This is a genomic window from Micromonospora sp. NPDC047730 (assembly GCF_043204765.1).
In the GTDB taxonomy this organism is placed as follows: domain Bacteria; phylum Actinomycetota; class Actinomycetes; order Mycobacteriales; family Micromonosporaceae; genus Micromonospora.
Map to the genome: position 1 here is coordinate 1 of NZ_JBIDCU010000013.1, position 115343 is coordinate 115343.

Genomic DNA, 115343 nt, shown 5'->3' on the forward strand with positions numbered 1-115343 from the left:
TTGTGGTTCTGGGTGGCGGGCTTGGTGTCGGTGGTGGGGGCGGCGTGGGCGGCGGTGACGGGGCCGGCGATGGCGCCGCCGGTGAAGGCGAGGCCGGCAGCGGTCAGGGCGGCCTTACGGATCAGATCGGTACGCATGATGGTGTGCACCTTTCGATCGGGGGTGCGCGGCACACCCGGAAGGGGGGTGGGTGCGCCACGGGTAAGGAAAGGTCAAGCCAGAAGAGGGGGTGCGCGCCCTGGTGTTCGGGGGGCGCGGTCCCGGGGGGATGTAACGACGTGGGTCCGGCCGGCATTCCGGCCGTCGCCCCGAACCGTCGAACCGTCGAAGCGGCTCGGGGTCACGCGCTCACGGTGGGTACAACGCCCCGGCCCCCCGGCCCATGCCCGGCGGGGTGGTGGCCCCCGCCACCGCAGTCCACCACCAACCGGACACGACACCCCGCGCCGGACCCGCGGCCCTCCACTGAACCGGACACACACCCCAAGCGTGCCCTCTGTCGACCAGTCGGGCATTCCTGGTTCAGGGCATCTGTGGGTCCGGTGTCAGGTTTGGTCCCTGTGCCGGCACAGCGGGTCACACCCGCCTCGACAGGTCCGGAGGGTCGGGTGCCGTGGGCCCTGTCGAGCTGCCCCGTCTGTAGGACCGCTCGTCACATCAGCGCCGCGGCCCCGGCCTGATCGACGTTGGTGGGCTCGGTCGCCTGCGACTGCCCTGTTGTGTGCCCCATCTGTGGGGGCCAGCTCGACAGGGGTCGAGAAGCGGTACCGCGACCTCGATCGGCGGCGACGTCGTCCGGCGCTCCGTCCCCCGCTCTCTGCGAGGCGCGGTACGCCCATCCGGTGTTCAGCGCCGCCAGGTCGGCGGGTGCCGGCTCCTGCTTACCGCCCGGGGGGGTGCGCGGCATTCCCGGTGACCGGGTCGGCGATGCCTGCGGCCAGGCGGGACAGCGCGGTCGCCCGGGCCGGGTCGCGCGGCGGGGTCGGCTCCGTTCGGCGCGCGGTGGGGTCAGTCCCGGGTGGCCGCGTGGCGGCGCAGCAGCGCGATCGCCTCGTCGACGAGGCCACGCTCGGTGAGCAGCGTGAGCAGCAGCGGCAGGGGTCGCCAGTCGTCGGCCTCGACCGCCTGCCGCAGCAGCGCGATCGCCTCGTCGTGCCGGCCCCGGGCGGCCAGCAGCGCGGCCAGCTCGTCGCGCGCCCTCGGGTCGCCCTGGTCGGCGGCGATCCGCCAGTACCGTTCCGCCTCGTCGGCGCGCCCCTCCTCGGCGAGCAGCGCGGCGAGCCGGGCGGCAGCGTGCCAGTCGCCGTGCTCGGCGCGGGCCCGCAGTTCCTCCGTCCGCCCCCGGTCGGCCAGCAGGTCGACCAGGACGCTGCCCGCTCCGCTCGCGCCGGCCCGGTCGAGGTCGCGCAGGTAGCCGGTCGGGTCGGGCACCGCCGCCAGACCGGAGGACTCCTCGCCGAAGAATCGGCTGCCGCCGAACTCCCGCCGGAGCTGGTCGTCGAGGTCGTCGGCGAGCTCGACCATGGCCCGTACGGCCAGCAGCAGGTGGGTGGGCACGAAGTCCTGACCGAAGACGGGCACGGACGCCCATACCGTGTCCCCGGTGCAGTAGACGCGGCCGACGACGAGACCGTTGGTCAGGTCGGAGAGTCGCCGGTACAGCGACTCCGTCGGCTGGACCCCGGTGAGCAGCGGCGAGAACACGTCGACCAGCGGCGGGTCGTCCTGCGCCCGTACGAAGATCATGGCGGAACCGACGCGGATGCCGACGTCGCCGTCGGCGTCGACCCGCAACTGGTCGGCGGTGACGCCCAGGATGCCGGCCAGCACCACCTTGACCCGCTGGGTCAGCTTCCCCCCGTGGTCGGGTTCCCCGACGGGCTCCGGGGCGTGTCCGGCCGCTCGGGCGGCCACGGGTCGCGCGGCGAGCGCGGCGGCCAGCCTGGTGCGGGTCGGCACGGGAACGGCCGTGGCCGTGGCGGCCGGCCGGGCCGACAACGCGGAGACGAACCTGCCCAGCAGGCTCTCACGCGGCGTCATCGTGCTCGCCGTCCGGTCCGCCGCGCGTGTCGTCGGACGGCTGCTCCGTCACCCGGACCTGGTCGAACATCTTGGCGATCACGAGCGGCGCCGCCACCCCGAAGGTGAAGCTGGCGAAGGCGGTGGTGGCCAGGCCACCCGCCCCGGCCGCGGCGGCGAGCCCGGTGCCGGCCACGGTCCGGAGCAGCACCGCGAACACGACGATCGGGGCGTCCCGCCTGTCCCGCCACGGCCACTGCCATCGCCCCCCGGACTCGGTGGTCGGGCGCATCATCCCGGACAGGTTGAGCGCCTCGGCCACCGCGCTGCCGACCAGCCCCCACATCGCGGCCATCCATAGAGACACATCCCTACCGTACTGACCGCCGCACGCGGCGGTCGCACCAGCCCTCGACTCTCCCGGCGACCACGGTGACGCCACCGTCGACGGTAGAGCCTCCGGGCAAAGCGCGCCCGCCGCCCGCAGCCCCGGCCCCCTGCACGACCCCGGGCGGCGTGCCGATGCCGGGGCCGATCAGACGCAGGTCGTCGGCGCCGACCCGGGGCTGATCGTCCCCGGTCGGCGGCTCGGCCGCTGACGCGTACCTTTGATGACGCCCGGTCGGGAAACTCCGACCGGGCGTCGTCGCCTCGCCGTGGGCGACGGCTCGTATCCTTTCGGCGAACCTCTGGTGGGCTTTCGAGAATGAAAGGACACGGCGTGAGTAACCAGGCCGAGACGTTGGAGTTCCAGGCCGAGGCGCGTCAGCTGCTCCAGCTGATGGTCCACTCGATCTACTCGAACAAGGACGTCTTCCTGCGCGAACTGATCTCGAACGCCTCGGACGCGCTGGACAAGCTGCGCCTGGCGTCGATGGTCGACAAGGACCTGGAGGTCGACACCTCCGACCTGCACATCGAGATCGAGGTCGACAAGGCGGCGCGCACGCTGACCGTCCGGGACAACGGCATCGGCATGTCCCGTGACGAGGTGGTCCAGGTGATCGGCACGATCGCCAAGTCGGGCACGGCGGAGCTGCTGCGCAAGCTGCGCGAGTCCGCCGACGCCGGGGCGCGGCAGGAGCTGATCGGCCAGTTCGGGGTCGGCTTCTACGCGGCGTTCATGGTCGCCGACCGGGTGGAGTTGGTGACCCGGCGGGCGGGGGAGACCGGCGGCACCCGCTGGGAGTCGGCCGGCGAGGGCACCTACTCCGTCGAGGCGGTCGACGAGGTGCCGCAGGGCACCGCGGTGACCCTGCACCTCAAGGCGGCGGACGCCGAGGACAACCTGCACGACTACACCGCCGAGTGGACGATCCGGGAGATCGTCAAGCGGTACTCCGACTTCATCGCCTGGCCGATCCGGATGACCGTCGAGCGCCCGGGCGAGGGCGACGCGACCACGACCGAGACCCAGACGCTCAACTCGATGAAGGCGCTCTGGGCCCGGCCCCGCGACGAGGTCGACGAGGCCGAGTACAAGGAGTTCTACAAGCACGTCAGCCACGACTGGGCCGACCCGCTGGACATCGTGCACATGAAGGGCGAGGGCACCTTCGAGTACGAGGCGCTGCTGTTCATCCCCTCCCACGCCCCGCTGGACCTGTTCGCCCCGCAGGGTCGCCGCGGCGTGCAGCTCTACGTCAAGCGCGTCTTCATCATGGACGACTGCGAAGCGCTCATGCCGAACTACCTGCGCTTCGTCAAGGGCGTGGTGGACGCGCACGACCTGTCGCTGAACATCTCCCGGGAGATCCTCCAGCAGGACCGGCAGATCCAGGTGGTCCGCCGCCGGCTGGTCAAGAAGATCCTGTCCACCGTCAAGGACATGAAGGCCAACCACGCCGAGCGCTACCGGACCTTCTGGACCGAGTTCGGCGCCGCGGTCAAGGAGGGCCTGATCGACGACACGGAGAACCGGGACACCCTCCTGGAGATCCTCTCGGTCGCCTCGACCCACGACCCGGCCGAGCCGACCGACCTCGCCGGCTACGTCAGCCGGATGAAGGACGGGCAGGCCGACATCTACTACGCCACCGGCGAGTCCCGCTCGATGATCGAGAACTCGCCGCACATGGAGGCGTTCCGCGCCAAGGGCTACGAGGTCTTGCTGCTCACCGACCCGGTCGACGAGGTGTGGGTCGAGCGCGTCGGCCAGTACGACGGCCGGACCCTGCGCTCGATCGCCAAGGGCCAGGTCGACCTGGACACCGAGGAGGAGAAGAAGGAGGCCGAGGCCGAGCGCGAGCAGCAGCGCAAGGACTTCGCCGACCTGCTCACCTGGATGGGTGCCACCCTCGCCGACTCCGTCAAGGAGGTCCGCCTCTCCTCCCGGCTGACCACCTCGCCCGCCTGCGTCGTCGGTGACGCCCACGACATCACCCCGACGCTGGAGAAGATGTACCGGGCGATGGGGCACGAGGTGCCGGCGGTCAAGCGGATCCTGGAGCTGAACCCGGGGCACCCGCTCGTCACCGGCCTGCGCAAGGCCCACGAGGAGGGCGGCACCGAGGAGTCGCTGAAGGAGACCGCCGAGCTGCTGTACGGCATGGCGCTGCTCGCCGAGGGCGGGGAGCTGGCCGACCCGTCCCGGTTCACCCGCATCCTCGCCGACCGCCTCGCCCGTACCCTCTGACCGTCGCGTCCCGGCCGGTGGGGTCGCTCCCACCGGCCGGGCGTAGAAACCGCGCGGGCTGGGTATCACCGCCGGCCATGAGCACGAGTACCGCGGCGGCCGTCGGCACGGTCGCGGTCGTCGCCCACCGCAGGAAGACCCTCGGCGGCGGCCTCGACGCGCTACGCGCGGAGCTGGCCGGCGCCGGGGTCGAGAACCTGATCTGGTGCGAGGTGCCGAAGAGCCGCAAGGCGCCGAAGAAGGTCCGTAAGGCGCTGAAGAAGGGCGCCGAGTTGGTCTTCGTGTGGGGCGGCGACGGCATGGTGCAGCGCTGCGCCGACGCCCTCGCCGGCTCGGGCGCCGCCCTGGCGATCCTGCCCGCGGGCACCGCCAACCTCTTCGCCGCCAACCTCGGCATCCCCGAGGACCTCTCCGAGGCCGTCCGGATCGGCCTGCGCGGCCCGCGCCGTGCCCTGGACCTCGGCAGACTCAACGGCGAACACTTCGCCGTGATGGCCGGCGCCGGCTTCGACGGCGACCTCATCCGCGACGCCGACCGCACGCTCAAGGGCAGGTTCGGCCGCCTCGCGTACATGTGGACGGGGCTGCGGCACGTCCGGGGCGAACTGGTCCGCACCCGGATCACCGTCGACGGCGCCGAGTGGTTCGACGGCGAGGCGAGCTGCGTGCTGTTCGGCAACGTCGGCACCATCACCGGCGGCATCCCCGCCTTCGACGACGCCCGCCCCGACGACGGCTGCCTGGAGGTTGGCGTGTCCACCGCCGACGGCGCGGTGGACTGGGCGCGCACCCTCGGCCGGATGGCCGCCGGCCGCTCGGCGGAGTCGCCGTTCGTACGCATCACGCGGGGCCGCAGGGTCAGGGTCCGCCTCGCGGCGCCGCGCAGGTACGAACTTGACGGCGGCGCCCGCAAGGAGGTCACCAAGCTCAAGGTGCGGGTCGTCCCCGGTGCGCTGACGGTCTGCTGCCCCGAACCCGTCTCCTGACCGGCGCCCTCAGGGAGGTGCTGGCGGAGGTGTAACGCCCACGCGACCTGCGACGCTGCCGACTTTCGTCATTCTGAATGAAAGTAGTGTCAGCGGCGACGAAAGGTCTGGACACGCTGACGGCAAGTCAGTAGTGTCGGGACACATCAATATGTTTCATCGAGATGAACCGGCGGCGCGGTGACTCTCGACCGTGGTCCCAGGCGGCGCAACACGCCCGGCGGCCACGGGTAAGGCCAGGGATGGCACCCCGGGTCGGCGCTCCAAGACAGCGCCCCGGTGCGGAAACGCGCCGTGGCTTGACCGATGCCCATCCCTTCTCACTCACATCCCGTCACCCCGACGCGGCACCTGTCTGACCCGCGCGCGCACCCGGCTCGCCGCTGGTATCAGGCAGACCCCGTTCACCCAGCACGACCGTGACAGCTGGTCACGGCCGAGGACCTCGTGCGGCCAAGGAGGGGCCGCAGAGGCTGCCGATACGAAGAAGCCGTCGATCTGATGAAGGGTTCGTACGGGCATGTGACGACGCTCGACCTGGATCCGCGGACAGGTGTGCCCCTGCCGCCCCCGGGCAGCTCCCGAAGCCTCGGGACGCGGCAGCGCTGACTACTCATGACATCGGCCGGCCGATGCACGCTGCGCCGGTGTCCCTCTCGGACCGTGAAAGAGGAATCATGAACGGGTACTCACCGCCCGGTCGGCTCTCCGTGGGCCGGCTCCGGCATTCGATTGCGGCAGCCGCCACGGCGGTCCTGCTGCTGGTGACCGCCGGACTGGTGGCGGCTCCGGCGAACGCGCGCCCGGTCGACGCGGACCGCGCACGGACAGCCGACGCGAGCGGGCCGCCCCGGCAGCTTCAGGCCCAGGTGCTGACCTGGACCGCCGGCGACAACTTCCTCTCGTACCTCTCCGCGCCCACCACCGCCGTCGCCGGGCCGGCGACGCTCGTGTTCGAGAACAGCGCCGCGACCGGCAACACCACCGGCATGCAGCACACCCTGACCTTCGACACCACCAACCCGGCGTACAACAGCGACGTCGACGTGAACATCCTGGCCGACCCGACGGACGCCAACGGGGGCCGGTGGACCGTCGACGTGGTGCTCTCGCCCGGCACGTACCGCTACTTCTGCGCCATCCCGGGCCACGGCGGGATGGCCGGCCTCCTGGTCGTCACCGGTGGCGGCGCGGACACCACGCCGCCGACCGCGTCGGCCGCGGTGTCGGGCGAGCGGAACGACACCGGTGCCTACCTGGGGTCGGCGACGGTGACGCTGTCCGCGACCGACGAGGGCTCCGGCGTCGACCGGGTCGAGTACTCCCTGGACGGCGGCCCCTACGGCACCTACTCGGCGCCGGTCACGGTCAACCAGCCGGGGCAGCACACGGTGACCTACCGGGCCACCGACAAGGCGGGCAACACCTCGACCCCGCAGTCGGTGTCGTTCACGGTGGTGGAGCCGCCCAAGCCGGACACCACCCCGCCGACCGCGACGGCCGCGGTCACCGGGCAGCGCGACGACAACGGCGCCTACGTCGGCAGCGCCACGGTGACGTTGTCGGCCACGGACACCGAGTCGGGTGTCGACCGGGTCGAGTACTCCCTCGACGGCGGCGCGTACGCCACCTACTCGGCGCCGGTGACGGTCAACCAGCCGGGGCAGCACACGGTGACCTACCGGGCGACGGACAAGGCGGGGAACACCTCGACCCCGCAGTCGGTGTCGTTCACGGTGGTGGAGCCGCCCAAGCCGGACACCACCCCGCCGACCGCGACGGCCGCGGTCACCGGGGAGCGCGACGACAACGGCGCGTACGTGGACTCGGCGACGGTGACGCTGTCGGCCACCGACACGGAATCGGGCGTAGACCGGATCGAGTACTCCCTCGACGGGCAGCCGTACGCCACCTACACCGCGCCGGTCGCGGTGACCCAGCCCGGCCAGCACACACTGAGCTACCGGGCGACGGACAAGGCGGGCAACACCTCGCCCGCGCAGTCGGTGTCGTTCACCGTGGTGCGACCGCCGGAGCCGGACACCACCCCGCCGACCGCGACGGCCGCGGTCACCGGGCAGCGCGACGACAACGGCGCGTACGTCGGCAGCGCCACCGTGACGCTGTCCGCCACGGACACCGAGTCGGGCGTCGACCGGATCGAGTACTCCCTGGACGGCGGCGCCTACGCCGGCTACTCCGCGCCGGTGACGGTCAACCAGGTCGGCCAGCACACGGTCAGCTACCGGGCGACGGACAAGGCGGGGAACACCTCGGCCGCGCAGTCGGTGTCGTTCACCGTGGTGCAGCCGCCCGCCCCGGACACCACGCCACCGACGGCGACCGCCACGGTCAGCGGCCAGCGGGACAGCGCCGGGGCGTACGTCGGCGCCGCCACGGTCACCATCTCGGCCACCGACGCCGGCACCGGCGTGGACCGGATCGAGTACTCCCTCGACGGGCAGCCCTACGCCGCCTACTCGGCGCCGGTCACCGTCAACCAGGTCGGCCAGCACACGGTCAGCTACCGGGCCACCGACAAGGCGGGCAACACCTCGACCCCGCAGTCGGTGTCGTTCACCGTGGTCGACCCGCCGGAGCCGGACACCACCCCGCCGACCGTCACGGCGGCGCTTTCCGGCCAGCTCGACGACCACGGGGCCTACCTCGGCAGCGCCACCGTCATTCTCACCGCCGCCGACGCCGGCTCCGGCGTGGACCGGATCGAGTACTCCCTCGACGGGCAGCCGTACGCCCGCTACTCGGCGCCGGTCACCGTGAACCAGGCAGGCGGGCACACGGTCAGCTACCGGGCCACCGACAAGGCCGGCAACACCTCGGGCACCGCGTCGGTCACCTTCACCGTGGTCGCCAGCGGCCCCAGCGCCTGCCCGGTGCCGGACACCCGGCCGACGGTGTGGCTCGGCACGGTGGACAGCGGCGTGCCGAACCGGGTGGTCGCCGACGGCTGCACGATCAACAACGCCATCCACGACGAGAAGGCGTGGCCCAACCACGGCCAGTTCGTCAAGCACGTCACGGACGTCGCGGAGCACCTGCACCACCTCGGCCTGATCGACCACAAGGAACACGGTCGCCTGGTGAGCGCCGCCGCCCGCTCCGGCGTCGGCAAGCCGGACGGGAAGAACGGCTACCAGCCGCTGCTGGACGCCTCGGCGGCGTCGTTCGCCCGGTGGGAGCACGTCGGCGCGGGCGGCTTCACCCGCAACGCCGACGGCTCGATCACCAGCCGGGCGGTCCCCGGCCTCGGCATGCTCTGGCTCCCCACCGCCGAGTACGGAGACTTCTCGCTGAAGCTGCAGTGGCGCGACGACGCCCCCGGCACCGGCCGCGCCAACAGCGGGGTCTTCGTCCGCTTCCCCGACGTGCACGACCACGCCCAGGAGTCCCGCCCCGAGTGGGTGGCCATCAAGTACGGCCACGAGCTGCAGATCTACGACCGGCCCGACGGCGACCAGTACAAGAGCGGATCGGTGTACGGCTTCGACCGGGTCGACCTGGCCGGCGCGCAGGTGGCCCCGAAGGGCACCTGGAACGACTACGAGATCCGGGTGGTGGGCCAGCACTACTCCGTCTTCCGCAACGGCGAACTGATCAACGAGTACGTGAACACCCCGGACGCGGTGTTCAGCCCGCCCCGGGCCGACGACCCGGGCGGCGCCGGCCGCCAGCACGCCCGCGGATACATCGGATTGCAGAACCACGGCACCGCCGACGTCGTGAGCTTCCGCAACGTGCGGATCGCGCCGCTCTCCGCGTGCTGCCCCGGCGGCGCGCCCTCCTCTGCCAACCCGAGCAGCTGCTGCTGACGATCGAAGGGGAACAACCATGGCGAAGAACAGGATCGACCGTCGGGCGCTACTGCGCGGCCTCGCCGGCTCCACCGTCGCGGTCGGCGCGGCGAGCCTCGCCGGAGCGCTGCCCGTCACGGCGTCCGGCGGCGCCTCGAACGGCCACCTGGTGCCGCGCGGGCACCTGGGCATCCAGCTCTACAGCGTCCGGGACAAGGTCACGCAGTTCGGCTTCGCGGCCGTCTTCGAGGAGCTGTCCCGCATCGGCTACCGGGAGGTGGAGTTCGCCGGCTACACCCAGGGCAACGTAGGCCCGATCACGCCGGCGCAGATCCGCCGGCTGCTCGACGACAACGGGCTGAAGGCGGCCGGCAGCCACCGCGGGCTCGGTGACTTCCGGAACAACCTGGAGTGGGAACTGGACGTCGCCGAAACCCTCGGCATGCCGGCCCTCGGCACCGCGCAGGCGCCCACCGGCAACCGCACCATCGCCGGGTACCAGGCCGCCGCCGCCGAGTTCAACGCGTGGGGCGCCGCCGCCGCGGCCCGGGGGATCAAGCTCTACCAGCACAACCACACCATCGAGTTCAGCTTCGCCGTCGACCGGCCCGACGTGCGGCTGTACGACCTGTTCCTGGAGCTGACCGATCCCCGGTACGTGTTCCTGGAGATGGACATCCTGTGGGCGTACGGGGGCGCCCGCAAGTACCCGGGGTTCCGGCCGGTCGACTACGTCAACGCGCATCCGCACCGGTTCCCGCTGTTCCACGTCAAGGACGGCGTCCCGCTGCCCGACCCGCAGCAGGGCAACTCCTACCTGGACGTCGAGTTCGGCGCGGGGGTCATCCCGTTCGCCGAGTTCTTCACCGAGCTCGACGGGGGCGGCCGGTTCACCTACCTGTGGGAGCAGGACACCGGGCCGAACGCCCAGCCCAACCCGCCGGGCTCCCTCGGCGCCGCCGAGCGCAGCTACCAGCGCATCGTCGACCTGCGGGGTGACCGGTGAGCGCCTGGCGTCTCGTCGAGGACCCCCCGCCGCCGGGGGACGGCGGCGCGCCCGAGGACGACCGTGCCGGCAAGCGCCGCGGACCGAGCACCCGCCGGCTGCTGGTGGTGGCGGCCACCGTGCTGCTGACCCTGGTCGGCGCCGGCGGCCTGGCCGCCGCCCGCTCCGGGGCGTTCTTCGCCGAACGGCCGGAAGGCTGCGCCAGGCCGGACCGCAGCATGCAGCTGTACGCGGTGGAGCTGCCCAAGGACGGCACCCAGATCCGGCTCGGCTACGGCCTCACCCCGCAGACGGCCTCCTACCCGGGCCCAACGATCGAGATGACCGAGGGGGAGTGCGTCGCCATCACCCTGCACAACCTGGTGTCGGCGGCCACCCTGACGCAGCTGCGTACCGACCCGGCGCACCCACTGGGCGTCTCGCTGCACGTGCACGGGGTCAAGTACACCCAGCTCTCCGACGGCACCGTGCAGAGCGGCTCCTTCGTCCCGCCCGGCGAGTCGCGCACGTACACCTGGTTCGCCCAGCAGCGGAACAGGAAGACCGGTTCGCCGGGCACGGCCGGCTACTGGTGGTACCACGACCATGTGGTGGGCGGTCCGCACGGCACCCAGGGCCTCGGCGCGGGGCTCTTCGGCGGGCTGGTGGTCCGGCGCCCCGGCGACCCGAAGCCGGATCGCACCTACACCGTGGTCTTCGGCGATCGGCAGAGCATCAACCTGCGCCGCGGCGCGGCCGCCGACACCTGCGACGCGCAGAACCCGCAGCCGGGGCCGACCTGCCTGGTCGCCCGCAAGGGGGAGAAGGTCGAGTTCGTCGTCGTCGGCATCGGTAACGACATGCACACCTTCCACCTGCACGGCCACTCCTGGGCGGACACCCGGACCGGCCTGGTGGACAACGGACAGCCGTTCGCCGACGGCGTCCCGATCATCGACAACAAGCCGCTCGGCCCCGGCGACTCGTTCGGGTTCCAGGTGGCGGCCGGTGACTCGGTCGGACCGGGGCACTGGATGCTGCACTGCCACATGCAGTTCCACTCCGACGGCGGCATGTCGACCATGCTGCACGTCCTGGACGAGGACGGGGCGATGCCTCCGGGCCACGGCCACCACTCCCACCCGGCGAACGCCACCGGCACCACCGCCGACGCCGGGCAGCACCAGCACAACTGACCGCCCGCGCCGCCGGCGAGGGGCGCCGGCCGCCGGTCCGTCCGGAGCTGAACGGACCGGCGGTCACCCCGGACCGCGTCACCGCCGTGGGCCCGCCGGCATCTCCTGACCGCACCGTCTCCTGCTCGACCCGCTCGGACAACGCACCTCCGCCACACCTCACCCGTGAAGGAGTCGAAATGGCCCAACAACGCCGTTTCCGGCTGTCCCGATGGGGCGGACGTCGGCCCGTCGACGTCACAGCCTCCCCACCACCGGTCACCCGCCGGGCCCTCCGACGCACGAGCGCCCTCGCCGCGAGCGCTGTGCTGACGCTCGGCCTGCTGGCCCTGCCCGCGCACGCCGCCGCCCCGGCGCCCGTGCAGGCGGCACCCGCCGAGGCCGCTGCCGCGGTGAAGCTGCTGGTCTTCCACGGTCCGGTGGACCAGCAGGACGACCCGGTCACCAAGGCTGTCGACGCGATCCGGAACCTGGGCGCGGAGCACGGCTTCGCCGTCGACGCGTCCGCCGACCCGGGGGTGTTCACCTTCGGCAACCTGGACCGGTACCGGAGCGTGGTGTTCCTGTCCGCCAACGGGGTCACCCTCGACGACGCCCAGGAGGCCGCGTTCCAGGCGTACATCAAGGGCGGTGGCGGTTTCCTCGGCGTGCACGACGCGGCCCGCGCCCAACCCACCTCCGCCTGGTTCACCGGCCTGATCGGCACCCGCCCGGCCGCCGGCCTGCCGAACGCCGAGAAGCCCGTCTCCGCCTCGGCGAGCGCGGAGAACCCGCCGAACGAGACCGCCGCGAAGGCGATCGACGGGTCGACCGGGACCAAGTGGCTGACGTTCAACCCGACCGGCTGGCTGGCGGTGAAGCTGGCGAAGCCGGTGGTGGTGAGCCGCTACGCGCTGACCTCCGCCAACGACTTCCCCGGCCGGGACCCGAAGAACTGGACCCTGCAGGGCTCCGAGGACGGCACCACCTGGACGGACCTGGACACCCGCAGCAACGAGACGTTCCCGCAGCGGTTCCAGACCCGGCAGTTCAGCTTCACCAACAGCAAGGCCTACCAGCACTACCGGCTCAACGTCACCGCCAACAGCGGGGAACCGCTGATCCAACTCGCCGAGCTGTGGCTGATCGGTCCCGACGCCGGCCCGCCGCCGGACAGCACGGTGCAGCAGGCCGTGGTCGACCTCACCGACCGGCAGCACCCGGCCAACCAGGGCCTGCCGCTGACCTGGAAGCGGTCCGACCAGTGGATCAACTGGGACCCGAGCCCGACCGGCCGGGTGCACACCGTCGCGCAGGTCGAGGAGGGCACCTACAACCCGGGCCTGAGCGGCAACGGCGCCTTCCACCCGATCTCCTGGTGCCAGGACTACGACGGCGGCCGGTCCTTCTACACCGGCATGGGGCGCACCGAGGCCAGCTACACCACCGACAAGCAGTTCCGCAGCCACCTGCTCGGCGCGATCAGGTGGACCGCCGGGCTGGTCCGCGGCGACTGCCAGGCGACCGTCGCCTCGAACTACCGGATCGAGCGGCTGACCGCCACCAACCAGCCGGGCCAGCTCGACCAGATCGGCGAGCCGCACGGCCTGACCGTCGCGCCCGACGGCACGGTGTTCTACATCGGCAAGGCGGCCTGCCCGTCCGGGCCGATCGTCAGCTGGGACGACCCCAAGGTCGGCCTCGGCTGCGGGACCATCCACCAGTGGGACCCGAAGACCAAGCAGGTCAAGCTCCTCACCACCCTCGCCGTGATGGGCAACCGGGGCAGCGGCAGCGAGCTGGTGAAGAACGAGGAGGGCCTGGTCGGCATCACCCTCGACCCGAAGTTCGCGCAGAACCGCTGGATCTACGTCTACTGGATGCCGCACGAGTCGATCGACCGCGACCGGCGCATCGGTAAGCGGACGGTCTCCCGCTTCACCTACGACGCCGCGAAGCAGACCATCGACCAGGGCACCCGCAAGGACCTGCTGAGCTGGGACACCCAGATCCACAGCTGCTGCCACGCCGGTGGGGGGATGACCTTCGACGAGTCCGGCAACCTCTACATCGGCAGCGGTGACAGCAACTCCTCCGGCGGCTCCAGCGGCTACTCCGGCAACAACTGGACGCAGGAGTACAAGGGCGTCTCGTTCCAGGACGCCCGGCGTACCTCCGGCAACACCAACGACCTCAACGGCAAGATCCTGCGGATCCACCCGGAGCCGGACGGCACCTACACGATCCCCGACGGCAACCTGTTCACCGGCAAGGAGGAGGGCGGCGGCAAGACCCGTCCGGAGATCTACGTGATGGGTGTCCGCAACATCGCGCGGATCGCCTGGGACCCGGTCAACGACTGGCTGACCGCCGCGTGGGTCGGCCCGGACGCCGGTGGCCCCAGCCCGGAGCTCGGACCGGCGAAGTACGAGACGGCGACGATCATCACCTCCGCCGGCAACCAGGGCTGGCCGTACTGCATGGGCAACCGGCAGCCCTACCGGGACCGCAGCAACACCGACGCCAACGTGCTCGCCGGCTGGTACGACTGCGACAACCTGAAGAACACCTCGCCGCGCAACACCGGGCTGGTCGACATCCCACCCGCGCGGGACAACATGATCTGGTACTCGCCGCAGGGCGGTGGCCCGGTCTACCCGAAGCGCACCGACGGCAGCGGCCTGCCGACCTACCAGGCCGGTGAGGAGACGTTCACCCAGCCGTACCTCAAGGGCGGCGGCCAGGCCATCATGGACGGCCCCACCTACCAGCGGGAGAAGGTCAACGTCGACAGCGGCGTGGCCTGGCCGGCGTACTGGGACAACAAGTGGTTCATCGGTGACCAGTCCAACGCCAACAACCGCGTCGCGGTGACCGTCGACCCGGCGAACGTGCCGAAGCAGGGGCCCCCGGCCTTCGCCGAGGACCTGCGCAGCATCATCCGCTCGGGCAGCGGCGGCACCCAGCTCCAGTCCTGGATGGACGCCAAGTTCGGCCCGGACGGCGCGCTCTACCTGTTGGACTACGCCGGCGGGTTCTTCAGCCTGCACCCGAACCAGAAGCTGATCCGGATCGCCTACCAGGGCGGCCCGGCCACGCCGAACCCGAACCACGCCACCGCGCGGGCGGTCGCGCAGAGCAACCCGAAGACCATCGCCTTCTCCAGCGCGAAGGCCGGCGGCGTGGCCTGGGAGTGGAACTTCGGTGACGGCAGCGCGCCGTCGCGCGAGGCCAACCCCACCCACACGTACGCGAAGTTCGGCACCTACCAGGCGACGGTGAAGGTGACCTACGCCGACGGCGAGGTGGCCACCGGAACGATCGAGGTGGTCGTCGGCTGCGCCGCACCGGACACCCGCAGGACGGTACGGCTCCTCGACGCCGACACCGGCGTGACCAACCACCAGGTCGGCGGCAACTGCACCGTCAACGACCTGATCGACGACGAGCGCGTGTGGACCGACCACGGCCAGTTCGTGAGCCACGTCGCCGGTGTGGTGGGCGACCTGCGTAAGGACGGCGTCCTCGACAGCCGCGAGGCGTCCGCGCTGCAGAAGGCCGCCGCCCAGTCGCCGATCGGCAAGGTCCCCGGCTACCAGCCGATCTTCGACGGCTCGGCGGGCTCGCTCGCCGACTGGCGGCAGGCGCCCGGCGGGTCGTTCACGCTCCAGCCGGACGGCTCGATCCGCAGCTCGGGCGGGCTCGGCATGCTCTGGTACGCGAAGCAGGAGTTTGCGGACTTCTCCCTGCGGCTGCAGTTCCGGGACGTCTCCACCGGCAACACGTACGCCAACAGCGGTGCGTTCGTCCGGTTCCCCGACCCCCGGACGCCCCTGGAGCAGCGACCGGACGGCAGTTGCGGGACGGTCGGGTCGGCCCGTAGTTCCCAGGCCTGGGTGGCCATCTACTGCGGTCACGAGATCCAGATCTACGACGGTCCCACCGGCGAGCCGCAGAAGACCGGGTCGATCTACAACTTCGACCCGATCGGGCTGGACCAGGCCGGGGTGACTCCGAAGGGCCAGTGGAACGACTACGAGATCCGGGTGGTCGGGCAGCACTACACGATCACCCGTAACGGCGTCGTGATCAACGAGTTCGACAACACGCCGGGCAAGGCCTCGTCCCGCCAGGGCGACCCGCCGACGGACCTGCGCCAGTTCCTGAGCGGATTCGTCGGGTTGCAGAACCACGGCAACAGCGACCTGATCGAGATCCGCAACGTCAGGGTGCGGGAGCTGTAAGCAGCCAGGCGCCGGGTGCGGAGGTGATCCTCCGTACCCGGCGCACTGCCGGCCGCGCCCCCGCGACGACGATCGTGCGGCCCGGCCGGGGCAGACGGACTCTTCCACCGGCGCGGGGGCCGGCGTCAGGCCCGGTGCTCCGCGTGCGCCACGGCCATCCGGCGGGTGGCCGCGACGAGTCGGCGCGTGATCCACAGCGGAGAGGTGACGGCGTTTCCCATCACCACCGAGTGGGCTCCGGCCGCGAAGGCCCGGTCGATCTGGGCCGGACTCCGGTAGCGACCCTCGGCGATCACGGGCACCTCCACGAGCGCGGCGAGCCGTGCGACGAGGACCAGGTCGGGGCCGTCGGCGGGTGGGCTGGACGGCGTGTAGCCGGAGAGCGTCGTGGCCACCGCGTCCGCACCGTCGCGGACGGCGGTCACCCCCTCCGCCACCGTGGAGACGTCCGCGAGGACCAGCGCGTCGGTCCGCTCCCGTACCGCGCGGACCGTGTCGGCGAAGGTCCGCCCGTCCGGACGGGGACGGTCGGTGGCGTCCACGGCGACGATGTGTGCCCCGGCCCTGGCGACGTCGACCGCGTGCGACGCCGTCGGGGTGATGAACACCCCGTCGACGCCGTGCTTGTGCAACCCGATGACCGGCACGTCGACGGCGGCGCGGATCGCCGTGATGTCGGCGGTGCCGTTGGCCCGGACCGCCACCGCGCCGCCCCGTACCACCGACGCGGCCACCCGGGCCTGGACGTACGGGTCGCGCATCGGGTCGTCGGGTTCGTCGGGCAGCGGCTGGCAGGAGATCACGAGGCCACCGGCCAGGTCGTCGAACACACTCACGGAATCGTCCTCTCGTCGTCGGCCACGGGCGGCGTCGGGCCGGTGTCGCCGGCCAGTCGGGCGGCGCCCACCACGACCGCGTCGGCGTGCAGCGCCGCGGGGAGCAGGGGCACGTCCGCCCAGGCCGCGGGCAGTTCGGCGGCGAAGGCGGCGCGGGCGCCGGGGAGCAGGGCGCCGGCCGCCCCGCCCGCCACCACCACCGCCTGCGGATCGAGGACGGCGACCAGCCCCGCGAGCGCCCGGCCGAGGGCGGTGCCGGCGAGGTCCACCACCTCCCGGGCGGCCGGGTCGCCCGCCGTGGCACGCTCGGCCACGTCCCGTCCGCTGATCCGCAGGCCGGTCTCCAGGGCGTACGCGGCGGACAGCCCGCTGCCCGAGGCGATGCCCTCCAGGTGTCCGTACCGGCCGCACCCGCAGCGCAGCCGCTCGGCGCCGGGGGCCGGCAGGTGCCCCACCTCGCCGGCGGCGCCCCGGGCGCCGGTCGCCAGGCGGCCACACCGGATCATGGCTCCGCCGAGGCCGGTGCCGACCGCGACCAGCAGCAGGTGCGGGCGGTCCCGTCCCGCTCCCACCCAGCTCTCGCCCAGTGCGGCGGCGTTGACGTCGTTGGTGACCCGGACCGGTCGACCCAGCCGCTCGGCCAGCTCGTCGGCGACCCTGGTGCCCGCCCAGCCGGGCAGGCTGTCGGTGGCGTACCGGATGGTGCCGGTGGCCGGGTCGACCGTGCCGGCGGTGCCCACGCCGACCGGGCCGGCGCCGGCCGCGTCGAGCAGCCCGCGGGCGAGCCCGGCGGCGGTGTCCAGCACGGCCGCCGGGCCCGACGCGGCGGGGGTGGGTGCCAGGCGACGCCCGAGCACCTGCCCGTCGGGTCCGACCAGCGCCGCCGCCGTCTTGGTGCCGCCGATGTCGAGGCCCACCAGGGGAGCAGGCCTCGTCACCCCTTGAGTCCGGTGTGCGCCAGGCCCTCGACGAACTGCTTCTGCGCGATGACGAAGACCACCAGGACCGGCAGCGCGGTCATCGACGCCGCGGCGAGCTGGACGTTCCACATCGGGCCGCCGTAGGCGTCGACGAACTGGGTGAGCGCCTGGGGCAGGGTGAACTTCTCGGGCGAGGAGAGGAACACGATCGGTTCCAGGTAGAGGTTCCAGCTGTGCAGGAACGTGAAGATGGCGACCGCGCCCAGCGCGGGCCGGGACAGCGGCAGCGCGATCTTCCAGAAGGTCGCGAAGCGCCCCAGCCCGTCGACCCGCGCCGCCTCCTCCAGCTCGCCGGGGAGACTGATGAAGAACTGCCGCATGATGAACGTCGCCAGCACGCTGGGCGCGCCGAGGATCGGCACCAGGATCAGCGGCCAGTGGGTGTCGACCAGGTCCAGCTTGAAGAACATCTGGAACAGCGGCACGATCGTCACCTCGCTCGGGATGAGCAGGCCCGCGAGCACCACCAGGAACAGCACGTTCTGGCCGCGGAACCGGATCCGGGCGAAGGCGTACCCGGACAGCGCGGACACGGCCAGCGTGCCGACGGTCACCACCAGCGCGATGTAGAGGCTGTTCAGGTACTGCCGGCCGAACGGCTGCAACTCGAACACCCGCTGGTACGCGTCCAGCTTCGGGCTCGCCGGCAGCAGCTGCGGCGGGAAGGCGAAGATGTCGGCGACCGGCTTCAGCGAGGAGGTGACCATCCACCAGGTCGGGAAGACGAACGGGATCGCCAGGACCAGCAACACCCCGTAGAGCACCAGCTTGGTCCGGGGCGACAGGTCACGATTCATGGAAGACCCATCTCTTGCGCATCTGCCACTGCAGCACGGTGAGCGCGAGCACGATGGCGAACAGCACGATCGACAGCGTGGCGCCGTAGCCGAAGTGGTGGAACTGGAACGCCTGCTGGTAGAGGTAGTAGACGAGCACGGTGGTCGAGGTGCCGGGCCCACCCTGGGTGAGCACCGCGATCTGCGCGAAGACCTGCAACGAGCCGACCACCGTGATGATCGAGGTGAGCAGGATCGTGGGACTGATCAGCGGCACGGTGATCCGCCAGAACTGGCGCATCCGGCTGGCTCCGTCGACCTCGGCGGCCTCGTACATCTCCGCCGGCACGCCCTGCAGGGCGGCCAGGAAGAGCACCATGTTCAGGCCGACGTTCTTGAACACCTGCACCACGACGACCGAGAGCATCGCGGTGCCCTCGCCGCGCAGCCAGTTCGGCCCGTCCACGCCGACGGTGTCGAGCAGACCGTTCACGCCGCCGTTGTCCTGCAGCAGGAACCCCCACACGATGGTCCAGGCGACCAGCGAGACCACCACCGGCGAGAAGAACAGGGTGCGGAACACGATCGTGCCGCGCAGCTTCTGGTTGAGCAGGACGGCCAGCAGCAGCGCCAGGCCGAGGTTGAACACGACCAGGCCGACGGAGAACAGCCCGGTGGCCCGCAGCACCGCGCCGAGGTTGGGATCGTCGGCGAGCGCCGAGTAGTTCTCGGCGCCGACGAACTCGAACGTGCCGGCCAGCACGTTCCACTCGTGCAGGCTGTACCAGACCACCAGGATCAGCGGCAGGATCACGAAGGCGAGGCTGCCGAACAGTTGCGGCGCGATGAACAGGTAACCGGTGAGATGGTCGCGGCGGCGGCTGGTCCAGTACCGCCGCGACCCGGCCCGGGGGGGGGGGGGGGGGGCCCGGCCCCCCCCCCCCCCGGCCCGGGTGGGCGGGGCCTCGACCCCGCCCACCCGCGTGTCCGTCTGGGACATGGTCCGGCTGCCCTACTTCGCCAGCAGCGGCTGGATCTTGGCGCAGAGCGCGCCGAGGACGGCGGTGACGTCCGCGTCCGGCTTCCACAGCGGGTCGAGCCCGGCGCGGACCTGCTGGCTCAGCTCGGCCTGCCCGACGTGACTGGGCTTGATGACGCCGTTGGTGATGCCGTCGATGACGACCTTCTGCAACTGCTCGGGCTTCAGCGTCGGGTTCGTCTTGGCCAGCGTCTCCGCGGTGAGCTGCGACTGGCGCGGCGGCGGGAAGAACTGGGCGAGCTTGGCCGAGTTGGTGGGGTTGGTCAGGAATGCCAGGAAATCGGCGGCGGCCTGGGCGTTCCGGCTCTTCTTCAGCACTCCGACGCCGGCCTGGCCCATCACCGAGTAGCTGCCCTTCGGCCCGGCCGGCAGCGGGACCAGGTCCCAGCCGAAGCCGTCGGGCTTCAGCAGCGAGGCGCGGGAGATCTGGGTGACCGTCATGGCCGCGTCACCGGCGAAGAAGTCGGCGGTCGTGCCCGGGCCGGGCAGCGCCTTACCGGTGAAGATCGCCTTGTGCAGGGTGGTCATCGCCTCGACCATCTCCGGGGCGGCGAAGCCGCAGGACTTGCCGTCCGCGCTCCACGCCTGGGCGCCCCAACCCGTCCAGAAGGTCGACAGGTTGTCCCAGCCCTTGTAGTCGAAGTCGCGGATCACGAGGCCGGCCTTGCCGGTCGCGCCCGCGGTGGCGCCGGCGACGGCGAGCGCGGTGTCCCAGTTCCACTGCCCGGCCGCGATCAGTTCGGCCGGCGTCTTCTGGCCGGCCTTCCTGAGCAGGTCGGTGTTGACGAAGACCCCGAACGGCGAGGTGGAGAACGGGTACGCGTACAGCTTGCCGCCGTTCTGCCAGAGCTTGAGGGTGGCCGGGGAGATGTCGTCGTACTGGTAGCCCTCGGCCTTCTTGAGGGTCTCGTCGAGCGGCAGCAGCGCGCCCGAGGCGACGAAGTCGGGGGCGGAACTCTCGAGCACCCAGGCCAGGTCGGGCGCGTTCCCGCCGGCGATCTGGGTGGTCAGCGTCGTGGTGTAGGTCTCGAACGGCAGCGGGTCGAACGTGATGGCCGCGACCTCCGGATGGGTCTTGCGGTACTCGTCGGCGATCTCGTTGAACAGCTTGAGGTGCGCCTCGTTGGCCGACCAGATGGTCATCCGCAGACTGGCCGGACCCTTGTCCCCGGCGTCGTCACCGCCACCGCAGGCGGAGAGCGCGAGCACGCCGGCCAGTGCCGCGGCGACACCGCGCACACCCTTTCCCAATCTCATGATCTTCTCCTCATCGGGGGTGTTCAGTAGCCCGCGATCTGAGGCCAGCGCATCTCCACGCCGGCCGCCGAGAGGCGGTCCTGGAAGTCGGCCAGCAGGCGGGGGGTGCCGCGGACCGCGCGCGGGGACTCGCCCCGCGCCAGGCAGAAGTCGGCGAGCAGGCCGGCGACCTCGCCGATGTTCCACTCGACCGGGTGCAGCCGGTAGCTGCCGTTGGTGACGTGCGTCGTGCCGATGTTCTTGCCGGCCGGGAGCAGGTTCTCGACGCGCTGCGGGATCAGCGCGCCCAGCGGGATCTCGAAGGGGCAGGAGCCGACGTCGATGTAGTTGTCGCCGCCGGTCGACGGGTGCAGGTCGATGCGGTACATCCCCACGCCGACCGAGTCCGGGTAGCTGACGGCGCCGTGGTCGCCGCGGACGGCCAGCGACAGGTCCTGCTCGACCACCGTGTACTCGGCCCGGATGCGGCGCGACTCCCGGATGTAGGGCGCCTGCGCCAGGCCGTCCCGGCTGCCGGTCACGTCGCCGCGTAGGCGCAGGCCGGGGAAGCCGGTCCCGCCGTCCGTCCGGGGCGCCTCGGTCTGCAGCCAGTACAGGACCGAGTACGACAGCTCGCGGGCCTTGCTCAGGTGCCAGGACGCGTTCGGCACGTCGATGACCGGGCCCTCGAAGTAGTCGATCATCGGCCAGTTCACCAGCGTGATGTCGCTGCCGTACGCGCCGTCGGTGAAGTTGCGCCGGGCGGCGATGCGCCGGAACGTCCAGAGGTTGCCGTCGCCGGGGTTGACCCGCTGGTCGGCGTTGACGGTCAGCGGGTCGTCGTCCGGGTTGGGGGTGAAGCTGCGTTCGACGATCTCCAGGGTGCGGGGGTGTGGCGACCGCCAGGACAGCAGCCGGTCACCCCAGAAGTCGGGCTTGTAGTCGCGCCAGAAGTCGTATCCGGCGGGACGGTCGATGGTGTGGTCGCCGTCGACGTGGTCGAGGGCGAAGCAGACGGAGACGGCCTGCATGTTCATCGGCTGCGCCTCGGCCGGCGCGCTGGGCTCGCCGGTGTCCGCCTGCGACTCGAAGCCCGTGACGTACTCGGTGCCGGACAGCGGCAGCAGCTCGCCGGTCTCGGTGGCGTCGAGGACGTACGGGGCGGTGATGTCGATCCGGTCGTCGCGGTCGCGGTGCGCCACGGTCACCGCGACCACCCGGTCCCCGTCGGTCTCGGCGGCGACCGGCCGGTACGGCTGGAGCACGGTCAGCCGGCCGGCGCCACGGTACGGCGCCAGCATCTGCTCGATGACGGCGACGGCCACCCGGGGCTCGTGGCAGAGCCGGCTGACCCAGCCGGCCCCGGGGTTGAGGTCCGTCCAGCCCCGGGACCGTTCGGTGAGCGGGTAGTGCCGGCGGTAGTAGTCGCGGATCCCGGTGCGCAGGGCCCGGTAACTCGCGGTGGCCCCGAACTGTTCGATCCAGGAGTGCTCGTCCGGCGGGACGGCCTGGCTGGTGAGCTGCCCGCCGAGCCAGTCGAACTCCTCGGTCAGGATGACCGACCGGCCGGCCCGGGCCGCGGCGAGCGCCGCCGCCACCCCACCCAGCCCGCCCCCGACGACGAGGACGTCCGCACGCATCTGTACCACTTGCTTCCTTCCGGTTTCACGGTCACCGCGAAGCCGCGGCGACCGCCGATCAGGGGGCGCCGAGGGTGTCGCCCTCGACGAGTTCGCAGGGGAGCAGTCGCTGCTGCACGCCGTCGGCGCTGCCGTCGATGACGCCGGTCAGCACCTCGACGGACTGCCGGCCCATCTCCTCGCGCGGGATCCGGAACCCGGTGAACGCGACATCGGTGGGCACCGGGACCGTCGGGTCGCCGAGGGTCAGGATCGACAGGTCACCGGGCACGGCCAGGCCGCGTCGCCGGGTGGCCAGCTCCAGCGCCACGGCGGTGGCGAAGTCCTCCACGAAGGCGACGGTGATCCGGTCGGCGAGCAGGTTGTCGAGGATCGCCTCGGCGTCCTGGGCGGCGGCCGTCAGGTGGCGGGCGCTCTCCGCGGCCGTCGCGGACGCGACGAACCCGCGCCGCCGGTCCTCGGAGGACTCCGCGGTGGTGCCCATGCTCAGGTAGGCCAGGCGCCGGTGTCCGCAGGCGAGGGCCAGGCCCACCAGCTCGCCCACCGCCCTGGCGTAGTCGGCGCCGACGTACGGCACCGGGCCGCCGGCGTCGTCGCGGCGGCCGACAGCGACGTACGGGAAACCGTCGCGGTTGAGTCGGCTCAGCTCCGCGCCGTCGATCTCCCGCCCGAGCAGGATGCAGCCGTCGGCCAGCCGCAGCCGGTTGTCCTGGTGGAAGATGCGCCGGCGGCCGTCGACGACCGGGGCGCTGGTGAAGAGCAGCAGGTCGCAGCCGGCGCGCTCCGCGTAGTCCTCGATGCCGAGCAGGAAGGGGTGGAAGAAGTCGCGACTGCCGCTGGGGAAGGCGGGCTCGTAGGTGAAGACGCCGATGATCCGGTTGAACCGCGCGGCGAGTCGGCGGGCCACGGGATCGGCGGCGTACCCGGTCTCGGCGATGACCCGCAGCACGCGGTCGCGGGTCTCGGGCGCGATGCGGACATCGGCGTCGGCCCGGTTGTTGAGCACCAGCGACACGGTCGCCTGGCTGACGCCGGCCAGCCGGGCGATGTCACGCTGTGTGACGCGTCGGGGGGTAGCGGGCACAACGATGTCCTTCCGGTGCGGCTAATGCGTATTAGCGCTCGGCGTTGGGAGGAGCCTGGCGGCTGACCGGGTGTGTGTCAAGGGGTGGACGTGGATATTTCAGGGAGATGAACGCCCAGGGCTAATGCGCATTAGCCCGCGAGGGGGCCACCGGCGGCCGCAGCGGGGCGTGCGACGCCCGCCGCGCGACGGGGGTGTGCCGGGGGAGCGTGGCGGCCCCCTTGACAAGGCTGGCCCGGGTCGAGCAGCATTCGGGAAGCGTCAATGCTAATACGTATTAGTCGCGGTCGGGCTACCCGCCCCGCGGCTGCGGTCAGCTGACCGCCTCACCCAGCGTGACCTCGCGTCGCCCCGTGGCGCGATGCGTCACGTCCACGGTCACCACCCGTACGGGGCCGTCCCCCTGATCTCCGCGTCGACGGCCCCCGCACCGGCTCCCCGCCCGGGCCGGCCGGGGAGCGCCCCCACCACCCCCGAAAAAGAGCAGGAGCAGCCATGACGAAAGCACCCGTCCGAGTGTCCAGCCGCGCCGCCGTGGCGGCAGCCGGCGTGGGCCTCCTGGTCGCCGTGGCCGGTGCCGCTCCGGTCGCCGCCGACCCGGCACCGGACTTCCCCCGCTTCACCTACGCGGGCACCGCGTTCGACAAGAGCGCCCTCACCTACAACCCGACGAACGAGTTCATCTTCCCGAGCGTCATCCGGGCCGCCGACTACTTCTCCGAGCCGCTGGGCACCTACTACCTGTACTACGCGCCCCACGAGCGGCCCGGCGGGATCGCCCTGGCGTATTCCGACTCGATCGACGGCCCGTGGACCGAGTACCAGGCCAACCCGTTGATCAGCAACACCTGGCTGCCCCACTACGCCACGGTCAGCCACATCTCCTCGCCGCACGCGATCTGGGTCGAGGGCGAGCGGAAGTTGTTCCTCTACTTCCACGGCGAGAACTCGATCACCCGGTACGCCACCTCGGATGACGGCATCCACTTCAGCTACGGCGGGACGGCGGTCAGCCGGGACCACAGCACCGGTGGGGAGACCTCCTACGCCCGCGTGTTCGAGCAGGCGGTGCCGCGGCTGGGCAGCCGGTACCTGATGCTCTTCATGGACAATCCCACGGCCGCGCTGCCGGGCCCGACCGGGCCGGTGTCCCGACGCATCCGCTGGGCCGTCTCGCCGGACGCGCGGACGTGGACCATCCAGCCCGACCCGATCGTGACCCCGCAGGGCATCGAGGGCCCGAACGCCTCGGGGCCGTTCTTCCTGCGCTGGAACGGCCGCAACCTGGTGATCTTCCACGCCGCCGACGGCAACATGCACGCCGTGGACGTCGGCGAGAACTTCGACCGGGAGGTCCACCTCGGCGTCGTGCACGACTCGATGAACACCGCGCCGGACCTGGGGCGGTCGGCCGCGCCGACGTTCTACTTCGACGGCCGCACGGCGCACATGTACTACGAGGCCGGCGGGCGGCTCACCGCGACGATCGGCCACGCCGTCGCCACCCTGGACCAGCCGGTGCCCGCCCGGGAGGTGAACTGCGTGGTGGACCGGCCGGTGCTGTGGCCGCCGAACCACGAACTGGTCGACGTCACCGTGACGGCGGATCTGCGTGACGGCGTCCTCGGCCCGAACGCGCTCACCCTGACGGCGGTGACCGGCGGCGACGTCGCGGACGTCAGCGGCTTCACCCTCGGCAGCCCGGACACCAGCGGCCGGCTGCGGGCGGAACGCGACGGCGCCGGCGGGGACCGCGTCTACACCCTGACGTACGCGGGCCACGACGAGATCGGCCGCCCGGTCGGCTGCGCGGTGACCGTCACCGTGCCCCACGACCGGCGCGGCAGTTGACCGGCGGGCGCCGGCCGTACCGCTCTGGGTACGGCCGGCGCCCGCCCGGTGGCGGGGCGGCCGGGCGTTACGCCCCCGCCGCGGCCGGCTCGACCGGCTGCGTCCGCACCGGCGGTGACCCTCGCCGCGACAGCACGCCCGGCCACCAGGTGCGGCGGCCGATCTCCAGCGCCAGGGCCGGCACGAGCAGGCTGCGCACGAGGAACGTGTCCAGCAGCACGCCGACGCCGACGATGACGGCCGACTGCACCGACGGCACCAGCGGCAGCACGCTGAGCGCGCCGAAGGTGGCCGCCAGCACCACGCCCGCGCTGGTGATGACGCCGCCGGTGACCGTCAGCGCGTGCAGCACGCCCCGGCGGTGCCCGAGCCGTGCCGTCTCCTCCCTGGCCCGGGTGGCCAGGAAGATCGTGTAGTCCACGCCGAGGGCGACCAGGAACAGGAACGTCTGCAGCGGGATCCCCACGAACAGCTTGGGATAGCCCATGGCGTCGAGGATCAGCCCGGCCGCGCCCATCGCGGCGACGTAGGACAGCACCACGCTCGCCAGCAGCAGCAGCGGCGCGACCAGGGCCCGCAGCAGCAGCACCAGGACGGCGAACACCACCGCCAGGATCAGCGGGCCGACGACCCGGTTGTCGCGGCCGACGGTGCGTTCCTCGTCGAGCAGGTACGCGGTGTCCCCGCCGACCAGCGCCTGCGCGTCGGGCACCGCGTGCACGGCGGTGCGGAGCCGGTCGACGGTGTCCAGCGCGGCGTCGCTGTCCGGCGTGTCCGCGAGGACGGCCGCGACGCGTACCCACCGGCCGTCGGGGGAGAGCTGCGGCTCGCCGACCTCGGCCACCCCGGGCACCGCACGGGCGGCGGCCACCACCTGGTCGGCCGTGCCGGCGGCGGCCAGGATCTCGGCGGGGGCCACGGTGCCGCTCGGGTAGTGCGCGGCGATCATCCGCTGGCCCGTGATCGAGCCGACCTCGGTGGTGAACGACTGGTCAGCCGGCATGCCGATGCTGAGGTTGCCGATGCCGAAGCTGAGGGCGACCAGCGCCGCCGCCGTGCCCAGCCACACCACGCGCGGGCGGCGACCGACGGCGCCGGCGACGCGGCGCCACAGCCCGTGCCCGGACGCCTCGTCGTGGACGACCGCGTCGGGGGTGTGGCGGGGCACGAACGGCCAGAACAGCCAGCGCCCGAAGATGACCAGCACGGCCGGCAGGAGCGTGGTCATGGCCAGGAACGCCGCGGCGATGCCGACCGCGCCGACCGGTCCCAGGCCCCGGGTGGCCGGCAGCTGCGCGGCGAGCAGGCACAGCAGGCCGACCGCGACGGTCGCCGCCGAGGCGCAGATGGCGCCGAACGACCTCCGCAGCGCCACGGCCATCGCCGCGTGCCGGTCGGCGTGCCGGCGCAGCTCCTCCCGGTACCGGGCGATGAGCAGCAGGGCGTAGTCCACGCCGACACCGAAGACCAGCACGGTGAGGATGCTCTGGCTCTGGAAGTCGACCGCCAGGCCGCCGTACTCGGCCAGCAGGTAGACGACCGCGCTGGCGAGCTGGTTGGCCAGCGCGACCGTGAGGAGCGGGATCAGCCACAGGACCGGGCTGCGGTACGTGAGGAGCAGCAGCAGCGCGACGGTGCCCGCGGTCGCCAGCAGCAGGGCGGTGTCCATCCCGGCGAACGCGTCGAAGACGTCCTCGGTGGCGCCGGCCTCGCCGGTGAGCGCGGTGCGCAGCCCGTCGGGGGCGTCGGCGGCCAGCCGGTCCCTGATGTCGGCCACCGCGTCGGCCCGCTGCTCGTCGTCGCCGGCGACCGGGAAGGACACCAGCACCGCCTTGCCGTCCTCGCTCGGGACCGGGGGCGACACCTGGCCGCCGTCGGCGTACGCGGCGTACGCGGCCCGGTCGCCGTCGACCTTCGCGCGGTCGGCGTCGGTGAGCCCGCTCTCCCGCACGTAGACGGCGACCGCGAGGGGCGCCTGGGAGTCGGGGAACGCCGCCTCCGCCCGCTGCACCGCGCGGCTGGCCTCCACCGAGGCGGGCAGCGCCCCGAGGGTGTCGTTGTTCTGCACCTCGGTCAGCTTGATCGCCAGCGGCCCGGCCACCGCGACGAGGACGAGCCAGAAGACGAGCATCGCGTACTTGGTGCGTCGGCCGGACGGTAGGCCGGCCAGTCGTTGCCGCCGGGACATGTCGGGTCTCTCCTGCCTGGTTGTGGTCACACCTCGATCCTTCGGCCGGAGAGGGGCGGGGGCAGGGGTGACAGGTCCCGAACGTGGGTGGTGCTAGCACCACCGATTCCGGTGGGACCGGTGCCGGAGAATGGGCGCCGTGGACAGCTCCGTACGCGCGTTCGTCAGGCAGTCGGTCCGGCCCGGCGCGCTCGCCGCCGTGCAGGGCCTGGCCGTGGCCCTGCTCAGCCTGACCACCAACGTGGCGCTGTTCGTGCTGTCGGTGGTCTCGCTCGCGCTCATCCCGGCCCTCGGCATCGGGTTCGCGCTGTTCCCCGCGGTCACCGTGCTGGTGCGGTGGTCGACCGGGCTGCAACGCCGGGTGGCCGGGTGGCACGGGATGCCGATCGCCTCGCCGTACCCGCCGGCGCCCGAGGGCGCCCGGCTCGGCACCTGGCGGCGGTTCCGCTGGGTGGTCGGTGACCCGGCGACCTGGCGGGACCTGGCCTGGCTGATGCCGGGCATGGTGACCGGCGGGGCGTGCCTGCTGGCGTTCGTCCTGCCGGTGTACGGGCTGGAGGGCGTCCTGCTGCTGCCCTTGGTCCTGTTCCTCACCGTCGGCTGGTACGGCTACGGCGTGTTCTGGCCGATGGACAACCTCGTGCAGGCGGTGCTGTCCGTACCCCAGGGATGGTTGTTCCTGTTCGCCGGCCTGGTGGTCGCGCCGTGGCTGGTGTGGCTGCACTTCCGCTTCGCCGGGTTCTTCCTGGCCCCGACCCGGGCGCAGGAGTTGGCGTTGCGGGTCCGGCAGCTCTCCGCCACCCGGGCCGACACGGTCGACACCCAGGCCGCGGAGCTGCGCCGGATCGAGCGCGACCTGCACGACGGGGCGCAGGCCCGGCTCGTCGCGCTGCGCATGAGCATCGGCCTGGCCGAGAAGCTGATGGCCGACGACCCGGCCGCGGCGCAGCGGCTGCTCACCGAGGCGCAGGAGACCAGCGGCCGTGCCCTGGTCGAGCTGCGCGACCTGGTCCGCGGCATCTACCCGCCGGTGCTGGCCGAACGCGGACTCGACGGCGCCGTGCGGGCGCTCGCGCTGGCCGTGCCGCTGCCCGTGGAGCTCGACGTCGCGCTGCCCGGCAGCCCGCCGGCCGCGGTCGAGTCGGCGGCCTACTTCGCGGTGGCCGAGGCGCTGGCCAACGTCACCAAGCACAGCGGCGCGGCGCGGGCGTGGATCCGGCTGGCGTACCGTGACGGTCGGTTGACCATGGTGGTCGGCGACGACGGCCGGGGCGGCGCGACGCCGGACTCCGGGACCGGCCTGTCGGGCGTGCAACGCCGTCTGGCAGCCTTCGATGGCACGATGACCGTGACGAGTCCGCCCGGCGGACCGACTGTCGTGACCATGGAGCTGCCGTGCGAGTTGTCATCGCGGAGGATCTCGCCCTCCTCCGGGACGGGCTGACGCGCATCCTCGACGCGTTCGGCTGCCAGGTGGTCGAGGCCGTCGCCGACGGGCCGTCCGTGCTGCCGGCCCTGGTCCGGCACCACCCGGACGTCGCGGTCGTCGACGTGCGACTGCCGCCGACCTTCACCGACGAGGGGCTCCAGGCGGCGTTGCAGGCCCGGATCCGGCTGCCGGGCCTGCCGATCCTCGTGCTCTCCCAGCACGTCGAGCAGTTGTACGCCCGCGAGCTGCTCTCCGACCGTGGCGGGGGAGTGGGCTACCTGCTCAAGGACCGTGTGTCCAATGTCGACCAGTTCGTCGACGCGGTGCGCCGGGTGGCCGGCGGTGGCATGGTGATGGACCCGGAGGTCGTCTCCCAGCTCCTCGCCCGCAACGCGACGGCAGAGCCGCTGCGGGAACTCACCGCGCGGGAGCGGGAGGTGCTGGGCCTGATGGCCGAGGGTCGGTCGAACGCGGCGATCGCCGGGCGGCTGTTCGTCACCGAGAAGGCGGTCAGCAAGCACATCAACAACATCTTCAGCAAGCTGGGGCTGCCGCCGTCGGACGACGACAACCGCCGGGTGCTGGCGGTCCTCGCGTACCTGCACGGGTGAGGGTTGGGTTAGGTTCGGCTCGTGATCGACAATGGCGCGGCGGTCGAGTGGGTGATCGCGCACGGTGACGAGTCCGACGGGCATCGACTGGCGACGGTGCTGACCGGGGTGTGGCCGACGCCGTTGGACGTGGCGGACGCGTTGTTCGCCGACCAGTCTCCCGAGGGCGGTTTCCCGGCACCCTGGTCGGCCGGCTCCCCCTCCGTGGCGGCGACGTGCGAACGGATCGCCCGGATAATCGAGTTGGACCTGCGGTGCAACTCCCAGGTGGACCGTTGCGCCGACTGGCTCGCCGCGCTGGTCGCGCCGGACGGCACGGTGCGCTCCGCCGTGGACGCCGGGTACCTGCCGTCGCAGGACCCGCTCTACCTGCCCGCCTACGTCGGCTGGTGCCTGGCGGTCCTGGACCGGCCCGAGGCGGCCGGGCGGGCCGCCCGGGCGGTGCGCGAGGCCGTGGAAGCCTCAAGCACCTGGCCGTCGTGCCTCACCACCACCTGGCTCGCCGCCGCCCTGCTGTGGGCGGTGGGACTGCGCGAGGAGGCGGACCAGGGACTGGACATCCTGGCGCGGCGGCTGCTCGACGCGCCGCCGGCCGACGTCGCCCGCGCCGGATGCGCACTGCGGACGGCGTTGCTGCCCCCGGACCATCCCGTGTTCCGCGCCGTGGTCCGGCGGCTCACCGCCACCCAGCGCCCGGACGGCTCGTGGCCGGTCGACGGTCCTCTCGCCGAGCAGGTGTCGGTCGCCATCACCGCGATAGGCGCCGTCGCCGGCCTGGTCTGACATCCTCCCCGTTGGAAGGGGGCTTACGTCGGCGCCAACTTGTTCTATAGTCCTACTGTCGTAAGACAATAGGGGAGGCGCGGCGGGTGATCGAGTTCGTGTTGGACGGCCGGTCGAAGGTGAACACCTACATGCAGCTCGTGCAGCAGGTGAAACAGGCCCTGCGGGTGGGGTTGCTGGTCCCCGGGGACCAGTTGCCCAAGGTCCGCGACGTCGCGCAGTCGCTGGCCATCAACCCCAACACGGTGCTGAAGGCGTACCGCGAGCTGGAGATCGAGGGCCTCGCGGAGGGGCGGCCGGGCGTCGGCACCTTCGTCAGGCGCACCCTCGCCGGAGCGTCCCTGCCCAACCAGGCCGAACTGCGGGCGGAGCTGGTGGCCTGGCTGCACCGCGCGCAGGCGGCCGAACTGACGCCCGAGGACATCACCGCCCTGGTGGAGACGACCATGCGGGCCACGCTCCCGGTCGAAGCCCCGCCGCAGAACGCCACGTCGGCAGGATGAGAGGACACGCCATGGAGGCCGTGCTGGAAACCGACCAGCTGGGCAAACGGTACGGGAGACACTGGGCGCTGCGGGACTGCTCGTTCCGCCTGCCGGCCGGGCGGATCGCCGCTCTGGTCGGGCCCAACGGGGCGGGCAAGAGCACGCTGCTGCACCTGGCGGTGGGTCTGCTGCGGCCCGACGCCGGGGCGGTGCGGCTGTTCGGCGAGCCCCCCTACGACAACCCGACGGCGTTGGCCGACATCGGCTTCGTCGCCCAGGACACGCCGCTGTACCGGGACTTCACCGCGGCCGAGCTGATCACGGCGGGCGGCAGGCTGAACCGCCGCTGGGACGCGGCGATGGCGCGTTCCCGCCTGGCGGATCTCGGCATCCCGCCGAACAAGCCGGTCGGCAAGCTCTCCGGCGGGCAGCGGGCCCAGGTCGCGCTCGCCCTCGCCCTGGCCAAGCGACCCCGGCTGCTGCTGCTCGACGAGCCGGTGGCCAGCCTCGACCCGCTCGCCCGGCGGGAGTTCCTGCAGACTCTGATGGGCAGCGTGGCCGACTCCGGCACCACCGTGCTGCTCTCCTCGCACCTGCTGGCGGACGTGGAACGGGTCTGCGACCACCTGATCGTGCTGAACGCCGCCCAGGTCCGGCTCGCCGGCGCGGTCGAGGACCTGGTCGCCGCGCACCGGCGCCTGATCGGCCCCCGGCACGGCGGCGAGCCGATCCCGGGCGTCGCCGACGTCGTGCGGGCGAGCCACACCGACCGGCAGTCGACCCTGCTGGTGCGCGCCGACGGGCCCGTCGCCGACCCGCGGTGGAGCGTGCGGGAGGTGTCCCTGGAGGACGTCATCCTGGCCTACCTCGCCGACGGCGACGCGCAGGCCAGCCACGAGGAATGGGGGGTGCCGGCATGATCTGGCTGACCTGGCGGCAACACCGCAGGGACGCGCTGTTCGCCCTGGGCGGGCTCGCGGTCCTCGGCGCGTTCATCATCATCAGTGGCCTGGCGATGCGCGACGCCTTCGACGACTACGGCCTGCCGAAGTGCGTCGCCGCGGGCGACCCGGGCCCGACGCCGGGGCTCGGCGAGACCTGCGACCGGGCCTTCAACCAGTTCCACGACCAGTTCGGCACGCTGAGCCTGGCGGGCATCCTCTTCCTCGTGCTGCCGCTGCTGGTCGGCCTGTTCTGGGGCGCCCCGCTGATCGCCCGCGAGGTCGAGCAGGGCACCCACCGGTTCGTCTGGACCCAGGGCGTCAGCCGGCAACGCTGGGCGCTGGTCAAGTTCGGGTTCGTGGGAGCCGCCGCGCTGCTCGTCTCCGTCGCCTACGGGCTGGGCATGTCCTGGTGGCTGACCCCGCTCAACCAGGGCTGGCGGCAGAGCCGGTTCGATGCGTTCTTCTTCGACATGCAGGGCGTGGTGCCGATCGGGTACACCCTCTTCGCGGTCGCGCTGGGCGTCTGCGCCGGCACCGTCTGGCCCCGGGCGCTGCCCGCCATGGCCGGCACGCTGGTCGGTTTCCTCGGCCTGCGCGTCGCCGTGGCCGCGCTGGCCAGGCCCCGCTACCTGCCCGCCCGCGAGCTGACCTACCCGGTGCAGGGCTCCACCGACAGGCTCGCCATCGGGGGACGCGACTGGATCCTCTCCAACGGCGTCCACGACGCCAACGGCAAACTCGTCGCACCCAACGCCCAGGTGATCTGCCCGCCCGGTGCCACGGGCCCCGACGGGCGGGCCTGCGGCGCCGACCTGGGCCTCGGGCCGGGCGCCTACAACTGGTGGCTCTACCAGCCCGAGAGCCGGTTCTGGCTGTTCCAGGGCATCGAGACCGGCATCTTCGTCGCGCTCGCGGCGCTGCTGCTCCTCCTGGCCGTCCGCCGTATCCGCCGCATCGCCTGACCACCCGCCGGCTGCCCTGCCCGGGCACTCGGGCGTCCGCCGGCCGCGCCTCGCCGACGCGGCCGGCGGGCCGAAACATACCTTCATTGCCAGCGTGTCAACATGTAGACAATATTCTTGGTCCTGTCTATCGTCAGCACCACTTAGCGATGTACTTCGATTTGAAAGAGGTCGTCAATGGTGCACATCAGACGATGGGCCGGGATCGCCACGGCTCTCCTGGTGACGGAACTCCTGGTCGCGGGCACCGCTGCGCACGCCGCCGCGCCCACGCCGGACCCGGCCCGGGCGAGCGTCGAGCAGGCCGTGACCGCCAAGCTGCTCGGGCAGGCCCGGGCCGCCGGCGAGGCACACGCCGAGGCAGCCGACACGCGGATCACCGTCACCCGCAAGAGCGGCAGCTGGGCCTTCGGCACTGCCGTCGCCGTCACCTCCCACGAGGAGGACATCCACCCGACCGGCGCGATCTTCATCGCTCACGCCGAGGCCGGCGGGTGGCAGGTGAGCTTCGACGGCGAGGCGGAGTTCGGCGAGTTGGCCGCCGAGTCGCCCCTGGTCGGCAAGCAGGAGAAGGAGGTATTCACCCGCACCCCGGGCACGATGTACGCGGGCGGCGACTACCGGACCGGCATGGCCCTGCCGTTCGCGGTCGGCCAGACCTGGACACTGACCAGCGGCCCGCACGGCTGGGGCGGCTACGAGACGCCGTACAGCTCGATCGACCTCGCGGGCGGCGACGAGGTGGTCCGCGCGGCCCGGGCCGGCACGGCGTACACGATGTGCCGGGGGTGGATCCGGGTGATCCACGACCGCGGCTACTCCACCGACTACTACCACCTGTGGAGCAACATCTCGGCCAACGGCACGGCGGTCGGCCAGGGCGCCTACCTGGGCTACACGGGCACCGACGTCACCTGCGGCGGGGCCGCGTACGGCCGGCACGTCCACTTCGGGCTGCGGCAGAACAGCGCGTACGTGCCCATCGCCGGCCACGGCCTCGGCAAGTGGGTGTTCGAAAACGGCGCCTCGGCCTACCAGGGTGGCGCGCGGCACGGCTCGACCTGGCGGGGCGCCGGTAGCGCGATCTACAACTACGGTGCGCTGGGCTTCAACCAGGCGGTCGTCGACGCCAACGGCGGAGGCTCGCTGACCAAGCGGTCCGGCCCCGGCACCGGCTACGCCGTGCTCGGCTCGGTGGGTGACGGCGCGACGGTCACCGTCTCCTGCTCCGCCAACGGCACCTCCCACACCGGGCGGTACGGCACCACGTCGCTGTGGAACCGGCTCAGCGACGGCACCTGGGTCTCCGACGCCTACCTGTGGACCGGCGTGAACGGCCCGATCAGCGGCTGGTGCTGACCGGCCCGGTCTGACGGCAGTAAACGGGGCCTCCGCCATGTCGGGCGGAGGCCCCTCGCGTGTGCGGGGGCGGGAGTGCGACGCACACCCGCCCCCGCGTTCAGCGGGTCACGCCGCGCGGCACGAGGCGAGCACGCCGACCACGCCGACGCCCGGCTCGCGCAGCGGCAGCCGGGTCGACGCCGCCGGGCACCGCGGCACGGTGAGGTCGTGGACGCCCCGCCCGAACGTCGCCGCGGTGAGCTGCCGGCTCGGCTCGTGGTAGCGCAGGTACATCACGGCCGCCGCCGGCAGGTCCCCGCCGAGGGAGGCCCACTCGCCGCCGTTCCACGCCGACACGAACACCCCCACGTCGGTGCCGACCAGCAACAGGCCGTCGGCGGTCGGCAGCACCGAGTTGACCGGCGCGTCGGGCAGCCCCCGGCCGATGTCCGTCCACGTGCGGCCGCCGTCGCGCGTCATCATGACGTGCGCGCGGTCGCTGCCGGAGCGGAACGCGGAGAACGTGGCGTAGGCGATGTTGGCGTCCGTGGGGTGCGCCGCCACCCGGGTCACCCACGTCCCGGGCAGTTGCGTGGGGTCGACCTGGGTCCAGGTGCCCCCGAGGTCGTCGGTCCACCACAGCCTGCCGTCGTCCGTGCCGACGTAGAGCTTGTCGCCGTCGGTGGGGGCCGCCGCGATCGTGGTGATCGTGCCCCACGGGTAGCCCGACGGGTCGTTCGGCCCGCCGCCGGTGAGGTCCGGGCTGATCGCCGTCCAGGTGCGGCCGTTGTCCGTCGACCGGTTGACGACGTTGCCCGCGTAGTACATGACGTCCGGGTCGCTCGGGTCGAACTGCAGCGGGGTGAGCCAGTTGCGCCGGTCCGAGGTCGTCTGGCCGGGGCCGATGGACTGGCGCGGCGCGGCGCCGGCGTTCTCCGAGCGGTAGCAGGAGCCGTACTGGCTGCAGCCGAAGACGATGTTCGGGTTCTCCGGATGGATGATCACCTGGAGGCCGTCGCCGCAGCCGATGGCGTTCCACGGGCCGCCCACGCCGTTGTAGCCACGGTTGCAGCCGTTGTCCTGGGCGCCGCCGACCTTCAGCGCCGGGTCGGTCTGCGCGACGTCCACCGTGTAGAACTGGGTGTACGGCTCGTACGTGGACTTGACCCAGCCGCTCACCCCGTTGGCGTCGGAGCGGTAGAAGCCGCCGTCGTTGCCGAGGTAGGCCCGGCCCGGCACCTTGGGATCCCAGCGCAGCACGTGCTGGTCGGCGTGCACGCCGCCGACGTTGCCGAAGCTCTGCCCGCCGTCGGTGGAGCGGCGCAGGTTGACCCCGGTGAGGAACACGTGGTCGGCGTCGGCCGGGTCGACGAACAGCTTGCCGAACCACCAGCTGAAGGTGGACTGGGACGCCTGGTTGGCGTTGACCGGGGTCTGCGTCCAGGTGTCGCCGCCGTCGTCGGAGCGGTAGAAGGCGCGGAACGGGCCGAGGGCGGTGCCGACGTACGCGTACAGCCGGTCCGGGTCGCTCGGGGCGAGGGCGAGACCCCAGCGGCCCTGGTCGGCGTCGGTCGGCAGCCCGGTGGTCATCCGCTCCCACGTCCGTCCGCCGTCGTCGGAGCGCCACAGGCTGGAGCCGGGCCCGCCGTAGGTGCGCTGGTGCGGCTCGCGCAGGTGGTCCCACATCGCCGCGTACACCCGGTTCGGGTTCCGCGGATCGATGAGGACTTCCGTCGCGCCGGTGGTGGCGTTCGGCGGGGCGAGGGCCTGCCGCCAGGTGTCGCCGCCGTCCTCGGAGAGGTAGACGCCCCGCTCGCCGCCCGGCACGAACAGGTTGCCGGCGGCCGCGGCGAAGATCCGGTCCTGGTTGCCCGGGTCGATGGCGAACCGGGCGATGGCGTGGCTGTTCGCCAGGCCGACGCGCTGCCACGTCCGGCCCCGGTCCCGCGACCGGTAGACGCCGTCGCCGCCGAAGGTGATCGAACCGCCGCCCGGCTGCGCCTCGCCCGTGCCGGCGAAGAGCACACCGTCGGTGGTCATCGCGACCGCGCCCATGCTCTGCATCCCACCGTCGGGCCAGGCCGGCTCGAAGGTGGCACCCGCGTCGGCGGAGCGCCAGATGCCGCCGGAGGCGGCGGCGATGAAGATCTGGTCGGCGACCTGCGGATCGACGGCGATGTCGACCACCCGGCCGCCGATGTTGCTCGGGCCGAAGAAGCGCCACTGCTTCCCGGCGAGGTCGCGGTAGGCGCTGCGGGTACGGGCGGCGAGCTGGTTCGCCTCGCCGCGGGCCTTCGCGTACTTGGCGACGGACAGGTCCGTGCTGCCGTCGCTGAGCCGCTGGGCGGTCATCCACTCGGCGGGCAGCTCCATCGGCCCGGTGGGGGTGCTGGTGGCCAGCGACTCCTCGCCGCGGGCCGACGGTGCCGAGGTCGTCAACGCGGCCGCCGTCAGCAGCGCCAGGGCTGCTGCCACCGGCAGGACGCGTCTACCTCGGACGAGGGTGGGACTCATGCGGATCTCCCGTCCATGTGCGGGTGCGACCGAGATCCGGTCGTGCGTCGCACGGTAGACAGCACGGTGACCGGCGTCACCCGGCAACTGTTGGGATTCCGGTCGTCGGGTTAGGACACCTGTCGAGCGCCGTCGCTATCCGCGCTGGAACTCCGGCAGTCCCGCGTCCTCCGAGTCCGGCCCCACCACCGCGGTCAGCGTGGTGCCGTCGGCGCAGAGCGCGCCGGCCCGCAGGTACATCCGCCGCTGCTGCGCCCGGGTCAGCACCTCGGCCTCGAAGACCTCGTCCTCGACGCGCAGCAGCTCGACGTCGGTGCGGCCCTCGTAGTGGGCGCGTACGTCCAGCGGGGTCATCCGGACGGTGGCCTCGACCGTCGTCAGGGCGCCCTGCGCCACCACCGAGGTGACGCGCGCGCCGTCGGGCAGCACCAGGCCGGTGACCCGGGCGTCGACCTCCGGCTCGGTGTCCAGCGGCACCCGGTCGCAACTGGGCAGGTTCGCCAGCATCCCGGGGCCCCGCCCCGTCGCCTGCGGGGCGTCCGTCCCGCCGCAGGCGGCGAGCAGCGGGATCGTGGCGGCGACCGCGAACACCCGGAGTCTCATCGCAGCAGGATGCCACCTCACCGCAGCACCCGCCAGCGGCGCACCATCAGCAGCAGGGCGGCGATGACGACCGCCGTGAGCGCCATCAGCGCCGTCGAGATGAGCGCGCCGTACGCGAAGCCGGAGAACTCGAAGGCCTGGTCGAAGATGTAGACGGGCAGGTAGAGCGTGGCGTTGGCGGGCCGGCCGTCGGTGAGCACGTACGCCGGGACGAAGTTCACCTGGAGGGTGAGGATCGTGTCCCGGACCGCCAGCAGCACCAGCACGGGAGCCAGCAGCGGCAGCGTGAGCCGGCGTAGCTGGCCGAGCGGGCCGCAGCCCTCCAGCGCCGCCGCCTCGTAGAGCCGGCCGTCGAGCATCCGGCGGGCGGCGAGGACGACGACGAAGCCCTCGCCGATCGGGAACGCCAGCATCAGCACGACCGCCACCCGTGCCGTGGTCGGGTCCGACAGCCAGGTGAAGCCGGGATGGCCGAACAGCCCGAGCACCTGGTTGAGCGGGCCGTAGAGCGGGTTGAGCACCCACAGGAACAGCACGGCCAGGGCGACGTCGGGGACGACCGTCGGCAGGTAGACCGCGACCCGGAACCATCGGCCGCCCGGCCGGGGGGCGGCGAGCAGCAGGCCGAGCCCCCCGGCGGCGAGCAGCCGGACCGGCACGGCCAGCGCCACGTGCGTCAGGGACGCCTGCACGCTGTCGAGCAGGAAACCGTCGGCCAGCATCCGGCGTACGTTGGCCAGGCCCACGAACTGCGGGTCCCGTGTGAGCCCGGTGTGGTCGGTGAACGCGTACCCGACGTTGAGCAGCGCGGGCAGGGCGACCAGCAGCGCGACCGCCACGGCGTACGGGGCGAGGAACGCCCAGGCCGTGAGCTGCCGGCCGGCCCGGATCGCCTTCACCGGCGCCGCCCGGTGGCGGTGTCGAAGCGGTGGATCCGGTCCGGGTCGGGGCGTAGCCGCACCGGGTCGCCCGGCCGTACGCCCGGCCGCGGCCCGGTCCGCACGACGAGGCGGGTGCCGTCGGGGCACCGGGTCAGCAGGACGGCCTCGCTGCCGAGCGCCTCCACCGCCTCGACGGTTGCCTCGACCGGGCCCTCGGTGTCGAGCGCCAGGTCCTCCGGCCGTACGCCGAGGGTCACGCCGGGCTGGCCGCCCAGCGTGCCGCCGCCGGGCACCAGGTTCATCGGCGGGCTGCCGAGGAAGCCGGCCACGAAGGTGTCGGCGGGCTCGTCGTAGACCTGCTGCGGCGGCCCGACCTGCCGGATCCGGCCGCCGTCGAGGACGACCACCCGGTCGCCGAGGGTCATCGCCTCGGCCTGGTCGTGCGTGACGTGGACGGTCGTGGTGCCGAGTTCACGGTGCAGGGCGAGCAGGTCGGCCCGGGTGGCGAAGCGCAGCGGCGCGTCCAGGCTGGCCAGCGGCTCGTCGAGCAGGTAGACGCTGGGCTCGCGCAGCAGGCCGCGGGCCAGGGCGACGCGCTGGCGCTGCCCGCCGGACATCTCGTCGGGGTGCCGGTCGAGCAGGTCGGCGATCCCCAGCCGCTCGGCGGCGGCGTGGGCCCGCCGGTCGGCCTCGGCGCGGGGGACCCGGCGTACCCGCAGGCCGAACGTCAGGTTGCCGAGCGCGGTGAGGTGCGGGTAGAGGGCGTAGTCCTGGAAGACCATCGCCACGGCCCGCCGGTGCGGCGGCACCAGGGCGACGTCCCGGCCGTCGACCACGACCCGGCCGCGGTCCGGCCGTTCCAGTCCGGCGATCAGCCGCAGGACGGTGGACTTCCCGGAGCCCGACGGCCCGACCAGGGTGATCATCTCGCCGGCCCGCACGTCCAGGTCGATCCCGTCGACGGCGGTGGTCCGCCCGTACACCTTGGTCAGCGACTCCAGCCGGATCGCCCCGCGTCCGGTCACCCGCCCGCTCCCGTCGGCAGGGCGAACAACGGCCGGCTCTGCTCCTCCAGCCGGCGCAGCCCCTCCTCGCGCCCGACCCGGCCGTAGAACACCTCCTCCAGCAGCGTGCCGGCCTCCCGTTCCACGCGGGACCAGGTGGCGGTGCGTGGGGTGGCGCGCAGGTGCGGCGCGGCGTCGAGGTAGACCCGCGACGACTTCGGCGGCGCGGCCGGGTCGAGGAACGCCGGGGAGTTGGCGACGTCGAGCCGGGACGGCACGGTGCGGCCGGACTCGGCCAGGATCCGCTGGCCGGCCGGGCCCATCGCGAACTCGATGAACCGCCAGGCGTCGTCGTGGTCGGGCAGGCCGGCGCCCATGCAGTACGCGTCGCTGTGCAGGATCGACGCGGGCACGCCGCCCGGCGCGACCGGCAGCGGCGCCACGTCCCAGGTGAAGCCGTCGATGGTGCGCAGCGTCGGCACGGCCACCCGGCTGTTGAGATACATGCCCAGGGTGCCGCGCAGGAACCGGGCCTCGCTCGACTCGCTCTGCTCCTCGGCGTCCGGCGGCACGACGTGGTGCGTGAGTTGCAGGTCGAGGAACCAGTCGACGGCCCTGCGGGTGGCCGGGTTCCGGGTGAGGGTCAGGGTGGTGGGGCGGGCCGGGTCGTCGACGATTTCGCCGCGGTTGGACCAGACGAACGGCGCGAGCCGGGGCACGGACGGCTCCACGCCCACCCCGTAGCGGCCGTCGCGGGTCAGCGCGCGGGCGGCGCCCAGGAAGTCGTCCCAGGTCCAGCCGGCCTTCGGCAGCGGCACGCCGGCGGCGGCGAACAGGTCGGCGTTGTAGTAGACGACCAGCGAGGAGAGGTTCTGCGGTAGGCAGGTCAGGGCCTTGCCGTCGAAGCGGAAGGCGTCCAGCGCCTGGGGGCTGAAGTCGCTCTCCTTGAGCACGGTGCTGCGCTCCAGGTAGGACTGCGCCGGCTCGATCGCTCCCTGCGCGGCGAACTGCCCGTAGCGGCGGTAGTTGAGCAGGAACACGTCCGGCGGCCTGCCCCCGGCGAACGAGGTGGTCAGCCGGGCCATCAGCTCGTCCTGGCCGGCGACGGGGGAGAGGTTGACGTCGACGTCGCGGTGGGCCTCCTCGAACGCGGCCACCATGCGGCGGTAGCCGGCGACCTCCTCGGCGTCGCCGAACAGCACGACGGTGATGCCCGACGCGTCGTCGGCGCGGTCCCCGCCGCCGCAGCCGGCGGCGTAGCCGGCCAGCAGGGCGGCCATGACCAGGCCGATCCACCGTCGTGCCCGGGTGTTCGTCACCTGCGTCCTCCAGATCTCAGCGCGGCCAGGGGGTCGTCGTGCAGCAGGATCCGCTGGGCCAGCAGGAACACCAGCACGCACGGGACGGTCGCGACCACGCAGCCGGCCATCAGCAGTGGCCAGTCCGTGGGGTTCAACAGCCGCAGGAACTGCAGGCCGAGCGGATAGGTGTACCGGTCGCCGCTGTGCAGGTACAACAGCGGGTCGATGAAGTTGGACCAGTGGAACGTGAAGGCCAGCACGGCCACCGCGAGGGTCGCCGGGCGCACCTGGGGCATCGCGACGCGCCGCCAGACCGTCAGCCACCCGGCGCCCTCCAGGCGGGCCGCCTGGAGCTGGGTCTCCGGTACCCCGCCGAAGCTCCAGGCGTAGAGCAGCACCAGGAACGGGCTGCCGGCGAGCACCGCCGGGGCCAGCAGCGGGACGTACGTGTCGACCACGCCGGCCAGGCGGAACAGCTCGAAGCGGGTCGCCCACACGGCGGTGGCCGGGACGAGCAGCACCGCCAGCAGGCCGAGGACCACCCGCCGACGGGCGGTCGGCGCGAGCAGCCGCAGCCCGAAACCGGTCAGCGACGCCACGGCGACGGTCAACGGCACGGCGAGCGCGACGACCAGCGCCGAGTTCGCCAGGTAGCGGAACAGCGGGATCAGCTCGGGCAGCCGGGCGTAGGCGGCCACCGTCGGCTCGGGCGGGAGGAGTTCGAGGGTACGCGGCGGGGGCAGGCCGGCAGGGCGCAGCGAGCCGACCACCATGAACCACAGCGGGGCGGCGAACAGCGCCGCGAACAGGGCCGGTACCACGAAACGCCCGATGATCCGCGGGATCGTGGCGCGACCCGACAACCGCACGTCGCCGAACCTATGGCCGGCGGGCCGTCCGGTCATCGGGCACCTGTTGGAATCGCGTGCCGCCGCCTCCTACGCCTGTCGTACGCCAACGGCGGCCGGCGGGGGCCGGGGTGCCTGCGACAGACGTAGGAGCCGGGGAAGCGCACCTGCCACACGTGTCCGATGACCGGCCGCGCGCCCATTCGTACGCTTCGATCAATCCGTTGGCCCGGCGACCTCCTGGTCCTCCCGCCGGAGCGCGGCGGACCGACGGCGGGTGCCGGAACGGGAGGAGCGCGATGCGAACCACGAGAACCTGGTGGCGGGCGGCGGTGGTGGTCGTGGCGACCGTGGCCGTCGGCCTGCCGGCGGCCACCGCGACGGCGCGGCCCGCCGCGGAGAGCCTCGGGCCGGTCGTCGAGGCCGGGGTCACCCAGCCGGTGTTCGGCTACGGCGACGCGGTCCGCGAGCGGGTCTTCGTCACCTCCGACGTCGACACCGACGCCGACGGCGCGCGCGACGTCGTCGCGATGGACATCATCCGGCCCCGGGCCGGCGACGGGCTGCGCGTGCCGGTGGTGATGGACGCCAGCCCCTACTACTCGACGGTGTGTCGGGGCAACGAGGGGGAGTGCAAGGCCGACCTCGACGGCGACGGCCTCAACGACCGCTGGCCGCTGTACTACGACAACTACTTCGTCCCGCGCGGGTACGCGGTGGTGCTGCTGGACATGATCGGCACCAACAACTCGACGGGCTGCCCGGTCACCGGCGGCCGCGCCGACAACGTCAGCGCGCCGACGGCGATCGACTGGCTCAACGGCCGCCGCCCCGGCCGGGACGCCGCCGGCCGCGCCGTCGTCGCCGACTGGCACAACGGCCGGACCGGCATGATCGGCAAGTCGTACGACGGCACGCTGGCCAACGCGGCCGCGGCCAGCGGGGTGGACGGGCTGGCCACCATCGTGCCGATCTCGGCCATCTCCAGCTGGTACGACTACTCGCGCAGCAACGGCCTGGTCACCCGGGCCAACAACTACTCGGGCAGCCTCGCCAACACCGTCACCGACCCCGACCGCAGGGCGCACTGCGCGCCGGTGCGGGACCGGCTCGGGGACGGCGTCGACGACGTCACGGGCGACTACAACGACTTCTGGGCCGAGCGGGACTACGTGCCGCACGCCGGCCAGGTGCGTGCCAGCGTCTTCGTCGTGCACGGCCTCAACGACAACAACGTCCGGCCGGACCACTTCAGCACCTGGTGGAACGCCCTGGCGGCGCACGACGTCCCCCGCAAGCTCTGGCTGACCGGCACCGGCCACGTCGACCCGTTCGACTTCCGCCGCGCCAGGTGGGTGGACACGCTGCACCGGTGGTTCGACTACTGGCTGTACGGCATCGACAACGGCATCATGGCCGAACCCGCGGTCGACGTCGAGCGCGCACCGGACGTCTGGGAGTCCCACGCCACCTGGCCGCTGCCGGGTGCCCAGCCGACCCAGGTGTTCCTGCGGCCCGGTGTCGACGGGGCGGCCGGGGGCCTGTCGGTGGGTCCGCACCCCGGCAACGCCTCGGCGACGTTCCAGGACACCCCCTCGATGAGCCAGACGAACGCCATCCGGCACCCGTCGGATCCGCTGGCGAACACGGAGAACCGGCTGGTGTTCCTGTCCGCGCCGCTGCGGGCGCCGCTGCACGTCTCCGGCTCGCCCGTGGTGAAGATCAACGCGTCGGTCGACGGCACGGACACCAGCTTCGCCGGCCTGCTCGTCGACTACGGGACGCGGCCGAGGTTCAGCACCTCCGGCGACGGCATCCGTACCCTGGCCGGGGAGGACTGCTGGGGCGGCGAGGCCACCTGGGGCGGGCACGCCGAGGAGGCCTGTTACCGGCAGACGGAGAAGACCGTGGCCAGCAACCCGCAGGAACTGGTCACCAAGGGCGTCCTCGACGGCCTCAACCTGACCTCGCTGACCGCGTCGACACCGCTGGTGCCCGGCGTCAAGACGGCGGTCGACGTGCGGCTGCTCCCCGAGGACTACGTCTTCGACGCCGGTCACCAGATCGGCGTGGTCCTGCTCGGCTCGTACTCGGGCTACAGCAGCCGGGCGAAGCAGAACCGGGCCGACATCACCGTGCACTTCGACCGCAGCCGGATCGAGCTGCCCGTCGTCGGCGGCCGGCCGGCGGCGGTGCGGGCCGGTCTGTAGGAGGCCCGGGGACGGGACGCGCGGTGCGCCGGGCGTCCCGTTCCGCCCGTCGCCACCGGGCCCGCGTCCCGGCGGGCCGCTCGGCCGCAGCCCTCCGCCCGGCCTTGGCGCGGCCTCGGCCTTCCGGCCGGTCTCAGCGGGGCCTCAGCCCTCCGGCCGGTAGTGGCCGGTGAGTCGGCCCAGCTTCAACGCCAGGTGCAGGCAGAGTCGCTCGTTGCCGTCCTTCAGGTCGGTCTCGGCGAGTTCCTCGATCCGCTGCAGCCGGTAGTACAGGGTGGTGCGGTGCAGCCGCAGCTGCTCGGCGGTGGCGTGGGCGTTGCCGGCCAGGTCCAGATAGCGTTCCAGGGTGTCCAACAGCACCGGGTTCGCCTGCTCGCGGAGCAGCCGCTCCAGCCCCGGGTGCACGTCGGCGATGTCGAGGTGCCGGTCGTCCAGCCGCGACAGCACCCGGTAGATGCCCAGGGCGGACCAGGAGACCACGCGGCCCAGGGCGGGCAGCCGGACGCCCACCCGGGCGGACTGCAGCGCCTCCGCGTACGACCCGACGGCGTCGGCCAGGCCCGAGCGTGCCTGCCCGACGCCGACGACGGTGCGCTCGACCGAGGCGAGCCCACGGATCGCCTGCTGGAGGTTGTCGTCCAGGAGTTTGGCGGCGACCTCGGGGGAGGGGCGGCCGGCCCCCCGGTCGCCGCAGAGCAGCAGCACGCCGTGGTCGTCGCGCACCACGTGCAGCGCCTCCCGGGTGCCGATCCAGCGCCGGGTGCTGACCAGCGCCTGCTCCAGCGCGAAGCGGGCCGTCTCGTCGGGCGCCTGGCCGCCGGGCGTGACGAGCTGCGCGACGAGGGCGGTCGCCGGCCCGTCCCCGACGATGAGTCCGGCCTCCCGCAGCGCCCGCACCGACCGGTCACGGGTCGTCTCGCTGTCGGACAGCAGCGTGCGCGCCGCCTCCGTCTCGCGTCGGGAGGCCAGCTCGCCGAGCAGGTTCTCCCGGTAGAGCGCCAGCGACAGCTCGCTCACCAGCCCGGTGGCCTCGATGTCCGCGCCGGTCATGGTGCCGTCCGGGTCGATGAACCACACGAAGCCCAGGAGCAGGTCGTGGTGCCGGACGGGCACGCAGACCCGGGGCAGGAGGTCGAGTTCCTTCGACGGCGGCGTGCGCACCGGCTCCCGGGCCTCCAGGATGCCGACATCGCGGAACCAGGCCATCACCTCGGGCGTGGTCTGCCGGCGCAGGATCGACGCCTTGCGGACGTCGTCCATCAACCCGGTGTGTTCGCTGTAGACGACCAGGCGCTGACGCCGGTCCTCGATCAACGCCGGACGCCCGACGTGGGCGGCGAGAGCGTCGACGATGCGCTGCAGCTCACCCTGCATGTGCTCCTCCGGTCGCCCGACCCGCGCCACCGGTGCCCCGCACGGGCGTGCGCCCTGTCCGTGGTGTCTCCGTGCCGCCTCGAATCGTTTCCTCCTCGACCGGACTCGATCATGATCTGACCAGCTCGTCAATGGATGAGCGCGGTCGGTGGTCCTTCTCGTTACAACGGCCGCTGTGCGGCGTCGCGCCGGCGGCGTCCCGTGACGCGGCCGGGGCCCGCAGGATGCCGCGACGAGCGGATCGGCGTCGGGGGTGCGTTCGACGGCGGGGCCACCCCGGCCCGCTGTGGACGGTGATCTGGCGTCCCGCGCACCCGTCTCACCGAGGCGGCCGGACGTCCACGTCGATCACCTCGTGCAGGTGGTGCCCCCGGTTCGCGGACCGGGCCGCCGTGTCCGCCGCGTCCGGCCGGCCGCCGAGCAGGACCGTCCGTCGGGGGCCTGCGCCCCGCGCGGCCGACCGGGCGCAGGTGCGGGGTGCCAGGAGTCGCGGTATCCGCGTACGAACGCCAGCGCGTCGGCCACCGACGTGGTGACAGCCTCCACCCCCTGCCCCACCAGCGCGTGCAGCGGCGCGAACGGCGGACGCGGCCGGCCGGGCGGCGCGTCGGCGATGAAGACCGCGCGCAGTCGACCCCCGGTGCGGTTCCACGCCGACACCTGGACCACCTCCCGCTGCACGTCCCCCACCAGGAACGGCCCCTCGGACGACACGGTGCAGTCCCAGTCGGCCTCGTCGATCGCGCCGACCACTGCTCGGAACAGGCCGGGAAGTCGGGCGGCGGAGTCAGGGTGCGGGTCAGGCAACAACAGGATCACCCCATCCTCGGGCAGTGCGCACGGGTCGAGGGCCGCCACCGAACCGCAGCGCACCCATGTTGTCATCGCCGGGGCACCGTGATTCGAAACATTTTTCCGATGTGACGAATCACATAGAGACAAATCCATCCCGTCCCTTGCCGACTCGGCGTCGCTATGCACGCGTTGACCGGGGCCCGTCGTGCCCTGGCGGCGCCCGGTGCCGAGACCGCCGGCGTGGCGGCGGCCGGGCCGCCGCTCGGGTCGCGCTGCCTAGTGCGCTGACCAAGAAAGTGGGCGCCGGCCGGCAGGCCGGACCGGCTGCGGCGACCCACACCCGCACGCATGGCATCCGCTACTTCCACGGCTGCTACAGCCTCGGCGACGACCAGCTCTGGGGCGTGATGCGCCGCCGCAAGGGCGGCGACTACAGCTTGGCCGCGCTCAAGTCGATTCGCGCCGCCCGCCCGGACGGCGCCCCGATCTACGTGATCCTGGACAACCTGTCGGCGAACAAGACCCCGCAGATCCGGGCGTGGGCCGCCCGCAACAAGGTCGAACTCAGCTTCACTCCCACCCAGGCGTCCTGGGCCAACCCGATCGAGGCCCAGTTCGGGCCGCTACGCGCGTTCACCCTGGCCAACTCCGACCATCCCAACCACACCGTCCTGGCCCGGGAAGTGCAGCGCTACCTGCGGTGGCGCAACGCCAACGCCCGCCACCCCGACGTCCTCGCCGCCCAACGCCGGGAACGAGCCCGCATCCGCAGCGAACGCCAACATCGCTGGGGCCGACCGCGAGCCAAGGCCGCGTGTCGCTCAGACCCGGTGAACCTTCTTGGTCAGTGCGTTAACGAAGGTTCAGGCCTCCGTCTAGGAGGATCACCTCACCGGTGAGGTAGGAGTTGCCGATCACGGCGGAGATGAGGTCCGCGACGTCCGAAGGTTGGGCCGGGCGACGCATGGGGCTGGCCGTGTTCCACAACGCGTGAGCGTCGCTCCAGTCGGCGGTCAGCGGCGTATCGACCAGTCCGGGGGCGACGGCATTGACCCGAATGTCAGGGCCGAGGGCCGCGGCCAGCAGTTTCGTGACGTGGTTGAGCGCTGCCTTGCTCGCGGCGTACGCGATCGAGCTGCCCTTCGGGCGGACGCCGGCGTGACTCGTCACGTTCACGACGCATCCGTTCGACTCCCGGAGCGCGGGTAGCGCCGCCGTACAAAGCAGCCAGGGTGCGATCAGGTTAACGTCAAGGAGACGGCGCCAGTCGGCAGCAGTCAGCCCCTGCAGGTCCGCGTGCGGAACCGGCCAACTGATACCCGCATTGTTCACCAGTACGTCGAGACGCCCATGATCAGCCAGCACCCGCGAGATCAAGCCAGCTGCGGCCGCGTCCTCGGCGAGGTCCGCCTGCTGATATGTCCCACCGAGTTCCGCAGCCAACGCGGTCCCCGCTGCACGGCTCGACCGCGAATGGATCACCACAGTCATCCCGTCCGCCGCCAGCCGTCGCGCCGTCGCCGCCCCGATTCCCGACGCCGACCCGGTCACTAACGCCACTTTCTGCATCCGACCAGCCTACTGAGCTGGTCATGAACGCTTGCCGGGTAAGCGCCACGCGGCTCTGGTGTGGGGATCCGCCCCAGCGTTGCCGCCCGGCGTGTCACAACCGGTGAACGTTTTTGGTCAGCGCACTAGTCGAGGAGCCGGCCGGCGGGGAAGGACGCCTCGGGCACGGGTGGCAGGCGCGCCGGCGAAGCCGGGTCCGGGCGTAGCCCGGGCAGCTCGGGACGCCCGGGCGGGGGGACGACGATGCCCGGGTCGGGGGATCGGTCAGGTGTGGGCTTCCCGGGCTGCGGCGTGGCGGGCGCGGTGGGTGTCGTCGGCCCGCCGTCACCTGAGGGCGCCGGGGGCGAGGCGCCCGTGGCCGGCGCGCCGGGCGGCGCCAACGTTTCCAGCAGCGCGTGTTGCAGGGAGTCGAGTTTCGCGCTCAGGCGGCGGACGGCGCTTGGGTCGTCGATCGCGGTGAGCTGCGTCCGCGCTTCCTCGGCCAGGGTCCGGGCCTCATCCAGCCGCCCTTCGGCGGCGGCGGTACGGGCGCGCTGGATGGTGTGTTCGACGAGCCGCACATCCGCCTGTTCCGGATAGAGCACCCTGGTCAGGGACCACAGGGGGCTGGTCGGCCCGGCGTGCCTGCTGCCCACTCCGAGCCCGGCGGAGATGACGGCGAGCGCGACGACGGCGGCGGCGAGGCGCAGCACCCTCCGGCCGAGCAGTGCCGACCGGGCCTTCCTCGTCGGCACGGGACCGACGGCGGGCCTGAGGGGGTGGTCGTCATCATCGGCGATGTCGACGTCGCCGCGCCAGGCGGCCAGCATCTCGGCGAGGTGGTCGCCCGCCGGTCCCGGCTCGCCGCGGCCGAGCGCGTCGAGCAGTTCGTCGTCCCGGGCGATCGTCGACAGGTCCAGCTCCTCGCCGCCGTCGCGGGTCTGCTCCCTCATGCCGCCACCTCGTCGAGTGTGTCGCCTGCCAGGGTACGAAGGCGGGCAAGGGCCCTTGACTGCGTCACCCGGACGGCGGCGGCGGACATGCCGACGACGGTGCCGACCTCCTCGGCGGAGAGACCCACCGCCACCCGGAGGACCACGATCTCCCGCTGCACGTCGGGCAGGCGGTTGAGCAGCACCGACAGCCGGCGGGCGAGGTCGGTGGCCACGGCCTGCTGCTCCGGCCCGGGCTCCGCGGCCGGCAGGTCGAGAGGCGTGTCGGCCACGGTGACGGAGGCGGCCCGTACGGCGGCGCGCTGCGCGTCGGCCACCTTGTGCCCCGCGATGGCGTAGACGAACGCCGCGAAGGGCGTGCCCTGCTCCCGGTAGCGGGGCAGCGCCCGCAGCACCGCCAGGCAGATCTCCTGGGCGACGTCGTCGGCGGTCACGTACGCGCCGCCGATCCGGCCCAGCCGCGCGCGGCAGTATCGCACCAGCCCCGGACGGATGTCGCTGAGCAGGGTCGCGACGGCTGCCCGGTCGCCGTGGGCGGCCCGGCGGAGGAACTCGGGCTCGATCGTTGTGGTCATCGCGTCGCGGAACACCTTCGTTACCAGCGGATTACGGGGCACGCTATCGAGCCCGGCCCTTTTTGCCTAGCGCACGTTCCGTGCCCACGGCCTTCCGGGTGGTAGTTGTCGCGGCCGGGTTGGTCGCGCCGATGTCTCCAGTGGGGGGCCCGGACGGCAAGCGTGGGCGTCGAGGTGACCGTGCAGGGCTGACCAGGTCCTTCGCCGGCGGGGTCGGCGTCGTGGCGGGGCCACCGCACCGGAATTGGCCGGCGCGGCCGCCGGCGTCGGGTGGCAGGGTGGAGCCACCCGAGGTGCGCGGTCCGTGCCGGCCGCCGACCGGCCCGGCGACGACCGGTGAGGAGGCCACCACCGTGACCGATCCGCTGCGCGACGGCGACGCCGACGCCGTGCTGCGCCAGGTGTACGAAGCCGCCGGCCCCTACCTGTCGTCCCTGCCGGACCGGCTGGTGCACGACCCGGGCACCGAGCCGCTGCTGCGTGAGCTGTGGCGGCCGGCCGGCGACGGGAAGCTGCCGGAGCGGGGCGAGGGCGCCGCCGCTGCGGTGCGCCGGCTGCTGCGGGTCGGTACGGCCGCCGCCACGCACTCGGCCGGGCCACGGTTTTTCCACTTCATCATCGGCGGGGCGACCCCGGCGGCGCTGGCCGGCGACTGGACTGCCGCGCTGCTGGACCAGAACGTCGCGTTCCGCGCCTCGTCCCCGTTCGCCGCCGCGACGGAGACGATCGCGCTGACCTGGCTGCGGGAGCTGTTCGGCCTGCCGGAGCGGTTCGGCGGTGCGCTGGTCGCCAGCGCCACCTTCGCCAACGTCACCGGGCTCGCCGCCGCCACCCACTGGTGGGCCGAACGGCACGGGGTGGACGTGGCGGCGCGGGGGCTGGCCGGGCTGCCGCGGATGCCGGTGCTCTCCGGCGGGTACGTGCACGCCAGCGACCGCAAGGCCCTGCAACTGCTCGGGCACGGGCGGGACTCGGTCGAGGTCCTCGCCCGCGACGGCGTGGGCCGGGTCGACCTCGCCGCGCTGGAGCGCCGGCTCGCCGAGATCGACGCCCCGGCGGTGCTGATCGCCAGCGCGGGTGAGGTGAACGCCGGTGACTTCGACCCGGTGGTGGAGCTGGCCGACGTCGCCGAGCGGCACGGCGCGTGGCTGCACGTCGACGGCGCGTTCGGCATCTTCGCCGCCCTGTCTCCGCGCACCCGTCACCTGGTGGAGGGGATCGAGCGGGCGGACTCGATCGCCGGCGACGGCCACAAGTGGCTCAACGTGCCCTACGAGAGCGGATTCGCGTTCCTGAAGGACCCGGCGCGGTTGCCGGCGGCGTTCGGCATGCCCGGCGCGGCGTACCTGCCGGGGGAGGGCAGCGCTCTGCCGTCAGCGTCCGGTGGGCCGGACTACGCGCTGCTCGGGCCGGAGTCGTCGCGCCGGGCCCGGTCGCTGCCGATCTGGGCGACCCTGGCCGCGTACGGCCGGGACGGGCACCGGGCGATGGTCGAGCGGCACCTCGACCTGGCGCAGCGGCTGGCCGGGCTGGTCGACGAGGCGCCGGAGCTTGAGCGGCTCGCCGACGTGCCGTTGAACATCGTCTGCTTCCGCGCCAACCCGCCCGGTATGCCTGGGGATGCTCTCGACGACCTCAACCGGCGGCTGGGCGCCGCGCTGCTGGCGGACGGCCGCGTCTACGCCGGCACCACCGTCTACGACGGGCGGGTGGCGCTGCGGCCGGCGATCGTCAACTGGCGCACCACCGAGGGCGACATCGACCTGCTGGTCGACGTGGTCCGCGAGCTGACGGCCAAGCTGACCGGTTGACGGGCCCGGTGGCCCGGTTCGCCGAGTTCGTGGTCGACCCGGCGCCGCTAACGGCCGCGCCCGCCGTCGTACCGCGCCGCCGAGTCGGTGAGCTCCCAGAACTCGGCGGGGAGGTGGGTGATGACGTCGTCGTAGTCGCCGGGCGGGATGGCCTCGCGGAGGGTGTCGAACACCGCCCGCATGCCGGCCTTCGCGGTCGTCCCGTCGACCTCGGCCCGTCCGCTGACCTGCTGGACGAACGCGTCGACCCCGAAGCGCTGGGCCTTGTCCCTGGGCGCGAACGCGTAGGCCCGCAACTCGTCGGGAAGCCGGGCGGAGAGGTCGCGCGCCTCGCCCCCGTCGATCCGCTCCGCCAGGGTCGTTAGCGTGGCGCGCGTGATGGCGGTGGCCTGCTCGGGCGACGTGCGCAGGCGTTTCGCCACCGAGTCGATGAACTCGCTGTTGTCCACCTTCCGGCCTCCCTCTCCGACGGGTAGCGCCGTCTACCCGGGTGCCGGCGCGGCAAACGGCCGGGCGCGGCATCCGGGGCCGGTCCGTACGTGTCAGGAGGCGGCGGACGGCGTCATGCCGGCGGGCGCGAGTGCCACCGGGGCGCCGCCGGCGAGCCGGCTGCGTTCGGCGGCGAACGCCATCCGGTGGCTGTCCAGGGACTCCTGCGGCCCCGAGCGCATCCGGGACCGGTCGCCGGTGGCCACCGCCTCCACGAAGGCCGCCATCAGCGCCATGTCGCCGCCGCCGTGGCCGGAGCCGGCGTCCGCCCCGCCGCCCCGGGTGTCGGTGGTGACGGTCTCGCCGGTGACGAAGTCGGTGACGGCGACCTGTTCGCCGTCGCCCTCCAGGTAGCCGTGGGTGCCCATGATCCGGGTGCGCCGGTGCCCGCCGGGGGTGAAGGCGCTCATGGTGAGGGTGGCGGTCGCGCCGCCGGCGAACGAGATGGTCACGCTCTGGTGGTCGGCGACGTCGTTCCCGCCGCCGTAGACGCACCGGCCGTACGGTCCGTCGTGGAGCGCGGCGTCCACTCCCGCCTCGGTCAGGTCGCGGGTCACCACCGCCAGCGGCCACTGGTGCCGGTCGGGGTCGGCAAGACAGGCGCGGTAGAAACGGGCGGCCGAGTAGGGGCAGGTCGACTCGACCCGGCAGTCGAGGCAGCGGTCGGCGGCGCCGCGCGGCCGGTTGCCGGGGTGGAAGTGGTGCAGTGCGCCGACGCTGCTGACCCGCGTCGGGGTGTCGTCGACGATGTAGCGCAGCCAGTCCAGGTCGTGGCAGCACTTGGCGAGCAGGCTGCTGGAGGAGTCCTCGGCGCGGCGCCAGTTGCCGCGGACGTAGGAGTGCGCGAAGTGCCACCAGCCGACCGGCTCCAGGTGCTCCACGCCGACGATCCGGCCCAGCGCGCCGCTGTCGACGTACCGCTTCACCGCGTCGGTGTAGCGGGTGTAGCGCAGCACGTGGCAGACGGCGAGCAGCACGCCGGTTCGCTCGGCTGCCGCGGCAACGGCCTGGCACTCGGCCTCGCCGGGTGCGATCGGCTTCTCCAGCAGGATGTGGTAGCCGAGGTCGGCGAGGCGGACGGCCGGTTCGGCGTGCTCCCGGTCCGGGGTGGCGAGGACGACGGCGTCGGCCAGTCGGGGTTGCGCGGCGAGGTCCTGCCATGATTCGAACGACGCGGACGCCGGGACGCCGTGGGCGTCGGCGAGCGCGGTGCGGTGGGCGGGCCGCGGGTCGGCGACCGCGACGACGCGGGCCCGCTCGGGGTGGCGCAGTGCGTATCCGGCGTACGTGCTGCCGCGGTTGCCGGCGCCGACGACGGCGAGGGTGACGGTCATCGGAGTCCTTCGCTATTACGGTTCTGGATCGATCTGTCCAGGTATTCACACGAACAGTAACGATGTGACCTCGGTGCATACGGGCTCTAGTATCGGCCCGGACCGTAAGTTAATGTACTGCGAACCTGACTCCCCCGGAAGGATGCGAGATGCGTGTTCGGAAGAGCCTGTCGGCCGTGGCGGTGGCGACCGTCGCCGCGCTCGCGGCTACGGGCTGTGGCGGTTCCGGCTCCGGTGACTCCGGCAAGGCGACCGTGACAATGTGGACATATCCAGCTATCTTCGACGAGGCGAAGCACCGCGCGCACTGGGACGAGACCATCAAGGCGTTCCAGGCGACCAACCCCGACATCAACGTCAAGGTTGAGATCTTCCCCTGGGCCAACCGCGACCAGGCGCTCGCCACCGCGATCGCGGGCAACAAGGGGCCGGACGTCGTCTACCTGATCCCCGACCAGCTGCCCAAGTACGCCCGCAACATCGAGCCCGTCGACAAGTACCTCGACGAGGCGACCAAGAGCGACCTGCACGCGAACGTGGTGCAGTCGGTGACCATCGACGGCAAGATGATGGGCGCCCCGATCCTCACCAGCGCCTCCACCCCGATCTGCAACAAGAAGGTCTTCGCGGCCGTCGGCGAGACGAACTACCCGACGAGCTGGAACGACCTGCTCACCCTGGCTCCGAAGTTCAAGGCCAAGGGCTACGACATCATCTCGTACGCCGGCGACGCCAAGCAGACCCTGAACCAGACCTTCTACCCGCTGCTCTGGCAGGCCGGGGGCGACGTGTTCAGCCCGGACGGCAAGTCGGTCGCCTTCAACAGCGACGCCGGGAAGAAGGCGCTGAACTTCCTCAAGCAGCTCGTCGACGGCGCCTACGTCGACAAGTCCATGATCACCGCCGTCCCGCCGATCGAGCAGACCCGCATCGCGCAGAACAAGGTCGCCTGCAGCTGGTACACGCCGGTCGCCGAGATCGAGAAGTTCTGGGGCAAGGAGAACATCCAGGTCATCCCCCACCTCACCGAGACCAAGCAGATCGGCTACGGGACCGTCGGCTCGCTGTCGATGCTGAAGACCTCCAAGGACAAGGAGGCGGCCGGCAAGTGGCTGGCCTTCGCCACCAACGCCGAGAACACCAAGAAGTACGACATCGGTGCCAGCCTCTTCTCCCCCAGGAAGTCCAGCGGTCCGCTGTATGCCAGCGACCCTGTCCTCGGGGAGCAGGAGAAGCACGTGGCCACCAGCACGGTCGGCCCGCTGCACGAGAAGGCCCGCGACGTCCAGGGCGTCCTCTCCCCGGAGATCCAGGCCGCCCTGCTCGGCAAGAAGTCTGTGGACCAGGCGCTCGAGGACGCGGCTAAGGCCGCCACTCCGCTGCTCGGATAGTGCCGGCGCGGCTCGCGGTGGGCGCACCCGGCCCACCGCGAGCCGCCGAGAAAGGTTGTCAGATGGTTGCACTACCGGGGACCCGCCGCCCGCGCATACGCGTGCGCCGCCCCTCCGCCCGCGAGGCCGGCACGGCGCTGCTGTTCGTCCTGCCGTTTCTGCTGCTCTTCGTCGTCTTCCGGTTCGGGCCGGCGATCGCCGGGGTGGTCCTCGGCTTCACCGACTACACCATCGGTGGCGAGACCAGCTTCACCGGGCTGGAGAACTTCCGCCGGCTCGTCGACGATCCCACGTTCTGGACGGCGCTGCGCGTCACGGTCCTGTTCACCGCGCTGTCCGTACCGCTGTCGATGCTGGCCTCCCTCGGCATGGCGCTGCTGACCCGCCGCGCCTTCCGCGGCGCGAAGCTCTTCCGGTCCATCTTCTTCCTGCCGGTGGTGACCAGCCTGGTCCTCGCCGGCGTGGTCTTCGCCTGGGTCTTCGCCGAGGATGGGCCGTGGTCGCGGGCCATGGGCGCGATCGGCCTGCCGGCCGGCTCCTGGCTCGCCGACAGCGTGCTGGTGGTCCCCGCGCTGGTGCTGGTCTCGGTCTGGTCCCGCTTCGGCTACGGCATGCTGATCCTGCTCGCCCGGATGCAGGACATCCCGGCGGAGCTGGAGGAGGCCGCGCTGACCGACGGCGCGTCGGCGTGGCAGCGCTTCCGGTACGTGACGCTGCCCCAGCTGCGGCCCGCTCTCTTCTTCGTCGCCATCATCGAGACCACCGTCTCGTTCCAGGTCTTCGACCTGATCTACGTGATGACCGGCGGCGGCCCCGTGCGGTCCAGCTACAGCCTGGTCTACCTGCTCTACGACCAGGGCTTCAAGTACTTCGACCTGGGCTACGCCAGCGCCGTCGGGGTCGCGCTGTTCGTGCTGACGATCATCGTGGCGCTGATCCAGCGGCTGACCCTCGGGAGGGAAGAATGACGGACACGATCACGCCCGCAGCCACCGCCGTCCCCACCCCGCCGGCGTCGCCCACGCGCGCCCGGCCGTACCGGCCCGGCCGGCCCGGCAAGGGCTGGGTGGTCGGCCGCACCACGCTGCTGCTGATCGGCGCGGCGGTCACGCTCTTCCCCTTCTACGCGATGGTCGTGCTGTCGTTCAAGCCGACCGGACCGGTCACCTTCCCGGACAGCCTGCTGCCGTGGCCGTTCTCCACCGAGGCGTACGACCAGGTGATCGGCGCCAAGAGCGTGCTGCGCTGGATGTGGAACACCGTCATCTACTCGGTGGTGTCGGTCGTCGGCGTGCTGCTGTTCGCCTCGATGGCCGGCTACGCCTTCGCCAAGAAGCGGTTCCCCGGCAAGGAGACCATGTTCTGGTCGTTCCTGGCGATGCTGATGGTGCCGTACCACGTCACGATGATCCCGACGTTCATCATCATCTCCGAGCTGAACGGCGTGGACACGTACTGGGGCATGATCGTGCCGACCCTGGCCAACGCCCAGGCGGTGTTCCTGATGCGGCAGTTCATCGCCTCGCTGCCCGACTCGCTGTTCGAGGCGGCCCGCCTCGACGGCTGCTCCGAGTGGCGGGTGTACGTCTCGATCGTGCTGCCGCTGATCAAGCCGATCCTCGCCACGCTCGGCGTCTTCGTCTTCCTGTGGCACTGGAACGACTTCCTGTGGCCGCTCATCGTCGGGCAGAGCCTCGACATGCGTACCCTCACCACCGGCATCGCCTCGCTCCAGCAGGAGAACGTGGCGCTGAACATGCTCCTCGCCGGGTCGGTCGTGGCGTTCGTGCCGATCTTCATGGCGTACCTGATCGGACAGCGCTACTTCCAGGAGGGCGTCGCCACGACGGGCATCAAGGGATGAGCGTCATCGCGGTGGCGGCCTCGCCGGAGGTCCGCGAGCTGTTCTTCGACACCGACGCCTGGGCGGCGCTGGCTCGGCTGGGGGAGGTGCGGATGCCGGCCGACGGCGCCGACGTCGGGGACGAGACCGTGCTCGCCCGGCTGCTCACCGACGCCGACGTGGTGGTCACCGGCTGGGGCACCGCGCCGCTGTCGGCGGCGGTGCTCGCCGCCGCGCCCCGGCTGCGGCTGCTCGCGCACACCGGCGCCAGCGTCAAACCGTTCGTCACCCCCGCCAGCTTCGCCCGGGGCGTCCGTGTCACCCAGGCCGGCGAGGCGATGGCGTACGCGGTGGGGGAGCAGGCGTTCGCGCTGACCCTCGCCCTGCTGCACCAGCTGCACCGCTTCGACCACGCGCTGCGGACCGGGGTCGACTGGGCGACCGCGAAGGCGGCGCCGCCGCGGCGGGAGCTGCGCGGGGCGGCGGTCGGGGTCGTCGGGGCTTCCCGCACCGGTCGGGCGTACCTCGGCCTGGTGCGGGCGCTCGGGGCGCGGGTGCTGGTGGCCGACCCGTACCTGTCCGACGGCGAGGCCGCGACGCTCGGGGTCGAGCGGGTCGCGCTCGACGACCTGCTCGCCCGCAGCCTCGTGGTGTCCCTGCACGCGCCGGTGCTGCCGGAGACCGTCGGGATGATCGGCGCGCGCGAGCTGGCCCTGATGCCCGACGGCGCGCTGCTGGTCAACACCGCCCGCTCGGCGCTGGTCGACGAGGCCGCGCTGCTGGCCGCGCTGCGCTCCGGGCGGATCGACGCCGCGCTGGACGTGTTCGACGCCGAGCCGCTGCCGGTGGACCATCCGTTCCGGCGGCTGCCGAACGTGCTGCTGACCCCGCACGAGGCGGCCGGGACGGTCGGGTCGCGGCGGCGGGCCGCCGACATCGTCGTGGACGAGATCGACCGGTTCCTACGCGGGGGGCAGCTGCGCCACGAGGTGCGACCGGAGCACCTCGATCGCACGGGCTGAGCGCGGCTGACCTGCTCTGGCGCGGCGGCAACCCGGATGAGTAGCCTCTGCGCTCATGCGCATCGCCCTCGCCGGACTGGCCACCAGTCACCCCTACACCGACGCCCGCACCCTGCGCGACGACGCGGAGCTCGTGGTGTGGGAGCCCGACCCGCAGCGGCTGGCGCGGTTCCGGGCCGAGCAGCCGGACGCGGCGGTCGCGCCGGACCTGGCGGCGCTGCTGGCGACCGACCCGGACGGCGTGGTCCTCACCGTCCCCACCTCGGACGTGCCGGAGGCGTTGGCGCAGGTGCTGGAGCGTAAGCTGCCGTGCTTCGTCAACAAGCCGGCCGCCGCGACCGTCGAGCAGCTCGACCGGTTGGAACGCGTCGTGGCGCGGGCCCCGGAGCTGGTGCTCTCCTCCTCGGTGCTGCGCTTCGCGCCGGAGTTCGTCGCGTTCGACGTGCCGCGCGACGAGGTGCTGTCGGTGCGCGCCACGGTCCGGCACGACGTCGGGATCTGGGCCACCGGCTACAACCCGTGGCAGGACGACCCGGCGGTCGGCGGGGGCACCCTGGTCATGATGGGCCTGCACGGGGTGGAACTGCTCGTCGCGCTGCTCGGGCCGGCCGTGCGGCTGGTGGGGGCCGCCGGCACCGTGCGCCGGCACCGGGGCCTGCGCTCGGAGGACACGGGGCTGCTGGCCGTGCAGTGGGACGACGGGGTGCCCGGCACGGTGGAGGTGCTCGGGGTCAGCGAGGGCGAGGCGTACGAGGTCACCGTGCACACCGCCGCGGGGGAGCGCCGGGTGGTGCTGCGCGGCGGGGCCGACGAGTTGGGCTACCGGGCCACCATCGACGCGTTCGTCGGCATGGTCCGGGGCGCCCCGAGCCCGGTGCCGTGGGCGCAGACCCGTGCGGTCCTGGACGTTCTCACCTCGGCGCGCGCCGTGGCCTGACAATCGCCGACCCGATCCACGCGTCGGGTGCCTTGACGCCCCTCCGGCCGGAGGTTACGGTCATGACCGTTACTTCGGAAGGGGTGTGGTGGCATGCGTACGGTGGCGGACCTGGAGGAGCGACTCTCCCGCCCGCGGGACGTCCTGGTGGACGATCTGCGCAAGCTCGACGGGGACATCCTGATCCTCGGGGCGGGCGGCAAGCTGGGGCCGAGCCTCGTCCGGCTGGCGCTGCGGGGCGTGGCGGCGGCCGGCACCGGCGCCAAGGTCATCGCGGTGTCCCGCTTCTCCGAGGCGGGGCTGGCCGACGCCCTGCGCGACGAGGGCGCGGTGGTGGTCGAGGCGGACGTCACCGACGACGCCGTGCTGGCCGCGCTGCCCGACGCGGCCAACGTGGTCTTCCTGGTCGGGGCGAAGTTCGGCACCTCCGGCCGGGAACACGCCACCTGGGCCACCAACACCTACCTGCCCGGGCGGGTCGCGCAGCGCTTCGCCGGATCCCGCCTGGTGGCGCTGAGCACCGGCAACGTCTACCCGCTGGTCCCGGTGACCTCCGGCGGCTGCGTCGAGGAGGTCCCGGTCCAGCCGGTCGGCGAGTACGCCATGTCCTGCCTGGGCCGCGAGCGCATCCTCACCCACTTCGCGCTGCGCGACGACACCCCGCTGGCCCTGATCCGGCTCAACTACGCCGTCGAGATGCGCTACGGCGTCCTCGTCGACATCGCGCGCACGGTGCACGCCGGCGAGCCCGTGGACCTCACCATGGGGCACGCCAACATCGTCTGGCAGGGCTACGCCAACGAGGTCACGCTGCGCGCCCTGCTCCACACGCGGACACCGCCGTTCGTGTTGAACCTGACCGGGCCGGAGCTGGTCTCGGTCCGTCAGGTCGCCACCGCGCTCGCCGCCCGACTGGGCCGTGAGCCGGTCTTCACCGGCACCGAGGCGCCGACCGCGCTGCTGTCCAACGCCCAGCTCTGCCACCGGCTCTTCGGCTACCCCGACGTGCCGGTCGCCGAGCTGATCGACCTGACGGCGGACTGGGTCGCCGACGGCCAGCCCCTGCTCGGCAAGCCGACCGGGTTCCAGACCCGCGACGGCAAGTTCTAGGAGAGACCGTGTTGACCGCATCGAGCACCCGACAGACCTCGGCCCTGGCCCGGTTCCAGCGCGGCTGCGTCATCCCCGCGCACCCGCTGGCCCTGGACGCCGACCGCAAGCTCGACGAGCGCCGGCAGCGGGCGTTGACCCGCTACTACCTGGCCTCCGGCGCGGGGGGCATCGCCGTCGGCGTGCACACCACCCAGTTCGCCATCCACGACCCGAAGGTCGGGCTACTCGCCCCCGTGCTGGAGCTGGCCGCCGAGACCGCGGCCGGCTCGGACGCCATCCTGGTCGCCGGTGCCTGCGGCGACACCGCCCAGGCGGTCGCCGAGGCGGAACTGGCCGCCTCGCTCGGCTACGACATGGTGCTGCTGTCGCCGTACGCGCCGCTGGACGAGGACGCCCTCGTCGAGCGGGCGCGCGCGGTCGGCGAGGTGCTGCCGGTGATCGGCTTCTACCTGCAGCCGGCCGTCGGCGGGCGACTGCTGTCCCGGGACTTCTGGGCCCGGCTGGCCGCCCTCGAGTCGGTGGTCGGGATCAAGGTGGCGCCCTTCGACCGCTACCGCACGCTGGACGTGCTGCACGGCGTGGTCGCGGCCGGCCGCAACGACGACCTGGCGCTCTACACCGGCAACGACGACCACATCCTCGCCGACCTCGTGGCGCCGCACCGGGTCGTCGTCGACGGTCGGGCCGTCGAGGTCGAGTTCGTCGGCGGGCTGCTCGGCCAGTGGGCGGTCTGGGCGAACACCGCGGTGACCCTGCTCGACGAGGCCCACCGGGCCCGCTCCGGCGACGACGCCGCGCTGCGCCGGCTGCTCACCCTCGACGGCCACCTGACCGACGCCAACGCGGCCATCTTCGACTCCGCCAACGGCTACCACGGCTGCATCCCCGGCATCCACGAGGTGCTGCGCCGGCAGGGCCTGCTGGCCGGCCGCTGGTGCCTGGACCCGGCTGAGGAGCTGTCGCCGGGGCAGATGGTCGAGCTGGACCGGGTGCACCGGGCGTACCCGCACCTGCGCGACGACGACTTCGTCGCCGAGCACCTCGACACCTGGCTGTCCTGACCACGCGGTGGCGAGGCCGGCGGCGGGGGACCGTCTCCGCAGCCGGCCTCGCGGCCGCCCGCCCCGGGCAGGGGCGGGCGGGCCGTCAGAGGGTCAGGCGGTAGAGGGTCAGCGGCCGGCCGCTGGTGCCGGAGGCGAGGTTGCCGGTCCGCTCGGCCAGGCCGGCCAGCTCCAGGCGGTGCAGCATGCGCCGCGCGGTGCGCTGCTGCACCCGCAGTTGGTCGGCGACCTCCCGGCTGGTCAGCGGCTCGTCGCCGACCGCCGTGCGCACCTCGCGCAGCCGCAGCAGGGTGGGCACGGACAGGCCGACCCGTTGGGCGATGACCGCCAGGTTCACCTCCGCCGGCGGCGGGGCCGGCGTGGTGGACTCCAGCACGATGTCGGTCTCGCCGCGCAGCGACAGCACGGCCGTGGTGGGGCCGACCCGCCGGGCCCGGCTCAGCGCGCGGCGTGCCAGGTTCTCCGCCTCGGCGGCGCTGCGGCCCAGCCCGAACCCGATCTGCACGGTCTCGTGCCGGTCGGCCAGGCGGCGCAGCATCGGCAGCGCCGTGAAGCCGCCGGTGGCGTCGTGCAGCGGCCCGCGGGTGGCGACGATGAGGTACGTGTCGGGGGCGAAGCGCGCGACGGTGCCGCCGAGCCCGGCCACCTCCTTGAGCAGCCCGTCGTCGCCGTCGGACAGGTTGGCCAGCCCGAGTGCGATCTGGGCGTCCTCCTGGGCCTGGCTGCCGACGTGCAGCAGGAGTTGGCGCAGCGCGGCGCGCACCGAGTGGTTCGACGGGGCGAGGCGGAACGCCGGCATCTCGTGGCGCAGCACCTCGTAGACCGAGCTGATGCAGGTGACGGCGACGTCCGCGCCGGCCTTGCGCTGCCGGCGGTGGAAGGCGACCACGTCGTCGGAGCTCAGGCCGCTGCGGTAGGGCAGCGACCGGACCCGGTCCACCGGCAGGTCGGCCTCGCCGAAGGTGCCGGCGACGTCGGCGCCGGTGACGGTGTCGATCGACATGCGGGTGACGTCGCGGCCGTCGCGCAGCAGCCGCACGGCGGCCTGGAGCAGGGTCGCGCCCGTGTAGTCGACGAAGACCGCCGGCCGGTGCAGCAGGTTCGCCTCCCGGGCGAGGGTGTACGGCACGACGCCGGTGAACAGCCACGCCTCGACCTGGCCGGCGTGCGCCTCGACGATCGCCGGTGCCTGCGACTCGTGGTCGTAGTGCAGCCGTCTGGCGGTGACGCCGGGCTGCTCCTCGCAGGTGGCGGCCACGTCGTCGACCAGGTCGTGCGGACCGACGACCCCGATCTCAATGGTCACCGCTGCCTCCTGTCAGGGTTGCGTTGTTCGCAGCACAAGATTACGGTCAGGCCCGGTATTACTGTAGCCCTGGGAGGGTGCGTGTCGTTCCCCAGCATGGCCGACGCCGGCGGCCGGACGATCGGTGCGGAGGAGCTGGCCGCTGTCAGCCGGGTGCTCCAGTCGGGCATGCTCAGCTCGGTCTGGGGCACGGAGGTCCGCGCCCTGGAGCGCGAGATGGCCGACCTCCACGGAGTGTCGCACGCCGTGGCCGCCAGTTCCGGGACCGCTGCGCTGCACCTGGCCGTCGCCGCCGTCGCGCCGGACCCGGGCGACGAGATCATCACGTCTCCGATCAGCGACTTCGGCACGGTCGCGCCCATTCTCGCCCAGAACGCCGTGCCCGTGTTCGCCGACGTCGATCCGTACACCGGCAACCTCGACCCGGCGGCGGTCGCCGCCGCGATCGGGCCGCGCACCCGGGCGATCCTCGGGGTGCACCTGTTCGGCGCGGCCGCCGACCTCCGCGAGGTCGCCGACACCGCCAGCGTGCCGCTGATCGAGGACTGCGCCCAGGCGTGGCTCACCCGCTACCCGGACGGCACCCTCGCCGGCACCGCCGGCGCGATCGGTTGCTTCAGCCTCCAGCAGTGGAAGCACATCACCTGCGGCGACGGCGGCCTGACCGTGACCGACGACGCCGTGCTGGCCCGCCGGATGCGGCTCTTCGCCGACAAGGGCTGGCCCCGCGACGAGGCCCGCCGGCACGTGAGCCTCGGCCTGAACTACCGGATGACCGAGCTGGCCGGCGCCGTCGCCCGCGCCCAACTGGCGAAGCTGCCCGGCGTGCTGGCCGACCGGCGGCGCACCGCCCGCCGACTGGCCGCCGCGCTGGCCGACCTGCCCGGCGTGCGCCTGCCGGCGGACCTCGACGCGCACGCCTGGTGGCTGTTCCCCATCGTGCTCGACCCGCCGCTGACCAACCACGAGGTGGCCGGGAAACTGGCCGCCGCCGGGATCCCCGCCCGCGCCGGCTACCTCCAGCAGCCGCTGCACTGCGCCCCGGCGCTGACCGAGGCCCCCGTCTACGGCACCTCCCGCTTCCCGCTGACCGTGCCGCCGGCCGACCGCCTGCCGGCCTACGGGCCCGGCGCGTTCCCGGTCGCCGAGCGGCTCATCGCGGAGACCCTGCTGGTGATCGACTGGAACGAGCGGTACACCGACGCACACGTCGACGAGATCGCCCGGGCGGTCCGGGCGGCGGTGACCCCGTGATCGCGCCGGCCGCCGCCGCGCTGCGCGACCGGCTGCGCTGGCGACTCGTCGCCGCCACCGCCACGCCGATGGACGCCGACCGGGCGGTCGACGCCGCGGTGCTCGACCGCTACCTGCGCGGCCTGGTCGTCGACGGCGCGGACGCCCTCGCCGTGTGCGCCCACACCGGCCGCGGCCCCCACCTCGACCCGGCGACCCGCGACCTGGTCGTGCGCCACGCCGTCGACACCGGGGTGCCGGTGGTCGTCGGTGTCGGCGGCCGGCCGGGGGAGCACACCGACGAGGTCGCCGCGCAGGCCGCCCGGGCCGCCGACCTCGGCGCCGCCGGCATCCTGGTCTTCCCCGTCGACGGCGACGCGGTCGCCCACCACGACGCCGTCTGGCGCGCCGCCGGCCTGCCGATGCTCGCCTTCGACCTCTACACCCGGCCGTACTCCGCGTCGCGGCTGGCCGCCCTGCTGGAACACCCCGGCGTCGCCGGGGTGAAGGTGGCCCGGCTGCACGACGCGATCGCCTGCCAGGCCGCCCTGGCCGCAGCGCACCGGGCCGACCGGCTGGCGGTCACCGGCGAGGACCGGATGTTCGGGCCGTCGCTGATGTGGGGCGCGCAGGCCGCCCTGGTCGGCCTCGCCGCCGCCGCCGTGCCGGTCACCGCCGCCGTGCTGCGGGCGTACGCCGACGGGAAGCACGACGACTTCGTCGCCGCCTCCGCCCGGCTCGACCGGCTCGCCGAGGTCACCTTCACCGACCCGATGGAGGGGTACGTGCACCGCATGCTCCAGATCGCCGCCGACGAGGGGCGGATCCCCGCCTCCCACGCGGTCGACGCGTACGCTCCGGCGCTACCGGACGGCGACCGGGACCGCGTGCTCGCGGTGGCGAGGCAGCGGTGAGCGGCAACCCGTTCGTCGCGGCCGACCTGCCCCCGGTCACCTTCGACGTCGACGTCCTCGTCGGCCGGTACGCCGACCGGCCGGGCCCCACCGGCGACCCCCGCGACGTCGCGGCCACCCTCCGCGCGAACGGCATCGCGCGGGCGGCCGTGGCCAGCCTCCGGGCGGCGCTGTTCGACATGGCCAGCGGCAACGACGAGGCCGCCGCCCTGGCCGGCCCCACCGTGCTGCCGGTCGGCGCGCTCGACCTGCGCGACCCGCTCGGCGCGGAGCGGGAGGTCGTCCGGCTCGCCGAGCGCGGCTTCCGGGCGGTGCGGCTCTTCCCCGACGAGCAGCGCGTCGAGCCGGACTTCCCGTCCGTGCGGCACGTCGCCCGCCGGGCCGCCGAGGCCGGCCTGGTCATCCTGACCGGCGGGGACGTCCGCCGGTTCTGGCGGCCGCTGCGCGGCGCGACCGTGGTCTTCCTGGACACGCACTTCTACCACCTGGGCGACTTCGTGGTGGCGGCCCGCGACGAGCCCGGCTTCCACACCTCCACCCGGCTGCTCAACTCGCCCGACGCGCTGGAGACCGTCGTCGCCCACGTCGGCGTCGGGCGGCTGCTCTACGGCTCCCGCACCCCGTTCTACGAGCCGGTCGTGCCGCGACTGCGGCTGGCCCGCGGCGGCCTCGGGCCGGCCGAGGTGGCCGCCGTGGCGGGCGGCAACGCCCGCCGGATCCTGGAGGGCCAGGAATGATCATCGACGTGCACGCCCACTGGGGACCCTGGTTCTTCAGCATGGACGTCGGGGCGGTCGCCACCAACCTCGCGGTGATGGACCGCTACGGCATCGACCTCGCCGTCGTCTCCGCCACCGAGGCGGTCATCTACGACGTCACCGCCGGAAACCGGGCGATGGCCCGGGTGCTGGAGACCAACGACCGCCTGCTCGGCTACCTGACGATCAACCCGCGCCGCCTCGACGACGCCGAACGGGACCTGCGCGAACTGCTCCCCACCGGCCGGTTCGTCGGCGTGAAGATCCACACCGACTACACCGGCTCCCCGGTGGACTCCCCGCAGGCCCGCGCGGCGCTGGAACTCGTCGCCGCGCACGACCTGCCCGCCCTCGTGCACACCTGGGACGCGACGCCGCTCGACCTGGCCCAGGCCGTCGCGGACATCCCCGGGCTGCGCGCCATCGCCGGACACATGGGCGCGAACGGCTGGCGGCACGCCGTCGAGGCGGCCAACTCGGTCGACCGGCTCTGGCTGGAGCCGTGCTTCTCGCACACCGAGGCGGGCCGGTTCGCCGCCGTGGCGGCGGCGGTCGACCCGCGGCGGCTGCTCTTCGGCACCGACGCCACGCTCATCGACCCCGCGGCGGCCTTCGGGGCGGTGCTCGCCGCCGACCTCGACGTGGAACTGGCCGAGCGGGTCGCCTGGCGCAACGCCGCCGAGCTGTTCCGTCTCGACGTGTAGCTGACGTCGGCTCTGTCCGGTCGCACCGGGCGTCGACGTGTCGCGGGGGCCGCCTCCTGACGGGAGGCGGCCCTGTCCGCTGTTGGCGGACGGCAGTAACCTGCTCGCCGCGCGCTCAGTCCGGGTCGGTGACCCGGGCCAGCACGATGCCGCAGACGATCAGGGCCAGTGCGGCGAAGCGGCCGACACCGACCGGATCCTTGTGCACGACGATGCCCAGCGAGATCGCGCCGATCGCGCCGATGCCGGTGAACACGGCGTAGGCCGTGCCGACCGGCAGGTCCTGCATCGCCCGGGAGAGCAGGTAGACGGCGGCGGCTCCGAGCGCGAAGCAGAGCAGGGTCGGCACCGGCCTGGTGAAGTTCTGCGTCGGCTTGATGGTCTGCGACCAGATGATCTCGACCAGGCCGGCGAGCGCCAGGACGAGCCAGCTCATGCCCGCGGTCCCGAGGGTGCCAGCGCCTCGGCGGCGACGGCGCGGGCCACGTCGACCGCCGCCTGCCGGGCATCGGCGTACGATCGGTGGTAGGACTCGCGCCACCGCTCCAGCCTCGGGTCCACGGTGGAGTTGACGAACTCGGTGTTGATGACGGTGACGTCGTCGACCTGGAAGTGGCCGAGGAAGAAGTCCCGCAGGTAGCGCTCCTGGTGGTCGACGGGCTCGCGCGGGGTGCCGGGGGCGTAGGAACCGCCTCGCGCGCCGGTGACGACGACCTTGAGGTTCAGCGTGGCGTGCGGGAACGTCACCTGGTCGATCCACAGCTTGAGGCTCGCGGGGATCGAGAAGTTGTACATGGGAGCGCCGATGAGCAGCACGTCGGCGGAGACCAGTTCGGTGAGCAACGGCTCCACCACCGCCCAGGCCTCCCGCTGAGCCGGGGTCCGCACCCCCTCGGCGAGGCGGCCGGGTTCGGTGATGGCGTGCCGCAGCGCGTAGTCGCAGATCTCGGTCCACGCCTCGCCGATGACGGGCACGGGGTCGGCGGCGAGATCGCGGTAGGTGTAGGTCCCCGTCGGGTGGGCGGCCCGCCACCCGTCGGCGAACGCCCTGCTCAGCGTGCGGGAGTGTGATGCCCGACGGGCGCTGGCGTCCAGGTGCAGCAGGTGGGCCATGACTCTTGTCCCTACTCGTCGGAGGAAACGGACACGATGTCCGGTTGTTCGGCGACGCTAGCAGCTAAGTGGACGCCGTGTCCATTTAACTGCGCGTGCGGTGGTCGTCGCAACCGGACGGGGTGTCCGGTTAGGCTGTCGGGATGGCGGATGACCTTCTGGCCCCGGCCCCCGCGGAACGGGCCGACGCCGCGGCCAACCGGCGACGCATCCTCGCGGCCGCGGAACGCCTGTTCGCCGAGCGCGGTCCGCAGATCTCCATGACGGACCTGGCCACCGCCGCCGGCGTCGGCCGCGCGACGCTCTACCGCCGCTACCCGGACGTCACGTCCGTGGCTGTCGCCCTCCTCGACGTCCATGAGCAGCGGTTGCAGCAGCAGATCCTCGCCGGCCCGCCGCCGCTCGGGCCGGGCGCGTCGCCTCGCCGCCGCCTCGAGGCGTTCTACGACTCCATGATCGATCTGCTCGAACGACACCTGCCTCTGGCCCTCGGCGCCGAACTGGGTGCCGCCCGCTTCGCCACCGGCGCCTACGGCTTCTGGCGGACGTTCGTCATGTCCCTGATCCGCGACGCCGGCTGGCAGGAAGACGCCCTCGCCGACGTCCTGCTCGCGCCGCTCGCCCCCGAGGTGTACCGGTACCAGCGCCACGACCGGGGGCGAACGGTGCCCGAGATCAAGTCGGCGCTCGCCCGCCTCGCGTACGTCCTGCCGGACTGACTCCGGCACGGAACGTCCTCGGCGACGAGGGCCTCGGCGGTGGTAAGGAACGGGCGGGTCAGGCGAGGCGGTGGTCGAGGGCGGTGTGGCGGCGCCCGGCGCCGACGGTGCGGACGGCGGCGGCGAGGGCGCGGCGGGAGCCGACGAGGACGACGAGCCGCTTGGCGCGGGTGACGGCGGTGTAGAGCAGGTTGCGTTGCAGCATCATCCACGCACTGGTGGTCAGGGGGATGACGACGGCGGGGTACTCGGAGCCCTGCGAGCGGTGGATGGTCATGGCGTACGCGTGGGCCAGCTCGTCGAGTTCGTCGAAGTCGTAGTCGATGCTCTCGTCCTCGTCGGTGCGTACGGTGAGGGTCTGCTCCTCGGCGCTCAGGGCGGTGACGATGCCGACGGTGCCGTTGAAGACGCCGGCCTGGCCCTTGTCGTAGTTGTTGCGGATCTGGGTGACCTTGTCGCCGACGCGGAACACCCGCCCGCCCACGCGGCGCTCGGGCTGCCCGTCGCGGGCGGGGGTGAGGCGCTGCTGGAGCAGCGTGTTCAGGGCCGCGGCGCCGGCGGGGCCGCGGTGCATGGGGGTGAGGACCTGCACGTCGCGCCGCGGGTCGAGGCCGAAGCGGGCGGGGACGCGGGTGCAGGCGACGTCGACGGTCAGGGCGGCGGCGGCCTCGGTGTCGTCGCAGGCGAACAGGAAGAAGTCGCCGAGCCCCTGGAGCAGGGGTGGCTTGCCGGCGTTGATGCGGTGGGCGTTGGTGACGACCCCGGACTCCGCGGCCTGCCGGAAGATCTGGGTCAGCCGGACCCGGGGGATGGCCGGGGCGGCGAGCAGGTCCCGCAGGACCTCCCCGGCGCCGACGGAGGGGAGCTGGTCGACGTCGCCGACGAGCAGCAGGTGCGCGCCGGGCGGGACGGCCTTCACGAGCTTGTTGGCGAGGACGAGGTCGAGCATGGACGCCTCGTCGACGACGAGGAGGTCGACGTCGAGGGGGTTGTCCCGGTCGTAGGAGGCGTCCCCGCCGGGGCGTAGCTGCAGCAGCCGGTGCACGGTGGCGGCGGGATGGCCGGTCAGCTCCGACAGTCGCTTCGCGGCGCGGCCGGTCGGCGCGACGAGGGTTACCTTCGCCTTCTTCGCGGCGGCGAGTTCGACGACCGAGCGGACGGTGAAGCTCTTGCCGCAGCCCGGCCCACCGGTCAGCACGGCGACCTTGGCGGTGAGGGCGAGCCGGACCGCCTGTTCCTGCTCCGGGGCGAGGTCGGTGCCGGTGCGGGCCTTCAACCAGGCCAGCGCCCTGCCCCAGTCGACGCCGGTGAAGTGGGGCAGCCGGTCGGCGCGGTGGTGCAGCAGCCGCAGCAGTGACCCGGCCAGGGACTGCTCGGCGCGGTGCAACGGCACCAGGTACACCGCTGCCGTCGGCTCGCCGTCCGGCCCGGGCAGGGTCTCGCGGACCACCCCCTCCTCGCCGACGAGTTCGTCGAGGCAGGTGGTGACGAGGTCGGCGGGCACGTTGAGGATCTTGGTGGCCTCGACGACCAGTTGACCGTCGGGCAGGTAGCAGTGCCCGTTGTCGGTGGCCTCGGAGAGGGTGTACTGGAGGCCGGCCTTGACCCGCTGGGGGCTGTCGTGCGGGATCCCCACGGCCTGGGCGATGGTGTCGGCGGTCTTGAACCCGATGCCCCACACGTCGGCCGCCAGCCGGTACGGCTCGTTCTTCACCACGGTGATGGAGGCGTCGCCGTACTGCTTGAAGATCCGTACGGCCAGCGAGGTGGACACGCCGACGCCCTGGAGGAAGACCATCACCTCCTTGATCGCCTTCTGCTCCTCCCACGCCGCGGTTATCTTGGCGGTGCGTTTCGGCCCCAGGCCGGGCACCTCGACCAGCCGGCTCGGTTCGGTCTCGATCACCTGGAGGGTGTCGAGGCCGAAGTGCGCGACGATCCGCTCGGCGAAGACCGGGCCGATGCCCTTGACCAGTCCGGAGCCGAGGTAGCGCTGGATGCCCTGGATCGTGGCCGGCAGGACGGTGGTGTAGGAGTGGACCTCGAACTGCCGGCCGTACTGCGGGTGTGACGACCAACGGCCGGACAGCCGCAGGCTCTCCCCGGGCTGGGCCCCCAGCAACGCCCCGACCACGGTGAGCAGGTCGCTGCCGCGGTCGGTGGACACCCGGGCGACGGTGTAGCCGGTCTCCTCGTTGACGTAGGTCAGCCGTTCGAGCACCGCGTCCAACACGGCCGACGGCGGGCGAGTGGGGGCAGTCACCCCGCCCATCCTGCCCTGCGTGCCGCTCGACGCTCGCGCGTGTCCCGGGTGAGGGTCACCCACCAGGCGATTCGGGTACGCCGGCACCCGTGGCGCCGGCAGCCCGTCGCACCGGTCGTCGGTCGAGGTCCCGGTCGGCCGCTGGTGGCGGGTTGCCCCGGTGGCAGGGGCGGGCGCCGCCGGGACGGGGGCGGCGCCCGCGTCCCGCCTCAGCAGCCGCACGTGTAGAAGAGGATGTCCCAGTGGCTGCCCTCCTTGGTGTAGAGGTTGCCGGAGGGCGCCCGGTACTGGTAGCCGAAGCCGGAGATGTAGCCGACGTAGGTGTAGTGCGCCGAGATGTAGTTCTGGATGCAGGTGCTCAGCGCGATGTCCAGCTTGTAGCCGTTCCAGTGGCTGTAGGTGCCGCTGGTGTGCCCGACCTCGGTGCCGGCGGTGATCGTGATGGCGCAACCGCTGGCGCGTTTGAAGGTGATGATCCCGTCGATGGTGGCCTGCCGGACGCCGTCAAACGAGGTGCAGGTCGAGACGTAGCGGTCGCTGCAGTTGCCGCTGGAGGTCCAGGAGATGCCGGCGGCGCTCAGTTGCGACGTGGCGCTGGAGTGGGTGATGGCGAAGGCCGGGCTGGCCAGCCCGAGCGCGGCCCCGATCGTGGCCGCGACAGCGACCAGCAGGGTGAGCAGGCGGCGGCGCAGGGGGGAGCGGGTGGACGACATGGCTCTCTCCGTTCGCGTGGGGGATCCTTGCGATGGGAAAGGCCGACCTTGAAAATTTTCTACCAGACATCGATGGATATGACTAGTGGGAGCTGGTGCCGCCCTGCCGGCGCGCTACCCGGTGGGGGACGGGGCGAGGTCGGTACAGCCGCGCAGGTCCCCGTACTCCCGGAGGATGCGCGCCGCGTCGTCCCCTCCGGCGAGCTGGGGCTGGCCGGTGCGGCGGGAGATCAGCGCCGGCACCAGCTCCGTCTTCACGATCTCCGCGCCGCGCAGGGTGACCCGCAGGATCCCCGTGTCGTTGCTGTACGCGTCGTCGCGCCACCACAGGAAGTTGCCCAGCCCGTACTGGACGAAGGTCCGGTCGATCCAGCCGTCACCGAGCAGCAGGTGCGCGTGGGTGCCGACGACGAGGGAGGCGCCCGCCCGGGCCATCTCACCCGCGAACGCCCGCGCGTCGGCGGGTGGGCAGCTGTCCCCCTCCGCGCCCCAGTGGACGTACACGACCACGACGTCGGCCTGCTGGCGCGCGGCGCGTACCGCGGCGACCGCCCGGGTCAGGTCCCTCGTCATCGCGATACCGGCACGGTCGTCGGTGGCCCGCCACTGCGACCACAGCTCGTCGACCTGGCTGAAGGCGAGGAAGGCGATCCGCGTGCCGCCGATCCGGGTCGTCCACGGCGCGTACGCCGCCGCCGCGTCGGCGCCCGCCCCGACGGTCGGCATCCCGGCGGCTCTCGCCGCGTCCACGGTGTCGGTCAGTCCGACCCGTCCGTAGTCCAGCGTGTGGTTGTTCGCGATCGACACGACGTCGACCCCGGCCGCCTTCACCGCCTCGTACGCACCCGCCGGAGCCCGGAAGAGGAACTGCTTCGGCTCCGGGGTGCCGCGCGTGGTGACCGCGGTCTCCAGGTTCACCATCGTCAGGTCCGCAGCGGACAGTGCCGACGAGATCGACCCGAACGCGGTCGCCGGATCGTCCAGCAGGGCCGCCGTACGGCCGGCGAAGTGCACGTCGCCCGCGAAGGCCAACGTGACCTCGGCCGGCCCGGCCCGCGACGGGGACGCCGTCGCCGCCGCGGCGGAGCGGGCCGGCTCACCGGCCGGCGGCGTGGACCCGACCCGGCATGCGGTCAGCGCCACGGTCAGGGTCGTCGCCAGCGCGACGAGGGATCGTGCCCGTCTCACCTCAGGCAGCGTACGGCGCAGCGCCTGTCTCGGCGCCGACTTGACGAAGTTGCCCGGCGCACCTTGGGTCGACACCATGACCGCGGGCACCGATGGCAGGCACGGTACGGAACGTCGGCCGTCGTGCCGACCACGTGTCGACTGGCAGGATGGACCCATGCGGGTTAACCGATGGTCGGCGGAGGCACTCGTCATCGTCGCCGTGATCCTGTCGGCGGCGGCCTGCACGTCTTCGCGGGATGTGGGCCAGCGTGACGGTCCGCGGCCCGCACCGGGAGCCGCCACCCCGGCCAGCGCCGGCACCGGTGCGCCGCCCCCGACCTCTGGAGGTCCCGCCCAGGTGACGTGTGCGGATTCCATCGGCGTCTCGCCTCAGCCACCCGACGGGTACCGGATCGTCCTGGGGGATGCGGCGGTGCCGACCGGGAGAGTGCTCCAGGTGGCGGAATCGGGGGAGGCAGACCCCGCTGCGCGGTGGTTCGCCAAGTGGGGATTGGTGGTGCGGGCAGGCGCAGAAGTCGACCTCCTGGTCGCACCTGGCTGGGAGGGCCGGGCCCGCATCACGTGGGGTCCCTCAGCGGCGCCCGCCGCGACCGTGCACGTGAGCGCCTGCGCGCCTGCCTCCGGCAAGGGTCAGTGGCTGACCTTCGCCGGCGGGACCTGGGTCGCGCGGGCGGCCTGCGTTCCGCTGCTCGTCCGTTCAGGTGGGCGACAGGCCGAGGTGCGTCTGGCGGTCGGCGCGCCCTGCGACGACGCCGACCGTCCGTAGCGCCACCCCGACGGCACACCGAGGCCGGGCCGACTCCGCCCGGCCTCGGGGTCCTGGTCGCGTACGCCACCGCGAGCGGATCACGGACCATGAACGATGTGGACGGCTCCAGCCCGCCGTGCGGTTAGATGTCCCGGTGGGCGGTGACTACGAGCGCGAGCGTGCCCGAAAGATACGGATGGCGAGCGGGAACCTCGGCCGCGCCATGCACCTGATGAGAAGCCGTGATCCGCAGGCGGCGGAGGACGGGTTCGCGCTGGTGCGGGACATGGCGGGCCAACACGTCGACGAGCTCATCGACGCGTTCGGCCGCGAGACCGACCACGGCGTGCGGTGTTGGCTGTTGGAACTGATCGGGGATGCGCGTTCACCCCGGGCGTTCGACGTGCTGGCTACGGAGCTGCTGAGCGACGACGAGTCCTTCAGCTTCTGGGCGGAACGGGGCCTGCGACTGCTGGACACCAGAGAGGCTCGACGGTTGCTGTGGCAGCGGAGAGGAGAACGCCGGGATGGTCCGGACCGCTGATGGACAGGAACCGCCGGCTGCCCGAGGGTGGGTCCATGACGACCGACAGAGCCCGGCTGGGCGCCGTGGCTCTCCTGGGGATCTCCGCCGTGGTCGGGGCCACTGCGGCGCTGTCCACCCTCGGGTTCGTGAGCGAGTACGGCACCAGGAGCGGGTCCTGGACCAGGGGAGCGGTGGACGGTCTCGAGTTCGCCGTCGTGCCGCTGCTGCTGACCGGCGCCCTGGCCGCAGCCGCCTTCGGGCTGGCCCGGCGCTCCGCGCTCCTACGGGGTCTGGCGGTGGCCGCGGCTCTCCTAACCGTTGGCGGCGTGCTGGTTGCCGGGGCACGAGGTGCCGTGGCCGGGTACGACCAATTGCCACGGCTGCCATCCTGTGATGGCGCGCAGACCGCCGGCTCGCCGGCGGAGCCGGTGGTCCACGCGGTGCAGGCGGCCTTCGCCGGCATCGCGCATCCCTGGCGCTTCTCGGGCGCCGAGAGCACCGGAATGCACGGGTGCGGCACGACTCTGCTGAACGTGTCGTTCGACGACGCGGCGGCGCACTACCGTGCCGAGCTACCCGCCGTCGGCTGGGTCGTCACTCACGACGACTCCTGGCTGACGGCCCACCGGGACGGGCTGGTGTTCGTCCTCGCTGAGTCCCAGTGTGGAAACGTGGCGATCACGATCAAGCCTGCGGAGGCACTCATGTCTCCCGAGGTCTGCTGACCGGTGGAGGTTTCCTCCGCACCAGCATGGCGGAGTGGACGCAATGCGAAACCGACCGACGTGCCGCGCCGCCATGCCACTGACGACGTTGTATGCTCCCCCGCGATGATGACCTCTCTCGGTAGATTGGGGGTCCCGTTCGCGCAAGGTGAGTGCTGATGCACTCCCGGGCCGCGAATGCGGATTCTCGCCTTTCCTTCTGGCTGCGCGTGCGCGAGTTCGCCGTGCCGCCCCCCATGATCGATTCTGCGACTGCTCGTCGGCACGTCGGGGACTGGGCCGGGGCGTGTGCCGCCGCCAGCGTCGATGTCGACTTCGGTCTGCGTTCCGTTGCTCGTACCCATGGCCGGGAGTTCGCGGCCCGGGTCCGGGCCGACCTGCGCCATCTGGCTCCCGACCTGCTGCGCTGGCACCTGCCGCGGATCGCTCCCGACGGGCTGCTGCGTCCGGGCCTGACCGTCCCGCTGGCCCGGTACGACCCGGCGGACCACGACGGCGACCGCATTGTGCACCTCGTGGTCCGGACCGCACCGGCGTGGGCGGATGCCGGTCAGCGGATCAGCCTGGCGCTGTGGGACGGATCCCGCTCCGGGGACCGATCCTGTCCTCACCCACATCCCCGACCCGACCGCCGGTTCCGCCTCGATCTGCACCGCCACCTCTGGGACGCGCGCAGAGCCGACGAGCTACGGACCCGGTCGGGGGCGGATCGGCTGCCCGCCGACGGGCGTCCTGCGGTGGACCCTGAACCGTTCGGGGCGGCGCTGCGGGGGCGCGGATGCGCGGTGGACCGGTGGGCGGCCGAGGCGGCGCTCCTGCTCCGCGCCGAGGGGCGGACCAGCGGTCGCGTCGCCGTGCGGCTGGGTGCCCGGAACCGGCTGGTCCTCGACGTGACTCCAGGCGGGGACGGCCGGCCGCCCGAGGCGCGGATCGCGCCGTCGGCGACGGGCTCGGATGCCACGCTGCCGGTGCTGCCCGACGCGGCGACGTGGGTGCTTCCCGACCTGGACCTGCTTCGCAGCGGGCTGATCGATGCCGATCGGCTGCATCCGCTGGTGGCGTCGGCACTGGTGCGCGACCGTCCGGCGGCGACAGCGCCGAGGGCTTCGGACCAGCCGGGACAGCCGCGCATCGTGGAGTGTCGGGGAGCCCGGCACCGGATCGGCCTGGTCGATGGGGTGCTGGTGCCGCTCGACCACGACCCGGCCGAGATCCGCCGGGAGGAACTGCTGGCCGCGCTGACCGGTACCCCGCTCGCCTGCCTGCGCGCGATCGACGAGGCGCACCGCAACCCGGAGTGCCTCGCCGACGTCCGCGCACGCCTGGACCACGGCGACACCGCCGGTGCGCTCGCCGTGGTCGAGGCCCTGCTCGGGCCCGACGCCCTGCTGCGCAGCGGCGACCTGCGCGACGAACTGGAAACGGCCGCCCTGCGGCGGGTCACGTACGGACTGTTCAGGGCAGGACTCGTCGGTTCCGGACCGGGCCCCGCCCGCGCGGACTGTCGCCGTACCCGTGACCGCCGCTCGCACCCGCGCCACGCGGCTCGCCGCTGACCACCGGGCCGGTCCCACCCGACGGCCCTCCACGTACCCGCCACCACTCCCACAGGTGATTGAAGATGTCTGCATTGACCTCGTACGTGTCCACCGATGCCCCTGTCGAGCCGACCCACGCTCCTCAGCTCGATGTCGCCGCCGCACTGCTCGCGCTGCTCGGCGCCACCACCACCGAACCCCGCCCCGACACCCAGCTGGAGGCCCTGACGCTGGCCGTGGCCGCGGACCTGCCCGTGCTGCTGTGGGGCGAGCCGGGGATCGGCAAGACCGCCGCCCTGACGCAGCTCGCCGCGGCGCTGGACCTGCCGCTGACGACCGTTGTCGCCAGCGTCCACGAGCCGTCCGACTTCTCGGGGCTGCCGATCGTCGGGGACGACCCGGCGGCGCAGGGCGTCCCGATGGCCCCGCCGGACTGGGCCGTGCGCCTGGTGCGGGCCGGTCGGGGGTTGCTGTTCCTGGACGAGTTGTCCACCGCGCCGCCGGCCGTCCAGGCGGCCCTGCTCCGCCTCGTGCTCGAGCGGCGCATCGGTGCTCTGCGGCTGCCGCCCGGGGTCCGGATCGTGGCCGCCGCCAATCCGCGCTCCTCGGCGGCCGACGGCTGGGAGCTGAGCGCGCCCCTGGCCAACCGGTTCGTCCACCTCCAGTGGGCCCACGACAACGACGTCGTCGTACGCGGCCTCGGCGGGACCTGGCCCCGCGCGGTGCTGCCCCGGCTCGACCCGGCGATGTTGTCGGAGGCCGTCACCTTCGCCCGCCGCGCCGTGTGCGGGTTCCTGACCGCCCGCCCGGGGCTGGTGCACCGGCTGCCCAGCAACGAAGGCCGCCGGGGCGGTCCCTGGCCGTCGCCCCGCAGCTGGGACATGACCCTGCGCCTGGTCGCCTTCGCGACCGCGGCGGGCGTCTCGCGGGACGTGCTGTCGTTGCTGGTCAGAGGCACCGTTGGGGACGGCCCGGGGCTGGAGCTACTGGCCAGCATGGACCGGATGGACCTGCCGGACCCCGAGGCGCTGCTGGCCGACCCGGCGGCCGCCGTCCTGCCCGAGCGGGGAGACCTCCGCCAGGCCGTGCTGGACGGCGTGGTGGAGGCGGTCCGCCGGCGTCCGCAGAAGGCTCGCTGGGACGCGGCGTGGGCGCTGTTGGTGCGGGCGCTGGAAACCGGAGCCCCGGACCTGGTGGTGGTTCCCGCCACCACACTCGCCGCCCTGCGCCAGGAGGATTGGGACGTCCCGGCGTCGGTCGAGCGGCTCGCCGGGGTGGTGTCGGTGTCCCGGCGCGCAGACCAGGCGGCGGCACGGGTCGTGGCGGCGGCGGGGAGCAGCCGATGACCCCCGAGCGCACGCTGGACCTCGGAAAGCTCTTCGCCGCGCGGCTGCACGCCGCCCGGGTCCGGCCCTATTTGGCGACGGCGCTGTTCGCCCTGCACGTGGTGGAGTCACGGCGGGTACCCACGATGGCGGTGGACCCGCACTGGCGGTGCTACGTCTCGCCCGCCTTCGTGGACCGTACCCCGGTGGAGGAACTCGCCGGGGTGTGGGTGCACGAGGTCTCGCACCTGCTGCGTGACCACCACGGGCGCGGTGACCGGGTGGCGCGGGAACGGGGGCTGGTCGGGCCGGGGGAGCGGCTGCGGATGAACATCGCCGCGGACTTCGAGATCAACGACGACGTGTTCGGTGACGGGTTGGCCCGGCCCGAAGGCGCCGTCGAGCCAGGGTTGCTGGGGCTGCCCGAGGGGGAGCTCATGGAGGACTACCTGCGGCAGTTCGGGCTCGGGCCGCGTACGCAGGGGCTGGTCTGGCTGGACTGCGGCAGCGGCGCCGACGGGCTGGACCGGGAGTGGGACCTGGGACCGGACGGCGCGCACGGCCTCAGCGCGCACGAACGGGACCTGGTGCGGTTCCGGGTGGCGCACGGCATCACGGGCCGGCCCGGCAACGTCCCGCAGGGCTGGCGAAGGTGGGCGGAGAAGGCGTTCCACCCGCCGCAACCGTGGCGGGAACTGCTGGGGGCGGCGGTCCGCTCGGCCGCCTCCGCCGCCGGCGCCGGCGAGGACTACACCTACGGCCGGCCGTCGCGGCGCTCCGCCGGGGTGCCCGGCGCGATCCTGCCGAGCCTGCGACGCAGGCCCCCTCGGGTGTGCGTGGTCATCGACACGTCCGGGTCGGTGAGCGACGCCGAACTGGGCAGCGCGCTGCTCGAGGTCGCCGCGATCTCCCACGCCGTGGGCGGCCGGCGCGACCTGGTCACCGTGCTTCCGTGCGACGCCGCGGCCCAGGTCGTGCATTCGCTGTGCCGCGCCGAGGACATTCCGCTGCTGGGCGGCGGAGGGACGGATCTGCGCACGGGCTTCGCCCGGGCGCTGCGCGCCCGGCCCCGACCGGACGTCGTCGTGGTCCTGACCGACGGGCAGACGCCCTGGCCGGCGACGCGACCACCGTGTCGGACGGTGGTGGGACTGTTCCCCCGGCATGGGCCGGCCCGGTCGTGGCACGAGGACGACCCCGACTACGTGCCCGACCCGCCGCCCACCTGGGCGCGAGTGGTCGACATCGGCTCCGGCGCCCGGTGAGTCCACCGGGGTGGCGGGGCCGACCTGCCGGCGACCCCGCCCCTGACCTACCGGCCTTTCATGGCACCGGTTGCGGCGGGGGAGGGCCCACGTAGCGCGAGTCCGGCCGGATGATCTTCGAGTCCTCGGCCTGTTCCAGCACGTTCGCGCACCACCCGATGACCCGGCTGGTGGCGAAGGTGGGCGTGAACATCTCCCGGGGCAGCCCGCACAGGTGCATGACGACGCCCGCGTAGTACTCCACGTTGGTGTGCAGTTCGCGGCCGGGCTTCAGCTCCGCCAGCAACGACAGGACCCGCTCCTCGACGGCCACGGCGAAGTCCACCAACGGCCCGCCGAGGTCCTGGGCGATCTCCTTGAGCATGCGGGACCGCGGGTCCTCCGTGCGGTAGATCGGGTGCCCGAACCCCATGATCCGCTCGCCGCCGAGGATGCGTTCGCGCAGCCACGGGTCGGCCCGGTCGATCGTGCCGATGGCGTCGAGGGTGTCCAGGGCCCGGCTGGGGGCACCACCGTGCAGGGGGCCGGAGAGCGCGCCGAGGGCGCCGCCGACGCAGGCGTAGAGGTCGGCGCCGGTGGAGGCGATGACGCGGGCGGTGAAGGTCGACGCGTTGAAGCCGTGGTCGACGGTGGCGATCAGGTAGCGCTCGATCGCCCGGGCGTGACGTTCGGACGGCTCCTCGCCGGTGATCATGTACAGGTAGTTCGCCGCGTGGGACAGGTCGTCGCGCGACTCGATCGGCTCCAGCCCCGCTCGCAGGCGGTACAGGGCCGCCAGCAGGCTGGGCGTCAGCGCGCAGAGCGCCATGGCCTGCGCCCGCCGCTCGGTGGGCGACGTGTCGTACAGCGGGCGGGCTCCGGCGGCGAGGCCGGCGACGGCCAGCGCGGCGCGCAGGCCGCCCATCGGGTCCGGCGACGTCGACGCCGTGGCGATGTCGGGCAGCGCGGCGGCGACCGCGGGCGGGATGTGGCGCAACGGGACGATCTCCTCGTGCAGCGCCTTGGGCTCGGCGGGCAGGGAGCCGTCGATGAGCAGCGCCCAGACGTCCTCCAGCGTCCGGCGCTCGGCGAGGTCGATGGCGGAGTACTGCCGGTAGTGGTAGAAGCCCTCGATGCCGCGGACGTGGCCGACCGTGGTGTCGGTGACCACGACGCCGGCGAGCCCGCGGGGAGCGGTGATGGTGTCAGCCATGCGGCCAGCGTCATGCCGGCGGCCGGAGCCAGTCAACATTGATCCAGTCAATGTGAGACCATGACCACATGGCCGAGGAGCAACTGCTGACGACCGCCGAGGTGGCCCATCGCCTGCGCATCAAGCCGGAGACGATCTACGCGTACGTCAGCCGCGGGCTGCTCGCCAGGGTCAGGGTTCCCGGCGATCGGACCAGCCGCTTCCGGCTGGCCGACGTCGAGCGGCTGGCCGCCCGCACCCAGGCGACCCGGCCGGAACGCGATGCCGCGCCGGCGATGCGGACCGCCACCACGTTGATCGCGTACGGGCGGCTGCACTACCGGGGACTGGATGTCGCGAAGCTCGCGCCCGTGACGCCGTTCGAGGAGACCGCCCGGTGGCTCTGGACCGGCGAGCGGCGCCGGGAGACCTTCGTCGCGTCCGCCGAGACCCTCGAGACGGCGCGGCGGGCGAGCAGTCACCTGCCGGCCCAGGCCCGGCTCTTCGACCGGCTGCCGGTGATCGTCGCCGTGGCGGCCGCGATGGACCCGCTGCGCTTCGACCTGGCGCCCGCCACCGTGACGGCGCTCGCGCCCGCGCTGCTGTCCAACATGGTCGACGCGCTGCCCCTCGCGGGCGAGACGGCCGCCGACGACGCCCTGGCGACCCGGTTGTGGTCCCGGCTTACGGGTGCGCCGCCCTCCGGTGCGGGGCTCCGGGCGCTGAACGCCGCCCTCGTCCTGCTCGCCGACCACGACCTGGCCGCGTCGACCATCGCCGTACGCGTGGCCGCCTCGACCCGGGCGAACCCCTACGCGGCGGTGCTGGCGGGCCTCGGCGCGCTGGACGGGCCGATGCACGGAGCCGTCGGCGGCAGCGTCCACCGGATGATCGACGTGGCGCTGCGGGACGGGGCTCCGGCCGCGATCGCCGAGTGGCTGCGGACCGGCGCGCTGCCCGGGTTCGGGCACTCGCTGTACCCGGACGGCGACCCGCGCGGAGCCGCCCTGCTCGATCTCGTCGCGGACCTGCCGACCGGGGGCGAGCTGCGGCGGGCCGTCGACGGCCTGATCGCCACGGCGGCGCGGCGGGGCGCCCTGCCCAACGTCGACCTCGCTGTCGCCGCGTTGGCGCACGCGACCGGCATGGGGCCGGGCGCGGCGGAGGTGATCTTCGCGGTCGCGCGGACGGCGGGCTGGATCGCGCACATCGTCGAGGAGTACGCGCAGCCGAGCAACCGGTTCCGGTGGAGCAGCGGCTACACCGGGCCGCCACCGGAGCCGGCGTGAACTCCGACGTACGACAGCCTCCTGGCCCCTACACGTTCCGAAGGCTGAGTCCCCGCTGACGCCGGCAGGGTGGCCGCCCGACGGGGCGGCCACCCTGCGCACGACCGATTCCCGCGGCCCCGGCCGCGGCTCGGGGCGACCTGGGTGGTCGCTCAGCCGGCCCTGCGAAGACCGGCGAACTGCAGGACGGTGTAGCCGGCGACCACGACCGCCTGCACGATCACCAGCGCGGTACCCAGGCCGGTTAGCGGGAACCAACCGGCGACGAGCACCATCACGCTCGCCGCCACCCAGGCGACGTTGACACCCATCACCACACCCACAGCGGCCCTGCTCACCACGGGCCGGGAGGCGAGAACCAACAGGGCGGCCGCGTAGGCCACCAGGAACACCCCGGCCGGGTAGAGGAAGCCGGCGGGAAGGCCGAACATCTCCCCGAAGATCGCGGCGACGGCGACGTACACGACCCCGTTGCCGCCGGAGCCGATCGCGTCCTGCTTGAGGGCGAAACGGAGCAGTTTGGTGTCGGCGACGGTCTGGGCGGGACTGGTGACGGTGGTCATGTCGGAGGTCCGTTCGTAGTCGTGACGTGCTTGCGAGCACGACGCTACGGAGATCCACCCCGAGCCGAATCAGTCGTCGTGACGGTAGGTTCCTGACCGTGCTGCACGGACGAGCCGGGGAACAGGCGGACATCGAACGGCTGCTGGCGGAGGCCAGAACCGGCAGGAGCGGGGTGCTGGTCATCCGCGGCCCGGCGGGAATCGGCAAGTCGGCGCTCCTGGACCACGCCGCCGAACGGGCGGAGGGCATGCGGGTGCTGCGCGGCGTCGGTGTCCAGTCCGAGGCCACGCTGCCCTTCGCCGCACTCCACCTGCTCCTGCGTGCCGGGCTCGACCGGATCCCGGCACTGCCTGACGCGCAGGCCGCCGCGCTCCGTGGCGCCCTCGGGTTGGGTGACCCCGCCCCGGAGAACCGGTTCCTGGTCGGGTTGGCCACCCTGAGCCTCCTCGCCGACCTCGCCGGAGACGGCGCGCTGCTCTGCCTCGTCGACGACGCACAGTGGTTCGACCAGGCCTCCGCCGACGCGCTGCTGTTCGCCGCCCGCCGCCTCGAAGCCGAAGGCGTCGTCATGATCTTCGCCGCCCGCGCGGGATTTCCTGCCACGGGGCTGCCCGAACTCCGGCTGGGCGGGCTGGATGCCGTGGCCGCTGTCGCCCTGCTTCCGCCCGATCTTCCACCGCAGGTGCGGGAGCGCCTCATCGAGGAGTCCGGCGGCAACCCCCTGGCGCTCGTCGAACTGCCCGCCGCGCTCACCGCCGAACAGCGGGCGGGACGACTGCCGCCGGTGGGTGCGATGCCGGTCGTCGACCGGGTCCAGGAAGCGTTCCACGCACGGATAGCCGCGCTCGCCGAGCCGGCGCGGACCGCGTTGCTGATCGCGGCGGCGGACGGCTCGGGTGAGCTTGCGACCCTGGTGGGTGCGGGTGCCTCCCTCCACGGCCTGGAGGAGGCCGAGCGGAGTCGGCTGATCGAGATCAGGGGCGCGACCGTGGGATTCCGCCATCCCCTGATCAGGGCCGCCGCCTACCAGAGCGCGCCGGTCACCCGGCGCCTCGCCGTACATCGAGCCCTCGCCGACGCCCTCACCCGCTCGGCCGCCGTGGACGCGGCCGACCGGCGGACGTGGCACCTGGCCGCCGCCACGCTCGGCCCTGACGAGGACGTCGCCCGGGAGTTGGAGGGGGCGGCGGAACGGGCGCGTACCCGTGGCGGCCACGCCGCGATCGCGACCGCCTACGAGCGGGCCGCCGAGCTCACCGCCGACCCGGTGCGACGATCCGAACGGCTGGCCGCCGCCGCGCTGGCCGCCAGTGACGCGGGTCTGACGGGTCGCGCCGCCGCGCTCGCCGACAGGGCGACCCCTGAGGTGGACGACCCGGACATGATCGCCGCGCTGGTCCAGGTGCGCGCGCATCGGGAGTTCGAGCTGGGCACACCGCTCGCGGCGGGCCGGATCATCCTGGACAACCTCCCTCGCGTGGCCCCCCGCTCCACCGAGCGGGCCACCTGGTTGCTGGTGGAGGCCATCCGCTGCGCCTGGTTCGCCGGTGACGCCCGACTGGCGGAGGAGGCCGCGGCGAGTCTCCGCGCGCTTCCCGAGATCGGGTCACCGCTGGTCGGTGCGGCGCTCGGGCTGAGCCGCCTGTTGGGCGGTGACGTCGGCGGCGGGATCACGCTCATGGGCGAGGCCGTCGACGCACACGCACGTGCGGGGCTGGGGGTGCCGGGACTGACCTTCACCGCCGCTGTCTGCCTTCCGCTGGGCCGCGCCGCCCTCTGTGAGGAGATCGCCGCTCGGGTCGTGGCGGACTGCCAGAAGAACGGGATGATCGGCTGGCTCGCCTTCGCGCTCAACGACCACGGACTCGCGCAGGGGTGGCTCGGCCGGTACGGCGAGGCCATGACGTCCCTGAACGCGGGGCTGCGGCTGGCGGCGGATCTGGGCCACCAGCCTCGGGTCAGCCACCTCACGTGTTCGCTCGCCTGGGTGCTCGCGCACCAGGGGAACGTCGAAGAGTGCCGCACGAAGGCCGAAGAGGGCATAGCGGGAGCCGGCGAGCGGGGGCTGGTCCTCGCGGCGGACATCGGACGCTGGGCACTCGGCGTGCTGGAGCTCGGCCTGGGGCGTCCGGCCGCCGCCCTGCGGCAGTTGGCGGCCATCCCCTCGGCGGGGATCGCCCTCCTCAGCGCCGCGGACCAGGTGGAGGCAGCCGTCCGCAGCGGCGCACCGGAGCGGGCGAAGGAGCCGCTCGCCCGGTTGCTGGCCTGGGCCCGGCAGGCCCGCCAGCCGTCGTCGGACGCGATCGCCCTGCGGTGCCGCGCCCTCGTCGAGGAGAACGAGGCGCACTTCGCGCACGCCGTACAGCTTCACCAGCAGGACGTTCAGCCGTACCAGCAGGCGAGGACGCAGCTCGCCTACGGCGAGTGGCTGCGGCGGGCACGGCGGCGGGCGGACGCCCGCACGCAACTGCGCGACGCGCTGGACACCTTCGACCGGCTCGGCGCGCAGCTGTGGGCCGAGCGGGCTCGCGCGGAGCTGCGCGCGACGGGGGACGTGCCGGCGGCGCCACGCAAGGCCGACGATCCGCTCAGCGTGCTGACTCCCCAGGAACGCCAGGTCGTGCGGCTGGCCGCCACCGGCGCTTCCAACCGTGACATCGCCGCCCGGCTCTTCCTCAGCCCGCGGACCGTCGGCTACCACCTCTACAAGGCGTTTCCCAAGCTGGGTATCACCTCGCGGGCCCAACTGGCTGCCATCGCCGGGTCGTCGTCGGCGCTCGGCTGAGGTCCTGACGATCAGGCTTCCTCGGCATCGTGCAGGGCATGGCGGCCGGTGGCGACGGGTAGGCCGATCGACGGACAGCCGACGTCGGGCGAGTGGCGGTCCCGTGGGCCTTGACGGCCGGCGATGATGGAGGCCATGGTAGTGCGCGGCGTCGTCAACGCCCGACCCAGCCTGCAAGGCGCCGGCGGGCGCCTCGGTCGGCTCTGGGACGCGTACTTCGCGGGGGTCCTGTTGCTCACCCTCGTCGTCGTCGCGGTCGCCGACGCGCCCGGTGCCGGCCGGCTGCAGGCCGAGGGCGCCGTCGCCGTGATCGCCGTGCTGCACCTGACGTTCGGGCGCCGGCTCATCGCCGCGAGCACGGGCTGGCGCCTGGTCGCCTACCTGGCTGCGCTGCTCGCCGCGTTCGAGGTGGCACTACTGGGCGCGACGCCGAGCAGCTTTGTCCTCTTCCTGCTCTGCCCGCTGATGTTCCTGCTGCTGCCGCCCTACCCGGCGATCGTGCTGTGCGTCGTCGTCAACGCCATGCCGGCGGTCGTCGTGATCCAGAACGAGGGTGTCACCTCCCACGTGCGGATCCACTTCATCCCGATGGCGGTCGGCGGCGCGCTGCTCTCCGGTGGTCTCGGCCTGTGGATCCACGCGGTTGTCCGGCGTAGCCGCGAGCGCGCCGAGCTCATCGAGCAGTTGCGTGACAGCCGCGCCGAGGTCGCCCGCCTGTCCCGCGAGGCCGGTGTGACCGCGGAGCGCACCCGGCTCGCCGGCGAGATCCACGACACGCTCGCCCAGGGCTTCACGAGCATCATCACGCTGCTTCAGGCCGCGGACACGGATCTGGACAAGAACCCCGCTGCGGTACGTCGCCGACTGGATCTCGCCGTCCGCACAGCCCGCGAGAACCTGGCCGAGTCGCGGGCGATGGTCGCTACCCTGACGCCGCCCGCGCTCGGTGCCGGTACTCTCGAACAGGCGCTCCGTGGGCTCGTCGTCCGCCTCCGCGAGGAGACCGGGATCGAAGCGGAGCACGACACCGAGGGCGCCGTGCGACCGTTGCCGACCGCCGTCGAGGTCGTGCTGGTGCGGGCGGCCCAGGAGTTGCTCACCAACGTCCGCCGACACGCTGAGGCGTCGCGAGTTACGCTCCTGCTGTCGTACGCCGAGAGGGCCGTCTGCCTTGTCGTCACCGACGACGGCCGGGGCTTCGACCCCGGCGGGCCGTCCGGCGGCTTCGGGCTCGCGGGCATTCGCGCCCGCGCCGATCAGGTCAACGGTGCGCTCGACATCCATGTCGGACCGGAGGGCACGCGGATCCAGCTGGAGGTGCCGGCGTGATCACCATCCTGCTCGTAGACGACCATCCGGTGGTCCGGGACGGTCTGCGCGGAATGATCGAGGCTGAGGACGACCTCGCCGTGGTCGGCGAGGCGGCGTCGGGTGAAGAGGGCGTCGCGCTCGCGGCTGAGGCGACGCCCGACATCGTGCTGATGGATCTGCGCATGCCAGGGCTCGACGGGGTCGGTGCGACCGAGCGGATCCTCGCGGGCCCGGGCGGCGCGAGGGTGGTGGTTCTGACGACGTACGAGTCCGACACGGACATCGTCCGCGCCGTCTCGGCGGGCGCGGCCGGCTATCTGCTCAAGGACGCGTCCCGCGCCGAGTTGGCGGCGGCGATCCGGGCGGCCGCCCGTGGCGAGACCGTCCTCGCGCCTTCGGTGGCGTCGAGGCTCGTGCAGCAGGTCCGCACCCCGGCGGGCCCGGGCCTGTCGGCGCGTGAGATCGAGGTGTTGCGCCTGGTCAGCCAGGGTCTGACGAACGCGGAGATCGGCCGGGCCCTGTTCATCTCCGAGGCGACCGTCAAGACCCACATGTACCGGGTGTTCAGCAAGCTCGACGTGGCCGACCGAACCGCGGCGGTCACGACCGCGATGGCGCGGGGTTTCCTGGCCAGCCCGTAGGCTTTGTCTCGCCCCCTTCCAGGCCACCGCCGCGAGTCGCTGGTCCTCCGAGGGTCAGGTCGTCGCGGTGCGACGCCCGAGAGCGCCGCACCGCGACGAGGGAAGGCGTCAGGCCGTCAGGGACGGTTCACTCGAGGTCGACGGACGGACGTGCCGTTCTCGGCGTCGACGGTCCGCCCACGGCCGGGCGACGCGCAACGCGACCAGGCCGAGCACGAGGCCAACCAGGGCCAGTACGAGCGGGCGCACAGTCGTCGCCCACGGCCAGGAGGGGCCAGCCAGATCCAGCTCCCCGGCCGGGTACTCGAGCAACTTCGCGCGCCAGGCGGCGGTCGGAACATCGGTGGTGGCGGCCACGTCGCGTAGGACGGCGCCGAACGCGAAGCCGCCGTCACGGTGCGGATATTCCGGGGTCAGGCCGGTCGCGGCCGCCGCGGCCAGCACGTCGCCGCCGGAGTGGGCGGCCGCGTTGACGCCGGGGACCAGCAGGCGGTCGAGTGCGGGCCGGTCGACCACGCTCTCCCGCGGTACGAAGGTCAGCCCGTGACGCGAGCGGACGGGCGAGTGGGTGAGGCCGACCGCGACCGTGCGGGCGGCATACGTGGCCTCGGTGTAGGAGCCGAACACGGACGCCAACTCCACCTCGCCGACCCCGTCGGTCAGCAGTACGCCGACCCGGGGCACGTCCCAGCGGAAGGCCAGATTGAGCCCCGCCACCGCGTCGCCGGGACCGAACCGCTGCACGGGCAGCGGCGCCGGAGAACCGGGGACGTAGTGCGTCCAGCCGACGGCCGTCGCGGCGGCACGGGCCCTGTCGGTGCCCAGGAACCGTTCGACCACCCGCAGCGTTCCGTCCACGCCGGACAGCACGCCGGCCGTACTTACGACGGCGCCGTCATCGACGTACCGGACGCCGTTCCGCCAGGACACCGACGAATGGGACCTTTTCAGCCCGCCGAGGTGGAACCAGTGCGAGGTGGCTTCGTGCCCGTCGAGGATTCCGGCCGCCGCGGCTACCCTCGCGCCGTAGCAGACGCTCAGTGTCACCGCGCCTCGGCCGGCCTGACCGCGCAGCCAGGCGAGCACGGCGGGCTCCGACGCGTCGGGCATCGCGGGCACCACGACCACGTCGGCGGGGCGGCCGTCCAGCCGTGCGTCGAGGTCGGCGAAGCTGAGGTCGGGCAGCAGGTCCAACCCGCCCGTCAACGGTACGGGGCTTCGTGCCGGTGCGACCGTGTAGACGTTGAAGGCGCCGGTCGCGGCGAGAACCTCGTACGGCGCGAGGGCGTCGGCCACGTTGGCGCCCCTGGTACCCACGACGACGGCCGCGGTCGGCTTGGCGGGGTCGTGGGACGGAGACGGAGCGGGTCTGAGATCGGAGCGGGCCGAGGCCGGCGCGTAGACGCTGCTCGCGTTGGACCGCGCGACCACGGCACCGACCAGCAGCGGCGGCAGCACAGCTGCCACCACGAGCACACCGACCCGGATGAGCCGGGTGGGAAGCGGGTGCGCGTGGGTGTACTCGGACCGGCGGCGCAGCATCACGAGCGTCATCGCCGGCAGCATCAACAGGTGGCCGAGCGACATCAGTGCCCCGCCATCGAGCATGCCCGCCGCGTAGGGGAACAGCAGCAGCAGGAAGGGCGCGTACATCGCGCCGCACATCTCCGTGATGGCGCGCCAGCCATGCCGCCGCACGCGCATCCATGCCGCCATTCCGACCGACATGTTGGTGGCCATCACGAGCGCGTGTGCGGCCGGTCGCCCGTGCAGACCGGGCCACGCGGCGTTCCATACGGGACTGAGCAGGAGCATCCCGGCCGTCATCGCGACGACCATCTCAACGAGGTGCCGGAGGAATCTCAGGGTCGGTTTCATCACGTCTCCGATCGGCCTGCGGTTACAGGTCGATCGTCGCGGGATGGAGGTGTCGGCCGGGACGGCCGCGAGACCGACGGCGGCTGTCAGTCGACCGATGGACACGCTGTCGTCGCCGTACGCGTGGCGGCGGCGACCCGGGGCGATCCCCCTACGCGCTGCTGGCTGGCCTCGGCATGCTGGACGGGGCCGATGCATGGCGCGGTGGGCAGCAGCGTCGTCGGGCGCGGACAGTCGCCCGGGGTCGCAGACTCGGATGGATCCCGCCGGACGATGCGCCCAGAACTTACAACGAGGGGTCGTGTTCTGGTGGTTCAGTGTCGCTGTCGGGCGGCCTTCTCGACTTCGCGGAGAACGAGGCCGAGGGTTTGCGAGCGGCGGTTGGTCGGTAGTGCTGCCCATGCGCGTCGGGCGTGTGCCAGTCCGCCGGGTCCGTCGCCGGCTTTGGCCATCATGAGGGCGCGGTGGAGTTCGATGTGGGTGGCGAAGCGGGTCAGCGAGGTGGGCCGGAGGCGGTCGGCGTCGGTCTGGGCCTGTTCGCCGGGTTGGATCAGCCCGAGGCGGGCGTAGAGCATGGATCGGAAGGTCGCCATGCGCCAGGCGGGTACGGCGGCGTCGGAGATTTCGCCGTCGGGTGAGGCGGTGTGGTCGAAGACCCGTTGGGCGTCTTCGTCGGCGGCGATGGCTGCGGCGGTGTCGCCTCGTCCGGCGGCGACGTGTGCGCGGGCCATCAGTGCTTGGAGCCGGCCGAGTGACGGGCGGTCGGACAAGGCGATGGCTTCGTCCGCGTAGCGCTGTGCGACGGGGAGTGCGGCGCCCTCGTAGGCCAGGGCGATGGCGGCTCGGCCGCGTACCCAGACACGGACGGCGAGGTCGTCGGAGCGGTCGGCGGCGACTCGGGCGGTGTGGTACCAGCCGATCGCCTCGGTCGGGTCCTTGGTCGTCTTGCCGTAGGTGGTCAGGGCGCGGGCAGCGGTGGCCCACATGGTCGGGCTGTCGAGTTGCTGTTGCATGACGACGAGGTCGCTCGCGAGCCGTGTTTGCAGGGAGTCCGCGCCGATCTCCATGTAGTCGCGGCCGTACTGGTCGACGCGGTCGCGCCAGCGGTCGGCGCTGTCGCGGTGGCCGGCTAATGCGGCGGTGAAGCCGTTGCGGATCAACTCGTTGGCGGCGATCGGGCCGATGGTGGCGGCGGCGAGGAGGTCTCTGCGTCTCACGTCCGCTTCTCCCAACGCTCGCGCGTATGCGAGCACGATGTCTGGCGTCGCGGTCCGGCGTCCCGCTTCGACGTTGCTGAGGTGCGAGGCCGAATAGCAGGTACGGGTCGCGATGGAGGCCAGGGTCACGCCTGCCTCAATCCGAGCCTGCCTCAATTGCGCACCGAGGTCATCCATCAGATCCCCTGTGAAAGGTCCTGAAAGCATCGAGGTGCTTCCGAGCGTAGTCGCGCGGTCACCAGAGTAGATCCCACATGAGGCAGGAGCGGAAGCACTGCGGAGGCAGGGATGAGCGACAACACCGCAGGCGACGGGATTGGCGAGCGGACCCAGGCAGCGGAGCAGGAGGCGGCCAAGAAGCGGATTCTGGAGCAGGCCGAGGCTGAGCGCATACCGGTCGAGGAAACGACTCGGGCTGTGCCGGATCGGCGGTGGCGTCGTGACCGGTGATTCGGTTCCGATCGGGACATTGCCGCGATTCTTCGGGTCGAGACCGCGACACTGCTCGGACGTGATGCTCAGCCCGCCGAGCTGGCCGAGCGTACGGAAGGAATCTCCCGGATTCGGGCGGCCCTGTCCACGTACGGGATGGCGTTCGGTCAACCGGTTGCTTGCCGGGACGCGTCACCTGACCAGTTGAGCCGGGCGGTGGGGCACGCGTGGAGCACCCAGCAACCATGCCACCGAACCGGCCCGAGAAGCGCCTCAGCAGGCCGCTTGACCTCGCATCGAGCCCGATCCGACCCGCTCGCCGACAGTGGCGAAGCGGTCAGCGAGGCGGGCCGGAGGCGGTCGTGGCGCTCGGCGAGCTGAGGGCGACGGCAACCGAGGGCGGGACCTACGGCCCTGCCGTATCGAGTTGATGCGCCGCAGGATTCGCACAGCGCGTCCGTCGCTGCCGGTCTGGTCGCCGCGCGGCGGCGCGTCCCGGTCGTGACAGGACGAGCGGGCTGGAAAAACGGCGCCCGCGCGAGCTGGACGCGGCGGCAGGAGGGACGAGGATGGCCGAAGGCGTGGCAGGTGCGGCGGTGTACCGCCGCAACCCGGGAGTGCTGGCGGATCTGTGGGGCCGATCCGTTCCGCGTGACGTGGTCCTGGTCGTCGGCGCTACCGTCATGACGGGGGCCGCGGCACAGATCGCGCTCCCGGTGCCGGGGTCACCGGTGCCGATCACCGGGCAGACCTTCGCCGTTCTGCTCGCCGGGGCGGCGCTGGGACCGACCCGCGGGGCGGTCAGCATGCTGCTGTACGTCGCAGCCGGCGGATTCGGCCTACCGTGGTTCGCCGGCGGCGCGTCCGGGTTCGGCACCGCCACTCTCGGCTACCTGCTGGGCTTCGTGCTCGCCGCCGCGCTCGTCGGCCGGCTCGCCCTGGCTGGCGCGGACCGACGGCCGTGGCGCACCATCGGCATGATGGCGGCCGGCAACACGCTGATCTACCTGGTCGGCGTGCCGTGGCTGGCCGTCGCGACGGGTGTGGGCCTGCCCAGAGCGCTTGCCTTGGGATTTGTTCCCTACCTGATCGGGGACGTGCTCAAGGCGGTGCTGGCGGCCGGCCTGCTGCCCGGGGCCTGGCGGCTACGGCAACAGTTGCTCACACGCGGCACCAACCGGCGGGACCGTTGATGGCCGGCGAGACGGCTCCGGCCGTCATCCAGGGCGGCATGGGGGTCGGCATCTCCGGTTGGCGGCTGGCGCGGGCGGTGGCGGCCACCGGGCAGCTCGGTGTGGTCTCTGGCGTCGCCCTCGACGCCCTGCTGGCCCGGCGCCTGCAGCGCGGCGACGACGGCGGTCACATCCGTCGGGCTCTCGGCCATTTCCCGGTCCCGGCCGTGGCGCAACGGTTGCTGGACCGGTACTTCGTGCCCGGTGGGCGGCCCGAAGACGAGCCGTTCCGGCCGGTGCCGCGGCTGCGGCTGCGGCCCGGGCACCACGGGCAGGAACTGGCGGTGGTCGCCAACTTTGTCGAGGTCTTCCTGGCGAAGGAAGGCCACGACGGCCCGGTCGGGGTGAACTACCTGGAGAAGATCCAGCTGGCCACGCCGGCGGCGGTGTACGGCGCCATGCTGGCCGGCGTCGACTATGTGCTGATGGGCGCCGGGTTGCCCACCGAGATACCGCGCCTGCTCGACGCCCTGGCCGCCGGCGTCCCGGCGCGGCTGTCGGTCGCGGTGGACGCCGCCGCGCCCGGCGAGCAGCACCAGCTCGCCTTCGACCCGCGGGACCTGTTCGGCGAGGCGCCCCAACCGCTGCGCCGGCCGCGGCTGCTGGCCATCGTGTCGTCCGCCACGCTGGCCGCCTACCTGGCCCGCGATGAGAGGACCCGTCCGGACGGCTTCGTGCTGGAGAACCCGGCCGCCGGCGGGCACAGCGTCCGGCCCCGCGGCCCGCTGACCCTCAGTGTCGACGGCGAGCCCGTGTATGGGCCGCGGGACCGCCTGGACGTGGCGAAGGTGGCCAACCTGGGTCTGCCGTTCTGGCTGGCCGGCGGGCAGACCGGCCCGGAGCGGCTGAGCGCCGCCCGGGCCGCGGGCGCCGCGGGGGTGCAGGTAGGGACCGCGTTCGCGCTGTGCCGCGAATCGGGCCTCGACCCGGCCATCCGGGGACGGATGCTGCGGGACGCGGCCCGCAACGCGCTCGTCGTACGCAACCACGCCACGGCCTCCCCGACGGGATTCCCGTTCAAGCTGGTTCACCTGCCCGGCACCGCAGCCGACGAGCAGGTCTACGCCGACCGGCCACGCCACTGCGATCTGGGATACCTGCGTACGCCGTACCGCCGCCCGGACGGCAGGGTCGGATACCGCTGCCCCGCGGAACCGGTCGACGAGTACGTACGCAAGGGCGGGTCGGTCGACGACACGGTAGGCAGCCGGTGTCTGTGCAACGGGCTGGTCGCCACCGTAGGGCTCGGTCAGCGGCGGCCGGACGGCTACGTCGAGCCACCGCTGGTGACGCTCGGGCAAGACCTGGCCTTCCTCCCGCACCTGACTCGCCGAGGTGACGACTACACCGCCGCCGACGTCATCGCGTATCTGCTCGGTCCGACGGCACCGGGTAACCAGATCCCAAGCTAAGGCCTGTCGCCGAGGTGCTGTCCGCAGAAGCGCTGGCTCGCCGCGACGAGTCCCTCGTACTCGGTCTGGCTGTCGGCGTGCGGGAAGTGCCCAGCGGTCAGCACGTGTAGCTCGCGCGGCCCGGCCAGGCCGTTGTGCACGGCGAACTGGCCCGGCGGCGGCACCGCGGGGTCGAAGAGGGCGGGCGCGACCAGTGTCGGGATGCGCAGCCTCGTCGCGGCCGTGGCGGCGTCGAAGTATCGCAGGACCTGCGTCACTCCGGGGTGTTCACGGTGGTGTGCGCGGACGGACTCACCGCTGCCCACACAGGGGAGGGTGAGCCGCAGCGGGTGGTTGCCGAACGTGGGTACGGTCAACCGGGCTGCGGCGAAGCGGTCGTCCCAGGGGAGGGCCAGGGCACCGATGCCGCCGCCGAAGCTCTCGCCGAGATAGCCCAGGCGCGGGCCAGCGGGCAGGTCCAGACTCGGCACCAGTTGCAGCAGCGCCGACGCGGCGCACCACAGGTCGGCGACGCAGTCTCCGATGACGTACCGGTCACGGGAGTCGATGCCGTGCAGCACGTGCCCGTCGGCGTGGTCGGGTATGTCCGGCAGCAGGCTGCGCGCGCCCATGCCCCGTACGCAGGGAAGGATCGCCGCCGACCGAGGCAACGGCAGTGGTACCGAGGGGCCTGGCTCCTGGCGTCCGCCATACCCGTGGCCGATGACGAACCCGTGCTCGACGCCGCTGACGGTCGCGGTCGGCCCCGCCGACTCGGCAGGCAGCACGAGCCACCCGCCGATGCGGACGCCGCCCACGGACGAGTAGGTGACTCCGAAGATTTGTACGCCGTCGCGTTCCTCTTCCAGGGGGCCGATGGCGGGCTCCGTCGCGACCTGCCGCGCGGCGTCGTATCGAGCGCGCCAGAACTCGTCGAAGTCGGCGGGTGCGGCTGGCGCCGGGATGCGGAGCAACTGGTCGAGGCGGTGACCGTAGCTCGGGTCGAAGGGGAAGTCGTGCTCGAGCCGAACGGCGGCACGTTGGCGGGCGTCGGTGTGCCGGGCGCCGTCCGGTACGTGCGGTGGCGCCGGTTCGATGTTCTGGCGTTCGTGCCGCACAGGTCTCCGTCCAGATCGCAACCTCTGGTGGATGGGCCCGCCGTGATCCGGCGGGCCCGTCCATCGCACCGCCTACCGGGTCGCGTCCGGCGGCGGGTCGGTCTACGTGCCCGGTTCGGACTACTTCTTGGGCAGCGGGAAGCGGGCCAGGTCCATGCCGTGCATGCCCCAGGTCGACTTGCCGTCCGGGGTGAAGTGGAACCCGGGGTTGTTGTACCAGCCGCGCGGCACGTTGTCGTACAGCGTGGTCACCGCGCCGCCCGGGACGGTCGGCAGCTCGCAGATGTCGTTGGTCCAGTGCACCCAGGAGAACACCCGGCCGTCGACCCCGTTGAACTGGCCGTACCCGCCGAGGTCGCCCTCCATCACGATGGTGCGGGTGTGCAGGTCGTAGGCGAACCAGGCGCCGCGCGGGCGCCGGCCCATGGCGTAGAGCAGGTTGCCCACGACGTGCAGGCTCTCGTACGACTGCCAGTCCGGCTTGATCTCCTCACGCCACAGCAGCGTACGGGTGACGATGTCGACGGCAGCGACCTGCGCGACCTTGCGGATCGGGCCGGTGGTGCCCTCGCCGTAGGTGTCGCCGGCGATGTAGGCGGTGGTGCCCTGCACCACCACGTCCATGACGCTCTGTTCGGGCAGGAACTCGCGGTGCGCGTCGAAGGTGTTGGTGGCCAGGTCGACGAAGGTCAGCGCGCCGGTGTGCTTGGTGGTCTGCGGGCTGGACGCCACGATGAGCTGGTTTCGCGGCTGGTCCACGACGATTCGCTTGGTGCGCAGCTGCTCGTTGCCGAGCAGGCCGAGCACGCTGATCTCGTAGTTGTCCGGGTCGACCGCCACGATCTGCGTGCTGGGGTAGAGGCCCGCGTAGACGACGCCGGCCTTGCCCTCGGCCATCGTCTTGACCTCGCCGTTGATGTCGAACCGGTCGTTGGTGCCGGCCTCGGTGCGGTGCACGGTCATCGCGTAGTGGCCGCCGACCCAGATCGTGCCCCGGGTGTGCCGCATCATCGACTGGATGGTCTCCGGGTATCCGAAGCCGCGGGTGGCGGTCTGCCACACGCTGGCCGTGCCGCCCGGCGTCGCCTTCCAGACGTGCCCCAGCCCGCTGACGCCGAGCAGGGCGCCGCCGGGCAGCGGGGCGAGGAGCGTGTTCTCCACGTCGGCGAGGGGCTGGCCGACCTTGACGAGCCCGTCGGCGGTGACCTCGTACAGGTTGGTGGTGAGTCGGGTCAGCGCGTACACCTTGCCGTCGCTGCCGACGGTGACCTGGTCTACGTAGCGGTCCTCGGCGGGGATGTCCCGGGAGACCCGGTTGGAGCCGTCGCGGTCGAAGGAGATCAGCTGCCGGCCGCTGGCGACGTAGATGACGCCGTCGGAGACCGTCATGTCGAGGATGCCGACCGGGGAGGCGCTCAGGTGCGGGGTCAGGTTGGTGGGCGCGCCGCCGGCCTTCGGCCAGGCCAGCAGCGTGCCGGGCGCGGCCGACCCGCCGTAGACGTACTCGTCGTCGACCGCCACGGCCGCCGCGTACTGGGAGGTGGAGATGCGGCCGTACGTCTCGATGGTCGCGTCGGCGAGGCGGATCCGCTTGACGGTGCAGTCCGGGTACGTGCCGATGTAGAGGTGCTCGCCGTGCACGACCATGTCGTAGTACCAGGTGGTGCTGCCTCCGGCGCGGGCCCAGGCCGCCAGCTCCTTGGTCTGCGGGTCGAACCGGTAGACGTACGCGCTGCCGGCGGGGCCGATGTAGACGTACCGGCCGTCGGCGGCGAGCTTCTGCCCGCCGTTGCTGGGGATGGTGAGGTCGTCGATGCTGCGCATCTCGCCGGTGTTGACGTCGAACTCGCCCAGCCGCATCTTCCCCTCGGGCGTGTTGAACCGGGAGGTGATGAAGACGCTGTCGCCGATGACGGCGGCACCCCGGACGGCGGCGGTCAAAGAGGCAGGACCGAAACTCGTGGGAGTGAGCTCCTGGTCGCCCTGAGCCATGGCCGGGCCGGTCACCGCCCCGTGGCCAACTGCCAGTGCGGCACCAGTAAGGGCACTACCCGCGAGGAGCGAACGACGGCTGAGGGGCATGGGGGCTCCGTTCGTCTAAGTCAATACGGCCCGGACCTTAATCACGCTGTCGGGGGCCGTCAAGGATCCCCGTTCGGGTCGTCGGGCGGCAGCCTGGTGGGTCACGCCTTGACAACGTGCAACCGATCGGTTGTATATTCGGTCCGTGACCGAGGAGAGCGACGACCGGGCGGACGCCTTGTTCCACGCGCTCGCTGACCGCACCCGGCGCGACATCCTGCGCCGCGTGCTGACCGGGGAGCACTCCGTCTCCGCACTCGCGGCGAAGTACGACATGAGCTTCGCCGCGGTACAGAAACACGTCGCCGTGCTGGAGAAGGCTGGTCTGCTGACCAAGCGACGCAGTGGTCGCGAGCAGTTGGCCAGCGGTGACGTGGAAGCGGTGCGGTCGGTGGCCTCCATGCTCACCGAGCTCGAACAGGTTTGGCGTGGCCGCATCGCACGCATCGACGTACTCATCGCATCCGACCCCGATCAGGAGGACTGAACCATGCCCGTGACCGACGTCCAGCACGACCTTGACAACCTGACCCTGACCATCACCGCGGACTTCGCCGCGCCGGTAGAGCGGATCTGGCAGGTCTACGCCGACCCTCGCCAACTGGAGAAGGTGTGGGGACCGCCGACCTACCCGGCGACGGTGGTCGACCACGACCTCACGCCTGGCGGTCGCGTGACCTACTACATGACCGGCCCGGAGGGCGACAAGCACGCCGGATACTGGCTGGTCGCCACCGTCGACGAGCCGAGGGGCTTCTCCTTCGACGACGGCTTCGCCGACCTGGACTTCAACCCGAGGCCGGAACTGCCGGTCTCCAAGAACGCCTACACCTTCACCGAGCACAACGGCGGCACCCGCGCGACCTACGTGAGCAGGTACGCCTCCGCCGAGGCGCTTCAGCAGGTGCTGGACATGGGCGTCGTGGAGGGCGCCACATCGTCGATCAACCAGATTGACGACCTGGTCGCCTCCTGATCGTTGTGGGACCGGGGCCACCACGGCCCCGGTCCCACAACGACGGGTCGGTGGGTGACGCCCAGGGCCCCGGCGGAAGCGTCCCTCACCCGGCCGCAGGAGTTCCTGTGGCGCCGAACCACTTGGCCAGCGCGACCTCGAGCGTCTGCTGGTCCTCGCCCACCCACGCGACGTGCCCGTCCGGCCGGAGCAGTACCGCCGGTACGTCCAACTCCTCGCTGGTGTCGGCGACGTGGTCGACCCGGTCGGCCCAGCCGTCCACCGAAAGCCGCCCCGTCTGGTCGAGCAGCAGCCCGCTGCCGGTGCGCATCAGCTCGAACAGGCGCCCACGCTTGAGCTGGACGTCGCGCAGCCGCCGCCCGAGCAGGGCATGGCCCTCACCGAAGTCGTACCGGACGCTGATCGCCGTGATCTTCTCGATCAGGAACCGGTTGACGTCGTCGAAGTCCATCAGCTGCGCCAACAACCGCCGAACCGCCTGCGGTCCGGGCTCGTTGGTCGTCAGGTGCATCTGTACACGGGTGTTGTTCAGCACGTCGGCGGCCACCGGATGCCGCTCGGACTCGTAGCTGTCCAGCAGGTCGTCCGGCGCCCAGCCGTTGATGGCCGCCGCCAGCTTCCAACCCAGGTTGAACGAGTCCTGGATCCCGAGATTGAGCCCCTGCCCGCCCATCGGCGGGTGGACGTGCGCGGCGTCCCCAGCCAGAAACACCCGTCCGACCCGGTAGCGTTCGGCCTGGCGGGTCGCGTCGCCGAAGCGCGACAGCCAGCGGGGGGAGTGCGCGCCGAAGTCGGTGCCCGCGTACCTGCGCAACTGTTGCTTGAACTCCTCGAGCGTCGGCGGCACCGAGCGGTCTTCGGCCACGCCCTCCGCCGGCACGACCGCCCGGAACACCCCCGGCTTGCCCGACGGCCCGATCCCGAACCGCTTCTCGGTCTTGCGCACCTCGGTCATCACTGCGGTGATGTCGTCCGGGGACGCCGTCACCTCCATCTCGCCCAGCAGCGTGTCGATTTCCGACGGCTCGCCGGGGAATCCGACCCCGAGCAGTTTTCGAACCGTGCTGCGCCCACCGTCGCAACCGACGACAAACCGCGCCCGCAACGGCGTTGCAGTTCCATTCCCAAGGTGGACGGTCACGCCGTCGTCGTCCTGCTCCAGCCCGACCACCGCACAGCCGCGCCGGATCTCGGCTCCGACTTCGGCCGCGTGCTCGGCGAGCAGCCGGTCGGTGACCGTCTGCGGAAGGCCGAGCACGTATCCGTGGGCGGTGTCCAGCCCGGTGGGAGCCGGCTTCTCGATGCCCGCGAAGAATCCCCGGGGTTCGCCGGGACGGATCGGGTACTGCTTGCCGTTTTCAAGGAACCGCTCCAACAGCCCCCGCTGATCCATCACCTCGATACTGCGCGCGTGCAGCCCGAGCGACCGCACGAACGGCGGCAGCTCGGCCTCCTTCTCCACCACGAGTACGCTGACGCCCTGCAGACGCAATTCGCTCGCCAGCATCATGCCGGTCGGGCCGCCGCCAGCGATGATCACATCGAACATGCATTCCCCCATGGTGTGCCGATTCTTGCGCTCGGCCGACGATTGTGCGCCACGACCGGGGTCTTGCCACAAGCCCGGGGGTGCGGTATATGTTAATAGTGGCAAGGAGTTCTCCTCCTTGCCTTTGTAGTTTCCGCCTTTGTGGTTTCCGCCAGCGCGCAGCCCAGCCCACGGTTCGACGGCTGGCTCGCCGAGCACGATGGCAAACGAGCACCAGTTCGAACGTCACACAGTCGTGCTCCGGCGAGCGCATCCGGCTCAGGCCGCACGGTCTCGGCGGGCACGTCAGCGACCCATTCGGCGATCGCGGAGTAGGAGCGATGACCGGCCATCACGGCGCAGACCGCCGCGGTGACCACCTACAGGCGGTGCCGGACCCAGACGTTGGGCTCGACGTAGACAGCGTGGTCGTGCGCCACGTCGCAGTGCACGGGCACGAGGGCTCCCGGCACGTGGACGGGTCCGCTGGTGTCGAACGGCAGGCCCGTCCAGCGGCGCCAGTCGGCGAGCGTCCCGGTGATCGTCATCGACCGGGGAGCGACGCGTTCGATGCGTCCACCGGCCCGGACGTGCACCCGCAGCCACGGGTCGACCGGCAGGCCGTCCTCGCGGACCCGCGCCGCGTACTCCGTCATCGGCAGGTCGGGCTCGGCGTGCTTGCCGCTCGGGCGGACCGGCGCGACCAGCGTGTCGTAGCCCCGCTTCGCCACGGCCTCCCGCATGGCGGCGAGCATCAGGGCCGACAGGCCGGCGCCCCGCCGGTCCGGCCGGATGCAGACCTCCAGGGCCGAGACGAGGTTCGGGGTGGCGCCGGTGAGGCGGTTGATGGTGGCACGCTGGATCACCCGGTCCCAGCCGCCGTCGGGCAGCTCCGCCTCCGTCCAGCGCAGCGGCACGGCGTACGCCCGGGCGACGGCGCGTCCGGGCTCGGCGGAGTCGACGGCGACGAACACGAACTCGGGATACAGGTCGTGCGCGACGCCGTAGTACACGGCACCCATCGGATCCCAGAGCATGAACGGCGGCCACGCCCCGTCGAAGTCGTCGTCGAGCAGCGGTGCCAGGTCCGGGCGGTCCGCCAGGGACACGATCTTCACAGCCACGGCGGAACCCTAGAGGGTCGGGACCGTGCGGCGCACCTCGGATTCGGCAGGGGGCGGTTGCGAGTCGCGGAACATCGCTTCGCCCTTGACGAGCCACGCGGCACCGAAGGCGAGCACCGCCACTGCCTCGCACCAGAACAGCGGCTTGAGCGTGTCGCGGACGGAAAAGGGCAGCGCGTTGCTCGCCACAGCGAGCGCGATGGCGCCGATGATGATGCCGCCGCAGGCGTAGTAGATGCCGTTGCGGGCCCGCGTCCGCCCTGTCGCGGGGACCGTCGGGCCGGTCTGGGGGAACAGGAAGATGCAGAAAACGGCCAGCAGCACGAACAGGGCAGCGGCCGAGACCTGGTGCAGCCGCCCGATCGTGACGTCGGTGGGCGTGAGCGTTCCCCTCGGTGCACCCGTCGCGGCGGGGAACACCGCCACCGCGATCGCCAGCACGCCGGCGATCGAGCTGAGGACGTCGTCCACCTTCCGGTATCGGTAGCAGACGAGGAAGACGCCGATGGCGCACATTCCGCCGACGAAGACGTCTCGCATGTCGGTGTGGTAGAAGGCGCTGATCGAGTCGAGCAGGGCGAACCTGCCGGTGAGCAGCGCGTTGCCGACCGTCAGCACGATCGGCAACGCGATGCCGACCGTGCCGATCCCGAGGCGGAGACGGCGGAGGGTCACGGCGTCCTGCGGCGGCCTGACGGGCGAGGACATGACGCCTCCCTACTGCTGCAACGGTGTCGGCCGGGGGAGCCGGGCCGGCAGTGCTGTTGCAAGCAGTGGAATCCCTACGACGCTCCGTGTCAATCGACCTGTCCCCGGCAGGGCGTCAGTGGTCGCGGTAGAGCGCGTCGATGTCGGCGGCGTAGCGCTCCTGCACCACCGCTCGCCGCACCTTCAACGTGGGGGTGAGTTCACCGTCGGCCTCGGTGAGGTCGCGGGGAAGGATGCGGAACTTCTTGATCTGCTCGGCCCGGGACACCGCGCGGTTGGCCCGGTCGACCGCGTGCTGGACCGCCTCCCGCAGCGCCGGGGAATCCCGCAGGTCCGACACCGAGGCGTCCGCGCGACCGTGCGCGGCCCGCCACCCCGGCCACGCCTGCGGGTCGATCGTGACCAGCGCGACGAGGTAGGGCCGTCCGTCGCCGATCACCACGCACTGGCTGACCAGCGGATCCGCGCGGACCTGATCCTCGAACGGGGCGGGGGCGATGTTCTTTCCGGACGCCGTGACGATGATGTCCTTCTTCCGCCCGGTCACCCGCACGTAGCCGTCCTCGTCGAGGGCCCCGAGGTCGCCGGTACGCAGCCAACCGTCGGTGAACGTCTCGCGGGTGGCCTCCGCGTTGTTCCAGTACCCGGGGAAGACCACCCCTCCCCGGGCCAGGATCTCCCCGTCCTCGGCGATCGCGATCTCGACTCCGGGCAGCGGACGACCCACCGTGCCGATCCGCATCGCCGCCGGCGTGTTGGCCGTCAGGGCGGGCGAGGTCTCGGTCAACCCGTACCCCTCGAGCACCGTGAGGCCGGCGCCGCGGAGGAAGTGCGCGAGCCGTTGCGCCAGCGGTGCCCCGCCGACGATCGCCACCCGGCAGCGTCCACCCAGCGCCGCCCGCAGCTTGCGATAGGCCAGCACGTCGCACACCAGATGCGCCAGCCGCAGCACGGTCCCCGGTCCGCCACGGGTGTCCAGCGCGCGGCTGTACCGCACCGCCACCCGGTCGGCGACCGCGAACAGCCAGCCCCGGTGCTCGTCGGCCGCCTTCCGTCTCGCCCGGTCGTAGATCTTCTCGAACACCCGCGGCACGGCCAGGACGAACGTCGGACGGTACCGGCGGAGCTGGTCCAGCACGCCGCCGATGTCCGCGCTGTGCACCATGGTGGCGCGCGTGCGTACGACGCCGACCTGGATCATCCGGGCGAAGGCGTGGGCCAGGGGCAGGAACAGCACCGTCGACGCGGCGGGATGGAACACCTCCGGCAGGATCGCGGTCGCGTTGCCGACGTCCAGGGCGATGTTGCCGTGCGTGAGGACGCAACCCTTCGGCCGTCCGGTCGTGCCGCTGGTGTACACGATCGTGGCGATGTCGCCGGCCGACACGCGCCGGCGGCGGGCCTCCACCTGCCCGACGTCGACGGCGCGGCCGGCCCCGGCCAGTCTGATCAGGTCGCCCGCGTCGATCTGCCACGCGTGCGCCAACGCCGGCAGGGAGTCGCGCAGACCGTCCAGCATCGCGGCGTGCCCGGCCGTCTCCACCACGCAGGCGACCGCGCCGGAATCGGAGAGGATCCAGGCCAACTGGTCCGCGCTCGACGTGTCGTACACGGGAACCGTCACCGCGCCGACGGACCACAGCGCGTAGTCCACCAGGGTCCACTCGTACCGGGTGCGGCTCATCAGCGCCACCCGGTCGCCCGGCTGGACACCCGTGGCCACCAGACCTCGGGCGACCGCCTGCACGTCGTCGCGGAACTGTCGGCAGGTCACGGTCGTCGCGCCCCGCCCGGACCGGCGAGCCGGCCAGGACCGGGGGTCGGGGTCCGGTCGTACGAACTGCGTCTGGTCCGGATCGCGTTCGGCGTTGTGCCACACCACCTCGGCCAGGCCGCGCTCGACGTCGGTGACGACCGGCGCAACCGCCATCTCCCGCACGCTCGCCCACCTACCCTCAGTCAGGTCGCTGAGAGTTCGATGATGAGGCGTGTACCGGCGTCCGGTCGCGCGAACGGCGAAACCGGGCCTCCTGGTTCCGCGGCGTGATAGCCGAGCGTCCCGGCGGCTGAGGGCGGCCCGCCACCCCGCCCGCCGAAGGTCCCCGCGGCCGGGTCTTGTGGCCGCCGCCGCAGGTGGTGGCCGATACGCGGGCAGCCGGTCTATGGTGACGCCGTGATCCGCTGCGGCCTGTCCCGGCAGCCCCGCTCGTCGGGGCTGCGGGCCGCTGCTGCACACCCGCGCCCGGTCCCCGCGGCAGCGGCGCCGTCGACGAACGCGCGGGCCCGCCTCGTCGCCGACCCGACCCTGCGTCACCTCGTCGTGGCGGTGGTCGCCCGCGTCCGCCGGGGCACGGTCGCGCCGATCGTCGCGCCGCCGACCCGGCGGGCGCCCGGCCAGCGCCGCCCGCCGCCACCCGGCCGACATCCACAGGTCCGGCACCGGCGGGCGGAGCGCATCAGCGCTCCGCCCTTTCTTTTCGTCCCGAGCAGGAAGGAACCCCGATCGTGTACGTCGTGAGCAGGCAGGACGAGTTGGGCGTACTGCGGATCGTCCTGGAGGAGCAGTACGAGCGGCACAGCACCCAGCTGGCGCTGCTGGACCGGCAGGCCCGCCGGATGCGCGCCGACGTCGAGGCCGCCTCCGCGTTGACCGCCGCCACCCGGCGGGCCCTGGGCGACATCGCCCGGGCACTGCACTATCTGGAACAGGGCCACTACGGCACCTGCGAAGGGTGCCGCGGCGACATCCCCATCGAGCAGTTGGCGCACCTGCCGTCCGCCCGGTACTGCACCACCTGCCAGCCCGAATCCCACCAGCAGGCCGCCCACGGCACACACAGCGCCGCCCCCGCCGGCGTACCTGTCGAAGACAAGTGGCCGAAGGCCGGAGCGCCGTCCTGGCGCCGGCTCCACGGCCGGTAGACCACGCGATCAGACGGCGCGGGGACCTACGCGGCCTCCACCGCGATCTCCATGAACCGGGCGACCTGCGGCAGGTCCCGCGCGCGGAAGTAGGCCGCCGGGTCGTCGCGCCACACCTCGGGGCGGATGCGCTCGTCGAGCGTGTCGACGGCGGTGTCCGGGAGCTGCCGCTGAGCCGGCGTCAAGGGTCCTCCCGCCGCCAGGCATGCGCTGACGCGGGAGTCCCGAGGAAGCTGAGCGTGGCGTGCAAGCCGATCGGCCGGTACAGCTGCACGCAGGACCACAGCGCCGACACCCGGCGCCGGTGCGGCAGGGGCCGGATCGCGGACCTGGCGGGCGTAGGCGCTGAAGCTCACGACCGCGAGGCTGACCGGAAAGCGGCGCGGCCCGCCGACCGTGGTTCCTGGTCGGCGGGCCGTCGACGTTCTGCCGGGGTGAGTCGGGCCGAGCCGGCCGGCCCGGGGCGGCGCCGGTCAGCGCAGCGGGTCGAAGGGGCGCAGCTCCACGGGCTGCCCACCGCCGGTGATCTGCTCGGCGAGCAGTTCGCCGGTGAGCGGGCCGAGGGTGATGCCCCACATGCCGTGGCCGCCGGCGGCGAAGACGCGCGGCGAGCGGGTCCGGCCGATCAGGGGCAGGCCGTCGGGGGTGCAGGGTCGCGCGCCCACCCACTCGTCGGCGCGGGCGTCGAGGTCGGCGCCCCGCAGCAGCGGTCGTGCGGCCTCGGCGATGGCGGAGATGCGGCGACGGTCGAGCGGCGCCTCGGCGCTGCGGAACTCCATCATCCCGGCGACGCGCAGCCGGTCCCCCAGGGGCGTGCAGGCGACGCGCTGCGCGGGGAAGTAGACCGGACCGGCCGGCATGTGCTCGATCGCGACGCTGAAGCTGTACCCGCGGCCGGCCTGCACGACGGTCCGGACGCCAAAGCGCCGACCCAGCTCACCGAGCCAGGTGCCGGTCGCCAGCACCACCGCGTCGTAGCGCTCGTCCGTGCCGGCGGTGGTGATCACCCGGACGCCGGTGCCCTCGTCGCGGATGTCGGTGACATCGGCGCCGGCGACGATCGACGCGCCGCGGGCGCGGACGGAGTCGGCGAGCGCGTGCACGTACTGCCCGGGGTTGATGTACCGCTGGTCGTGCAGGCGGATGGCGGCGCCGACGTTGTCCGACAGCGACGGCTCCACCTCGCGCGCCTCGGCCCCGGTCAAAACGTCGAACTCGATCGCCTGGCCGGCGGAGTGGATGTGCGCCAGCTCGTCCAGCAGGACCGACCGCTCGGCCTCGGTCCGGTACGCGGCCATGAACGACTTCGCCTCGTGCGTCATCGCCCCGACCCCGCCGGCCGCCAGCGCGTCGAACGACTCCAACGCGCGCCGGTTCATCGGAATGAAGGCCCGCATCGCGGTGCGCCACTTCGACGGGGTGCTGTGCCGGGCGAAGCCGGTCAGGAACCGCAGGAGCCGGGCGTCGGCGCGCGGCGGCACGTAGACCGGCGACGACGGGCTCAGCACGGCCCGCAGCCCGTAGCGCAGCACCGCCGGCTCCGGCAGGGGAGTGGTGATGCCGGGCGTGAGCCAGCCCGCGTTGCCCCACGACGCGCCCGCCGCCACGCCCGTACGGTCGAGCACGGTGACCTGGACGCCCCGTTCCTGCAGGAACCAGGCGGTGGCCAGCCCGACCATCCCCGCGCCGACGACGGCGACGTGTTGGGGGGCGGGGGCGGACTCGATGGGGGGCATCGGTTTCTCTCCTTCAGGGCAACCGGTCTCTCCTTCAGGGCGACCGGGATCGCGCCCATCCTGTCCCCGACCCGCCGGTACGTCATTGTTCCGGCAGGCCAAGGCTTGTTCCGACGATTGGCCGGGGCGAACAAGGACGAGGCACAATCTGGTGGTGATCACCGTGGCTGGCGTGGTGGACGCGGTCGGCGCCGCGTTGCTCAAGGTCGTCGTATCCGCCGACGAGGCCGAGGTCCGCGACGTGACCCTCGCCGAGGTCGACGACGCCACGAGCGGCCAGAGCGGCGACCTCGTGCTCGGTGCGGGCATCGGCACACCGGACCAGGCGCTCGCCGTCGTCGCGCGCTACGCCGAGGCGGGGGCGGCCGGACTCGTGCTCAAGCCTCCGCTGGCCGGGCACCCCGCCGTGACGGCGGCCGCCGCCGAGCGGCGGCTGACCCTGGTCGAGCTGCAGAGCCACGGTTCGTGGGCCCAGCTCGTCTGGCTGCTGCGCGGGGTGATCGACCGGGCCGTCGCGCCCGGCCCGGCCGACACCGGGGAGACCGGGGTGTACGACGAGCTGTTCGCCCTCGCCGACGCGGCCGCCGCCGTGGTCGACGCGCCCGTGACGATCGAGGACGCCCAGTCCCGGGTGCTGGCGTACTCGTCACGTCAGGACCGCGCCGACCCGGCGCGCGTCTCGACGATCGTCGGGCGGCGCGCCCCCGGCAACGTGGTCGCGCACTTCCGGTCCCGTGGCGTCTTCCGCAAGCTGGCGACGGGCAGCGAGCTGATCTTCGTGCCGCAGGGGCCCGACGGGACGCTGCCCCGGCTCATCATCCCGATCCGGGCCGGGGGCGAGCTGCTCGGCTCGATCTGGGCCGTCGTCGAGGGCCCGGTCCCCGCCGCGCGGCTACGCGATCTCCAGGGCGCGGCGTCCGTGCTGGCGCTGCACCTGCTCCGCCTGCGGGTGCAGGCCGACGTCGCCCGCCGGGTGTCGGCCGACCGGCTGCGCGCCGCCCTGCGGGCGCCCGGTCGGTTGGGCCGGGAGGAGTTGGCGCTTCCCGAGGGCCCGTGGCGGGTCGTCGGGCTCGGCGCGCACGGCGGGACGGGGGAGATGGTGGACAACCTGGCCATGTGGGAGTCGATCACCCGTCGCCACGGGTGGCGCCAACCGCTGATCGCGGACGTCGGCGACGTCCTGTTCGCCGTCCTGGTCGACGGCGGCGAGTCGCCCGGGTCCCGGCGCTGGATGGAGCGGCTGATCCGCGACATCGCCGTGCACGACCCGGGGCTGTACGCCGCGTCCGGCGGCGTCGCCAGGAACCTGACGGACCTGCCGCGCTCCCGGGCCGAGGCGGCGGAGCTGCTCGCGCTGCACGGCCCGGCCCGGCAGCGGGGACCGGTGCTGCGGTTCGAGGACCAGTGGGCGGAGGTGGTCGTGCACCGCGTGGTCCGCGCCGTGCCGAGCGCCGACCTGCTGGTCGGCGGCCCGCTGCCCGACCTCGTCGCCCATGACCGGCAGCACGGCACCGACTACGTCGCCACCATCGCGGCCTGGCTGGAGCAGCAGGGCGACCCGAAGCGGGCCGCCCGGCAGTTGCACGTGCACCCCAACACGCTCCGGTACCGCATGCGCCGCCTCGCCGAGGTCGTCGCCGTCGATCTCGAGTCGCCGCGTACGCGGTTGGCGTTGCAGATCCAACTCGCGGCGCTGGGTCCCGCGCCGGGCGCGCCCCGCCCGACGGCATAGCGGGAACGCATTCAACGTTCTGGAGTGGGCCTTTCGGCGCGACTTGTGCGGAGTGACGTCGGCCTCGACAGCCGGAAATCCGGAAGCCGAATGTCACTGCCGGTCGTTAGTCTGCCCGCGGACATCGCTGCGCACGTGACAGCGCGCGCCGGCCGTACCGGATCGGCGCCTGGCCAGCTCCCGCTGGCCCCAACGGGGATTCAGGAGACTTTGTGACACAGCAATCCATCGCGACCTCAGACAAACTCGACGGCGCGGTCCTCAAGGTGGCAGGGGTCGTCGTCCTCGGCGCGATCATGTCGATCCTCGACGTGACGGTCGTCAGCGTCGCCCTGCCGACCTTCCAGCGCGAGTTCGACGCGACCTACGCCCAGGTCGCCTGGACGATGACCGCCTACACGCTCGCGCTGGCCACCGTGATCCCGCTCAGCGGCTGGGCCGCCGACCGGTTCGGCACCAAACGCCTCTACATGGTCGCGCTGGCCCTGTTCACGATCGGGTCCGTGCTGTGCGCCACCGCCGACACGATCGGGCAGCTGATCGGCTACCGCGTGCTGCAGGGCCTCGGCGGCGGCATGCTCATGCCGATCGGCATGACGATCATGACCCGGGCAGCCGGGCCCCACCGGATCGGCCGGCTGATGGCCGTCCTCGGCATCCCGATGCTGCTCGGCCCTATCGGAGGCCCGATCCTCGGCGGCTGGTTGATCGACACGGCGAGCTGGCACTGGATCTTCCTGATCAACCTGCCGATCGGCGCCATCGCGCTCGTCTACGCCGCGCTGGCGCTGCCGAAGGACGCCCCCGAGCCGTCCGAGTCGTTCGACTTCGTCGGCATGCTGATGCTCTCGCCAGGCCTCGCCCTGTTCCTCTACGGCGTCTCCACGCTGCCCGAGGCCGGCACCTTCGCCGACACCGAGGTGTGGGCACCCATGCTGGTCGGCGGAGCGCTCGTCGTCGCGTTCGTCCTCTACTCCTTCAAGCCCCGGCACCCCCTGCTCGACCTGCGGCTGTTCGCCAACCGCAACCTGACCATCGCGTCGGTGACCATGTTCGTGTTCATCATCGCGTTCATGGGCGCCGGCATCCTGTTCCCGAGCTACTTCCTGCTGGTCCGCGGCGAGTCGACGCTGGCCGCCGGCCTGCTGATAGCGCCGCAGGGCATCGGCGCGATGATGACGATGCCGATCGCCGGGATGCTGGCCGACCGGGTGCCCGTCGGTCGCACCGTGCCGTTCGCGCTGGTGCTCATCGCCGCCGGGTTCTTCACCTTCACCCAGCTCGACGCGGACACGTCGTACTGGCTGCTCTGCGGGTCGCTGTTCGTCATGGGCCTCGGCATGGGCGGCACCATGATGCCGATCATGACCTCGGCGCTGAAGACCCTCAGCGCCCACGAGGTCGCCCGCGGTTCCACGCTGGTCAACATCCTCCAGCAGATCGGCGGATCCGTCGGCGCCGCGGTGATGTCGGTGATCCTCACCAACGAGCTGAACGGCTCGCGGCCGATCCCCGGCGTGACCGACCCGAGTGGCGAGCCGGTGACCGAAGCCGGCCTCGCCACCGCCGTCCAGCAGCAGCCGGAGCTGACCCAGCAGTTCCCGGTCGACCCGTCGCTCATCGACCGTGGCCTCGACTTCGCCGCCGGTGCGTTCGCGAACACGTTCTGGATCGGCTTCGCGCTGGTGCTGGCCACGTTCATTCCGGCCGCGTTCCTGCCCCGTCGGCGCAAGCCGTCGCACCTGCTCGACGACCAGCAGGCAGAGCAGGAGAAGGTTCCCGTCATGCTCCACTGACCCGCGGCCGGGCGGGGCCGTCGGGCACACCCCGGCGGCCCCGCCCGGTCCGTGGAAGGCTCCGTGATTGGATGGCTTGGTGCAGTTCACCGTTACAGACGCGCCGGAGCGGGAGCGTTTCGAGGCGCGGGACGAGACCGGAGCGCTGGCCGGTGTGGTCACCTATCAGCTGACCGGCACCATCGTCGCCTACACCCACACCGAGGTCGACGCGGAGTTCGAGGGCCGGGGAGTGGCATCGACCCTGGCCCGAGCGGTGATGGACGACGCTCGCGCCCGAGGCCGGACAGTGGTGCCCATCTGCCCGTTCCTCAGCGGATGGCTGGAGAAGCACCCCGAGTACGACGCCATCGTGGCCCGGTCGACGCGCAAGATGAAGTAGCCGGCCGGGTCACCTCGCCGGCAGCCGAGCGAGACCACGCGCCGCGGGCTGGGGTCCGTCCCGGTGCGTCGCCTGACGGCCGCACATGCGGCGTCTCCGTGGCGGGCGTCGCGGTGACGGTCCCGAGACGGCGGGACGAGGAGAGTGGTGTCGCGCTCGCCTGTCCCTGGCGGGCGACGCCGGCATCAACTGGCGTGTGTCGAGGACCCGGGGTACGCCATGAGAAGACGCAGCGTTGTCGCCGGTATCGCCCTCGCCGTCTGCGTCAGCGTCGCCGGGCCGCCCGCCACGGCGACCGCTCACGAGCCCACCGGCGAGCGCGGATTCGGCTGGCGCGGATTCGACTTCACCCGACCGGAGACCGTCGCCACCGGCCTCGAAGCGCCGTGGGGGCTGGACTTCCTGCCCGACGGCAGCGCGCTCGTCACCGAGCGGAACAGCGGGCGGGTCCTGCGGGTACGTCGTGGGTCGGCCCCGCAGCAGGTCGCGCAGATCTCGGGGGTCGTCGCGACGGGCGAGGCCGGACTGCTCGGGTTGACAGTCTCGCCCTGGTACCGCACCGACGGCCACGTGTACGCGTACCTCACCTCCAGCTCGGACAACCGGATCATCCGCTTCCGCCTTACCGCGCCGCAGGTCCAGCAGCCGATCCGCACCGGGCTCGCCCGGTCCGGCGCGCACAACGGCGGGCGCATCGCGTTCGGCCCGGACGGGATGCTCTACGCGGGCGTCGGCGACGCCGGACCGCCGGCCACCGCCCAGGACCCGTCGCACCGCAACGGGAAGAACCTGCGGATGCGGCCGGACGGCAGCGTGCCGTGGAGCAATCCGACCGCCGGGTCCCTGGTCTACAGCCTCGGCCACCGCAACGTGCAGGGCCTGGCCTGGGACTGGCGGGGTCGGCTCTACGCGACCGAGTTCGTTCGAGCCGCTTCGACGAGGTCAACCGCATCGTGCCGGGCGGCAACTACGGCTGGCCGGTGGTGGAGGGAGTGACCGACGACCCGGGCTTCCGCGACCCGATCGTGACGTGGACGCCCGCCGAGGCGTCGCCAGCGGCGTGGTGATCGTGGGCAGGACGCTCTACGTCGCCGCCCTGCGCGACGTTGGCGGCGATCTGGGGTGCGGTGGCGGCGATGAGGGCGGCGCAGTGTGAGGGGCAGGGCGGCGCCGAGGCCCATTTCAGGTAGGGGTGTCCACATCCTCCGGGGGAAAGCCCAACCCTCGGTGCTCTGTTGGTCACCGTGGCTGGGCTGTGCCGGCGGTATCGGTGCCGGCGCAGCCCAGTCGTGGGTGGTTGGGTCTCCTCGTGCCGGGTGGACATAGCGAGTGGGGTTCGCGGTTCGTGGTTTCCGTGCCGAGGCTTGGTTGGCGGCGGTGGTCTGGGGAGGGGTCAGTCCCACTGGTCCTGGTTGAGGAAGCGGGCGAAGCCCCGCCACGAGTTCGGTCCCATCACCCCGTCGATCGGGCCGGTGTAGCCCCAGCCGGAGGCGAGTCGCTGCACCGCCTTCCAGGTGTTCGGCCCCGGTACGCCGTCGATGGGGCCGGTGTAGCCGTAGTTGCGCATGGCTCGTTGCAGCGCGGCGTACGTGTTCACGCCGGGCACGCCGTCGATCGGGCCGGTGTAGCCGGCGGTGATCCGTAGCCAGTTCTGCATCCGTTGGTAGAAGATCGGGCCGGGGATGCCGTCCTGCTCGGTGGTGGTCTTGGGCAGTGGGTCGTCCGGCGGCGGGTCGACCGGTGCGCCGTCAACGATCTTGAACGCGCTCGGCTTGGCCACGTTCAGGTCCACGGATGCGATACCGCCTGTCGATCCGGACGAACTGTACTGGTGCGCACTCCATGTCGGGTAGGCGCCGCCCAGGTTCGGCTCTCCGGGGTAGCTGCCGTTGTTGGCGCCCCACGACGCCACCCAGAGCTTCACGCCGGCCGCGATCGTTCGAGGCCACGTCCCGGAGCGCAGGTCTGCCGCACCCATGTACAGCCAGGGCACGTGGTTGCCGATCCGGTCGCGCATGCGCTGGAAGAATGTCGCGACCTCGGTGTCGTTCCACAGCCTCGTCGAGTCGTCGAGCACCTCGTTGTCCAGCGCGATCACGTCGCCAGGCCGATAGTCGTGCAGGTGGTCGGCAAAGTAGTCGGCAGCCTGAACGGGGGCTTGGAATTCTCCAGCGAGCCAGTAGTGGCCAACCTTGAGCCCCGCTGCCCGTGCACCATCCACCTGGATCGCGTACTGCGAGCCGGTGTACGGGCCCTCCGACAGTTGGGAGCCGCCAGCCTTCACGATCACGAACTGGTAGCCGTCGGCGCCGACATCGGTGAAGTCGATACCGGCTTGCCAGGTAGAAACGTCAATGCCGGACACCGTGCCGGCCGGCAGCGCTGCGGCGGCAGGGGCCGCCGCTGCGCTCAGCGGCAACACGAAGGCAACTGCGGCCACCACCGCAAGCCGCCCCAGGAAAGCGGTCATGTTGAATCTCCCGTCGAAAAGTCGTTGCTAAATCAGGCCTAACTTGCGTCCGGCTGCTATTCGCCGCTCACCGCACCCTGATCCGCCTGACTGAACTCGTCCGGCGTCAGCGCCACCAACGCCGCCCCGGGTGGCTACTCCCTGCCGGACGTCGAACCCCGCCCGCACTCACTTACCTTGCGCAACGACGGCACCCACACCGCCCGGGCAACGTGCGGTGTGGCTGGCCCAGGCGGTGCGGCGGGTCGGCCGGAGGCAACTGGTTCCAGCCTGGATGGTCACGGTGCCGTGGCGCGGGTCAACGGCGAGCTGTGCGCCTCCGGCCGACGCGAGCAGGTCACCGAACGCCCCGGCATCGTGCCCGCCGGCCACCGGCAGCCCTGGTTTGAATCTTCGCGTCGACAAGAGGAATGTTCAGCCAAGGGTTGTCTATGGCCAGTCGGGTCGATGCCGAGCGGCTGCAGGTTCAGGATCACGTTAACGGGTGTAGAGGATTTTGATTCCGTTGGCGTTGAGTGCGGCGACCGCGTTGGTGCCCGTGAGGTTGGGAACGCGGAGGTTTTGCCAGCCGGTGTTGCTGGCTGCTTCGTGTACGTAGCCGTCCCGCACCGTATAGATGATCCTCGTGCCATCGGTTCTGGCGATCGCTGACACCGCGGTTCCGTGGACGGGTTGCCCGTTGTAGCCGACCAGCAGGGGCTGCCAGTTGGCGCTGCTCGACTCGTACACCGCGCCCCCACGCACCGTGTACACCACGACCGCGCCGTTGTAGGGGATCGCCGACACCGCGGAGACCTGGTCGTGGTTGGGTACCTGCAGATTCCGCCACCCGGTGTTGCTGGCTGCCTCATATAAACGACCATCGCGCACCGTGTAGACAATCTTGGTGCCGTCCGCGCGAAGCACCGCGCTGATCGCGGTTCCGTGGACGGGTTGCCCGTTGTGGCCGACCAGCAGGGGCTGCCAGTTGGCGCTGCTCGACTCGTACACCGCGCCCCCACGCACCGTGTACACCACGACCGCGCCGTTGTAGGGGATCGCCGACACCGCGGAGACCTGGTCGTGGTTGGGTACCTGCAGATTCCGCCACCCGGTGTTGCTGGCTGCCTCATATAAACGACCATCGCGCACCGTGTAGACAATCTTGGTGCCGTCCGCGCGAAGCACCGCGCTGACCGCGCCCGCGAGAACGGGTTGCCCGTCATACCCGACCGGCAACGGCCGCCAACCAGTGCTGTCCGCGGTCTCAAAGACCTGCGTATCCGCCGGGGGCGGGCTCGTTCCCGCGCCATCCAGGTAGACCAGCGGGTTGATGCGGGTGCCGCTCGGATCGATCATGTGCCAGTGCAGGTGCGGGCCGGTGGACGAGCCGGATCCCGGTGCACCAACCGCCCCGCCGGACAACCCGACGATCTCGCCCGTGCCGACCCGCGTGCCGTTGGCCAGTAGGAACTGCGACAGGTGCAGGTACTGGGTGCGGTAGCCGTTGTCGTGCTGAACGGTGACGGTGTAGCCGCCGGTGCCGTTGTTCGGATCGTTGGTCACGACACCGCCGCCCGCAGCGGGCAGCTGCGTGCCGACGGGCATGCCGTAGTCGATGCCGCCGAGCGACCCCCGGTTGAGATGTTCCTGCCAGGTCCCAGTGATCGGATAGCCACTGAAGGGGTTGTAGAAACCCGGGACGGCTGCCTCGGCCGCGCGCGCCCCGATACCGACCGCAGTGGCGGTACCGGCCGCCACCGTTGCGTACAAGAAGGTCCGTCTGCTGAACCCGTCGCCTGCCATCAACCGACTCCCACATAGAGGGGTGCTGTGCGCCGAACCTAGACAGGGCACGAACGGCAGGCATCGTGCGTTCGACCGACGGCCATTCAGGGCAGGGAACCACTCCCCAGACACACCATCCCAGACCGTCGAGCTACATCACGCCGACGGCACCGGCCGGTGTGAAATAGGGCGGGGCTCCGTTGTTAGGGTCCTCGCGTGGTTATCGAAGCCGATCGCAGTCTCGTGACGCGGCCGCAGGCCTCCTGCTCCTGCCGCGGGACATGACAGATCGCCATGCCGTCGAGTTCAGGGCCGGGCAGCGTAGAGGCGGAGTTCCTGGCCTCAGCACGCCGGTACGCGGCGCCCATGCGTGGGTTCCTGCTATTGCTCATCAGCGCATTCGGGCTTCTGACGGTTCCCGGCGATGCCCTGCCGCAAGGGTTCGCACTGTTCGGGCTGATGGTGGTCGGTGCCGTGGTGGACTGCCAGGCCGGGTTCTCCGAGCGCGCGGCGCCACTGGCGCTTACGTTCGCGGTGGCGCGTGTTGCGGCGATCTGCGTGACGCAGGAGTGGATTGATGGAAAGCCCAATCAGTGGGCACTCAACGCGCTGACCACGACGTCGATCACTCTGCAGTGGGACTGGCCGCCGAAGGTGTCGCTGCCCGTCACGGCCGGGCTGCTCGTGGTCGGCTTCGCCGTGGTTGGCGTCGACGAGGGGAGCGCGGTCGGCCTGCGGCTGCTGCTCGAGTGCGTCATGGCGCGTCTGGCGTTCGTGTTGTTGCAGCGGTCCAGCAGGCGCGTGGACGTGTTGCGGGCACGCCGGGCAGCGCTGGCGCGGGCCGAGGCGGTGGCGGTGGCGCGGCACTCGCAGGAACGGGAGCTCCTCGCGTTGTTGCACGACACGGCCTCGGCGACGTTTCTCCTGGTAACAGCGCACGGCCGGGACATCGACCCCAGGCAGGTGGCCGAGTACGCACGGCACGACCTGACCGTGCTCACAGGCGCAACGGGTGGACAGGCCTCGCAGGACAGCCTGGTCGACCTGAAGGCCGCGCTGCGCTCCGTCGTGGACCGAACTCCACTGACCGTCGACGTCCTCTGGCGGGAAGGGGCGGTGGTGCCCGCGTCGGCGGCACTCGCGCTGGTGCGGGCGGTACGTGAAGCACTGGCCAACGTCGAGCGGCACGCCGGCGTACGCGACGCCACGCTGAGCATCCACGTCGAGGAGGATCGCGTAGTCGTTGCGGTCGACGACGCGGGCGTGGGGTTCTGCCCTGGCGAGGTGCCGCACTCCCGCCGCGGCATTCGCGGCTCGATCGTCGAACGCATGACCGCGGCCGGCGGCAGCGCCCTTGTCAGCTCGCGCCCCGGTACGGGGACCTCGGTGCGGCTGGTGTGGCCCGGTGCCTGAGAGCCGCGCCGCGCGCGACCACGTGCACCCAACGATGCGGATTGCGCTGCTGTGCATCACCGCCGTCGTGCAATTCGGGCTGTGTGTATGGCCGCTGATCGAATATGAGTACCAGCCGAGGTGGGTCGCCGTGGCCGCCTTCACGGCACTGGCGCTCGTCACGGCGGCCTGTGGCGTGTGGGTGGTGCGCCGACAGCCCATACCGGCCGTCGTCGTGGTGGTCGGCACGGCGGTCACGCTGGGAGCCTCGGCCGGTGCCACCCGCGTCCTGCCACCGGGCCAGCACTTCGGCACACCGGACTGGTCGTTCGGCCTGGTGGGGTGGCACCTGTTGCTGCTGCTCCTGGACCGCGTGCCCGTGCTGCTCACCGCCATGGCCGTGCATCTGACGGCGAGCGTTGGCCAATTCCTGTTGGCGGTCATGCCGGACCGCGCGGGGATCGGTGCCGCGGGCATCGTCGCGTTCGGCACTGCCAGCATCCAGCTGGCGGTCGTGCCGATCTCGCGGATGCTGCACCACAGAACCCGTCAGGCGATGTCAGTGGCCGCCGAGCAGGAGCAGCTGATCACCAGGGTGATGGCGGTCGAGCAGTGGGATCGGGAACAGCGCACCGTCTTCGCCGGGCAGTTGGGCGTGACACTGCCGCTGCTGGCGGACTTGGCCGATGGCGTGCTGGACCCCCGCGACGACGACACCCGACGACGGTGCTCCCTTGCGGCGACCCAGCTCCGCAGGTTGTTCGCTGAGAACGACGAGGTCCCTGATCCGCTGGTGCACGAAGTCACCGCGTGTGTCGATGAGGCCGAACGACGCGGCATCGAGGTGTCGCTGGCGGTCAGCGGCGCGGCCGTGGCGGTGCCCCCCGACGTGCGTCGGGAACTCACCAGCCCCGTCGTGGCGACGTTGGCTGCGGCACGGTCCCACGCGCGGGTGAGTGTGCTGCGCACCCACGAGGACGTGCGGGTCGCCGTGATGGCGGACGTCGGCACCGACGTGGTCACCGCAGCCTCCGCACAGGTCGTAGTCGACTGTGACACCTATGGCGAGTCCGTGCGAATGGAGGCCAGATGGCAGACGAGGAGCAGCTGAGCGCCGTAATCGTCGATGACCACCCAGCCGTGCTGGCCGGGGTGACCCACTGGCTGTCCTCCGGCACACCGCCGATACGGGTGGCCGCCTCGGGCAGTGACGTCCGCGTCGCGTGGCTCGGTGAAGGTGCCCAGGCCGACGTGGTCATCCTCGACCTGCACCTGGGCGGACCGACCCCGGCGATGGGCGACCTACGCAGACTGGTGCAGGCGGGGCGGCGGGTCGTCGTCTACTCGATGCGCGCTGACGACGTGATCGCACTTCAGTGCCTGGAGTTGGGCGCGCTGAGCTACCTGACGAAGGCTGAGGGCACCGAGCATCTCCTCAATGCCACCAGGGCCGCAGCGGCCGGCCAGGCGTACACCGCGCCATCCCTGGCGGGCGCGCTCGCCGGCGACCGCTCCGCCCACCGGCCGGTGTTGTCGGCGCGCGAGACCGAGGTGCTGATCCAGTGGTTCCAGTCGCACTCCAAGGAGTTCGTGGCTCAGCGCCTGGGGATTTCGCTGAGCACGGTCAACTCCCATCTGGAGCATATTCGGATCAAGTACGCGATGCGCGGCCGGGCGGCCCCCACCAAGGCGATGTTGGTAGCGCGCGCCATCCAGGATGGGTTGATCCAGGTCGACGATCTGTGATGGTGTGCGTGGTTGGCTTCCTGCCAGGACGGCTGTCGGTCGAACGCACGCCTCGCCCGTCCTCGACGACTGCGGTCAGCTGGCGTGCCTTCCTGGCCGACGCGCCAACGTCGGCCTTCATCCCGTCACCACGAGCCCGATCGACCAGCATCGCGATCACGGCTCATCCGTCACCGCACCCACCGGCCACACGGCCGGCTCCTGCCCCGAGGTGGCCTCGGTCGCCATCTGGCGCCTTTCCCCTGATCGGTCGATCAACCGATATTTGTACAGCCCGATGCCCCTAGTCTCGTCGCCATCCACGCACGACAAAGACGGATGAGGAGCCGATGATGGGTGAGGAGATTCAGCCCAACTGCTGTGGTGGTGCGACAGACCGGCCACCGGCCGGGCTCAGCCGCCGTACGTTGCTGCGCAGTACGACGTTGACCGCCGGTGCCCTCGTTGTCGGTGGTGGGATCGTCGGTCTTCCCGGGACCGCCCAGGCGGCACCGGTGATCTACAACCCGTTCACCGGCTACCCGATCACCGGAACCTGGCAGGACCACCTCGACTACGGGTCGCTCGGCGGGATCGACTTCGGGATGGGGGTCGGCACCGCGCTGCCGGCCTGCGGCGCCGGCACGATCCAGAACATCCCCTACAACGGGACGGGCGGGCACACCGTCACGATCTACCACGCGGACGGTTACCGCAGCCAGTACATGCACCTGTCACAGTTTCTGCTGGCCAACGGGACCGCGGTCGGCGCCGGGACGATCGTGGGACGGTCGGGCGGCGCTGTGGGTGCCCCCGGGTCGGGCAGCTCCACCGGCCCGCACCTGCACTGGCACATGATCAACCCGAGCGGGGTACGCATCAACCCGCTGACCTACATCAGCCAGAACCCGGGTGGCGGCGGCCTGCCCAAGACGACCACCGAGCAGGACGGCATCCCCGGCCCGATCTTCTACCAACGGATGCAGAACTGGCTACGGATCACCGCCGGCTACACCGGCCCGATCGACGGCGTGCCCGGCGTGAACACGTACGCCGCGCTGCAACGAGCCATGCGCAACTACGGCTACACCGGCCCCATCGACGGCGTACCGGGGCCGAACACCTGGAAGGCGGTGCAGCGACTCGCCTCCGGCTGGGGCTACACCGGCCCGATCGACGGGGTGATGGGACCGAACTCGTGGCGGGGCTTCGCCCGCTTCCTCAACCAGGACCAGTGGGACTGATCCCTCCCCAGACCACCGCCGCCAACCAAGCCTCGGCACGG

The 115343-nt window shown here is 72.4% G+C and carries 94 protein-coding genes and 2 pseudogenes; 52 read left to right on the forward strand and 44 right to left on the reverse strand.

The window, feature by feature from the left end:
- The 3 genes and pseudogenes from ACGF5G_RS25695 to ACGF5G_RS25705 form a co-directional block, all read right to left on the reverse strand.
- A pseudogene (locus tag ACGF5G_RS25695) lies at positions 1-137 on the reverse strand (phytochelatin synthase); the annotation flags it as partial.
- An 871-nt stretch (positions 138-1008) separates the two neighbouring features.
- Complete coding sequence (locus ACGF5G_RS25700) at positions 1009-2040, reverse strand: hypothetical protein (protein ID WP_357696591.1); 1032 nt, start codon at positions 2038-2040, stop codon at positions 1009-1011.
- Complete coding sequence (locus ACGF5G_RS25705; protein ID WP_393267035.1) at positions 2027-2386, reverse strand: hypothetical protein; 360 nt, start codon at positions 2384-2386, stop codon at positions 2027-2029. The genes ACGF5G_RS25700 and ACGF5G_RS25705 overlap by 14 nt, the downstream gene beginning before the upstream one ends.
- 339 nt (positions 2387-2725) lie before the next feature.
- On the opposite strand from ACGF5G_RS25705, the gene htpG reads away from it, so the two are divergent.
- The 6 genes from htpG to ACGF5G_RS25735 all read left to right on the forward strand — a co-directional run bounded on the left by htpG (position 2726) and on the right by ACGF5G_RS25735 (position 15856).
- Entirely contained in the window at positions 2726-4654 is a 1929-nt protein-coding gene (htpG, locus tag ACGF5G_RS25710; protein ID WP_393267038.1) for a molecular chaperone HtpG, read from the forward strand.
- Between the two features lie 77 nt (positions 4655-4731).
- Positions 4732-5640 carry a diacylglycerol/lipid kinase family protein gene (locus ACGF5G_RS25715; protein ID WP_393267041.1) on the forward strand — a complete coding sequence of 303 codons (909 nt, stop codon included), beginning with the start codon at positions 4732-4734 and terminating at the stop codon, positions 5638-5640.
- 677 nt (positions 5641-6317) lie between these two features.
- Entirely contained in the window at positions 6318-9470 is a 3153-nt protein-coding gene (locus tag ACGF5G_RS25720) for an OmpL47-type beta-barrel domain-containing protein (protein ID WP_393267044.1), read from the forward strand.
- Between the two features lie 19 nt (positions 9471-9489).
- Positions 9490-10458, forward strand: a complete 969-nt coding sequence (locus ACGF5G_RS25725) for a sugar phosphate isomerase/epimerase family protein (protein ID WP_393267046.1) — start codon at positions 9490-9492, stop codon at positions 10456-10458.
- A complete protein-coding gene (locus tag ACGF5G_RS25730; protein WP_393267049.1) occupies positions 10455-11633 on the forward strand; it encodes a multicopper oxidase domain-containing protein in 1179 nt (392 codons plus the stop codon). The genes ACGF5G_RS25725 and ACGF5G_RS25730 overlap by 4 nt, the downstream gene beginning before the upstream one ends.
- A gap of 179 nt (positions 11634-11812) precedes the next feature.
- Positions 11813-15856, forward strand: coding sequence for a ThuA domain-containing protein (locus ACGF5G_RS25735; RefSeq protein ID WP_393267052.1), 4044 nt, complete (start codon positions 11813-11815; stop codon positions 15854-15856).
- A 125-nt stretch (positions 15857-15981) separates the two neighbouring features.
- Here the strand turns inward: ACGF5G_RS25735 and ACGF5G_RS25740 are convergent, their stop codons facing one another.
- The 7 genes from ACGF5G_RS25740 to ACGF5G_RS25770 form a co-directional block, all read right to left on the reverse strand.
- The gene (locus ACGF5G_RS25740) at positions 15982-16692 is read right to left on the reverse strand and encodes an N-acetylmannosamine-6-phosphate 2-epimerase (protein ID WP_393267055.1); all 711 of its coding nucleotides are present in this window, start codon (positions 16690-16692) and stop codon (positions 15982-15984) included.
- Positions 16689-17630: an ROK family protein gene (locus ACGF5G_RS25745; RefSeq protein ID WP_393267057.1), complete on the reverse strand. Its 942-nt coding sequence runs from the start codon at positions 17628-17630 to the stop codon at positions 16689-16691. The genes ACGF5G_RS25740 and ACGF5G_RS25745 overlap by 4 nt, the downstream gene beginning before the upstream one ends.
- Positions 17627-18469, reverse strand: coding sequence for a carbohydrate ABC transporter permease (locus tag ACGF5G_RS25750; protein WP_393267059.1), 843 nt, complete (start codon positions 18467-18469; stop codon positions 17627-17629). The genes ACGF5G_RS25745 and ACGF5G_RS25750 overlap by 4 nt, the downstream gene beginning before the upstream one ends.
- The gene (locus ACGF5G_RS25755) at positions 18459-19262 is read right to left on the reverse strand and encodes a carbohydrate ABC transporter permease (protein ID WP_393267061.1); all 804 of its coding nucleotides are present in this window, start codon (positions 19260-19262) and stop codon (positions 18459-18461) included. The genes ACGF5G_RS25750 and ACGF5G_RS25755 overlap by 11 nt, the downstream gene beginning before the upstream one ends.
- A 198-nt stretch (positions 19263-19460) precedes the next feature.
- Positions 19461-20744 carry an ABC transporter substrate-binding protein gene (locus tag ACGF5G_RS25760; protein WP_393267064.1) on the reverse strand — a complete coding sequence of 428 codons (1284 nt, stop codon included), beginning with the start codon at positions 20742-20744 and terminating at the stop codon, positions 19461-19463.
- A 23-nt stretch (positions 20745-20767) separates the two neighbouring features.
- Positions 20768-22363, reverse strand: coding sequence for an FAD-dependent oxidoreductase (locus tag ACGF5G_RS25765; protein ID WP_393267067.1), 1596 nt, complete (start codon positions 22361-22363; stop codon positions 20768-20770).
- Positions 22364-22421: 58 nt separating this feature from the next.
- Positions 22422-23447, reverse strand: coding sequence for a LacI family DNA-binding transcriptional regulator (locus ACGF5G_RS25770; protein WP_393267070.1), 1026 nt, complete (start codon positions 23445-23447; stop codon positions 22422-22424).
- 495 nt (positions 23448-23942) lie between these two features.
- Here ACGF5G_RS25770 and ACGF5G_RS25775 point away from each other — a divergent pair, with 495 nt between their 5' ends.
- Positions 23943-25298 (forward strand): hypothetical protein, encoded by a 1356-nt coding sequence (locus tag ACGF5G_RS25775; protein ID WP_393267073.1) that lies wholly within the window; start codon positions 23943-23945, stop codon positions 25296-25298.
- 67 nt (positions 25299-25365) lie between these two features.
- Here the strand turns inward: ACGF5G_RS25775 and ACGF5G_RS25780 are convergent, their stop codons facing one another.
- On the reverse strand, positions 25366-27486 hold the full coding sequence (locus ACGF5G_RS25780) for an MMPL family transporter (RefSeq protein WP_393267386.1): 2121 nt from the start codon (positions 27484-27486) through the stop codon (positions 25366-25368).
- A gap of 130 nt (positions 27487-27616) precedes the next feature.
- On the opposite strand from ACGF5G_RS25780, the gene ACGF5G_RS25785 reads away from it, so the two are divergent.
- The 7 genes from ACGF5G_RS25785 to ACGF5G_RS25815 all read left to right on the forward strand — a co-directional run bounded on the left by ACGF5G_RS25785 (position 27617) and on the right by ACGF5G_RS25815 (position 34059).
- Positions 27617-28930, forward strand: a complete 1314-nt coding sequence (locus tag ACGF5G_RS25785) for a sensor histidine kinase (RefSeq protein ID WP_393267076.1) — start codon at positions 27617-27619, stop codon at positions 28928-28930.
- The gene (locus ACGF5G_RS25790) at positions 28882-29526 is read left to right on the forward strand and encodes a LuxR C-terminal-related transcriptional regulator (RefSeq protein ID WP_393267079.1); all 645 of its coding nucleotides are present in this window, start codon (positions 28882-28884) and stop codon (positions 29524-29526) included. The genes ACGF5G_RS25785 and ACGF5G_RS25790 overlap by 49 nt, the downstream gene beginning before the upstream one ends.
- Positions 29527-29547: 21 nt before the next feature.
- On the forward strand, positions 29548-30309 hold the full coding sequence (locus tag ACGF5G_RS25795) for a hypothetical protein (protein WP_393267082.1): 762 nt from the start codon (positions 29548-29550) through the stop codon (positions 30307-30309).
- 86 nt (positions 30310-30395) lie between these two features.
- Positions 30396-30812 (forward strand): GntR family transcriptional regulator, encoded by a 417-nt coding sequence (locus ACGF5G_RS25800; RefSeq protein ID WP_357464228.1) that lies wholly within the window; start codon positions 30396-30398, stop codon positions 30810-30812.
- 11 nt (positions 30813-30823) lie between these two features.
- Positions 30824-31714, forward strand: coding sequence for an ABC transporter ATP-binding protein (locus ACGF5G_RS25805; protein ID WP_393267085.1), 891 nt, complete (start codon positions 30824-30826; stop codon positions 31712-31714).
- Entirely contained in the window at positions 31711-32700 is a 990-nt protein-coding gene (locus ACGF5G_RS25810) for an ABC transporter permease subunit (protein WP_393267088.1), read from the forward strand. The genes ACGF5G_RS25805 and ACGF5G_RS25810 overlap by 4 nt, the downstream gene beginning before the upstream one ends.
- 177 nt (positions 32701-32877) lie before the next feature.
- Positions 32878-34059 (forward strand): peptidoglycan DD-metalloendopeptidase family protein, encoded by a 1182-nt coding sequence (locus ACGF5G_RS25815; protein WP_393267091.1) that lies wholly within the window; start codon positions 32878-32880, stop codon positions 34057-34059.
- 108 nt (positions 34060-34167) lie between these two features.
- Here the strand turns inward: ACGF5G_RS25815 and ACGF5G_RS25820 are convergent, their stop codons facing one another.
- The 6 genes from ACGF5G_RS25820 to ACGF5G_RS25845 form a co-directional block, all read right to left on the reverse strand.
- Positions 34168-36555: a WD40/YVTN/BNR-like repeat-containing protein gene (locus ACGF5G_RS25820; protein ID WP_393267092.1), complete on the reverse strand. Its 2388-nt coding sequence runs from the start codon at positions 36553-36555 to the stop codon at positions 34168-34170.
- A 135-nt stretch (positions 36556-36690) separates the two neighbouring features.
- Positions 36691-37158 carry a hypothetical protein gene (locus ACGF5G_RS25825; protein WP_393267095.1) on the reverse strand — a complete coding sequence of 156 codons (468 nt, stop codon included), beginning with the start codon at positions 37156-37158 and terminating at the stop codon, positions 36691-36693.
- A 17-nt stretch (positions 37159-37175) separates the two neighbouring features.
- Positions 37176-38057: a carbohydrate ABC transporter permease gene (locus ACGF5G_RS25830; protein WP_393267098.1), complete on the reverse strand. Its 882-nt coding sequence runs from the start codon at positions 38055-38057 to the stop codon at positions 37176-37178.
- Positions 38054-39064 (reverse strand): ABC transporter ATP-binding protein, encoded by a 1011-nt coding sequence (locus ACGF5G_RS25835; protein ID WP_393267101.1) that lies wholly within the window; start codon positions 39062-39064, stop codon positions 38054-38056. Before ACGF5G_RS25835 ends, ACGF5G_RS25830 begins: the two co-directional genes overlap by 4 nt.
- Positions 39061-40362 (reverse strand): ABC transporter substrate-binding protein, encoded by a 1302-nt coding sequence (locus tag ACGF5G_RS25840; RefSeq protein ID WP_393267103.1) that lies wholly within the window; start codon positions 40360-40362, stop codon positions 39061-39063. The genes ACGF5G_RS25835 and ACGF5G_RS25840 overlap by 4 nt, the downstream gene beginning before the upstream one ends.
- Complete coding sequence (locus ACGF5G_RS25845; RefSeq protein WP_393267105.1) at positions 40359-41249, reverse strand: carbohydrate ABC transporter permease; 891 nt, start codon at positions 41247-41249, stop codon at positions 40359-40361. The genes ACGF5G_RS25840 and ACGF5G_RS25845 overlap by 4 nt, the downstream gene beginning before the upstream one ends.
- A 242-nt stretch (positions 41250-41491) precedes the next feature.
- On the opposite strand from ACGF5G_RS25845, the gene ACGF5G_RS25850 reads away from it, so the two are divergent.
- Positions 41492-43402, forward strand: a complete 1911-nt coding sequence (locus ACGF5G_RS25850; protein ID WP_393267108.1) for a Xaa-Pro dipeptidyl-peptidase — start codon at positions 41492-41494, stop codon at positions 43400-43402.
- Positions 43403-43546: 144 nt separating this feature from the next.
- On the opposite strand, the gene ACGF5G_RS25855 is transcribed toward ACGF5G_RS25850, so the two are convergent.
- Both ACGF5G_RS25855 and ACGF5G_RS25860 read right to left on the reverse strand, forming a co-directional pair.
- Entirely contained in the window at positions 43547-44776 is a 1230-nt protein-coding gene (locus ACGF5G_RS25855) for a PucR family transcriptional regulator (RefSeq protein WP_393267110.1), read from the reverse strand.
- A 348-nt stretch (positions 44777-45124) separates the two neighbouring features.
- Entirely contained in the window at positions 45125-45661 is a 537-nt protein-coding gene (locus tag ACGF5G_RS25860; protein WP_393267112.1) for a hypothetical protein, read from the reverse strand.
- A 201-nt stretch (positions 45662-45862) separates the two neighbouring features.
- Here ACGF5G_RS25860 and ACGF5G_RS25865 point away from each other — a divergent pair.
- Positions 45863-46386: pseudogene (locus tag ACGF5G_RS25865) on the forward strand (transposase); the annotation flags it as partial.
- Positions 46387-46423: 37 nt separating this feature from the next.
- Here the strand turns inward: ACGF5G_RS25865 and ACGF5G_RS25870 are convergent.
- From ACGF5G_RS25870 to shbA, 3 genes are all read right to left on the reverse strand, one after another.
- Positions 46424-47140, reverse strand: a complete 717-nt coding sequence (locus tag ACGF5G_RS25870) for an SDR family NAD(P)-dependent oxidoreductase (protein ID WP_393267114.1) — start codon at positions 47138-47140, stop codon at positions 46424-46426.
- 125 nt (positions 47141-47265) lie between these two features.
- Positions 47266-48072 carry an anti-sigma-D factor RsdA gene (locus ACGF5G_RS25875; RefSeq protein WP_393267117.1) on the reverse strand — a complete coding sequence of 269 codons (807 nt, stop codon included), beginning with the start codon at positions 48070-48072 and terminating at the stop codon, positions 47266-47268.
- On the reverse strand, positions 48069-48647 hold the full coding sequence (shbA, locus tag ACGF5G_RS25880) for an RNA polymerase sigma factor ShbA (RefSeq protein WP_393267120.1): 579 nt from the start codon (positions 48645-48647) through the stop codon (positions 48069-48071). Before shbA ends, ACGF5G_RS25875 begins: the two co-directional genes overlap by 4 nt.
- Positions 48648-49000: 353 nt before the next feature.
- On the opposite strand from shbA, the gene ACGF5G_RS25885 reads away from it, so the two are divergent.
- Positions 49001-50458: a pyridoxal phosphate-dependent decarboxylase family protein gene (locus ACGF5G_RS25885; protein ID WP_393267122.1), complete on the forward strand. Its 1458-nt coding sequence runs from the start codon at positions 49001-49003 to the stop codon at positions 50456-50458.
- A 47-nt stretch (positions 50459-50505) separates the two neighbouring features.
- On the opposite strand, the gene ACGF5G_RS25890 is transcribed toward ACGF5G_RS25885, so the two are convergent.
- Both ACGF5G_RS25890 and ACGF5G_RS25895 read right to left on the reverse strand, forming a co-directional pair.
- Positions 50506-50907 (reverse strand): DUF2267 domain-containing protein, encoded by a 402-nt coding sequence (locus tag ACGF5G_RS25890; RefSeq protein WP_393267124.1) that lies wholly within the window; start codon positions 50905-50907, stop codon positions 50506-50508.
- Positions 50908-51000: 93 nt separating this feature from the next.
- Entirely contained in the window at positions 51001-52281 is a 1281-nt protein-coding gene (locus ACGF5G_RS25895) for a Gfo/Idh/MocA family protein (protein WP_393267126.1), read from the reverse strand.
- Between the two features lie 149 nt (positions 52282-52430).
- On the opposite strand from ACGF5G_RS25895, the gene ACGF5G_RS25900 reads away from it, so the two are divergent.
- The 7 genes from ACGF5G_RS25900 (at position 52431) to ACGF5G_RS25930 (ending at position 59648) form a co-directional block, all read left to right on the forward strand.
- Complete coding sequence (locus ACGF5G_RS25900; protein WP_393267129.1) at positions 52431-53672, forward strand: ABC transporter substrate-binding protein; 1242 nt, start codon at positions 52431-52433, stop codon at positions 53670-53672.
- A 62-nt stretch (positions 53673-53734) separates the two neighbouring features.
- The gene (locus tag ACGF5G_RS25905) at positions 53735-54640 is read left to right on the forward strand and encodes a carbohydrate ABC transporter permease (RefSeq protein ID WP_393267132.1); all 906 of its coding nucleotides are present in this window, start codon (positions 53735-53737) and stop codon (positions 54638-54640) included.
- The gene (locus ACGF5G_RS25910; RefSeq protein ID WP_393267134.1) at positions 54637-55536 is read left to right on the forward strand and encodes a carbohydrate ABC transporter permease; all 900 of its coding nucleotides are present in this window, start codon (positions 54637-54639) and stop codon (positions 55534-55536) included. Before ACGF5G_RS25905 ends, ACGF5G_RS25910 begins: the two co-directional genes overlap by 4 nt.
- A complete protein-coding gene (locus tag ACGF5G_RS25915) occupies positions 55533-56537 on the forward strand; it encodes a hydroxyacid dehydrogenase (RefSeq protein WP_393267136.1) in 1005 nt (334 codons plus the stop codon). Before ACGF5G_RS25910 ends, ACGF5G_RS25915 begins: the two co-directional genes overlap by 4 nt.
- 55 nt (positions 56538-56592) lie before the next feature.
- Complete coding sequence (locus ACGF5G_RS25920; protein ID WP_393267139.1) at positions 56593-57474, forward strand: Gfo/Idh/MocA family protein; 882 nt, start codon at positions 56593-56595, stop codon at positions 57472-57474.
- A 93-nt stretch (positions 57475-57567) separates the two neighbouring features.
- A complete protein-coding gene (locus tag ACGF5G_RS25925) occupies positions 57568-58584 on the forward strand; it encodes an NAD-dependent epimerase/dehydratase family protein (RefSeq protein WP_393267142.1) in 1017 nt (338 codons plus the stop codon).
- 8 nt (positions 58585-58592) lie between these two features.
- Positions 58593-59648 (forward strand): dihydrodipicolinate synthase family protein, encoded by a 1056-nt coding sequence (locus tag ACGF5G_RS25930; protein WP_393267145.1) that lies wholly within the window; start codon positions 58593-58595, stop codon positions 59646-59648.
- 85 nt (positions 59649-59733) lie between these two features.
- Here the strand turns inward: ACGF5G_RS25930 and ACGF5G_RS25935 are convergent, their stop codons facing one another.
- Positions 59734-60954, reverse strand: a complete 1221-nt coding sequence (locus tag ACGF5G_RS25935; protein WP_393267147.1) for a hypothetical protein — start codon at positions 60952-60954, stop codon at positions 59734-59736.
- A gap of 81 nt (positions 60955-61035) precedes the next feature.
- Between ACGF5G_RS25935 and ACGF5G_RS25940 the strand changes: the two genes are divergently transcribed.
- Genes ACGF5G_RS25940 through ACGF5G_RS25955 form a run of 4 tightly spaced genes read left to right on the forward strand, consistent with a single transcriptional unit; the run spans position 61036 to position 64563 of the window.
- Complete coding sequence (locus tag ACGF5G_RS25940) at positions 61036-62208, forward strand: DegT/DnrJ/EryC1/StrS family aminotransferase (RefSeq protein ID WP_393267150.1); 1173 nt, start codon at positions 61036-61038, stop codon at positions 62206-62208.
- A complete protein-coding gene (locus ACGF5G_RS25945; protein WP_393267153.1) occupies positions 62205-63101 on the forward strand; it encodes a dihydrodipicolinate synthase family protein in 897 nt (298 codons plus the stop codon). The genes ACGF5G_RS25940 and ACGF5G_RS25945 overlap by 4 nt, the downstream gene beginning before the upstream one ends.
- Positions 63098-63838 (forward strand): amidohydrolase family protein, encoded by a 741-nt coding sequence (locus ACGF5G_RS25950; protein WP_393267156.1) that lies wholly within the window; start codon positions 63098-63100, stop codon positions 63836-63838. The genes ACGF5G_RS25945 and ACGF5G_RS25950 overlap by 4 nt, the downstream gene beginning before the upstream one ends.
- A complete protein-coding gene (locus ACGF5G_RS25955) occupies positions 63835-64563 on the forward strand; it encodes an amidohydrolase family protein (protein ID WP_393267159.1) in 729 nt (242 codons plus the stop codon). The genes ACGF5G_RS25950 and ACGF5G_RS25955 overlap by 4 nt, the downstream gene beginning before the upstream one ends.
- Positions 64564-64678: 115 nt before the next feature.
- Here the strand turns inward: ACGF5G_RS25955 and ACGF5G_RS25960 are convergent, their stop codons facing one another.
- Positions 64679-64999: a multidrug efflux SMR transporter gene (locus ACGF5G_RS25960; protein ID WP_363708934.1), complete on the reverse strand. Its 321-nt coding sequence runs from the start codon at positions 64997-64999 to the stop codon at positions 64679-64681.
- Positions 64996-65676 carry an FMN-dependent NADH-azoreductase gene (locus tag ACGF5G_RS25965; protein ID WP_393267162.1) on the reverse strand — a complete coding sequence of 227 codons (681 nt, stop codon included), beginning with the start codon at positions 65674-65676 and terminating at the stop codon, positions 64996-64998. Before ACGF5G_RS25965 ends, ACGF5G_RS25960 begins: the two co-directional genes overlap by 4 nt.
- A 143-nt stretch (positions 65677-65819) precedes the next feature.
- On the opposite strand from ACGF5G_RS25965, the gene ACGF5G_RS25970 reads away from it, so the two are divergent.
- Entirely contained in the window at positions 65820-66395 is a 576-nt protein-coding gene (locus ACGF5G_RS25970) for a TetR/AcrR family transcriptional regulator (protein ID WP_393267164.1), read from the forward strand.
- Positions 66396-66453: 58 nt separating this feature from the next.
- Here ACGF5G_RS25970 and ACGF5G_RS25975 read toward each other — a convergent pair whose 3' ends face one another.
- The 3 genes from ACGF5G_RS25975 to ACGF5G_RS25985 all read right to left on the reverse strand — a co-directional run bounded on the left by ACGF5G_RS25975 (position 66454) and on the right by ACGF5G_RS25985 (position 70559).
- Complete coding sequence (locus tag ACGF5G_RS25975; RefSeq protein ID WP_393267167.1) at positions 66454-68667, reverse strand: ATP-dependent RecD-like DNA helicase; 2214 nt, start codon at positions 68665-68667, stop codon at positions 66454-66456.
- Positions 68668-68867: 200 nt separating this feature from the next.
- On the reverse strand, positions 68868-69371 hold the full coding sequence (locus ACGF5G_RS25980; RefSeq protein WP_393267169.1) for a hypothetical protein: 504 nt from the start codon (positions 69369-69371) through the stop codon (positions 68868-68870).
- 114 nt (positions 69372-69485) lie between these two features.
- Complete coding sequence (locus ACGF5G_RS25985; RefSeq protein ID WP_393267171.1) at positions 69486-70559, reverse strand: CapA family protein; 1074 nt, start codon at positions 70557-70559, stop codon at positions 69486-69488.
- Positions 70560-71464: 905 nt separating this feature from the next.
- Between ACGF5G_RS25985 and ACGF5G_RS25990 the strand changes: the two genes are divergently transcribed.
- From ACGF5G_RS25990 to ACGF5G_RS26010, 5 genes are all read left to right on the forward strand, one after another.
- Entirely contained in the window at positions 71465-71854 is a 390-nt protein-coding gene (locus ACGF5G_RS25990; protein WP_393267173.1) for a HEAT repeat domain-containing protein, read from the forward strand.
- Positions 71855-71889: 35 nt separating this feature from the next.
- The gene (locus ACGF5G_RS25995; protein ID WP_393267175.1) at positions 71890-72561 is read left to right on the forward strand and encodes a hypothetical protein; all 672 of its coding nucleotides are present in this window, start codon (positions 71890-71892) and stop codon (positions 72559-72561) included.
- A gap of 158 nt (positions 72562-72719) precedes the next feature.
- Positions 72720-74117 carry a hypothetical protein gene (locus ACGF5G_RS26000; RefSeq protein ID WP_393267177.1) on the forward strand — a complete coding sequence of 466 codons (1398 nt, stop codon included), beginning with the start codon at positions 72720-72722 and terminating at the stop codon, positions 74115-74117.
- Positions 74118-74182: 65 nt separating this feature from the next.
- Entirely contained in the window at positions 74183-75445 is a 1263-nt protein-coding gene (locus ACGF5G_RS26005; protein WP_393267179.1) for an AAA family ATPase, read from the forward strand.
- Positions 75442-76689 carry a VWA-like domain-containing protein gene (locus tag ACGF5G_RS26010; RefSeq protein WP_393267182.1) on the forward strand — a complete coding sequence of 416 codons (1248 nt, stop codon included), beginning with the start codon at positions 75442-75444 and terminating at the stop codon, positions 76687-76689. The genes ACGF5G_RS26005 and ACGF5G_RS26010 overlap by 4 nt, the downstream gene beginning before the upstream one ends.
- A 58-nt stretch (positions 76690-76747) precedes the next feature.
- Here the strand turns inward: ACGF5G_RS26010 and ACGF5G_RS26015 are convergent, their stop codons facing one another.
- The gene (locus ACGF5G_RS26015) at positions 76748-77881 is read right to left on the reverse strand and encodes a citrate synthase (protein ID WP_393267185.1); all 1134 of its coding nucleotides are present in this window, start codon (positions 77879-77881) and stop codon (positions 76748-76750) included.
- A gap of 68 nt (positions 77882-77949) precedes the next feature.
- Between ACGF5G_RS26015 and ACGF5G_RS26020 the strand changes: the two genes are divergently transcribed.
- On the forward strand, positions 77950-79149 hold the full coding sequence (locus ACGF5G_RS26020; RefSeq protein ID WP_393267188.1) for a citrate/2-methylcitrate synthase: 1200 nt from the start codon (positions 77950-77952) through the stop codon (positions 79147-79149).
- A gap of 152 nt (positions 79150-79301) precedes the next feature.
- Here the strand turns inward: ACGF5G_RS26020 and ACGF5G_RS26025 are convergent, their stop codons facing one another.
- Positions 79302-79712 (reverse strand): hypothetical protein, encoded by a 411-nt coding sequence (locus ACGF5G_RS26025; RefSeq protein ID WP_393267190.1) that lies wholly within the window; start codon positions 79710-79712, stop codon positions 79302-79304.
- Between the two features lie 98 nt (positions 79713-79810).
- Between ACGF5G_RS26025 and ACGF5G_RS26030 the strand changes: the two genes are divergently transcribed.
- The 3 genes from ACGF5G_RS26030 to ACGF5G_RS26040 all read left to right on the forward strand — a co-directional run bounded on the left by ACGF5G_RS26030 (position 79811) and on the right by ACGF5G_RS26040 (position 84450).
- The gene (locus ACGF5G_RS26030) at positions 79811-82498 is read left to right on the forward strand and encodes an ATP-binding protein (RefSeq protein WP_393267192.1); all 2688 of its coding nucleotides are present in this window, start codon (positions 79811-79813) and stop codon (positions 82496-82498) included.
- A 306-nt stretch (positions 82499-82804) separates the two neighbouring features.
- Positions 82805-83827 (forward strand): sensor histidine kinase, encoded by a 1023-nt coding sequence (locus tag ACGF5G_RS26035; protein WP_393267195.1) that lies wholly within the window; start codon positions 82805-82807, stop codon positions 83825-83827.
- Positions 83824-84450: a response regulator gene (locus ACGF5G_RS26040; protein ID WP_393267198.1), complete on the forward strand. Its 627-nt coding sequence runs from the start codon at positions 83824-83826 to the stop codon at positions 84448-84450. The genes ACGF5G_RS26035 and ACGF5G_RS26040 overlap by 4 nt, the downstream gene beginning before the upstream one ends.
- Positions 84451-84558: 108 nt before the next feature.
- On the opposite strand, the gene ACGF5G_RS26045 is transcribed toward ACGF5G_RS26040, so the two are convergent.
- Both ACGF5G_RS26045 and ACGF5G_RS26050 read right to left on the reverse strand, forming a co-directional pair.
- A complete protein-coding gene (locus ACGF5G_RS26045; protein WP_393267202.1) occupies positions 84559-86328 on the reverse strand; it encodes a DJ-1/PfpI family protein in 1770 nt (589 codons plus the stop codon).
- Positions 86329-86642: 314 nt separating this feature from the next.
- A complete protein-coding gene (locus tag ACGF5G_RS26050; RefSeq protein ID WP_393267205.1) occupies positions 86643-87722 on the reverse strand; it encodes a helix-turn-helix domain-containing protein in 1080 nt (359 codons plus the stop codon).
- A gap of 111 nt (positions 87723-87833) precedes the next feature.
- Here ACGF5G_RS26050 and ACGF5G_RS26055 point away from each other — a divergent pair, with 111 nt between their 5' ends.
- From ACGF5G_RS26055 to ACGF5G_RS26065, 3 genes are all read left to right on the forward strand, one after another.
- Positions 87834-87995, forward strand: coding sequence for a hypothetical protein (locus ACGF5G_RS26055; protein ID WP_393267208.1), 162 nt, complete (start codon positions 87834-87836; stop codon positions 87993-87995).
- Between the two features lie 551 nt (positions 87996-88546).
- Complete coding sequence (locus tag ACGF5G_RS26060) at positions 88547-89170, forward strand: biotin transporter BioY (protein ID WP_393267211.1); 624 nt, start codon at positions 88547-88549, stop codon at positions 89168-89170.
- Positions 89170-90621, forward strand: a complete 1452-nt coding sequence (locus ACGF5G_RS26065; RefSeq protein ID WP_393267214.1) for a nitronate monooxygenase — start codon at positions 89170-89172, stop codon at positions 90619-90621. Before ACGF5G_RS26060 ends, ACGF5G_RS26065 begins: the two co-directional genes overlap by 1 nt.
- On the opposite strand, the gene ACGF5G_RS26070 is transcribed toward ACGF5G_RS26065, so the two are convergent.
- Together ACGF5G_RS26070 and ACGF5G_RS26075 are read right to left on the reverse strand one after the other, a co-directional pair.
- Entirely contained in the window at positions 90618-91718 is a 1101-nt protein-coding gene (locus ACGF5G_RS26070; RefSeq protein WP_393267217.1) for an acetylxylan esterase, read from the reverse strand. The two genes, ACGF5G_RS26065 and ACGF5G_RS26070, sit on opposite strands and share 4 nt — an antisense overlap.
- Before the next feature lie 120 nt (positions 91719-91838).
- Positions 91839-93659 carry a hypothetical protein gene (locus tag ACGF5G_RS26075; protein ID WP_393267219.1) on the reverse strand — a complete coding sequence of 607 codons (1821 nt, stop codon included), beginning with the start codon at positions 93657-93659 and terminating at the stop codon, positions 91839-91841.
- Positions 93660-93945: 286 nt separating this feature from the next.
- On the opposite strand from ACGF5G_RS26075, the gene ACGF5G_RS26080 reads away from it, so the two are divergent.
- The gene (locus ACGF5G_RS26080) at positions 93946-94287 is read left to right on the forward strand and encodes an ArsR/SmtB family transcription factor (RefSeq protein WP_393267222.1); all 342 of its coding nucleotides are present in this window, start codon (positions 93946-93948) and stop codon (positions 94285-94287) included.
- A 3-nt stretch (positions 94288-94290) separates the two neighbouring features.
- Positions 94291-94776, forward strand: coding sequence for an SRPBCC domain-containing protein (locus ACGF5G_RS26085; RefSeq protein WP_393267225.1), 486 nt, complete (start codon positions 94291-94293; stop codon positions 94774-94776).
- An 85-nt stretch (positions 94777-94861) separates the two neighbouring features.
- Here the strand turns inward: ACGF5G_RS26085 and rox are convergent, their stop codons facing one another.
- The 4 genes from rox to ACGF5G_RS26105 all read right to left on the reverse strand — a co-directional run bounded on the left by rox (position 94862) and on the right by ACGF5G_RS26105 (position 100075).
- Complete coding sequence (gene rox / locus ACGF5G_RS26090; RefSeq protein ID WP_393267388.1) at positions 94862-96325, reverse strand: rifampin monooxygenase; 1464 nt, start codon at positions 96323-96325, stop codon at positions 94862-94864.
- A 359-nt stretch (positions 96326-96684) separates the two neighbouring features.
- A complete protein-coding gene (locus ACGF5G_RS26095; RefSeq protein WP_393267227.1) occupies positions 96685-97428 on the reverse strand; it encodes an N-acetyltransferase in 744 nt (247 codons plus the stop codon).
- Between the two features lie 9 nt (positions 97429-97437).
- Entirely contained in the window at positions 97438-98136 is a 699-nt protein-coding gene (locus tag ACGF5G_RS26100) for a DUF998 domain-containing protein (RefSeq protein ID WP_393267230.1), read from the reverse strand.
- A gap of 115 nt (positions 98137-98251) precedes the next feature.
- A complete protein-coding gene (locus ACGF5G_RS26105; protein WP_393267232.1) occupies positions 98252-100075 on the reverse strand; it encodes an AMP-dependent synthetase/ligase in 1824 nt (607 codons plus the stop codon).
- Between the two features lie 575 nt (positions 100076-100650).
- On the opposite strand from ACGF5G_RS26105, the gene ACGF5G_RS26110 reads away from it, so the two are divergent.
- Positions 100651-101058 carry a TraR/DksA family transcriptional regulator gene (locus tag ACGF5G_RS26110; RefSeq protein ID WP_393267235.1) on the forward strand — a complete coding sequence of 136 codons (408 nt, stop codon included), beginning with the start codon at positions 100651-100653 and terminating at the stop codon, positions 101056-101058.
- A gap of 26 nt (positions 101059-101084) precedes the next feature.
- Here ACGF5G_RS26110 and ACGF5G_RS26115 read toward each other — a convergent pair whose 3' ends face one another.
- Together ACGF5G_RS26115 and ACGF5G_RS26120 are read right to left on the reverse strand one after the other, a co-directional pair.
- Positions 101085-101243 (reverse strand): hypothetical protein, encoded by a 159-nt coding sequence (locus tag ACGF5G_RS26115; RefSeq protein ID WP_393267238.1) that lies wholly within the window; start codon positions 101241-101243, stop codon positions 101085-101087.
- 288 nt (positions 101244-101531) lie between these two features.
- On the reverse strand, positions 101532-102794 hold the full coding sequence (locus ACGF5G_RS26120; RefSeq protein WP_393267240.1) for an NAD(P)/FAD-dependent oxidoreductase: 1263 nt from the start codon (positions 102792-102794) through the stop codon (positions 101532-101534).
- A gap of 154 nt (positions 102795-102948) precedes the next feature.
- Here ACGF5G_RS26120 and ACGF5G_RS26125 point away from each other — a divergent pair, with 154 nt between their 5' ends.
- The 4 genes from ACGF5G_RS26125 to ACGF5G_RS26140 all read left to right on the forward strand — a co-directional run bounded on the left by ACGF5G_RS26125 (position 102949) and on the right by ACGF5G_RS26140 (position 107700).
- Positions 102949-104526 (forward strand): helix-turn-helix domain-containing protein, encoded by a 1578-nt coding sequence (locus ACGF5G_RS26125; RefSeq protein ID WP_393267243.1) that lies wholly within the window; start codon positions 102949-102951, stop codon positions 104524-104526.
- A 212-nt stretch (positions 104527-104738) separates the two neighbouring features.
- The gene (locus tag ACGF5G_RS26130; protein WP_393267245.1) at positions 104739-106322 is read left to right on the forward strand and encodes a DHA2 family efflux MFS transporter permease subunit; all 1584 of its coding nucleotides are present in this window, start codon (positions 104739-104741) and stop codon (positions 106320-106322) included.
- Positions 106323-106401: 79 nt separating this feature from the next.
- Positions 106402-106704 carry a GNAT family N-acetyltransferase gene (locus ACGF5G_RS26135; protein ID WP_393267248.1) on the forward strand — a complete coding sequence of 101 codons (303 nt, stop codon included), beginning with the start codon at positions 106402-106404 and terminating at the stop codon, positions 106702-106704.
- Between the two features lie 219 nt (positions 106705-106923).
- The gene (locus ACGF5G_RS26140) at positions 106924-107700 is read left to right on the forward strand and encodes a PQQ-dependent sugar dehydrogenase (RefSeq protein ID WP_393267251.1); all 777 of its coding nucleotides are present in this window, start codon (positions 106924-106926) and stop codon (positions 107698-107700) included.
- Between the two features lie 397 nt (positions 107701-108097).
- Here ACGF5G_RS26140 and ACGF5G_RS26145 read toward each other — a convergent pair whose 3' ends face one another.
- Together ACGF5G_RS26145 and ACGF5G_RS26150 are read right to left on the reverse strand one after the other, a co-directional pair.
- Positions 108098-109174, reverse strand: a complete 1077-nt coding sequence (locus ACGF5G_RS26145; protein WP_393267253.1) for a GH25 family lysozyme — start codon at positions 109172-109174, stop codon at positions 108098-108100.
- A gap of 477 nt (positions 109175-109651) precedes the next feature.
- Positions 109652-110959, reverse strand: coding sequence for a M23 family metallopeptidase (locus ACGF5G_RS26150; RefSeq protein WP_393267255.1), 1308 nt, complete (start codon positions 110957-110959; stop codon positions 109652-109654).
- A 348-nt stretch (positions 110960-111307) separates the two neighbouring features.
- Between ACGF5G_RS26150 and ACGF5G_RS26155 the strand changes: the two genes are divergently transcribed.
- From ACGF5G_RS26155 to ACGF5G_RS26170, 4 genes are all read left to right on the forward strand, one after another.
- Positions 111308-112354, forward strand: coding sequence for a sensor histidine kinase (locus ACGF5G_RS26155; protein WP_393267257.1), 1047 nt, complete (start codon positions 111308-111310; stop codon positions 112352-112354).
- Positions 112347-113444, forward strand: coding sequence for a hypothetical protein (locus ACGF5G_RS26160; RefSeq protein ID WP_393267260.1), 1098 nt, complete (start codon positions 112347-112349; stop codon positions 113442-113444). The genes ACGF5G_RS26155 and ACGF5G_RS26160 overlap by 8 nt, the downstream gene beginning before the upstream one ends.
- The gene (locus ACGF5G_RS26165) at positions 113423-114079 is read left to right on the forward strand and encodes a DNA-binding response regulator (RefSeq protein ID WP_393267263.1); all 657 of its coding nucleotides are present in this window, start codon (positions 113423-113425) and stop codon (positions 114077-114079) included. Before ACGF5G_RS26160 ends, ACGF5G_RS26165 begins: the two co-directional genes overlap by 22 nt.
- 332 nt (positions 114080-114411) lie before the next feature.
- Complete coding sequence (locus tag ACGF5G_RS26170; RefSeq protein WP_393267266.1) at positions 114412-115302, forward strand: peptidoglycan DD-metalloendopeptidase family protein; 891 nt, start codon at positions 114412-114414, stop codon at positions 115300-115302.
- The last annotated feature ends 41 nt before the right edge of the window (positions 115303-115343 follow it).

Coding starts and splice junctions, on each gene's coding strand:
- ACGF5G_RS26020 (WP_393267188.1), top strand. CDS start 77,950: ATGGCCGAGGAGCAACTGCTGACGACCGCCGAGGTGGCCCATCGCCTG.
- ACGF5G_RS26150 (WP_393267255.1), bottom strand. CDS start 110,959: ATGGCAGGCGACGGGTTCAGCAGACGGACCTTCTTGTACGCAACGGTG.
- ACGF5G_RS25965 (WP_393267162.1), bottom strand. CDS start 65,676: ATGGCCCACCTGCTGCACCTGGACGCCAGCGCCCGTCGGGCATCACAC.
- ACGF5G_RS25870 (WP_393267114.1), bottom strand. CDS start 47,140: ATGCAGAAAGTGGCGTTAGTGACCGGGTCGGCGTCGGGAATCGGGGCG.
- ACGF5G_RS25970 (WP_393267164.1), top strand. CDS start 65,820: ATGGCGGATGACCTTCTGGCCCCGGCCCCCGCGGAACGGGCCGACGCC.
- ACGF5G_RS26025 (WP_393267190.1), bottom strand. CDS start 79,712: ATGACCACCGTCACCAGTCCCGCCCAGACCGTCGCCGACACCAAACTG.
- ACGF5G_RS25980 (WP_393267169.1), bottom strand. CDS start 69,371: ATGTCGTCCACCCGCTCCCCCCTGCGCCGCCGCCTGCTCACCCTGCTG.
- ACGF5G_RS26145 (WP_393267253.1), bottom strand. CDS start 109,174: ATGACCGCTTTCCTGGGGCGGCTTGCGGTGGTGGCCGCAGTTGCCTTC.
- ACGF5G_RS25955 (WP_393267159.1), top strand. CDS start 63,835: ATGATCATCGACGTGCACGCCCACTGGGGACCCTGGTTCTTCAGCATG.
- ACGF5G_RS25895 (WP_393267126.1), bottom strand. CDS start 52,281: ATGACCGTCACCCTCGCCGTCGTCGGCGCCGGCAACCGCGGCAGCACG.
- ACGF5G_RS25825 (WP_393267095.1), bottom strand. CDS start 37,158: ATGAGACTCCGGGTGTTCGCGGTCGCCGCCACGATCCCGCTGCTCGCC.
- ACGF5G_RS25805 (WP_393267085.1), top strand. CDS start 30,824: ATGGAGGCCGTGCTGGAAACCGACCAGCTGGGCAAACGGTACGGGAGA.
- ACGF5G_RS25760 (WP_393267064.1), bottom strand. CDS start 20,744: ATGAGATTGGGAAAGGGTGTGCGCGGTGTCGCCGCGGCACTGGCCGGC.
- ACGF5G_RS25915 (WP_393267136.1), top strand. CDS start 55,533: ATGAGCGTCATCGCGGTGGCGGCCTCGCCGGAGGTCCGCGAGCTGTTC.
- ACGF5G_RS26050 (WP_393267205.1), bottom strand. CDS start 87,722: ATGGATGACCTCGGTGCGCAATTGAGGCAGGCTCGGATTGAGGCAGGC.
- ACGF5G_RS25775 (WP_393267073.1), top strand. CDS start 23,943: ATGACGAAAGCACCCGTCCGAGTGTCCAGCCGCGCCGCCGTGGCGGCA.
- ACGF5G_RS25925 (WP_393267142.1), top strand. CDS start 57,568: ATGCGTACGGTGGCGGACCTGGAGGAGCGACTCTCCCGCCCGCGGGAC.
- ACGF5G_RS25855 (WP_393267110.1), bottom strand. CDS start 44,776: ATGCAGGGTGAGCTGCAGCGCATCGTCGACGCTCTCGCCGCCCACGTC.
- ACGF5G_RS25860 (WP_393267112.1), bottom strand. CDS start 45,661: ATGACAACATGGGTGCGCTGCGGTTCGGTGGCGGCCCTCGACCCGTGC.
- ACGF5G_RS26100 (WP_393267230.1), bottom strand. CDS start 98,136: ATGTCCTCGCCCGTCAGGCCGCCGCAGGACGCCGTGACCCTCCGCCGT.
- ACGF5G_RS25765 (WP_393267067.1), bottom strand. CDS start 22,363: ATGCGTGCGGACGTCCTCGTCGTCGGGGGCGGGCTGGGTGGGGTGGCG.
- ACGF5G_RS26170 (WP_393267266.1), top strand. CDS start 114,412: ATGGGTGAGGAGATTCAGCCCAACTGCTGTGGTGGTGCGACAGACCGG.
- ACGF5G_RS26120 (WP_393267240.1), bottom strand. CDS start 102,794: ATGCCCCCCATCGAGTCCGCCCCCGCCCCCCAACACGTCGCCGTCGTC.
- ACGF5G_RS25905 (WP_393267132.1), top strand. CDS start 53,735: ATGGTTGCACTACCGGGGACCCGCCGCCCGCGCATACGCGTGCGCCGC.
- ACGF5G_RS25735 (WP_393267052.1), top strand. CDS start 11,813: ATGGCCCAACAACGCCGTTTCCGGCTGTCCCGATGGGGCGGACGTCGG.
- ACGF5G_RS26165 (WP_393267263.1), top strand. CDS start 113,423: ATGGCAGACGAGGAGCAGCTGAGCGCCGTAATCGTCGATGACCACCCA.
- ACGF5G_RS25810 (WP_393267088.1), top strand. CDS start 31,711: ATGATCTGGCTGACCTGGCGGCAACACCGCAGGGACGCGCTGTTCGCC.
- ACGF5G_RS25845 (WP_393267105.1), bottom strand. CDS start 41,249: ATGACCGGACGGCCCGCCGGCCATAGGTTCGGCGACGTGCGGTTGTCG.
- shbA (WP_393267120.1), bottom strand. CDS start 48,647: ATGACCACAACGATCGAGCCCGAGTTCCTCCGCCGGGCCGCCCACGGC.
- ACGF5G_RS25700 (WP_357696591.1), bottom strand. CDS start 2,040: ATGACGCCGCGTGAGAGCCTGCTGGGCAGGTTCGTCTCCGCGTTGTCG.
- ACGF5G_RS26060 (WP_393267211.1), top strand. CDS start 88,547: ATGGCCGAAGGCGTGGCAGGTGCGGCGGTGTACCGCCGCAACCCGGGA.
- ACGF5G_RS26140 (WP_393267251.1), top strand. CDS start 106,924: ATGAGAAGACGCAGCGTTGTCGCCGGTATCGCCCTCGCCGTCTGCGTC.
- ACGF5G_RS25920 (WP_393267139.1), top strand. CDS start 56,593: ATGCGCATCGCCCTCGCCGGACTGGCCACCAGTCACCCCTACACCGAC.
- ACGF5G_RS26065 (WP_393267214.1), top strand. CDS start 89,170: ATGGCCGGCGAGACGGCTCCGGCCGTCATCCAGGGCGGCATGGGGGTC.
- ACGF5G_RS26085 (WP_393267225.1), top strand. CDS start 94,291: ATGCCCGTGACCGACGTCCAGCACGACCTTGACAACCTGACCCTGACC.
- ACGF5G_RS25910 (WP_393267134.1), top strand. CDS start 54,637: ATGACGGACACGATCACGCCCGCAGCCACCGCCGTCCCCACCCCGCCG.
- ACGF5G_RS26010 (WP_393267182.1), top strand. CDS start 75,442: ATGACCCCCGAGCGCACGCTGGACCTCGGAAAGCTCTTCGCCGCGCGG.
- ACGF5G_RS25850 (WP_393267108.1), top strand. CDS start 41,492: ATGCGAACCACGAGAACCTGGTGGCGGGCGGCGGTGGTGGTCGTGGCG.
- ACGF5G_RS25820 (WP_393267092.1), bottom strand. CDS start 36,555: ATGAGTCCCACCCTCGTCCGAGGTAGACGCGTCCTGCCGGTGGCAGCA.
- htpG (WP_393267038.1), top strand. CDS start 2,726: ATGAAAGGACACGGCGTGAGTAACCAGGCCGAGACGTTGGAGTTCCAG.
- ACGF5G_RS25875 (WP_393267117.1), bottom strand. CDS start 48,072: ATGAGGGAGCAGACCCGCGACGGCGGCGAGGAGCTGGACCTGTCGACG.
- ACGF5G_RS25750 (WP_393267059.1), bottom strand. CDS start 18,469: ATGAATCGTGACCTGTCGCCCCGGACCAAGCTGGTGCTCTACGGGGTG.
- ACGF5G_RS25715 (WP_393267041.1), top strand. CDS start 4,732: ATGAGCACGAGTACCGCGGCGGCCGTCGGCACGGTCGCGGTCGTCGCC.
- ACGF5G_RS25995 (WP_393267175.1), top strand. CDS start 71,890: ATGACGACCGACAGAGCCCGGCTGGGCGCCGTGGCTCTCCTGGGGATC.
- rox (WP_393267388.1), bottom strand. CDS start 96,325: ATGTTCGATGTGATCATCGCTGGCGGCGGCCCGACCGGCATGATGCTG.
- ACGF5G_RS25900 (WP_393267129.1), top strand. CDS start 52,431: ATGCGTGTTCGGAAGAGCCTGTCGGCCGTGGCGGTGGCGACCGTCGCC.
- ACGF5G_RS25720 (WP_393267044.1), top strand. CDS start 6,318: ATGAACGGGTACTCACCGCCCGGTCGGCTCTCCGTGGGCCGGCTCCGG.
- ACGF5G_RS26015 (WP_393267185.1), bottom strand. CDS start 77,881: ATGGCTGACACCATCACCGCTCCCCGCGGGCTCGCCGGCGTCGTGGTC.
- ACGF5G_RS26155 (WP_393267257.1), top strand. CDS start 111,308: ATGCGTGGGTTCCTGCTATTGCTCATCAGCGCATTCGGGCTTCTGACG.
- ACGF5G_RS26000 (WP_393267177.1), top strand. CDS start 72,720: ATGCACTCCCGGGCCGCGAATGCGGATTCTCGCCTTTCCTTCTGGCTG.
- ACGF5G_RS26045 (WP_393267202.1), bottom strand. CDS start 86,328: ATGAAACCGACCCTGAGATTCCTCCGGCACCTCGTTGAGATGGTCGTC.
- ACGF5G_RS25780 (WP_393267386.1), bottom strand. CDS start 27,486: ATGTCCCGGCGGCAACGACTGGCCGGCCTACCGTCCGGCCGACGCACC.
- ACGF5G_RS25960 (WP_363708934.1), bottom strand. CDS start 64,999: ATGAGCTGGCTCGTCCTGGCGCTCGCCGGCCTGGTCGAGATCATCTGG.
- ACGF5G_RS25785 (WP_393267076.1), top strand. CDS start 27,617: ATGGGCGCCGTGGACAGCTCCGTACGCGCGTTCGTCAGGCAGTCGGTC.
- ACGF5G_RS26005 (WP_393267179.1), top strand. CDS start 74,183: ATGTCTGCATTGACCTCGTACGTGTCCACCGATGCCCCTGTCGAGCCG.
- ACGF5G_RS25725 (WP_393267046.1), top strand. CDS start 9,490: ATGGCGAAGAACAGGATCGACCGTCGGGCGCTACTGCGCGGCCTCGCC.
- ACGF5G_RS26055 (WP_393267208.1), top strand. CDS start 87,834: ATGAGCGACAACACCGCAGGCGACGGGATTGGCGAGCGGACCCAGGCA.
- ACGF5G_RS25815 (WP_393267091.1), top strand. CDS start 32,878: ATGGTGCACATCAGACGATGGGCCGGGATCGCCACGGCTCTCCTGGTG.
- ACGF5G_RS25975 (WP_393267167.1), bottom strand. CDS start 68,667: ATGGGCGGGGTGACTGCCCCCACTCGCCCGCCGTCGGCCGTGTTGGAC.